The sequence below is a fragment of the Rummeliibacillus pycnus genome (assembly GCF_044359855.1).
Classification (GTDB): Bacteria; Bacillota; Bacilli; order Bacillales_A; family Planococcaceae; genus Rummeliibacillus; species Rummeliibacillus pycnus_A.
This window is the reverse complement of sequence record NZ_CP132291.1, coordinates 2,825,903-2,941,245: the sequence shown is the minus strand read 5'-3', so window position 1 is coordinate 2,941,245 and position 115,343 is coordinate 2,825,903. Positions and strand designations below refer to the sequence as shown.

Annotated in this window: 96 protein-coding genes, 6 pseudogenes and 2 riboswitches; of the genes and pseudogenes, 41 read left to right on the top strand and 61 right to left on the bottom strand. The window is 34.7% G+C overall.

The window, feature by feature from the left end; translation table 11 throughout:
* Positions 1–90: 90 nt before the first annotated feature.
* The gene (locus Q8X41_RS14475) at positions 91–1,275 is read left to right on the top strand and encodes a pyridoxal phosphate-dependent aminotransferase (protein ID WP_397536968.1); all 1,185 of its coding nucleotides are present in this window, start codon (positions 91–93) and stop codon (positions 1,273–1,275) included.
* A 136-nt stretch (positions 1,276–1,411) separates the two neighbouring features.
* On the opposite strand, the gene Q8X41_RS14470 is transcribed toward Q8X41_RS14475, so the two are convergent.
* From Q8X41_RS14470 to Q8X41_RS14460, 3 genes are all read right to left on the bottom strand, one after another.
* The gene (locus Q8X41_RS14470; protein ID WP_397540277.1) at positions 1,412–2,611 is read right to left on the bottom strand and encodes a glycine C-acetyltransferase; all 1,200 of its coding nucleotides are present in this window, start codon (positions 2,609–2,611) and stop codon (positions 1,412–1,414) included.
* 460 nt (positions 2,612–3,071) lie between these two features.
* Positions 3,072–3,779: a response regulator transcription factor gene (locus Q8X41_RS14465; RefSeq protein ID WP_397536967.1), complete on the bottom strand. Its 708-nt coding sequence runs from the start codon at positions 3,777–3,779 to the stop codon at positions 3,072–3,074.
* Complete coding sequence (locus tag Q8X41_RS14460) at positions 3,769–6,426, bottom strand: DUF4118 domain-containing protein (protein ID WP_397536966.1); 2,658 nt, start codon at positions 6,424–6,426, stop codon at positions 3,769–3,771. The genes Q8X41_RS14465 and Q8X41_RS14460 overlap by 11 nt, the downstream gene beginning before the upstream one ends.
* A gap of 267 nt (positions 6,427–6,693) precedes the next feature.
* Here Q8X41_RS14460 and kdpF point away from each other — a divergent pair, with 267 nt between their 5' ends.
* Genes kdpF through kdpC form a run of 4 tightly spaced genes read left to right on the top strand, consistent with a single transcriptional unit; the run spans position 6,694 to position 11,174 of the window.
* Positions 6,694–6,771, top strand: coding sequence for a K(+)-transporting ATPase subunit F (kdpF, locus tag Q8X41_RS14455; RefSeq protein WP_397540276.1), 78 nt, complete (start codon positions 6,694–6,696; stop codon positions 6,769–6,771).
* A 15-nt stretch (positions 6,772–6,786) separates the two neighbouring features.
* Complete coding sequence (gene kdpA / locus Q8X41_RS14450; RefSeq protein ID WP_397536965.1) at positions 6,787–8,490, top strand: potassium-transporting ATPase subunit KdpA; 1,704 nt, start codon at positions 6,787–6,789, stop codon at positions 8,488–8,490.
* Positions 8,491–8,504: 14 nt separating this feature from the next.
* The gene (gene kdpB, locus Q8X41_RS14445; protein ID WP_397536964.1) at positions 8,505–10,550 is read left to right on the top strand and encodes a potassium-transporting ATPase subunit KdpB; all 2,046 of its coding nucleotides are present in this window, start codon (positions 8,505–8,507) and stop codon (positions 10,548–10,550) included.
* Between the two features lie 15 nt (positions 10,551–10,565).
* On the top strand, positions 10,566–11,174 hold the full coding sequence (gene kdpC / locus Q8X41_RS14440) for a potassium-transporting ATPase subunit KdpC (RefSeq protein ID WP_397536963.1): 609 nt from the start codon (positions 10,566–10,568) through the stop codon (positions 11,172–11,174).
* Positions 11,175–11,315: 141 nt separating this feature from the next.
* Here the strand turns inward: kdpC and Q8X41_RS14435 are convergent, their stop codons facing one another.
* The 5 genes and pseudogenes from Q8X41_RS14435 to Q8X41_RS14415 form a co-directional block, all read right to left on the bottom strand.
* Positions 11,316–13,433, bottom strand: coding sequence for a choice-of-anchor J domain-containing protein (locus Q8X41_RS14435; RefSeq protein ID WP_397536962.1), 2,118 nt, complete (start codon positions 13,431–13,433; stop codon positions 11,316–11,318).
* 246 nt (positions 13,434–13,679) lie between these two features.
* On the bottom strand, positions 13,680–14,309 hold the full coding sequence (locus Q8X41_RS14430; protein ID WP_397536961.1) for a YitT family protein: 630 nt from the start codon (positions 14,307–14,309) through the stop codon (positions 13,680–13,682).
* A 105-nt stretch (positions 14,310–14,414) separates the two neighbouring features.
* Positions 14,415–14,897, bottom strand: a complete 483-nt coding sequence (gene ybaK, locus Q8X41_RS14425) for a Cys-tRNA(Pro) deacylase (RefSeq protein WP_397536960.1) — start codon at positions 14,895–14,897, stop codon at positions 14,415–14,417.
* A gap of 15 nt (positions 14,898–14,912) precedes the next feature.
* Positions 14,913–15,551, bottom strand: coding sequence for a hypothetical protein (locus Q8X41_RS14420; RefSeq protein ID WP_397536959.1), 639 nt, complete (start codon positions 15,549–15,551; stop codon positions 14,913–14,915).
* A gap of 130 nt (positions 15,552–15,681) precedes the next feature.
* Positions 15,682–16,266 (bottom strand): annotated as a pseudogene (locus tag Q8X41_RS14415) (DNA topoisomerase III); the annotation flags it as partial.
* Between the two features lie 332 nt (positions 16,267–16,598).
* Here Q8X41_RS14415 and Q8X41_RS14410 point away from each other — a divergent pair.
* Positions 16,599–17,267, top strand: a complete 669-nt coding sequence (locus Q8X41_RS14410) for a hypothetical protein (RefSeq protein WP_397536958.1) — start codon at positions 16,599–16,601, stop codon at positions 17,265–17,267.
* Positions 17,268–17,306: 39 nt separating this feature from the next.
* Here Q8X41_RS14410 and Q8X41_RS14405 read toward each other — a convergent pair whose 3' ends face one another.
* Complete coding sequence (locus Q8X41_RS14405; RefSeq protein WP_397536957.1) at positions 17,307–17,711, bottom strand: hypothetical protein; 405 nt, start codon at positions 17,709–17,711, stop codon at positions 17,307–17,309.
* 2 nt (positions 17,712–17,713) lie between these two features.
* Positions 17,714–17,911 carry a helix-turn-helix transcriptional regulator gene (locus Q8X41_RS14400; RefSeq protein ID WP_397536956.1) on the bottom strand — a complete coding sequence of 66 codons (198 nt, stop codon included), beginning with the start codon at positions 17,909–17,911 and terminating at the stop codon, positions 17,714–17,716.
* A gap of 668 nt (positions 17,912–18,579) precedes the next feature.
* Here Q8X41_RS14400 and Q8X41_RS14395 point away from each other — a divergent pair.
* A pseudogene (locus Q8X41_RS14395) lies at positions 18,580–19,188 on the top strand (toprim domain-containing protein); the annotation flags it as partial.
* Positions 19,189–19,221: 33 nt separating this feature from the next.
* On the opposite strand, the gene Q8X41_RS14390 reads toward Q8X41_RS14395, so the two are convergent.
* The 3 genes and pseudogenes from Q8X41_RS14390 to Q8X41_RS14380 form a co-directional block, all read right to left on the bottom strand.
* Complete coding sequence (locus Q8X41_RS14390; RefSeq protein ID WP_397536955.1) at positions 19,222–22,890, bottom strand: NACHT domain-containing protein; 3,669 nt, start codon at positions 22,888–22,890, stop codon at positions 19,222–19,224.
* Between the two features lie 78 nt (positions 22,891–22,968).
* Positions 22,969–25,155: a DNA topoisomerase III gene (locus Q8X41_RS14385; RefSeq protein ID WP_397536954.1), complete on the bottom strand. Its 2,187-nt coding sequence runs from the start codon at positions 25,153–25,155 to the stop codon at positions 22,969–22,971.
* A gap of 335 nt (positions 25,156–25,490) precedes the next feature.
* Positions 25,491–26,066: pseudogene (locus tag Q8X41_RS14380) on the bottom strand (toprim domain-containing protein); the annotation flags it as partial.
* A gap of 380 nt (positions 26,067–26,446) precedes the next feature.
* Here Q8X41_RS14380 and Q8X41_RS14375 point away from each other — a divergent pair.
* Positions 26,447–26,677, top strand: a pseudogene (locus Q8X41_RS14375) (geobacillin-26 family protein); the annotation flags it as partial.
* 94 nt (positions 26,678–26,771) lie between these two features.
* Positions 26,772–26,963 carry a hypothetical protein gene (locus Q8X41_RS14370; protein ID WP_397536953.1) on the top strand — a complete coding sequence of 64 codons (192 nt, stop codon included), beginning with the start codon at positions 26,772–26,774 and terminating at the stop codon, positions 26,961–26,963.
* A gap of 500 nt (positions 26,964–27,463) precedes the next feature.
* Here the strand turns inward: Q8X41_RS14370 and abc-f are convergent, their stop codons facing one another.
* From abc-f to Q8X41_RS14355, 3 genes are all read right to left on the bottom strand, one after another.
* The gene (gene abc-f, locus Q8X41_RS14365) at positions 27,464–29,254 is read right to left on the bottom strand and encodes a ribosomal protection-like ABC-F family protein (protein ID WP_397536952.1); all 1,791 of its coding nucleotides are present in this window, start codon (positions 29,252–29,254) and stop codon (positions 27,464–27,466) included.
* A gap of 98 nt (positions 29,255–29,352) precedes the next feature.
* Positions 29,353–29,499, bottom strand: a complete 147-nt coding sequence (locus tag Q8X41_RS14360; protein ID WP_397536951.1) for an RAxF-45 family protein — start codon at positions 29,497–29,499, stop codon at positions 29,353–29,355.
* A 124-nt stretch (positions 29,500–29,623) separates the two neighbouring features.
* Positions 29,624–30,187, bottom strand: coding sequence for an NADPH-dependent FMN reductase (locus tag Q8X41_RS14355; RefSeq protein ID WP_397536950.1), 564 nt, complete (start codon positions 30,185–30,187; stop codon positions 29,624–29,626).
* A gap of 232 nt (positions 30,188–30,419) precedes the next feature.
* Here Q8X41_RS14355 and Q8X41_RS14350 point away from each other — a divergent pair, with 232 nt between their 5' ends.
* The 6 genes from Q8X41_RS14350 to Q8X41_RS14325 all read left to right on the top strand — a co-directional run bounded on the left by Q8X41_RS14350 (position 30,420) and on the right by Q8X41_RS14325 (position 35,929).
* Complete coding sequence (locus tag Q8X41_RS14350) at positions 30,420–31,496, top strand: PseG/SpsG family protein (protein WP_397536949.1); 1,077 nt, start codon at positions 30,420–30,422, stop codon at positions 31,494–31,496.
* A 56-nt stretch (positions 31,497–31,552) separates the two neighbouring features.
* Complete coding sequence (locus tag Q8X41_RS14345; RefSeq protein WP_397536948.1) at positions 31,553–31,744, top strand: SE1832 family protein; 192 nt, start codon at positions 31,553–31,555, stop codon at positions 31,742–31,744.
* A 142-nt stretch (positions 31,745–31,886) separates the two neighbouring features.
* Positions 31,887–33,449 carry an ABC-F family ATP-binding cassette domain-containing protein gene (locus tag Q8X41_RS14340; RefSeq protein ID WP_397536947.1) on the top strand — a complete coding sequence of 521 codons (1,563 nt, stop codon included), beginning with the start codon at positions 31,887–31,889 and terminating at the stop codon, positions 33,447–33,449.
* Positions 33,450–33,879: 430 nt separating this feature from the next.
* Positions 33,880–34,767 (top strand): YitT family protein, encoded by an 888-nt coding sequence (locus tag Q8X41_RS14335; RefSeq protein ID WP_397536946.1) that lies wholly within the window; start codon positions 33,880–33,882, stop codon positions 34,765–34,767.
* A 307-nt stretch (positions 34,768–35,074) separates the two neighbouring features.
* Positions 35,075–35,479, top strand: coding sequence for a transcriptional regulator Spx (gene spx, locus Q8X41_RS14330; RefSeq protein WP_397536945.1), 405 nt, complete (start codon positions 35,075–35,077; stop codon positions 35,477–35,479).
* 24 nt (positions 35,480–35,503) lie between these two features.
* Positions 35,504–35,929, top strand: a complete 426-nt coding sequence (locus Q8X41_RS14325; protein ID WP_397536944.1) for a MarR family winged helix-turn-helix transcriptional regulator — start codon at positions 35,504–35,506, stop codon at positions 35,927–35,929.
* 161 nt (positions 35,930–36,090) lie between these two features.
* On the opposite strand, the gene Q8X41_RS14320 is transcribed toward Q8X41_RS14325, so the two are convergent.
* From Q8X41_RS14320 to Q8X41_RS14310, 3 genes are all read right to left on the bottom strand, one after another.
* Positions 36,091–36,288 (bottom strand): helix-turn-helix transcriptional regulator, encoded by a 198-nt coding sequence (locus Q8X41_RS14320; RefSeq protein ID WP_397536943.1) that lies wholly within the window; start codon positions 36,286–36,288, stop codon positions 36,091–36,093.
* Positions 36,289–36,891: 603 nt separating this feature from the next.
* The gene (locus Q8X41_RS14315; RefSeq protein WP_397536942.1) at positions 36,892–37,440 is read right to left on the bottom strand and encodes an RNA polymerase sigma factor; all 549 of its coding nucleotides are present in this window, start codon (positions 37,438–37,440) and stop codon (positions 36,892–36,894) included.
* Positions 37,441–37,719: 279 nt separating this feature from the next.
* Positions 37,720–38,958, bottom strand: a complete 1,239-nt coding sequence (locus Q8X41_RS14310) for a hemolysin family protein (protein WP_397536941.1) — start codon at positions 38,956–38,958, stop codon at positions 37,720–37,722.
* A 165-nt stretch (positions 38,959–39,123) separates the two neighbouring features.
* Here Q8X41_RS14310 and Q8X41_RS14305 point away from each other — a divergent pair, with 165 nt between their 5' ends.
* Positions 39,124–40,506, top strand: a complete 1,383-nt coding sequence (locus tag Q8X41_RS14305) for a dipeptidase (protein ID WP_397536940.1) — start codon at positions 39,124–39,126, stop codon at positions 40,504–40,506.
* Positions 40,507–40,762: 256 nt separating this feature from the next.
* On the opposite strand, the gene Q8X41_RS14300 is transcribed toward Q8X41_RS14305, so the two are convergent.
* Both Q8X41_RS14300 and Q8X41_RS14295 read right to left on the bottom strand, forming a co-directional pair.
* Positions 40,763–41,335 carry a nitroreductase gene (locus Q8X41_RS14300; protein WP_397536939.1) on the bottom strand — a complete coding sequence of 191 codons (573 nt, stop codon included), beginning with the start codon at positions 41,333–41,335 and terminating at the stop codon, positions 40,763–40,765.
* A gap of 106 nt (positions 41,336–41,441) precedes the next feature.
* Positions 41,442–41,924 carry an amidase domain-containing protein gene (locus Q8X41_RS14295; protein ID WP_397536938.1) on the bottom strand — a complete coding sequence of 161 codons (483 nt, stop codon included), beginning with the start codon at positions 41,922–41,924 and terminating at the stop codon, positions 41,442–41,444.
* Between the two features lie 188 nt (positions 41,925–42,112).
* Between Q8X41_RS14295 and Q8X41_RS14290 the strand changes: the two genes are divergently transcribed.
* On the top strand, positions 42,113–43,135 hold the full coding sequence (locus Q8X41_RS14290) for a DUF2804 domain-containing protein (protein WP_397536937.1): 1,023 nt from the start codon (positions 42,113–42,115) through the stop codon (positions 43,133–43,135).
* A gap of 142 nt (positions 43,136–43,277) precedes the next feature.
* Here Q8X41_RS14290 and Q8X41_RS14285 read toward each other — a convergent pair whose 3' ends face one another.
* The 4 genes from Q8X41_RS14285 to Q8X41_RS14270 all read right to left on the bottom strand — a co-directional run bounded on the left by Q8X41_RS14285 (position 43,278) and on the right by Q8X41_RS14270 (position 48,329).
* Entirely contained in the window at positions 43,278–44,603 is a 1,326-nt protein-coding gene (locus Q8X41_RS14285; protein WP_397540275.1) for an MATE family efflux transporter, read from the bottom strand.
* Between the two features lie 232 nt (positions 44,604–44,835).
* Complete coding sequence (locus Q8X41_RS14280) at positions 44,836–44,994, bottom strand: DUF2087 domain-containing protein (RefSeq protein ID WP_397536936.1); 159 nt, start codon at positions 44,992–44,994, stop codon at positions 44,836–44,838.
* A gap of 646 nt (positions 44,995–45,640) precedes the next feature.
* Positions 45,641–47,179, bottom strand: coding sequence for a hypothetical protein (locus tag Q8X41_RS14275; protein ID WP_397536935.1), 1,539 nt, complete (start codon positions 47,177–47,179; stop codon positions 45,641–45,643).
* A 415-nt stretch (positions 47,180–47,594) separates the two neighbouring features.
* The gene (locus Q8X41_RS14270; protein ID WP_397536934.1) at positions 47,595–48,329 is read right to left on the bottom strand and encodes a glycerophosphodiester phosphodiesterase; all 735 of its coding nucleotides are present in this window, start codon (positions 48,327–48,329) and stop codon (positions 47,595–47,597) included.
* Positions 48,330–48,470: 141 nt separating this feature from the next.
* On the opposite strand from Q8X41_RS14270, the gene helD reads away from it, so the two are divergent.
* Complete coding sequence (helD, locus tag Q8X41_RS14265; protein ID WP_397536933.1) at positions 48,471–50,696, top strand: RNA polymerase recycling motor HelD; 2,226 nt, start codon at positions 48,471–48,473, stop codon at positions 50,694–50,696.
* 121 nt (positions 50,697–50,817) lie between these two features.
* Here the strand turns inward: helD and Q8X41_RS14260 are convergent, their stop codons facing one another.
* The 3 genes from Q8X41_RS14260 to Q8X41_RS14250 all read right to left on the bottom strand — a co-directional run bounded on the left by Q8X41_RS14260 (position 50,818) and on the right by Q8X41_RS14250 (position 52,737).
* Positions 50,818–50,958 carry a hypothetical protein gene (locus Q8X41_RS14260; RefSeq protein WP_397536932.1) on the bottom strand — a complete coding sequence of 47 codons (141 nt, stop codon included), beginning with the start codon at positions 50,956–50,958 and terminating at the stop codon, positions 50,818–50,820.
* Between the two features lie 299 nt (positions 50,959–51,257).
* Positions 51,258–51,839, bottom strand: coding sequence for a GDSL-type esterase/lipase family protein (locus tag Q8X41_RS14255; RefSeq protein ID WP_397536931.1), 582 nt, complete (start codon positions 51,837–51,839; stop codon positions 51,258–51,260).
* A 34-nt stretch (positions 51,840–51,873) separates the two neighbouring features.
* Positions 51,874–52,737 carry a GNAT family N-acetyltransferase gene (locus Q8X41_RS14250; protein WP_397536930.1) on the bottom strand — a complete coding sequence of 288 codons (864 nt, stop codon included), beginning with the start codon at positions 52,735–52,737 and terminating at the stop codon, positions 51,874–51,876.
* A 119-nt stretch (positions 52,738–52,856) separates the two neighbouring features.
* Here Q8X41_RS14250 and Q8X41_RS14245 point away from each other — a divergent pair, with 119 nt between their 5' ends.
* Positions 52,857–53,903 carry an acyltransferase family protein gene (locus tag Q8X41_RS14245; RefSeq protein ID WP_397536929.1) on the top strand — a complete coding sequence of 349 codons (1,047 nt, stop codon included), beginning with the start codon at positions 52,857–52,859 and terminating at the stop codon, positions 53,901–53,903.
* Positions 53,904–54,022: 119 nt separating this feature from the next.
* Here the strand turns inward: Q8X41_RS14245 and Q8X41_RS14240 are convergent, their stop codons facing one another.
* The 4 genes from Q8X41_RS14240 to Q8X41_RS14225 form a co-directional block, all read right to left on the bottom strand.
* Positions 54,023–55,846: an ABC transporter ATP-binding protein gene (locus Q8X41_RS14240; protein WP_397536928.1), complete on the bottom strand. Its 1,824-nt coding sequence runs from the start codon at positions 55,844–55,846 to the stop codon at positions 54,023–54,025.
* Positions 55,839–57,572 (bottom strand): ABC transporter ATP-binding protein, encoded by a 1,734-nt coding sequence (locus tag Q8X41_RS14235; RefSeq protein WP_397536927.1) that lies wholly within the window; start codon positions 57,570–57,572, stop codon positions 55,839–55,841. The genes Q8X41_RS14240 and Q8X41_RS14235 overlap by 8 nt, the downstream gene beginning before the upstream one ends.
* A 423-nt stretch (positions 57,573–57,995) precedes the next feature.
* Positions 57,996–58,250, bottom strand: coding sequence for an EamA family transporter (locus Q8X41_RS14230; protein ID WP_397536926.1), 255 nt, complete (start codon positions 58,248–58,250; stop codon positions 57,996–57,998).
* Positions 58,247–58,465 carry a hypothetical protein gene (locus Q8X41_RS14225; RefSeq protein ID WP_397536925.1) on the bottom strand — a complete coding sequence of 73 codons (219 nt, stop codon included), beginning with the start codon at positions 58,463–58,465 and terminating at the stop codon, positions 58,247–58,249. The genes Q8X41_RS14230 and Q8X41_RS14225 overlap by 4 nt, the downstream gene beginning before the upstream one ends.
* A 181-nt stretch (positions 58,466–58,646) precedes the next feature.
* On the opposite strand from Q8X41_RS14225, the gene Q8X41_RS14220 reads away from it, so the two are divergent.
* Positions 58,647–60,659 carry an EAL domain-containing protein gene (locus tag Q8X41_RS14220; RefSeq protein ID WP_397536924.1) on the top strand — a complete coding sequence of 671 codons (2,013 nt, stop codon included), beginning with the start codon at positions 58,647–58,649 and terminating at the stop codon, positions 60,657–60,659.
* 104 nt (positions 60,660–60,763) lie between these two features.
* On the opposite strand, the gene Q8X41_RS14215 is transcribed toward Q8X41_RS14220, so the two are convergent.
* Both Q8X41_RS14215 and Q8X41_RS14210 read right to left on the bottom strand, forming a co-directional pair.
* Entirely contained in the window at positions 60,764–61,228 is a 465-nt protein-coding gene (locus tag Q8X41_RS14215; RefSeq protein ID WP_397536923.1) for a threonine/serine exporter family protein, read from the bottom strand.
* 10 nt (positions 61,229–61,238) lie between these two features.
* Positions 61,239–61,988, bottom strand: coding sequence for a threonine/serine exporter family protein (locus tag Q8X41_RS14210; RefSeq protein ID WP_397536922.1), 750 nt, complete (start codon positions 61,986–61,988; stop codon positions 61,239–61,241).
* Between the two features lie 139 nt (positions 61,989–62,127).
* Between Q8X41_RS14210 and Q8X41_RS14205 the strand changes: the two genes are divergently transcribed.
* Entirely contained in the window at positions 62,128–63,516 is a 1,389-nt protein-coding gene (locus tag Q8X41_RS14205) for a polysaccharide deacetylase family protein (RefSeq protein WP_397536921.1), read from the top strand.
* Positions 63,517–63,661: 145 nt separating this feature from the next.
* Here Q8X41_RS14205 and Q8X41_RS14200 read toward each other — a convergent pair whose 3' ends face one another.
* Positions 63,662–64,834, bottom strand: coding sequence for a saccharopine dehydrogenase C-terminal domain-containing protein (locus tag Q8X41_RS14200; protein WP_397536920.1), 1,173 nt, complete (start codon positions 64,832–64,834; stop codon positions 63,662–63,664).
* Positions 64,835–64,855: 21 nt separating this feature from the next.
* Positions 64,856–65,759: pseudogene (locus tag Q8X41_RS14195) on the bottom strand (aldehyde dehydrogenase family protein); the annotation flags it as partial.
* Between the two features lie 291 nt (positions 65,760–66,050).
* On the opposite strand from Q8X41_RS14195, the gene Q8X41_RS14190 reads away from it, so the two are divergent.
* Together Q8X41_RS14190 and Q8X41_RS14185 are read left to right on the top strand one after the other, a co-directional pair.
* A complete protein-coding gene (locus Q8X41_RS14190) occupies positions 66,051–66,845 on the top strand; it encodes a TIGR00266 family protein (protein WP_397536919.1) in 795 nt (264 codons plus the stop codon).
* Between the two features lie 339 nt (positions 66,846–67,184).
* Positions 67,185–67,307, top strand: coding sequence for a hypothetical protein (locus Q8X41_RS14185; RefSeq protein WP_397536918.1), 123 nt, complete (start codon positions 67,185–67,187; stop codon positions 67,305–67,307).
* 230 nt (positions 67,308–67,537) lie between these two features.
* On the opposite strand, the gene Q8X41_RS14180 is transcribed toward Q8X41_RS14185, so the two are convergent.
* From Q8X41_RS14180 to Q8X41_RS14155, 6 genes are all read right to left on the bottom strand, one after another.
* Positions 67,538–68,578 (bottom strand): ribonucleotide-diphosphate reductase subunit beta, encoded by a 1,041-nt coding sequence (locus Q8X41_RS14180; RefSeq protein WP_397536917.1) that lies wholly within the window; start codon positions 68,576–68,578, stop codon positions 67,538–67,540.
* A 16-nt stretch (positions 68,579–68,594) separates the two neighbouring features.
* Entirely contained in the window at positions 68,595–70,817 is a 2,223-nt protein-coding gene (locus tag Q8X41_RS14175; protein WP_397536916.1) for a ribonucleoside-diphosphate reductase subunit alpha, read from the bottom strand.
* A 162-nt stretch (positions 70,818–70,979) separates the two neighbouring features.
* Positions 70,980–71,159: riboswitch (cobalamin riboswitch) on the bottom strand.
* 258 nt (positions 71,160–71,417) lie between these two features.
* Positions 71,418–72,737 (bottom strand): PepSY domain-containing protein, encoded by a 1,320-nt coding sequence (locus Q8X41_RS14170; RefSeq protein WP_397536915.1) that lies wholly within the window; start codon positions 72,735–72,737, stop codon positions 71,418–71,420.
* Positions 72,738–72,805: 68 nt separating this feature from the next.
* Positions 72,806–73,420, bottom strand: a complete 615-nt coding sequence (locus tag Q8X41_RS14165; protein WP_397536914.1) for a PepSY domain-containing protein — start codon at positions 73,418–73,420, stop codon at positions 72,806–72,808.
* A 73-nt stretch (positions 73,421–73,493) separates the two neighbouring features.
* Positions 73,494–74,855 (bottom strand): ATP-binding protein, encoded by a 1,362-nt coding sequence (locus tag Q8X41_RS14160; protein WP_397536913.1) that lies wholly within the window; start codon positions 74,853–74,855, stop codon positions 73,494–73,496.
* Positions 74,845–75,564, bottom strand: a complete 720-nt coding sequence (locus Q8X41_RS14155; RefSeq protein WP_397536912.1) for a response regulator transcription factor — start codon at positions 75,562–75,564, stop codon at positions 74,845–74,847. Before Q8X41_RS14155 ends, Q8X41_RS14160 begins: the two co-directional genes overlap by 11 nt.
* A gap of 247 nt (positions 75,565–75,811) precedes the next feature.
* Between Q8X41_RS14155 and Q8X41_RS14150 the strand changes: the two genes are divergently transcribed.
* The gene (locus Q8X41_RS14150; RefSeq protein ID WP_397536911.1) at positions 75,812–76,180 is read left to right on the top strand and encodes an SdpI family protein; all 369 of its coding nucleotides are present in this window, start codon (positions 75,812–75,814) and stop codon (positions 76,178–76,180) included.
* A 65-nt stretch (positions 76,181–76,245) separates the two neighbouring features.
* Positions 76,246–77,105, top strand: a pseudogene (locus Q8X41_RS14145) (IS3 family transposase).
* A gap of 60 nt (positions 77,106–77,165) precedes the next feature.
* Here the strand turns inward: Q8X41_RS14145 and Q8X41_RS14140 are convergent.
* Both Q8X41_RS14140 and Q8X41_RS14135 read right to left on the bottom strand, forming a co-directional pair.
* Positions 77,166–77,993: an undecaprenyl-diphosphate phosphatase gene (locus tag Q8X41_RS14140; RefSeq protein WP_397536910.1), complete on the bottom strand. Its 828-nt coding sequence runs from the start codon at positions 77,991–77,993 to the stop codon at positions 77,166–77,168.
* Positions 77,994–78,101: 108 nt separating this feature from the next.
* Positions 78,102–79,193 (bottom strand): metallophosphoesterase, encoded by a 1,092-nt coding sequence (locus tag Q8X41_RS14135; RefSeq protein ID WP_397536909.1) that lies wholly within the window; start codon positions 79,191–79,193, stop codon positions 78,102–78,104.
* Between the two features lie 199 nt (positions 79,194–79,392).
* Between Q8X41_RS14135 and Q8X41_RS14130 the strand changes: the two genes are divergently transcribed.
* From Q8X41_RS14130 to Q8X41_RS14105, 6 genes are all read left to right on the top strand, one after another.
* Positions 79,393–79,746: an ABC transporter permease gene (locus Q8X41_RS14130; protein ID WP_397536908.1), complete on the top strand. Its 354-nt coding sequence runs from the start codon at positions 79,393–79,395 to the stop codon at positions 79,744–79,746.
* A 15-nt stretch (positions 79,747–79,761) separates the two neighbouring features.
* Complete coding sequence (locus Q8X41_RS14125) at positions 79,762–80,418, top strand: PspA/IM30 family protein (RefSeq protein ID WP_397536907.1); 657 nt, start codon at positions 79,762–79,764, stop codon at positions 80,416–80,418.
* Positions 80,419–80,508: 90 nt separating this feature from the next.
* Positions 80,509–81,204, top strand: a complete 696-nt coding sequence (gene liaF / locus Q8X41_RS14120; RefSeq protein ID WP_397536906.1) for a cell wall-active antibiotics response protein LiaF — start codon at positions 80,509–80,511, stop codon at positions 81,202–81,204.
* The gene (locus Q8X41_RS14115) at positions 81,201–82,250 is read left to right on the top strand and encodes a sensor histidine kinase (RefSeq protein WP_397536905.1); all 1,050 of its coding nucleotides are present in this window, start codon (positions 81,201–81,203) and stop codon (positions 82,248–82,250) included. Before liaF ends, Q8X41_RS14115 begins: the two co-directional genes overlap by 4 nt.
* Complete coding sequence (locus tag Q8X41_RS14110) at positions 82,228–82,863, top strand: response regulator (RefSeq protein WP_397536904.1); 636 nt, start codon at positions 82,228–82,230, stop codon at positions 82,861–82,863. Before Q8X41_RS14115 ends, Q8X41_RS14110 begins: the two co-directional genes overlap by 23 nt.
* Before the next feature lie 167 nt (positions 82,864–83,030).
* Positions 83,031–84,326, top strand: a complete 1,296-nt coding sequence (locus Q8X41_RS14105) for a helix-turn-helix domain-containing protein (RefSeq protein WP_397536903.1) — start codon at positions 83,031–83,033, stop codon at positions 84,324–84,326.
* A gap of 157 nt (positions 84,327–84,483) precedes the next feature.
* Here the strand turns inward: Q8X41_RS14105 and Q8X41_RS14100 are convergent, their stop codons facing one another.
* The 4 genes from Q8X41_RS14100 to Q8X41_RS14085 form a co-directional block, all read right to left on the bottom strand.
* A complete protein-coding gene (locus Q8X41_RS14100) occupies positions 84,484–86,679 on the bottom strand; it encodes a histidine kinase dimerization/phospho-acceptor domain-containing protein (protein ID WP_397536902.1) in 2,196 nt (731 codons plus the stop codon).
* Position 86,680: 1 nt separating this feature from the next.
* On the bottom strand, positions 86,681–86,845 hold the full coding sequence (locus tag Q8X41_RS14095) for a hypothetical protein (RefSeq protein WP_397536901.1): 165 nt from the start codon (positions 86,843–86,845) through the stop codon (positions 86,681–86,683).
* The gene (locus tag Q8X41_RS14090) at positions 86,820–87,515 is read right to left on the bottom strand and encodes a response regulator transcription factor (protein WP_397536900.1); all 696 of its coding nucleotides are present in this window, start codon (positions 87,513–87,515) and stop codon (positions 86,820–86,822) included. The genes Q8X41_RS14095 and Q8X41_RS14090 overlap by 26 nt, the downstream gene beginning before the upstream one ends.
* 208 nt (positions 87,516–87,723) lie before the next feature.
* Positions 87,724–88,614 carry a DMT family transporter gene (locus Q8X41_RS14085; protein WP_397536899.1) on the bottom strand — a complete coding sequence of 297 codons (891 nt, stop codon included), beginning with the start codon at positions 88,612–88,614 and terminating at the stop codon, positions 87,724–87,726.
* Between the two features lie 148 nt (positions 88,615–88,762).
* On the opposite strand from Q8X41_RS14085, the gene Q8X41_RS14080 reads away from it, so the two are divergent.
* The gene (locus Q8X41_RS14080; RefSeq protein WP_397536898.1) at positions 88,763–88,993 is read left to right on the top strand and encodes a DNA-binding protein; all 231 of its coding nucleotides are present in this window, start codon (positions 88,763–88,765) and stop codon (positions 88,991–88,993) included.
* Positions 88,994–89,168: 175 nt separating this feature from the next.
* Here the strand turns inward: Q8X41_RS14080 and Q8X41_RS14075 are convergent, their stop codons facing one another.
* Both Q8X41_RS14075 and Q8X41_RS14070 read right to left on the bottom strand, forming a co-directional pair.
* Positions 89,169–90,155, bottom strand: a complete 987-nt coding sequence (locus tag Q8X41_RS14075) for a homoserine dehydrogenase (protein ID WP_397536897.1) — start codon at positions 90,153–90,155, stop codon at positions 89,169–89,171.
* Positions 90,156–90,510: 355 nt separating this feature from the next.
* Positions 90,511–91,806: an O-acetylhomoserine aminocarboxypropyltransferase/cysteine synthase family protein gene (locus Q8X41_RS14070; RefSeq protein WP_397536896.1), complete on the bottom strand. Its 1,296-nt coding sequence runs from the start codon at positions 91,804–91,806 to the stop codon at positions 90,511–90,513.
* 117 nt (positions 91,807–91,923) lie between these two features.
* Positions 91,924–92,037: riboswitch (SAM riboswitch) on the bottom strand.
* Positions 92,038–92,336: 299 nt separating this feature from the next.
* Here Q8X41_RS14070 and nfsA point away from each other — a divergent pair.
* Complete coding sequence (nfsA, locus tag Q8X41_RS14065; protein WP_397536895.1) at positions 92,337–93,068, top strand: oxygen-insensitive NADPH nitroreductase; 732 nt, start codon at positions 92,337–92,339, stop codon at positions 93,066–93,068.
* A 160-nt stretch (positions 93,069–93,228) separates the two neighbouring features.
* Here the strand turns inward: nfsA and Q8X41_RS14060 are convergent, their stop codons facing one another.
* On the bottom strand, positions 93,229–94,917 hold the full coding sequence (locus Q8X41_RS14060) for a hypothetical protein (protein ID WP_397536894.1): 1,689 nt from the start codon (positions 94,915–94,917) through the stop codon (positions 93,229–93,231).
* A gap of 133 nt (positions 94,918–95,050) precedes the next feature.
* Here Q8X41_RS14060 and Q8X41_RS14055 point away from each other — a divergent pair, with 133 nt between their 5' ends.
* The 6 genes from Q8X41_RS14055 to Q8X41_RS14030 all read left to right on the top strand — a co-directional run bounded on the left by Q8X41_RS14055 (position 95,051) and on the right by Q8X41_RS14030 (position 100,734).
* Positions 95,051–95,704, top strand: a complete 654-nt coding sequence (locus Q8X41_RS14055; RefSeq protein ID WP_397536893.1) for a lysoplasmalogenase — start codon at positions 95,051–95,053, stop codon at positions 95,702–95,704.
* 31 nt (positions 95,705–95,735) lie between these two features.
* Positions 95,736–96,962: a peptidase T gene (gene pepT / locus Q8X41_RS14050; RefSeq protein ID WP_397536892.1), complete on the top strand. Its 1,227-nt coding sequence runs from the start codon at positions 95,736–95,738 to the stop codon at positions 96,960–96,962.
* A 27-nt stretch (positions 96,963–96,989) separates the two neighbouring features.
* Positions 96,990–97,961 (top strand): multidrug resistance efflux transporter family protein, encoded by a 972-nt coding sequence (locus tag Q8X41_RS14045; protein WP_397536891.1) that lies wholly within the window; start codon positions 96,990–96,992, stop codon positions 97,959–97,961.
* A 353-nt stretch (positions 97,962–98,314) separates the two neighbouring features.
* Complete coding sequence (locus Q8X41_RS14040; RefSeq protein WP_397536890.1) at positions 98,315–99,025, top strand: Fe-S oxidoreductase; 711 nt, start codon at positions 98,315–98,317, stop codon at positions 99,023–99,025.
* 169 nt (positions 99,026–99,194) lie between these two features.
* Positions 99,195–100,481: an Nramp family divalent metal transporter gene (locus Q8X41_RS14035; protein ID WP_397536889.1), complete on the top strand. Its 1,287-nt coding sequence runs from the start codon at positions 99,195–99,197 to the stop codon at positions 100,479–100,481.
* A gap of 46 nt (positions 100,482–100,527) precedes the next feature.
* Positions 100,528–100,734 carry a hypothetical protein gene (locus Q8X41_RS14030; RefSeq protein WP_397536888.1) on the top strand — a complete coding sequence of 69 codons (207 nt, stop codon included), beginning with the start codon at positions 100,528–100,530 and terminating at the stop codon, positions 100,732–100,734.
* Between the two features lie 183 nt (positions 100,735–100,917).
* Here the strand turns inward: Q8X41_RS14030 and Q8X41_RS14025 are convergent, their stop codons facing one another.
* The 3 genes from Q8X41_RS14025 to Q8X41_RS14015 all read right to left on the bottom strand — a co-directional run bounded on the left by Q8X41_RS14025 (position 100,918) and on the right by Q8X41_RS14015 (position 103,823).
* Positions 100,918–101,892, bottom strand: coding sequence for a nucleoside hydrolase (locus tag Q8X41_RS14025; protein WP_397536887.1), 975 nt, complete (start codon positions 101,890–101,892; stop codon positions 100,918–100,920).
* A gap of 125 nt (positions 101,893–102,017) precedes the next feature.
* A complete protein-coding gene (locus Q8X41_RS14020; RefSeq protein ID WP_397540274.1) occupies positions 102,018–102,698 on the bottom strand; it encodes a GNAT family N-acetyltransferase in 681 nt (226 codons plus the stop codon).
* 15 nt (positions 102,699–102,713) lie between these two features.
* Entirely contained in the window at positions 102,714–103,823 is a 1,110-nt protein-coding gene (locus Q8X41_RS14015; RefSeq protein WP_397536886.1) for a mandelate racemase/muconate lactonizing enzyme family protein, read from the bottom strand.
* A 99-nt stretch (positions 103,824–103,922) separates the two neighbouring features.
* Between Q8X41_RS14015 and Q8X41_RS14010 the strand changes: the two genes are divergently transcribed.
* Positions 103,923–105,167, top strand: coding sequence for a hypothetical protein (locus Q8X41_RS14010; RefSeq protein ID WP_397536885.1), 1,245 nt, complete (start codon positions 103,923–103,925; stop codon positions 105,165–105,167).
* Between the two features lie 79 nt (positions 105,168–105,246).
* Here Q8X41_RS14010 and nhaC read toward each other — a convergent pair whose 3' ends face one another.
* From nhaC to Q8X41_RS13995, 3 genes are all read right to left on the bottom strand, one after another.
* Positions 105,247–106,692, bottom strand: coding sequence for a Na+/H+ antiporter NhaC (nhaC, locus tag Q8X41_RS14005; RefSeq protein WP_397536884.1), 1,446 nt, complete (start codon positions 106,690–106,692; stop codon positions 105,247–105,249).
* 243 nt (positions 106,693–106,935) lie between these two features.
* Positions 106,936–108,030, bottom strand: a complete 1,095-nt coding sequence (locus Q8X41_RS14000) for an amidohydrolase (RefSeq protein ID WP_397536883.1) — start codon at positions 108,028–108,030, stop codon at positions 106,936–106,938.
* 154 nt (positions 108,031–108,184) lie between these two features.
* Entirely contained in the window at positions 108,185–108,319 is a 135-nt protein-coding gene (locus Q8X41_RS13995) for a hypothetical protein (protein WP_397536882.1), read from the bottom strand.
* A 143-nt stretch (positions 108,320–108,462) separates the two neighbouring features.
* On the opposite strand from Q8X41_RS13995, the gene Q8X41_RS13990 reads away from it, so the two are divergent.
* Positions 108,463–108,744 carry a hypothetical protein gene (locus Q8X41_RS13990; protein WP_397536881.1) on the top strand — a complete coding sequence of 94 codons (282 nt, stop codon included), beginning with the start codon at positions 108,463–108,465 and terminating at the stop codon, positions 108,742–108,744.
* Positions 108,745–108,755: 11 nt separating this feature from the next.
* On the opposite strand, the gene Q8X41_RS13985 is transcribed toward Q8X41_RS13990, so the two are convergent.
* The 4 genes from Q8X41_RS13985 to Q8X41_RS13970 all read right to left on the bottom strand — a co-directional run bounded on the left by Q8X41_RS13985 (position 108,756) and on the right by Q8X41_RS13970 (position 114,889).
* Positions 108,756–110,393 (bottom strand): hypothetical protein, encoded by a 1,638-nt coding sequence (locus Q8X41_RS13985; protein ID WP_397536880.1) that lies wholly within the window; start codon positions 110,391–110,393, stop codon positions 108,756–108,758.
* Positions 110,380–111,180: an ABC transporter ATP-binding protein gene (locus Q8X41_RS13980; protein ID WP_397540273.1), complete on the bottom strand. Its 801-nt coding sequence runs from the start codon at positions 111,178–111,180 to the stop codon at positions 110,380–110,382. Before Q8X41_RS13980 ends, Q8X41_RS13985 begins: the two co-directional genes overlap by 14 nt.
* A gap of 177 nt (positions 111,181–111,357) precedes the next feature.
* Positions 111,358–113,904, bottom strand: a complete 2,547-nt coding sequence (mprF, locus tag Q8X41_RS13975; RefSeq protein WP_397536879.1) for a bifunctional lysylphosphatidylglycerol flippase/synthetase MprF — start codon at positions 113,902–113,904, stop codon at positions 111,358–111,360.
* A 184-nt stretch (positions 113,905–114,088) separates the two neighbouring features.
* Positions 114,089–114,889, bottom strand: coding sequence for a LysM peptidoglycan-binding domain-containing protein (locus Q8X41_RS13970; protein ID WP_397536878.1), 801 nt, complete (start codon positions 114,887–114,889; stop codon positions 114,089–114,091).
* Positions 114,890–115,343 lie beyond the last annotated feature (454 nt).

Below are 115,343 nucleotides of genomic sequence, written 5' to 3'. Positions count from 1 at the left end.
AATTTCTTTTCTTCTATTCTAGCTATATCTAATTCAAATGTATAGTACATGGACTTAGCACTTTTAACTATCAATTGGAGGGAAATATTTATGGAGTTATCAACAAAACTAAAAAATTTACCGAAACAATTCTTTGCACACCTTGTTAAACAAGTAAGTGACGCCGTTGCAGAAGGAAGAGATGTAATTAATCTAGGACAAGGAAATCCAGATCAGCCTACACCAGCACATATCGTAAAAGCAATGCAAGAAGCAACTGCCAATCCGCAACTGCATAAATATTCACCTTTCCGCGGATTACCTGAACTAAAGGAAGCTGTCGCTCACTTTTATAAACGAGAATACGATGTGGACATTGACCCTGAAACAGAAGTATCCATTCTTTTCGGTGCAAAAGCTGGTCTCGTTGAATTACCTCTTGCTCTATTAAATCCTGGAGATACAATGCTACTCCCAGACCCTGGCTACCCTGATTATTTATCAGGTGTGACATTAGCAGATGTCCAATTTGAAACAATGCCACTTTTAGCAGAAAACGATTTCCTTCCAGACTACGAAAAGCTTTCTGAAGATATAAAAAAACGTGCAAAATTAATGTATTTAAACTATCCCAATAACCCAACAGGCGGTATTGCTACAAAAGAGTTCTACCAGGAAACAATCAAACTGGCAAAAGAAAACGATATAGCAATTCTACAAGATTTTGCTTACGGTGCAATTGGTTTTGAAGGTAAAAAGCCAATTAGCTTCCTCCAAACTGAAGGGGCAAAAGAAGTCGGCATTGAGGTCTACACATTATCTAAAACTTATAATATGGCAGGATGGCGAGTAGGTTTTGCAGTTGGTAATGCACAGATAATTGAAGCTTTAAACCTTATACAAGATCATCTCTTTGTTAGCCTATTTCCAGCCTTGCAATTAGCAGCAGTTGAAGCTTTAACTGGGGATCAAACTTGTGTTACAGAGCAAGTAGCCCTATACGAAAATCGACGAAACGTACTTATCAAAGCGTGCAACGAAGCTGGTTGGCCTGTAACAGCACCAATGGGTTCCTTCTTTGCATGGCTTCCTGTTCCTGAAGGTTATACAAGTCAACAATTTGCAGATTTACTATTAGAAAAAGCGGATGTGGCTGTCGCTGCAGGTAATGGCTTTGGAGAATATGGCGAAGGTTATATACGAGTAGGGTTATTAGTAGATGAACAGCGACTAACTGAAGCCGTAAAGCGCATTGAAAAACTAAATCTATTAAAAAAACCTGCTGAACTAGCATAAGAATTAACGATTATTAAAAATTCATAATACACATAATGGCTATAAGCAAAAATAAAAGTTGTGGATAAGCATAACTCCTTATCCACAACTTTTTATTCTTAAGTAAACTCAATTTATCTTAAACAGATTTCAATGCTTAGGAAATAACCCCGAGCTCTTTCCCTACTTTTTCATAAATAGCTAAAGCTTCGTCTAACATTTCCTTCGTATGAGCAGCAGTTGGCATATTACGTACGCGACCAGTGCCTGTTGGAACAGTCGGGAAGACGATTGCCTTTGCATAAACACCTTCTTCAATTAGACGAGATGAAAATTGTTGTGTAAGTTTTTCATCACCGATAATACATGGAGTAATCGGTGTTTCAGAATGGCCAATGTTAAAGCCAAGCTTTTGCAATCCTGCTTTTAGGTAGTCACCATTTTCCCAAAGCTTGTCACAAAGTTCTGTAGAATCAATTAACATTTGAACTGCACGAGTAATCGCAGCTACATCACCTGGTGGTAGAGCTGTTGAGAACAAGAATGGACGAGAACGGACTTTTAACCAATCAATCAGGTTTTTCTTACCCGCTACATAACCACCAACAACGCCGATTGCTTTTGATAGAGTTCCAATTTGGAAGTCGATTTCATTTTGTAAACCAAAATGTTTAACAGTACCTTTCCCTTTACCTGTTACACCTGAGCCATGTGCGTCATCCACATATGTAATAAGGTCGAATTCTTTTGCGATTTCTACTATTTCAGGGAGTTTTGCAATATCTCCATCCATTGAGAAAACGCCATCCGTAATAACCATAACTTTATTGTAAAGACCTGATTCAGTTGCTTCTTTCGCTTTTTTGCGAAGATCCTCCATATCAGAGTGATTAAATGCAATAATTTTCGCTTTTGATAAGCGACAACCATCAATAATAGATGCGTGATTGAGTTGGTCAGAAAGAATTGCATCATTTTTATCCATAACAGCGGAAATAGCTGCCATATTACAGTTGAAGCCAGATTGATAAGAAATCGCAGCTTCAGTTCCTTTAAATTCTGCCAATTTTTCTTCTAATTTAACGTGTAAATCAAGTGTACCGTTGATTGTACGAACTGCACCTGCACCTACGCCGTAAGTATCAATTGTTTTTTTAGCAATTTCTTTTAATTCATGATTGGTTGCTAAACCAAGATAATTATTTGAAGATAGGTTGATCAGTTTCTTACCACGAACTTGAATAACTGGCCCATTGGCACCTTCGACTGGATCGATTTCATTGTATAAGCCTTGGTCATGAAGCTGTTGTAAATTGTCGTTAACGAATGTATTGAGTACGTTTGACAAGGTCATCATCCCTTTCATGCGATTATACCGATATTGTAGCATATACCTCTTCCGTTTTGTACTCCTGAAAAGAACCATTATAAAAACATCATATATATTCCTTTATAAAGAGGCAGTTAATGTTCTTTCTAAAAATACAGTTGTATTTTTTAAAAAGTAATCCTGCTATTAATGAAGTGGAATTAGCTCCGCTTTCCGTGGGCGAACTGATGAGCCTCCTCGCTGCGCTCCGGGGTCTCATCTAGCTCGTTTTCCCACAGGAGTCTCCGCTAATTCCACTTCAACGAAGATAGCTATACCAGATTTTTATCATAAATTAACATCTATTTTACTTTTTCAGTACCCTGCAAGATTTACTGCAGGAGTCTCGCACCGCGCCCACATTTCTTTTCTATATGTACTAAAATCCAAAATATATAAATATTTTAATATTGAGAGGCTGATCTACTTATTGAACAGCCCCTTATCATTAATCATTTTTCTCCCAATGAATCATGCGATAACCAATCCGAATATGCGTTTGAATAAACTTTTGCTGATTTACATTTTTCTCAATTTTTTTTCGGAGTGTAGCCATGAAGACACGCAAATTTGGTACGTCAGTGTCGAGCGCATCTCCCCAAACTTGTTTTAATAAATAGTTGTGAGTGAGCACTTTGCCAAGATTTTTACTTAATGTTTCTAAAAGCTTGTATTCATTTGGTGTAAGATGGATTTCCTCATGATTAACAAACACGGTATTGGATAAATAATCTATTGAGAGTGGTCCATTTGTAAATGTGGGTTGCTCTTTTTCTAAACCTTCATTAGTAACTGAACGTCTTAGTGCAACACGTATGCGAGCAAGCAATTCATCAACACTAAATGGTTTTTCAACATAATCATCTGCTCCCATATCAAGCGCCTTAATCTTCTCGGTTTCTTCACCACGAGCGCTGACAACAATAATTGGAATTTTCGACCAAGTACGTACTTTTAGGATAATGTCGATACCATCCATATCCGGTAAACCAAGGTCTAAAATAATGACATCTGGATGTGTTGAAACAACTTCCTTTAATGCATCAATGCCCTTTGTAACAAGTTTATAATCGTAGTCGTGAAGCTCTATAGTCATTTTAATAAGATTTCCGATGGCAATATCATCTTCAACAATAAGAATTTTTTTACGATTCATTCACTACACCTCCTTTTTTCAAACAAAAGCTGAAAATCGCTCCATGAGGAATATTATCTCGAACAGTTAATTCACTTTCATGCAATTTTAAAATGGTTTGACAAAGGGATAAACCAATACCCAGCCCGCGTTTTGCGTCACTTTGTTCCATTTGACTCTTTTTAAATGTTTGAAACAGTTCTTTCTTTTGTCCATCTGAGATACCCTTTCCTGTATCTCGAACTTCAATAAGGACATCATCTCCCTTTTCAAAAGCGAAAATAGCGACACTACTTTCGTAAGGAGTATAGCTTACCGCATTGTCAAGTAAGTTTATAAGTACTTGCCCAATTAACCGTGTGTCCATATGTGCCAAAAGAAATTCAGGTTCAATATGGACCTGAATTGGTCGGGTACTATTTTTTGAAAGTTGGTAAATTGCATCGTTAATAACATCTTCAATCAATTCCTCTTGAATTTGAAGAGGAAAATGTCCATTACTTAACTTTGATACAGCAAGTAAATTTTCTACCAGTTGTACAAGCCGATTGGAATTGTAATAAATGTCTTCATACAGTGTTTGGCGCTGATTTATAGACATATTGTAATCATTCGTTTTCAAAATATCCGCATGTCCCGAAATACTTGTAAGTGGTGTTCGCAAATCATGTGAAATAGAGCGCAACAAATTCGATTGAATTTGTTCTAATTCTTTTTCACGGCGTACATTCTCATTAATACGCAGTAGCTGCCATTTATCAAGTGCGAACGAAAAATCATTCAAAATAGCATACAATATTTGACGTTCAAAAGTCGGCAATTGTCCTTTTTTATGAAGTGAAATACCGATTACACCTGTAACCTTATTATTTGAAAGAAATGGGACGTAATAACCGTAAGCTTCTTTAAAAACATCCGTTGTCATGCCTGCAACACGTTCATTATTTATAACCCATTGCACGATGGCAAGCTCATTTTTATTGTTGAATTCATTCTCCTGTTCCTTATTCTGCGCCGAAGAAAGCAAGGGTGATTTATAAAATGTATGCTTTATAACTCGTTTATCCTTAATACTGTAATAGCATACTGGGAGTTCAGTAAGTTTAACAATTTCTGAGGAACCTTCTTCAATCAATTGTTCAAAAGATGATGCAGATTGTAGCTTACGATTGGTTTCCAGTAACGTTTCCATACGATAGGATTTTTGAATGGCTTGTCGTTCTTGCATTTTCACTTTTTTTGTTAAGCTACTTGTAATGACACCCGAAACAAACATGATAATAAAAGTCATTGGATAATCCTGATTGTACGCTTCAAACGAAAAGATTGGTTTCGTGAATAGGAAGTTAAAGCTCAATACTGCAACGAGTGAACTAATAATGTTCATTACCCAGCTAGTTGTCCAAATAGCTACTATCAATACACCTAAGATATAAATCGTAATAATATTTGCTTCACTAATCCCGAGGGATTTAAAGAACATCCCAACAATCGACGCGATGCTAAAGATAAGAATCATCTTAAGTAAGTCAAAAGGTTGTAGTTTGAAATCTGTTTTATAATCCATCTTCTTCTTTGGTGTATTTTCTTGATCTGGGACAATGTAAATTGATAGATTCGGTAAAAGCTCATTTAACTTATCAGTAATTTTCGATCTTCCCCAAATGGTTGCTTTCGTTATCGTTCTTCCAATAACAAGCTTTGTTACACCACTTAATTGAGCATAATTAGCAATTGCCGTAGCAATGCTGTCCTCTTGAACTGTAACAACATTGCCCCCTAATTGCTCAGCTAGCTTCAAATTTTTCTTTAATCGTTCTTCATTTACTTGAGACATTGCTTGGTTGGTATCTCGCTCTACATAAAGTGCGGTAAATTTACCATGTAATGCTTGTGCAAGTCTAGCAGCAGTTCGAATTACTTTTGCATTCGTAGGAGAGCTACTAATCCCCACCAATATATGTTCTAGCACATTATTTTGCATAGCATTTACATATGAGTTGTTCGTTTTATTGTGAATTGTATCAGCAATTCTTCTTAACGCAATTTCCCTTAATGCTATAAGGTTATTAATTTGAAAGAAATGATTTAAAGCTTTCTCTACATACGTTTTTTTATAAATCTTGCCTTCTTTTAATCTTTCAATTAACTCATCAGGTTCAATATCGACGAGTTTAATCTGTGATGCTTGGTCGATAATTGCATCTGGGATACGTTCACGAACTTTAATATGCGTTATTTCTTCAACAAGGTCATGTAGACTTTCAATATGCTGAATGTTTAGAGTGGTATACACATTAATCCCCTGATTTAGTAGTTCCTCTACATCCCCATATCGCTTGGAATGCCTAAGATTAGGTGTATTGGTATGAGCCAATTCATCAATTAAAACAAGTTCAGGTGCACGCCGAATAATGCCATCTAGATTTAATTCCGTAAAATGTTTTCCCTTATATGAAATAGACTTTGTAGGTACTACTTCAAATCCTTCTAGCAGCTCCATTGTTTCTTTACGAGGATGTGGCTCTATATAACCAATGACAACATCTGTCCCTAGTTTAAGTTGCTCTTTTGCTTCTTTTAACATGGTATAAGTCTTTCCAACACCTGCTGCATAACCCAAAAATATCTTTAACTGACCACGCTTATGATTTGAATATTGAGTCACTTCAACATCCCCCTTGCCTTCATTATAATTACTTTCCACACAAAAAGGACGTTCTTTCAAACATCTTAACGCCATCTTAATGTCTTATCTAAAATCCAAACACTACATTAATTTCTTTTCACCTATAGTAAAACCAATCACAAGCAAGAAAGGATGTGCAAAATGTTGGAACTATACATGATTTTCATATTAATAATAAGCTTTACGAGTCTTTTTGCTTTAACAACATGGTGCTACAAAGAAGTTGAAAAGTAGAGGTGAAATCTAATGTGGATCTTATTAACAATCATGATTATTTTAATCGGATATCTCGTACACGCTTTACTAAATCCAGAAAAGTACTAAAGGAGGTCCTTTACCATGTGGCAAATTACGATTGTTTTGCTTATCTATTTACCACTCGTCCTTATCGCTGGACGCTACTTATATAAAGTTACGATGAAGGAAAAGATGTGGGGCGATGGTTTCTTTAATCGAGTGGAGAACATCATTTATAAACTGAGCTCAATTAAACAAGAGGATATGACAGGTAAACAATATATTTTCTCTTTACTATTTTCAAATGCTGTAATGATTGCTATTGGATATTTCATTTTACGTATCCAATCCGCACTTTTTTTAAATCCCAATGATATTGGAAATATGGAAACGACATTATCGTTTAATACGATCATTTCCTTTATGACGAATACGAATCTTCAGCATTATAGCGGCGAATCGGGTTTAAGCTATCTATCTCAAATGCTTGTAATAATCTTCATGATGTTCACGTCTGCAGCATCAGGCTATGCCGTATGTATGGCTTTTTGCCGAAGACTAATTGCTAAAACAGACGTACTTGGTAATTTCTACGTTGACTTTGTACGTGTTATTACCCGTATTTTATTGCCTTTATCTTTTGTTGTTTCTCTTATTCTCGTATCGCAAGGTGTCCCTCAAACGTTTAAAGAGAATATTACTTTAACTACGATTGAGCATAAACAACAAGACATTGCGTTTGGACCCATTGCTGCAATGGAATCAATTAAACACCTAGGAACAAATGGAGGTGGTTTTAATGGAGCGAACTCATCCACACCATTTGAAAATCCAACTGTACTATCAAATATAGTAGAAATGCTTTCGATGATGTTACTGCCAGGGGCTTGTGTTGTAACACTTGGTTTAATGATTGCATATCGGAAAAAACGTGATAAAAAAGTTTGGATAGGAAAACAAGGAGCTTCGATATTCATAGCTATGAGTATCATCTTTTTAATGGGGGCTGCAGTTGTATATCTAAGTGAAAAATCAGGTAATCCAGCAATCCATGCAATTGGTATTGATGATCATACAGGCAATATGGAGGGCAAAGAAACACGCTTCGGTATCGCGCAATCTTCATTATTTACTGCTGTAACGACGGCATTTACAACAGGAACTGTAAATAATATGCATGACACGTTAACACCCCTTGGAGGTTTAGTACCATTATTCAACATGATGCTAAATGTCGTATTCGGCGGTAAAGGTGTTGGCTTGATGAATATGATGATGTACGTTCTTCTTACAATCTTCATTGCATGTTTAATGATTGGTCGAACACCACAGTTTTTAGGGAAGAAAATCGAAGCAAAAGAAATGAAACTCATTGCTCTTTGTATTTTAATTCATCCTACTATTATTCTTGGTTTCTCAGCATTAGCAGTTATCACAGCTGGTGGAGTTGCTGGGATTACAAATCCAGGTGCTCATGGCTTATCACAAGTACTTTATGAATTTGCATCATCTTCTGCGAATAACGGTTCAGGATTTGAGGGATTGGCAGATAACTCAACATTTTGGAATGTAACAACCGGCTTGGCTATGTTTTTTGGCCGCTATACATCCATTGTACTGCAAATCGCTATTGCTTCATTACTAGCGAAAAAAATCGTACACAATGAATCAGTCGGTGCATTGAAAACAAATAATGCGACATTTACTTTATTCCTAGTCGCGATTGTCCTCGTTGTTGGTGCATTAACATTCTTACCATCACTTGCACTTGGACCAATTACGGAATTTTTACAGCTTAACTCATGAAAAGGAGTGAGAACATGGGAGCAAAAAAGAATGGCCTCTTAACAAAGGAGATTGTAGCCACTTCATTCGTAAGTGCTTTAAAAAAATTTAATCCAATATATATGTTAAAAAACCCTGTTATGTTTGTCGTAGAAATCGGCTTTTTCCTCGTTGTACTGTTATCAATCTTTCCTTCTCTATTCCATGCAGGAGAAGAAAATCTACGTTTATATAATTGCGTTGTTGCAGTTGTTTTATTTTTAACGATTTTGTTTGCAAATTTCGCAGAATCAATAGCACAAGGTCGAGGGAAAGCCCAAGTTGCCACTCTGAAAAAAACCAAATCTTCTACATCTGCAAGAGTGATTATAGATGGAAATGAAGTAATGAAACAAGCTAGTGAACTTACACATGGTGATATTGTGATCGTTCGTGCAGGTGAAACAATCCCAAATGACGGTGAAGTAGTTGATGGAATTGCAACTGTAGACGAATCAGCTATTACAGGTGAATCTGCGCCAGTCGTGAAGGAAAGAGGTGGAGACTTCTCTTCTGTTACAGGAGGTACGATTGTCACAAGTGATGAATTAACCATTAAAATCACTTCACTTCCAGGAGAGTCCTTTTTAGATAAAATGATTTCTCTTATAGAAGGAGCAAATCGGAAAAAGACTCCGAATGAAATTGCATTAAGTACATTGCTCGTAAGTTTAACCATTATCTTCTTATTAGTGGTTATGACGCTTTATCCAATGCTGCAATATTTAAACATCGACATTTCAATTGCAACTTTAATCGCATTAACAGTATGTCTTATTCCAACGACAATCGGCGGATTACTATCTGCAATTGGTATCGCAGGAATGGACCGCGTAACACAATTTAATGTGATTGCGATGAATGGGAAAGCAGTAGAAGCATGTGGTGATGTAGATACATTAATTTTAGATAAGACAGGGACAATTACTCACGGGAATCGTATGGCGACAGCTTTTCTTCCTGTATCTGGTGTTAACCAAGAAGAATTAACAGCTGCAGCGTATTTAAGTTCATTAACAGATGACACACCGGAAGGAAAATCAATTATTGCTTTAGCTAAGGAACAAAAACTTGCTGTGCAAGATGTCGAACAGATTATTCAATCAAGTGAGCATATTCCATTTACTGCACAAACACGAATGAGTGGCCTCAATACAGCAGATGGTGAAAGGTATCGAAAAGGTGCTTATGACACGATTAAGAAAGAAAGCAAGGCTGTACCGAGAGATTTAGAAAAACTTATTCATGTTGTATCAAACGAAGGTGGAACGCCTTTAGTTGTCATGAAAAATGAAATGATTCTCGGTGTGATTTACTTAAAAGATGTTGTGAAGTCTGGTTTGAAAGAGCGCTTCAAACAGCTACGTGAAATGGGGATTAAAACCATTATGTGCACAGGAGATAATCCACTAACAGCTGCAGCAATTGCCAAAGAAGCTGGAGTTGATGGTTTCATTGCAGAAAGCAAACCAGAAGATAAAATTCAAGTCATAAGAGATGAACAAAAACTAGGAAAAGTTGTCGCTATGACTGGTGATGGTACGAATGATGCACCAGCACTTGCTCAAGCAGATGTTGGAATGGCAATGAATACAGGTACAAACTCTGCCAAAGAAGCAGCAAATATGGTTGACCTAGATTCCGATCCAACTAAAATTATTGAAGTCGTTGAAATTGGGAAGCAGCTGTTAATGACTCGAGGAGCACTAACAACATTCAGTATCGCAAATGATATTGCGAAGTATTTTGCGATTATCCCAGCAATTTTACTAATTGGCATTCCAGAGATGAATCGTTTAAATATTATGCACTTAGACTCTTCAACAAGTGCTATTCTTTCAGCACTTATTTTCAACGCCATTATCATCCCCCTACTCATTCCTGTGGCGATGAAAGGTGTGCAATATAAAGCGATGAGTTCATCAAAACTATTGATCAAAAACAGCATAATTTACGGAGTTGGCGGTGCGATAGTTCCCTTCATCGGCATTAAAGTAATCGATATTATTATTGCACCAATATTAAAAATGATAGGAATTTAGAGAGGAGTCATGACGATGAAAAAAATATTTCCACAAATCAAGGTAGCTTTTTTAACATCTGTTGTGATGATGATTATCTGCGGCCTTATTTATCCATTTGCTGTAACTGGTGTTTCACAACTAGTTTTCCATGATAAAGCAAATGGTAGTCTGATTAAGATAGATGGTAAAGTAGTAGGATCGAAATTAATCGGCCAAACCTTTGAAAATCCAGCTCATTTTATTAGTCGCGTTTCAAGTGTGAATTATAATGTATATGAAAAAAATGATCCAAACTATACAGGTGTCAGTTCTGGAAACTTTAACTACGCTCCATCTAATCCAGAGTTGACGAAACGAATGAATGACAGTGTAGATGAATTTTTAAAGAACAATCCATCTGTCTCTAAAAAAGATATTCCTGCTGATTTAATGACTAGTTCCGGATCTGGGCTAGATCCACATATTTCAATTCCTTCAGCTGAAATACAAATTGATCGTATTGCAGCAACATCTCATTTATCGAAAGAAGAGGTGCAAAATATTATAAAAGAGGCCACATCCAAAAAGGTATTTGGTGTGTTAGGAGAAGATAAAATGAATGTGTTAGAGGCTAATATGTTAATAGATAAAAAGATGAAGTAAGAAAGCATACTAACTGCCTATTTCAAGAAATTTTCAATTTAACATAAAAATATTAAAAAGCAGAAACGAAAAACAAATTATCTTGTTTTTCGTTTCTGCTAATATAATTTGAAATTAATAGACAGTATTCATTACATAAGATTATTTATTTTTACCTTTTTGATTTCCTTTATTCGGTTTATCTCCTTTTAAGATAACCTCATAAGAGAAATCTAATGGATTCAGTTGTCCTGGTTTTGCTGCATAAGAAGTAATCATCTTCACATTGCCTTCTTTTAATATTTTCTGAATATCAAGAGCTTGAGTATCTGTTACATTAAATGGATTCACATGATAAACACGCTCTTTACTATTTTTCTTTGTTTGGATAAAAGTCACGACATAATCAAGGTATTCTTTTTTCAATTGACCAATAGATTGGAAACCATCAGTTGATGTACCTGATTTTGATAGACCAATTTCAGGGATGCTAATGTTTTTCACATACCAACCAGCTTCTTCTGAACCCCAATCCGTCATATAACGGAATGCAATTAACACTTTCTTTCCTGCATATTTGGATAAGTCAAACGTTTCAGGAGTCCATTTTTTATTCGTTCCTGTAAAGCCAGGTAGATTAGCTTGTGTATTTGGATAACCTTCTGTAGTAATATCAGATCTTGTATGATCATTTGCTAGACTTGTCCATGTTTCCCCATTATCTGTGGACACTTGAACAGCTCCGAAATCCCATTGCTCTTCAATTTGATAATAGTGATCAAAGTTCAATGTTGCTTTGTTAGTAGAAGATAAATCTGCTTCAAAGATCATTTGATTATCAGCTTGGCTACCCGTATTGCCCCATAAAACTTGTTTACCAGAACCAAGTGGATCTGCAACAGTTTTCCATTGTAGTGGTAAGAAATCAGCACCATTAAACTTCATTCCTCTAATTTCTTTTGTAAAATCAAGTGATTTGAAATCTCCTCCCCAAGCAGGGACACCCTGTTTTTCATACACTTGTGCTTTTTCAAAATCAATTGTTTTGCCACGTTTTGTACCTTGTCTATCAACCACTAAATCACGTAAATCAATGCTATCAATATTATAATTTTTGCTTACTGTGCTATCATCTAGAGCAAGAGCTGTCATGAAGTTTTGATAAACTTTCGTAAAGTCTTTATTCGTTTTGTATTGTTTTAAAACATTCTCAATACTTTCAATGCCTTGGGAAGTACCATCAGTTGCTAATGATTTGATAAAGTCATGTCCAAATTTATCATATAGATAAAGCATGAATAAATAAACTTCACCGTAATCAGCGATTGTTTCTGGACCTGTTTCTGCACTATTATGTTCATCCCAGTTTACCAGTGAGTTTTCAGGGTGATCAAGGAAGAAATTAATCGAACCATCATCATGTCCATAACCGCCTAGATATTCAGCGAAAGTAGACATCCCCTCATTAACCCATGATTCCTCAGATGGATCATTATCCGCTTGAATTAGATGTTGTAATTCATGGATTGTTGTGCCAAAGAAAGTAGATTCTAAGCGAGTATCCCATGAACTTGTATCGATTGTAATAATATTTCGATTAATATATTTTTCTATTGTCTGCCAGAAGAAACCCGCCACAAAGAATGGATAGTTAGGATTATTCCATCCCTCATCTTGAATATTGTCAACCAGCATAATGACTTTGTTAGAACCTGTATAGTAGTCTTTTGGCAATCCAACCATTCCTGGTAATGGAGATTTGGATCCATCTAACGCATCCGGTGTACCAAAGAAACTTGTTGCTTTCGGATAAATATTTTTGTCAAACTCATCACGAAGCTTGTCCACTTGCGCTTGTGTTACGACATCTGGATTTCGAGGATTATCTGGACCATATGCTAAATCGTGTGCAACCCATACTTCAACATTGTCGCCAACACTTCGTAACGTGAATTCCTTAAGATCTAAATTCCTATTTAAAAATAATTTGGTACCACCATCGTATGTGAAGTTAGGATCTGTCTCTGCATCAGATGTTGCTAGAGCCTTCGCTTCACTAGCCTGCTCTTTAATCTTTTCCTCAGCTTTCTTTTGGAAATCAGCACTTTCAGTTTGCTTGCTCAGCTGATGATCGATATCAATTCGATCACCATATCGATCTGTATTCCAATTTTCATAAGACTTTGTTTCTGCACTTGCATCTTTACTCGCCAAAGGACTCATCAACGATAGTACTAAGCTACTCGAAAGAACTAATGATACCCACTTAACTTTTTTCAAAGAAAAACCCCTTCCGTCCATTATTTTGAAACACTTACATAATTTATTCTAACATTATTGAATATTCAGAAAATGATGCTGCGGTAGGATTTTTTTTAAGTTAAAAGGGTGCCTAAATGCATGATATGATATGTAAATAAAACCATAAATAAAATTAGAAAACTGTTATTAAATACATATTTTATCGACAAAAAAAGAGTCTCCCTAAAGATCACTTAAGGAAAACTCCTTTTCAAATTCTCTATATTAGAAAAATGCAACTTGTTCGTCACCAATACACTTCATCAATAATTTACGACAAACTCCAAGAGACAATTGAACAATAGGACCAAGTGCAAATACCATAATTATTGTCCCAATTCCAACAGGTCCTCCAAGAAGATAACCTGCAAATGCAACAACAATTTCCATAATCGTACGCGCTAAAGTAATACTACAGTGAAATTTTTCTACTGCAAGAAGCATTAAACTATCACGAGGACCTGCACCTAAATTAGCAGAAATATAAATACCTCCACCCACTGCGATTAAAATAACCCCTAAGATAAAGTCCATAAATTGAAATGAGATCTCATGAACATCTGGTAATAACCAGTTGAAGAAATCAATAAATACTCCGATGAAAATCATATTCAAAAATGTTGCGATTTTCGGGAATTGACGTAAGCCGATTGAAGAAATTGTAATAATAGTAATCCCTGCAATATCGGACCATGCTCCAATCGATAAACCAAAATGATTATATAAACCAATGTGTAGAACATCCCAAGAGCCTACACCAAAACGTTGGCCTTTTACAGTTAACGCAATACCAAGGCCAATGACCATAATTCCTGTAAAAAAGAATAGCCAACGCCATCTATCTGCTTTTTTCATATAAATCCTTCTTTCTACAATTACAAACGAAAAGCCATTCTATGCTAGTACATAAATGGCTTTTCATTAATTAGCTTTTTAATTGTATCAAGAATATTATTAATTTCAAGTAAGTGATACTAAATTTGCATTAGTAGCTTTTACTAGATTTTCTGGCACAATGCAAATTTGCATACCGATTTTCCCTGCACTAACATACATTTCATCCACTTGTTCAGCAGAAATATCGATAAATGTAGGGTAATACTTTTTCATGCCAATAGGTGAACAACCACCACGGATATATCCTGTATTAGGCAGTAAATCTTTTACATGAAGCATTTCTATTTTCTTTTCACCAACAGCTTTGGCAGCTTTTTTTAAGTTTAACTCTTCAGCTACAGGTATAACAAAAACATAGAGATTTCCTTTACCCGCTATTGCTACAAGCGTTTTGAACACTTTTTCTACTGGTTGGTTAATTTTTGTTGCAACCGATACGCCGTCGATTTTTCCTTCTTCTACTTCATATTCTGCAAGTACATATGGAATTTTTTTTTGATCTAAAAGACGTACTGCGTTTGTTTTTTGCATTTTATGTTTTGCCATAGAATAACACTTCCTCTATACAGCCAGATAGATAGTTGGTTGTGCAAACTGGAATCCTTGTTTAGCCATTTGCACATGGAAGGAGTAACGAGATATTGCTTTTTTTAAAAAAAGTTTCTTAGCAGTCTCATCTTTCTCCTGCCCATTCATTTGGACCACTTTTAATGGTTCACTTGCTTGAGTAGATTGACCTTTAGCTTGTTGAATGGTTTCAGTAGCATTAGCGACAACTTGATAATCCTGTTTACTCGGATTTTCTGGAGCTAATGCTGTGAGACGTACATCCTCTAGAATCGCAATTGTCTGATCGTGAGGGGCACTGTGAGAAGATGTGATTGCCTGCTGCAAAGAAGACGCTTCCATTTTCTCCGTATTTACATCCTTCTCTACTATGATACTTGACTCTACCTCAGCCTTAACTGCTTTTTCCTGGTTTTGTTTCAAATCACGAATAGCAGATTGTACTTCGGGTTGGTGCTCTTGTTCTTTTTTTCCGGTCAATAACTCCACTAGTTCTTCGAGTGCTGGATTAAAATTCGGCTTAAAATATTGAGCATTTTTGCGATAAGCATTATCTGCTGTTTTCTGACGAAGTGCCCGCTTACGATTTTCAATTTCTGTATAGCGATCGCTTACAAGAGAAGCTATATTCATGTCAATCCCCCCTTTTTTAATATCAAAATAGTTAAAACTATATTAGCACCAATATTTGAGATTTTAAAATGCCTTTTTTCTCAAATTTTGCCATGATATTTTGCAGGAAAATTTTACTACTATTGTAACGTTATTTCTTATCATTATTGCCGAATAATTTTTGTAATGCTTCAGCCATAGCGTTATTTGCTGGCTCTTCTTGTTTTTTCATGTACTTTTGAACGTCACGTTTCGACACTTTTGTATTACCTGTTGCCTGTTTACGTTTTTCAAATGCCGATAGCTTTTCTCGGTGACCGCATGAACATACAAAAATACGGCCATCACCTTCACCACGTAGTTCTAATTTTTTATGACAAACTGGACAGCGTGCATTTGTTAATGTGGAGACTTTTTTCTTATATCCACAAGTACGGTCTTGACAGACTAACATTTTGCCACGTTTACCATTGACTTCTAGTAATAGTTTTCCACATTCCGGACATTGTTTTCCAGAGACATTATCATGTTTGAATTTTTTATCATTTGCTTTAATATCTCTAACAGCGTTTTTAGAAAAATTAACCATATTATTAATAAAATCGGATTTTTTCGCTGTACCTTTAGCAATTTTTGTTAATTCTTTTTCCCATTCTGCTGTTAATGCTGGAGATTTTAAATCAGCTGGTGCAAGTTCTAATAACTGACGACCTTTTGATGTAGTGTATAAGTCCTGTTTAGAATCTGAATACATAGCAACTTTCACGTGAATTTATTAATATATATTTATATTAAAATACAGTACGATTGATCTAATAAATATAAAAAAGAAAAAAACAAGTGACTAACAGCCACTTGTTTTTTCTTTTTAGTGTTCTCTCAATCAACTTTATAAACTCGGTTGAATATTTAAGTATCTTAATTTTCGGGGAATATCCATAAACAAACATTATTTCCTATCGCATTGTATTACATTTTTAAGTAAAAATAAATTTTATTTTTAAATTAACCATATTTTGTGTTATAGTTATAATGCAATACCAAATATACATATATCTGGAGGAAAATATGAAAAAATATGCTTCTTTAGCTTTATCAAGCGTACTTCTTTTATCTGCATTTGCTCCGTTACAAGCAAATGCCGAAGAAGTAAAAAACGGAGTGGAAAATTACGACCAATCCGAAAACAATGATGTTCAAAATGAAAACGTTGAAAATTACGCATTATCCGAAAGTGCTGCTGTCCAACAAGAAAGGGATTTAGAACAAATCCAAAAATATATTACTGTTGATTCAAATGGGCATGTTGGTTTTAAATTTGTTCCACCAGGTCAATATAAAAAATATCATTTGTCAGAACTTCAAACTCATTTTGATATGCTAAATCAAAAAGTTGATAATGGACAAATTAAAATCAACGAGGACTTGACAATTGACAAAATTGGCCCTCAACTTAGAGCTACTTATGGTGAATGGACATATCACGTGTGGGGTTATGATCGTAAATTCACCAAAAAACAAGCGGCTGCCTATAAAGATCAAATTGACTATACTGTAATAGGAATGGGTGCAGGTGCAGTTGTAACAGCCCCTTCCCTTGTAATAGCTGGTGGTTTTGCACTAAGTGCAGGTTGGTATCAATTATTAGCTAAAAGAATAGAAGCAAACAATAAAGGGAAAAATGGAATCTATGTTAAAATCTATTGGGTTAGAACTTTTGATATAGAACCTTTATAAAAAAAAAAAAACAAGCAGTCATTAAGACTGTTTGTTTTTTTACACTTTTTTAGAAAAGTAAACCATTGATAAATTGATAAAAACCAAATAAATAGAAATAAGTAATATTAATACTTCCCTAACGCTTAAATGGAAAGCGAAAAATGGATTATCTATCAGTAATAGCATGCTCAACATTACAATTAAATAAAAATAATAACTAATACTCATAGATTTTTCTTTTATTAATTTTGCACGTTCGTCTTTAAGCGACATATGAGGTATTAAAAAATAATTACAGAGTTGCATTATACCTATTGCCATTAATAAAACCCCAGTAGACACTTTATGATTAAAAAAATCCTCATAACTTGCATATAGCCCCACTATAAAAACGAAGATTCCTGATATTATAGCTATAAATTTAGCTGTTTTGCTATTATTTGAAAATAAGAAATCTATCACAATCATTCCTCCTCATACATAAACACATCTTCAATTAAACAATTAAAAAGTCTAGCTATTTTAAAGGCTAATATTATAGATGGATTATATTTATTTTTTTCTAATGAAATAATAGTTTGTCTCGACACTTGTAACTTTTCTGCTAATTCATCCTGAGTCAGATGATTTTCAGTACGAAGATTTTTTATATTATTTTTCATTTTCTCCCTCACTTCGATGTAAAGTGCTCTTTACGTAAAATATACTTTACATTAAAGGCTTTGTCAACTTAAATTTAAAGCAAAAAATCTTCCATCGTCGCATCGACTTCATCTTCTGTAACACCGATGTACTTCACGTTGATTGATTGTGCGGAATGATTAAATAACTGCTACAACACTGCCACGTCTTTATAGGTTGCTTGTAATGATGGTACCCAAATGTCTTTCGCATGGTATGCGTACCGATGTCATCCCTTCCAAGCACCTCTGCAGCCTTCTACAGCAATCTGTAGGCCTGTGTAGCGGGAAAATATACCTATTCCCTTTCTAACTCGGGAGAGACCACACAGAAAGGCTCATATCGCGTGTATAGTCCTCAACCATCTCTCGGGTTGCTCTCGTTATTTTACCATTTCAAAATTTACGCTAAAGTTTGGTGTGATGTAAATCAACCCGAGAAAGCAATTTAAATTTGGGTTAAGTAATGGTTCTAAATAGTAAAATATCTCTTATCATTTCTTAACAGGCTAGATATTTTAGTTAGTAAAATTATATCCATAGGTAATGAATTGTTCCTTTAAAGTCCATCTTCTTGCAAATCTTAAATGATTAATTTGATGGCAATATGCTATATTAAACACAAGGATTTATGAAAGGATGTTTTATATATGGCAAAAAGCTTAGTTTTAGCTGAGAAGCCTTCTGTAGCGCGTGATATTGCTCGAGTATTGAAGTGTGATAAAAAAGGAAATGGTTATTTAGAGGGTTCAAAATACATCGTAACATGGGCATTAGGACACCTAGTAACACTAGCAGACCCTGAAAGCTACGATGTTAAGTATAAAACATGGAATTTAGAAGACCTACCAATGCTACCAGACCGATTAAAACTTACAGTAATCAAACAGTCTGGAAAACAATTTAATGCCGTTAAGTCACAGCTTACCCGTGGTGATGTAAATGAAATCATTATCGCAACAGATGCAGGACGTGAAGGTGAATTAGTTGCTCGTTGGATTATTGAAAAAGCAAAAGTCCACAAGGCTATTAAACGATTATGGATCTCATCAGTAACAGATAAAGCAATAAAAGATGGATTTAGTAATTTAAAACCTGGTAAAGCTTATGAGAACTTATATTTTGCAGCAGTTGCACGTTCTGAGGCAGATTGGTACATTGGGCTGAATGCAAGCCGTGCCCTCACTACACGATTTAATGCACAACTAAATTGTGGCAGGGTTCAATTGTATCCTGTCAATATTATGGAAATAAAAAACTCCTTCCTTAAAGAAAAGAAGGAGTTCTTACTTTTAAATGATACCACCATTTTGATATATTCTCTGAAGAGTTTCTTCACTTAAACCCTCGCAATTTCTAAAATTAGCATCAATAATATTATCAAATCTCTTGAAGTATTTGATGAATTTATTTTCTTTCATTGAATAAACCCCAATGAGATTATCAACTAACATTAATATATTATCTTCCTTTAAACATATTATCTTTTTGAGCTGTTTAAAAGAACTATCACTAGAAAATTCCGCCAATTTAACTAATTCATTCTTTTCTACTGAAATCTCAGATTTAATATTTAAAGTATCTTCTTCTAACTCAATCAAAATTATTTTTTGATTAGAAAAACAATATATTAAGTTATTCTCCTCATTGAAATTGATGGAATATATAGGTTCATTTAAATTCAGATCTAGTTTACATTTAATTTCTTGAGTATACAATTCTCTTAATTCGAGAGTATTCTTATTTTTAATAATATAAATATCTCGTGTAGAATGTAAATTACTAATTACTGTATAATCTTCCTTGTGAATGATGGTGTTCGTTTTTAAATCATATATATAGAATATTTCATCATATCCTTTTAAAAGTATACACTCTGAAGAATTATTGAGATACATCTTCATAATGCTATTTGGCATAATAATATGGTATTCTTTCTCTTCTAATATATTCAAATCAATTTTATATAAAGTAGAATTTGCACTCAAAACAAGAAGTTCATTCTTGTTTTTTAAGTAACCAAACTTAGTTAGCCAGCCATTTTTTTCATCTGAATCTTTTAATTCGTTATAAGTTTCAGTGACTTTTACAGTATTTATATGATTAAGATTTTTGTCATAAATATGAAGTTTAAACCAGCCAGATACGATAATTATATCCTTTTCTTTTAAATAAAAAATTTTCCATGCTGTTTCTTTAATTCTTTTAATTACTTTTAACGTATCTGTTTCTAAAAGTAATAATTCATCATGTGCACCAACAAGAAGTCGATTCTCTTCTTTAATTAAACAAATATCATCGATTTGATATTCTCTGAAGAAATCATCTGAGAATAATGTTTTATGAAAATTTGTGGATCTATATTTATTTTCACTGCTTTCAAAAGAAGTGAAAATAGAAAAATTGGATTTTTGTAAATCTGAATAGCTGAAGTTAGAATTTTCAAAGCTTAAATCAGTAGGATACCAATGGATGGAATCCTCTAATCGTTCATGGTTAAATAGAATGTTAAAGTCTAAATTTCTTAGACAGAGATTAGAAAAATCTCTATTTATACCATGATCTTTGTCCTTCATTAAAAGTATTAAAGTTAAGTTAGTAGCTAAATATCCTATTTCCTCAAAAGTTTTTCCTTTACAAGCATTCAACAAGTTATTAAAATCCTCTGATTTTTTATCCCAATCTATCATCTCAACTGCTAATTTACACATTGGTTTTGTTAAAAGTTCTTTGCCTATTATTACTGCTAGTTCTTCTATTTTCTCAACTGTAAAGTCAGAAATAGGAGCAATCTTTTCTGAGCTTCCACTTTCAATTTTAAAATACTCATCCCAAGTGTATTTCTTGGGCTCTATGCTATTATCTATTTTATTTCTCTCTTTAATTACATTTAAATATTCTGTTTTTAATAATCCTAACAAAGAAATATATTTAAATGCTAAAAAATATTCTAGAAAAGATTTATGAGCAGGTTTATATTGACCATCCTCATCAATTATCAATAAAGTTTGACCATGCATATCATAACGCCAATAATCTATTTCATCATCTTTAACTACTTGTGAAAAATATTGGCGTATTAAATTTGGAAATTCTTTGTAACTAATCGATAATTTATTAGTATGTAACATTTCTTGAGAAATTTCACACATAAAGAAATATTTATCTGCTAAAGAAGTAAATGTACGTTCTTCTTTAATATCTCTAATTAATTTATTTCTAGTAGCATAAAAATAAATTGTAGCCAAATCAACATTCTCTAAATCCGCTAAATTATCAATAGACTCTAAGATTAAATCTATCATTACTGGTCTTTTTAAAAGATCTAATATAGTTTGATTTTTTAATAGCTTTTCGATGCTTGAAGGGGTAGTGTATTTACTTAAAATTTCCTTTATTTGAATTTCATTTAATAATTTCAAATAAACTGTTTCAAATTGTGGAGTGGTACCTGTTAAATGTTTAGTAGATTCTTTCATTTCGGCTTTTAAAACGGAGCGCCCTTCTTTTATCTCAGGGAAATGTTCGTTTCTACAAGTAAGAATAACTTTTGCATTGCCTTTAATAACGCTTGCTAGTTCCCAAAAATTATCTATCATTTTTTGTTTATTTATTCTATCAGACATCTCATCAAATCCATCAAAAATGATAAGTAATTTACCATGTTTATTCAAAAAGTTAAAAGCTGAAAATGCACCTTTTAGATCAATTTGATGTTTTCTGAAGAAGAAATCTGAAATTAAAGTTTCAACACTTACTGCTTTTGCATAATCTCTTAGAAAGATTACAATAGGTATCCTAGGTCTAGGAAGCCCCTTTTCTTTAGCTTCTTTATACTTTTCGGCTAGTTTCCAAGCATAATAAAGAGAAAACCAAGTTTTACCTGTACCAAAGTCTCCTAAAATTGATAAATGATCTTTACTGTCATGTTCTAACCATTTATCAGTATATTTTATTATTTCCTCATCTGATCTTGCTATTATTTTTTTAGTATTTTTATGTTCTTCTCTAATCTCACATTCAAGTTGAATAAAATTTTCGACAATTTTTTTTTCATTTACATAGTTATTTAACCAATCTAAATAAGGTTCTAAGGTAAAATTGTCTTCAATTAATTCGTCAAAGGTATAACAATATACACCTTCTTCAAATTTTCTAGCTGAATCACTGATTGTTTTAGAAGTAACAATCCATACTTCTACACAATCATAGCCATCTTTTAATTCTTTTGCTATACAAGCCTTATTAAAATCAATATGTTCAATACTACTTATTACTAAAATTTTTTCAACTGTATTTCTTCTTCCTGGAATTTCTATATCAAAGATTTTGTCATTTTCCAAATTAAATTCTATTGGTCCAAAAGAATATTCAAGAATTTTTAGCCATTCGCGAAGTAATTCATAAAAGCTATCAATTTCGTTTACTTGTTGTTTAATAGTATTTGCTTCTTCTTCATTTTTAAATTCATTTATTGCATTTAAAACTTTACTTGGCATTTCCATACAATACATATTTTTATAACACCAATTAATCAAATACAATAAATTACTTTTAAGCAACTGATATTCCATTATGATTTGAGTTTCTCTTATATGCTCTTTATCATGAGAACCTTTATTCCCTAATAAACGAATCGAATCTAAGTTGATCCTAACAATCTCTCTCTCATTTCTATCATCTATAAAGATATATGATGAATTATCTGTTGTAACCAACTGAATTAAGCCAGATAAATCTAATCTTCTTGGTTTAGTAATTGTAGATTTATTAACTGTACGGGCACCAGTTATAAATTCAATTGCTTCAGATTCAGGAAGCTTCAAATATAGAATAGATTTACATAAAGCTTCTGCTGCTTTTCTAGTTTTATTTAGACAATCATCAAAATTAGATTCTGTAAGTGCCTCAAATATGTATTCTTCAAAATTAGATTTTTTTTCATTAAATTTTATTTTCATAACAATATCCTCCTTAACTTATAGTTAATAACAATTTTTTAAAAAAGAAGTCATGATAAGTGACTTCTTAAAATAAAACTATTCTTTATTAAAATTTTTCAACAACTCAGCAAATGCATTATTTAACGGTTCTTCTTCTTTATTTTGTTGCTTCATATATTTTTGAACAGTACGTTTATCTGCTTTTTTGCCGCCTTCTTTTTTACGGCGAGCTTCAAATGCAGATAACTTTTCACGATAGCCACATTTACATACGAAGATTTGTCCATCACCTTCACCACGTAACTCAAGTTTTTTCTTACATTGAGGGCATCGTGCATTTGTAACACGCGAAACATTTTTACGGTGTCCACATTCACGATCTTGACATATAAGCATTTTTCCTTTTTTACCGTTTACCTCAAGCATTGGTTTACCACAATCTGGACATGTTTTTGTGGAAATATTATCATGCTTAAATTTCTTGTCGCTATTTTTAATATCAGTAACAATGTCTTTTGTATGCTGCTTCATTTCATCAATAAATGTTTCTTTTTTCAGCTTACCTTTAGCAATTAATTCTAACTTTTGCTCCCACTGTGCTGTTGTTTCAGGAGACTTTAATTCGTTAGGAACTAAATCAAGTAATTGACTCCCTTTAGAAGTAATGTGAATATCCTTACCACGCTTTTCAATTAGGAAAGAATTGAATAGTTTATCAATGATATCTGCACGTGTTGCAACAGTACCTAATCCTCCTGTTGATTTTAACGTATCTACAAGTTGTTTATTTTGCGTGTTCATATACTTCGTAGGATTTTCCATAGCTGAAAGTAAAGTAGCCTCTGTGAAGCGAGCAGGTGGTCTTGTTTGACCAGAAGTTTGAACAATTATATTTGTTTTTAACACTTGTCCTTTTTCAAGAAGTGGTAATAATTGTTCCTTCACATCTTCATTTGCATCCTCATCGTCAAAATGATTTGAGTAAACTTCCTTCCATCCAACAGAAATTACTGTTTTACCACGTGCAATGAATTTTTCATTACGGATTTGAGCTTGTACTGTTAATTGTTCATATTTATAAGCTGGGAAAAGTACAGCTAAGAAACGCTTTACAACTAAATCATAAATTTTTCGTTCTTTATCCGTAAAGTTTGCGAAGTTCACAAATTCCTCTGTTGGAATAATCGCATGGTGATCAGATACTTTACTGTCATCTACAAATGATTTATTTGCTTTAATTGGCTTTGTAAGTACTTTGTTTGCTAAAGAACGATATTGACCTATACCACACGCTTTTAAACGTTCTGGAAGGGTGTTAATAATGTCTGAAGATAAATATCTAGAATCTGTACGAGGATAAGTTAACACTTTATGCGATTCATATAGTTTCTGCATGATATTTAACGTTTCTTTTGCTGAATAACCAAACAGTTTATTCGCATCACGTTGTAATTCTGTTAAATCATAAAGACCAGGTGCAAATGATTTTTTAGGCTTACGCTCAACATCAATTACGTTTGCATCTTGTTTACCTAAAGTAGTTACTATGTGATCAACTTTTTCTTTATTAAAGCTGCGTGAATTGCCGTTTGCATCTTGCCAAGTTAATTTTAATTCCTTCGTTTGTGCTTCAATACCGTAATACGTTTGAGACTTGAAATTTTTAATTTCATTTTCACGTGCTGCTACCATTGCAACAACAGGAGTTTGAACACGTCCACAATTTAGCTGTGCATTGTGTTTGGTAGTTAATGCTCTAGTGGCATTAAGTCCGATGTACCAATCGGCTTCAGAACGAGCTATAGCCGAAAAATACAGATTTTCATATGCTTTACCGGATTTTAAATTAGCGAAACCTTCTTTAATGGCTTTGTCTGTAACGGAAGAAATCCATAAGCGTTTAATTGGCTTATTAACTTTTGCACGTTCAATAATCCAACGTGCAACAAGTTCACCTTCACGGCCAGCATCTGTTGCAATAATAATTTCATTAACATCATTACGCGTTAATTGTGATTTTACTGCATTATATTGTTTACTTGTCTGCTTAATTGTCGTTAACTTTAAACGCTCCGGTAGCATTGGTAAATCTTCTAAATTCCACTTTTTATATTTTTCATCATAGCTTTCAGGATCGGCTAGTGTTACTAAATGTCCTAATGCCCAAGTCACAATGTATTTGTCACCTTCTAAAAAACCATTTCCTTTTTTATTACACTTCAGTACATTCGCAATATCACGTGCAACTGAAGGTTTTTCTGCTAATACTAAGCTTTTCACCATGTTTTCGTGCTCCTTTTAATATCTTGTATTCTTAATATTAACATAATCGTAGTACATGAAATATGGTCAGCTATTAGCTCTATTTAGAATTCATAATCATCATTGCTTGTTTAAGGATTTCTACTTCTTGCTTTAAAAGCGCCCAGCCTGAACGGAAATCAACCCCACTTTATGGTGATGAGCACCACATTAAGGAAATAGAAATACAGGGATTAATAATATTTAAGTTTTTATTTTAAAAATCAATTTCCACCCAAATAAAAATGGGCGAAATTCGTACAACCTAGATAAACACTAGATTAACAAATTTCGCCCAAGGAATTGACAGGATACAATTGGACACGACCTGTTGATAACTGTGCATTGTATTTAACCGTTAATGCACGGGTGGCGTTGATCCCCACAACCCAGTCTGCTTCTGCACGTGCAACGGCTGCTTCATACAAATTGTTATATGCTCGTCCGTCTTTTAAATGTGCAAAACCGTCTTTGATTGCCTTATCTGTTACAGAAGATATCCACAGACGTTTGATCGGTTTGTGGCATTTGGCTTTTTCTAATATCCAACGTGCAACAAGTTCTCCTTCACGTCCAGCATCTGTCGCGATAACAACTTGGTTTACATCTTGACGAGCTAATTGTGATTTCACCGCATTAAATTGTTTGGTTGTTTGACGAATTGGAACAAGTTTAAATGGGTTCGGAATAATCGGTAGATCTTCCATCTTCCATTCTTTATATTTGTTGTCGTATTGTTCTGGATCTACATGTGTGACTAAGTAGCCAAGTGCCCATGTCACAATATATTGGGAACCTTCTAAAAAACCATTCCCCTTCTTTTGACATCCTAAAACGCGCGCAATATCGCGTGCAACGGATGGTTTTTCAGCTAAAACTAATGATTTAGACATAATTCCGCTCCTCTCAATGTCTACTATTGTAACGGAAATAGTGTTTAGATTGAAAAATGATATGAGGTAAAATCACTTCAAATCGTTTGAACCGTAGATTTCAAACAGATCGTCTATATTCAAATACTGACTTCAGATGTGACAAAATTACGTTGGGGAGAGGGTTCAATGGTACATCGTGCTTATTTAGAACCTGGATTATTTAGAAGAAGTTTTCTCTTTTTGAATATCGATTTACTCCCCACAGTTATTGTCTTTATTTTTTATTTTCCAATGTTAATCGTCTGTTTTGAACGTCCTTCTCTTTTTAACAATTTGCTTTCTAATATTACTTGAAATTTAACCAAAATAAAAATCCCCCTTAAGTTAGACTACAGACATTCAAAAATAGTGTTAAAGAAATAATCTCATTAGAAGATGATTTTGCAATTGCCGGAGGTACTGCTTATACCGGAACTCTTGTTGCAGCAATAACAGCAGCTACAGGAATTGGTGCTGTTGTAGGCGGATTAACAGCTGTAGGCGCTTCAGTAACTATGGTTGGAATTGGTGTGAAAATATATCAATCACGTAAGGATATGTTGCTTAATTATGATATAGTAGTTAATTAATAGATACCTATGTGTTTTAAAATCAAAAGACTATTGTCTGGTGAGGGACAACAGTCTTTTGATTTTTAAGGTTTAAGAAAAAGGAGTTAATTAAATGCCAGGGATTGTTATCTTAAATTTGTTTGTTTTTCTTATGGCGGTGACAATGTTATGTGTAGTTATAAAATTTTATAGATTAAATAAAGAAACACCGAGTTATAAATATAAATTTGTAATGATTATGTTTATATTAGCGCTTTTGATGACATTAGTTGCATGTGGAATTATAGATGCAAATTTTACATAAGTTAATAAATATTGCTATAACACAATAAAAGAGTACGGTTAAAAAAGTTGAACCGTATCTTTTCTTTATGATTTTGCATAGTTTCTTACATAAAGGCACAGTTTCAAAAATGAAACTGTGCCTTTCCTTTTACTCAAAGATCATCATAGGCTCTATCAGTTTCGTAATCACTCTTTATCAAAAGGGCAAGCAACGGGAGTGTGACTACACTCCCCAAAAACGAGGTTTTTGACTTGGTAGGAGATTCCTATGACCTTTAAATTTTTTGCTACAATTGTGACGGCATTATGGTCGTTAAAGCTTTTACCTCATAATACATTTACTTTAACTATAGGTTTTGCCGGTAATGCATTTCTAATGTTCTATAAATTATTAGGAGAAAAAAATAAATAAAGAAACACCACCAAACATTAATAAAACAAAGTACACTTTCAACCAACAAAAGTCCCCGACACAATATAGAAATATCGAGGACCCTTTATGCGTGAAAGCTATCAAAGTCAAGATTCAGCTAACCAATCTTCATATAATCGATCTAATTGCCTTTTCAATTTTTCATACTCTTGATCAGATAGATGAGGCTGTTGCATTCTTTTTTCGATTTTTTCTATTTGCTGTTCAGTTGTTAATTGCTTAGCTTGCTTCGTTGATTTATTATCCTTTGCTTTTCGATGAATGTGGATAATATTTGCCTGTTGTTTCTCCTTCGCCCATTGATAATCCCCATGATGAATCATAACTGTCTGTTGCTCAATCCATGCTATTTTCGTGAATATTTTTTGTAAGAAATAGCGATCATGACTTACGGCAATAATAGTCCCTGCGAAATTCTGAAGATTATCCTCTAGAACTTCTCTCGATTCAATATCTAAATGGTTTGTGGGTTCATCTAAAATGAGAAGATTAATATCTTGTTGCATTAATTGAGCCAATCGCAATCGCATCTTCTCTCCGCCACTTAAATCGCGTACTTTTTTATATACATCATAGCCATAAAATAGAAATTGAGCGAGCACATGTCTTGCCTCTTCTTCTGTCATTGAAATGTTTTCCCGGAATGCATCGATTAATCGGATTTGATCATCTAGAGTTTCAAATTGTTGAGCGAGATAACCAATTTTCACATTGCTACCAATGATGCATTTCCCAGTGTCAGGTTTGACTTCTCCCAGCATCATTTTAAGCAAAGTAGATTTTCCTGTTCCATTTTCTCCAACGATAGCGAGGCGATCTTGCCAATAAACCGAGAAATTCACATCATCAAATAATGACGATTTATATGTTTTGGTTACATTTTCAATTGAGATAACCTCTTTACCACTTCGATCTGATGCCTCTAGTTGTAGATTCATTTTCTTTTCTATTTTTGGCTTTTTTACTAACTCTATCCGTTCTAAAGCCTTTTCCATACTTTTAGCTTTTCGATATAAATCAGGATTTGGAGGAGATGCTTCATTTGCCCACTGTCTTAACCGTTTAATCGCCTCTTTCATCTTCTTAATTTTCTTCTGCTGCTCCTCGTATTGAGCAAATTCCTGTTCAATTTTTTCTTCTTTACCTTTAATATAAGCATCGTAATTGCCATGGAAAGTGCTAGCTTCTCCATCTTCTAGTTCAATTACTTTTTGTACAACATTATTCATAAATTGACGATCATGTGAAACGACAATAACAGTACCTGCAAAATTCTTAACGTATTCTTCTAACCATTCAATGGCTTGTAAATCCAAATGATTAGTGGGTTCATCTAGCAATAAAACAGACGAATTTTGTAGCAATATTTGACCTAACATTACCTTCGTTTTTTCGCCACCACTCAACTCATTAAATTGTTGCCCAAGTAATCGACTAATGCCTAAACCATTTGCAACACTCGCCATTTTCGATTCTATTTCATAGCCACCAAGTTGCATAAATTGTTCTTGTAATTGTCCGTACTCTTTTAATATCTTTTCTAGATTTTCTTCTGATGCCATTTGCTCCTCAAATCCTGTCATTTTTCGCTGAATGTTTAATAATGAGGCGAATGCTTCCATTAAAACATCTGTTACTGAATAGTCAGGATAAAAAGGAATTTGATGCAAATAGCCAATGGAACTGTCTTTCTTTTTAATAATTCTCCCTGCGTCGGGTGTTTCTACACCAGCTAATAATTGTAAGAGCGTTGTCTTCCCACAGCCATTATTTCCTACTATAGCTACATGCTCGGCTGTTTGAACCTCAACTGTTAAATTTTCAAAAATAGTATGACCACCAAATGATTTGGTGATGTTTTCTGCTTTTATAGACATCTACTTTCCCTCCGGATACGTAGCGAAAAGCCTCTAAATGCAAAAAGACTGCCCATTAACGAGCAGTCTTTTCCGTCTAAAATATGTGAAAAGAATGGTTAATCAGCTACGTTTTTTATTTGATTTACTTTAAAAAAGGGCATACCTATCCCGTTAGTGGCAAAATCAAAAGTAATGACTTGTGCAAAGTACATAGACATAGCTTTATCTAGTTTTGCACGAGTCTCCATAGCTGAATTCTTCATTCTCTTCACCTCCGATCAAATATGATTAATTTATTATAACACCTTTTGAATTTTTTGAAAACTGAGAAATTATATTTTGTAAAAAATAAAAAACCGCTCGCATTGAAACGGTTTTATTTATAAATTAATGTTGATCAATTGTTTCTTTTGGTAGATCATTGCTTAATTCGCAATATTTAACGAATACGCGTGCCATTTCACGAAGACGTTCGTGTACGTTAACATCGATAATTTTGTTGTCTTTATCGAAATGACCGGCATGTGTATAGACATAGTTTGGCGTTACTAATGCGCGGAAATAATTAAGTATTGGTTTTAATTGATTTTCCACTACTAGATGATGTTGATATGTTCCTCCGTTCGCTACTATTGAAATCGGTTTATATCTCAATGCTTTTGGGTTGAGGAAATCAAATGTATTTTTTAAGACACCAGGGATAGATCCTTGGAAAATTGGTGTAGCTAAAATGTATCCATCTGCTTCTTCTATTGTTTTTACTAATTTTTTCATATCATCATTGTATTGATCGAATGGACGCCCATCTACAAATTGGTGTTCAAAATCAGCAAGATGTAATTGGGTAATCTCAAAATCCCCATCAAATTCTTTTATATATTGTTCAATTTGCTCTAAAATAGCACCAGTTTTACGACCAATAATCGTACCGTCAACAAGTAAAATCTTCATAAGGTGTTACCTCCAATTTAAAATTCCTAGAGTTATTGTAACAAATGCAAAAGCCTTTCATAAGGTGATAAGCTTAAAATAACAATAAATCAGTCTTTTGACGGAAACGTTAAATCTATTTTTTGCATTACTTTTGTTGAATACAAAGTTCCTTTAGTTTCACTACGATTTTATACATATTACTACTCTTCATCCCATAAATTGAAAATAGCAGCGGAAAGGATGGAGATGTATGAAATATCAACATACTGAGCAAACAACTAAAAAGACGGTTTTAGTAGGAGCTGTGACTCCTTGTCATAATCTTTACCCGATTGAAAGAATCGTTACACTCTCTGCGATGTTTGACCGAAAACAAATTCAAATACTGGTTAATCATGATGAGCAAGCAATTGATTATTTAATTCAAAAGGGTTTTAACCCAATTGTCTATAAAAATGACAAGCAATTAGTTTCAGAACTTACTAAGCTCTCACCTGATTTACTGATTCATGATGTAGGAAGCACGGAATTACCTTTAATCGATCACTTAAAAACATTTATCCCTACAGTACTCCACTTTGATGATTTTGGAGAAGGTGGAACAGCTGCTGATTGTGTTTTTCATACGCTGTATCAGGAAAAGCGTGAAAAATTACTTCCACATTATTTAGTTGGTCCTTCATCTTATGTTGTACCGAAGCAATTACAGGCAATTCATAAAAAAACCGATGAGTTGTCTGACAAACCGCATATCGTTGTAGCAATCGAAGGTATGGATGCGGATAATACAAGTTATCGTATTTTACGCCATTTATTACAATTGCAAATACCTATCAAAATCTCAGTAATCGTTCAATCTAGCTACTCTCATGATGTAGACGAACTAAAATTAATGGCACTTAGTCGAAAAAACATTAAAATTATCCAAAAAGACAATGCCCTTTATGAGTTATTAGGAGAGGCAGATATTGTAATTTGCGGCGCAAAATACACTCCATATAAGGTTGCGACTATTGGTATTCCATGTATCGTAACTTGCCAAGACGAACTTGAAATGCAACATATATTCCCTACTGAAGCAAATGGTTTTATTAACCTAGGGCTGGGTAAAAAACTGAAACAATCTCTTTTACAAAATGCAGTGATGGAATTTATACTACATGATGCAAGACGTGAGCATGCTGTGCGTAAGCAATTAAATATCGATTTAAACCGAAATAATCAATATGTACAATCATTATTAAAGAGTTTCATCACAAGTCACGCAAAATCAACTGCTTTTTTAATAGAAGAGCAAGCCAAGAAAACAAGCGGTATGATACAATAACTACAAATGAGTGAACATAAATACACGATGAATTAACTTCATAAAGGAGCATTATTATGCCAACAAAAAATGAATTACTATATCAAATCGCAGAACTTAAAAGTGACTATATTCGCCAACAAGGGGATATCGAAAAGCTAGAATCTACAGGATATCCTGAACTTATCGAAAAAGCAGAACAACGTCTATCAGACATGGAAAAGCAGCTTGCAGAACTTAACAAGCAACTTGAAGCTTGTGAATCCTAAAAGCGCCTGCTTATATAGAGGCGTTTTTTGCTGTGCACCGAGAAATGCTTTAAAATATTTAAATTAGATACTATACACTAAACAAATCACAATACTACCCATGCAGATTCTCCATGCATGGATACGGAGGACCCGATAACACATGAGTATATTAACAGTTGAAAAATTAGGCCATACCTTTGGCGACCGTACCCTTTTTAAAGATGTATCTTTTCGTATTGTAGAAGGTGAACATGTTGGTCTTGTCGGCGCAAACGGCGTTGGTAAATCTACATTAATGCACATTCTTACAGGCGAACTAATCCACGATGCTGGCCGTGTTGAATGGCTTCCAGGTACACATTATGGCTATTTAGACCAACACGCAATATTAACACCAGGCAGAACAATGCGTGATACATTGCGCGATGCCTTCTTACCTCTTTATAAAAAAGAAGAAGAATTAAATGAAATCACAACTAAAATGGCGGATGCAACACCTGAAGAATTAGAAGATCTTCTTGAACAGATGGCAGTTATTCAAGATGCTCTGGATGCAGGCGATTTTTATACATTAGATATGAAAATCGAAGAAGTTGCACGTGGTCTTGGACTAGATGCAATTGGCTTAGACCGTGACGTCACTGCCCTTTCTGGTGGTCAACGAACAAAATTATTGTTAGCAAAACTTCTTTTGGAAAAACCAAAAGTATTGCTATTAGACGAACCAACAAACTATTTAGATGAAGAGCATATCACTTGGTTAAGCAATTACTTAAAAGATTATCCACATGCCTTCTTGTTAATCTCACATGACACTGAATTTATGAATGGTGTAGTTGATGTTATTTTCCATTTGGAATTCTCAAAACTAACTCGCTACACAGCAACTTACGAAAAGTTCCTAGAACTTGCAGAAATCAATAAACGTCAACATATTGATGCCTATGAAAAGCAACAAGATTTCATTAAAAAACAGGAAACTTTTATCGCAAAAAATAAAGCTCGATTCTCAACAACTGGTCGTGCAAAATCTCGTCAAAAACAATTAGATCGTATGGAGCGGATTGATCGTCCTGAGACAGCTGCTAAACCACAATTCTCATTCAAAGAATCACGTAGCTCAAGTCGCTATGTAGTAGATGCTGAGAATTTACTAATTGGGTATGACAAGGATAAGCCATTACTTCCACCACTTACATTCCAAATTGAACGCGGTGAAAAAATTGCTCTAGTTGGTATGAACGGGGTCGGTAAGTCTACATTATTGAAAACAATGCTAGGAAAAATTCCAGCACTTGGCGGTAAAGTAGAACGCGGTGATTTCTTATTCCCTTCTTATTTCGAACAAGAAGTAAAAGCAGGATCTATCACACCAATAGATGATGTATGGAATGCATATCCTTCTTTAGAACAAGCAACTGTGCGAGCATTACTTGCTAAAACAGGGTTAAAAAATGAACACATTTCCCGTCCACTAAATCAACTAAGCGGTGGAGAACAAGCAAAAGTTCGTTTTTGTAAATTAATGATGGAAGAAAGTAACTGGATGCTATTCGATGAACCGACAAATCACTTGGATATTGATGCAAAAGAAGAATTAAAACGTGCCATGAAAGAATACAAAGGCACAATCGTATTAGTCAGCCACGAACCAGAATTCTATGATGGCCTAGTTACAAAAGTATGGAACGTTGCAGAATGGTTCTCACAAGGACATCAATAATTAAAGCGGGGGCTTTCTGTTAGTTTTAACGATTAGCAGGCAACTACCTTAAATAAAATAATAAATGCTCTTCTTGTGCGCGTCTTTAGCTTTAGCTAATCCCTTTTATGCTGACGCGAATAATGAAGAGCTTTTTTATCTCTTTAAACATAGTTTTCCGAAGAAAGTTTTTGCTTTACTCCGTAGAATTTTGGAGTCAGTTTTGATATTCTTTATTTCATTTTATAGACGTTTTTATCGTATTTTTTCAGTTCATATGAGTTTGTTTTACTTCCTCTGATACTCCTTTTTACTTGCCCGATGCTTCATGCTCGATTCATCCGTTATTACTTTTCTATTATTTATCATGATATTTTTAGAGTTTTCCAATAGCTATCACTTGAAGTTGTGTATTTATTCATGGTACAAAAAATATAAGGATGGTGGTTTTATGAGCAATAATGACAATTCAGATAGTATATCGAAAAAGAAAGCAAAACATAAAAGAATCGTTATCCGTTTTGCTTTAATTACTCTTGGTGCTTTAATCATGGCAATTGGCCTTGAAAGAGTGCTAATCCCCAATCATTTAATCGACGGCGGTGTTACGGGTATTGCCATGATGGCATCTCACATAACAGGCACGTCACTTGGTCTATTCCTCTTTTTATTCAACATACCATTTCTCTATTTAGGGTATAAACAAATTGGTAAAAGTTTCACTATTTCAGTAGCATACGGCATTGCCGTATTATCACTCGCTACATCTTTCTTTCCCCATGGACAAGCATTCACAAATGATACACTTCTAGCAACTGTTCTTGGCGGCATTATGCTTGGTATAGGCGTAGGGATTGCAATTAGAGCAGGCGGCTGTTTAGATGGTAGTGAAACGTTGGCTATTTTATTTAACAAAAAGCTTCCATTCTCTGTCGGGCAAATTATATTGTTCATGAACTTATTCATTTTAGGAAGCGCTGGGTTTTTATTTGGCTTAGATCGTGCCATGTATTCTTTAATCGCTTATTTCATTGCCTTTAAAACAATTGATCTTGTTTCAGAAGGGTTTAACCAAACAAAATCAATTTGGATTATTAGTGATCAATCAGATGAAATTGGTGAAGCCATCATGGATCGCCTAGGCCGTGGTATCACTTATCTTAACGGCAAGGGTGGCTATACTAAAGACGAAAAACAAGTCATCTTTTGTGTAATCAGCCGACTTGAAGAAGCAAAGTTAAAATCTATCGTACAAGACGTCGATCCAACAGCCTTTTTAGCATTTAGTAACATGTCTGAAATCCAAGGTGGAAACTTTAAGAAAAAAGATATACATTAATAATTTTCATCGCACCACTGTATAAATCTAGTACAGTGGTGTTTTTTTATTTTAGATTTGTTTAATCAATCAGTAATATTCCATCGTTTCGCTACAGACGGGCGCTTTTTGCAAATGCGAGTAGATTATTTTCCTAAGCTTCAGCAACTGTGATTAGATAGGATTAAAACAATGTAAATTTGAACAATTCGTGAATTCACTCATTTCTTTACGAATTTGACTCTTTTTTTCACTAATCTCCATTGACTTATAAATATCTTACTGATAAGATATAAATATAATAAAACTAAAGAAAGCAGGAATTTATATGACTGTTACAATTTATACTCAAACTAGCTGTACTTCATCAAAAAAGGCTTTACATTGGTTAAGAGATAATAATATTTCTTACGAAGAAAAACGTATTACTTCTGAAACATTAACACTTCCTGAATTCAAACGTATTTTAAGTATGACCGAAGATGGTACGGATGAAATCATTTCAAAGAACTCAAAAGACTTTAAAAACTTAAATTGTGATATTGAACAATTATCGATTCAAGAACTTTATGATATTGTGAAGGATCATCCAAAAATGTTACGTAGCCCTATTCTTTTAGATGATAAACGTCTACAAGTTGGCTATAACGAAATGGATATTCGCCGTTTCATCCCTCGTAAAGTTCGTGCATATGAATTATATGAAATGCAACGCTTATCTTACGAAAGCTAATGATACGTTTTGGAGATGAAAATTATGAATGAAACAAGAAGAGAAAGTATTGCTTCCCTTTTTGAAATCGTTTCTTCTTTAGAAAGAAAATGGGCAAATGAGTGGAATAGTCACAATACGATGGGATTGTCAAAAACGCATATCTTTATACTGAAATTACTTCATGTAGAAGGACCAATGCGCCCTTCTGCTTTGGCAGAAAGACTTCACGTTACTTCAGGTGGTGTCACTGTACTCACTACCAAGCTGATCAAAGCAGGTTATATTATTAAAACACAAAATTCAACTGATCGCCGTGCTTCACAGCTTGAGATTACTGATGCAGGTCATGAACTTTTAGAAACTGCTCACGAGCATATTACAAATACTTTAGACCGTATGTTTGGGATGCTCACTGAAGACGAAATTCATTCATTACAATCTATCTTCTCAAAATGCTTACTTGGATAAATTTTATAAATATCCATACTCAGATAAAAATATAGTGCTATTATTAAGTGCTGTTTTATCTTATTGTCTGCATAATTCAAAGAAAAAAAGACCGTTCAAAAGTTTGAACGGTTTTTTGTTTCACCACCAAATAAGCCTATATATTATTGGCGATAGCATTCCTAGAATGGGAAAAATAAGCCACCAATAGTGATACATAAAATCCCAAAATGTCTTATGAGATTATCTAAATCAGGATACCCTTTACCGAGCTCCCACTTTGAAACAGACTGACGTGAAATATCTAAAATCCTTGCAACATCTTCTTGAGAATATTGATGTAGTTCTCTTAACTTTTTTAAACGACTCTCTAATTCCATAAACTGTTTGCCTCCAATCTAAAGTATTAAATAAATGATAAGCAATCCCCATTCTTTAAACCAGAAGTCATTATTTGCAATATCGCAACCAACAGTTGCAAATGCATACATATAGGTTTACACGTTGTTTCTTGAGCGCTTTTTCTTATATTTATTTAGAATAGTCTGTTTGTATTTCACGCGTATTAACTATCCATTTTTATCCATTTAAAAAATGAATGATCAACTGATACCCCTATGTAGGGTCTCAACTGCCACGCTTTTCCCGCGGGAGTCGAGCAATCCTCCGCTCTACAATCAATAAACAGTGAGGCACAAGAATATTGAAAGTAAGATTACAGAAGAATATTCTTCCTATTTTATCCTAATCAACACGCTTGTTTGTATTTATCATTATATTGTTTTTCCAACATATTAATGCTAGTAGTACATTTACGAGGATTTAAAGTAATCTCCATCCAACTTTTAATATTACTTCAGTCTATTTTCATTCATGCATAAAAAAATCGTTACTCTATAGAATGAGTAACGATTTTTTTATCTTATTCATAGCCAACAACCTCTGCATAGATTGTGTGATGCAGTGATAAGGTCTTGGGCTTTTTATGCTGGCAAAATGACTTCTGCTGATGTTGCATCAGACATCATGATGTCTTTTAAACGTTGTTTTGCGCGGAATAGACGAGATTTTACAGTACCAATTGATACTTTCATCAATTCAGCAATTTCTACTAAAGAGTATTGATTTACATAGAAATATAAAAGTGTATTACGATAAATACTATCTAATTGATTAATTTTCTCTTGGACAATTTGAGAAATTGCTTCTTGTTCAACTACCGCTTCAGTAGATGGTTCATTATTGGGAACCAAATCTAATACTGGTACGTCTAATGTTTCAGGTTGACTCATCATGTACTTACTGCGACGAACATTTTTGCGATAGCGGTCGCGGAAAGTATTCATACAAATAGTTGTTAACCAAGCTTTCACGTGTTCGACTTCAGCAACATAAGTTTCGTAGCGAACGACCTTTACCCAAACTTCTTGCATAAGGTCTTCTGCTTCTGCTTTGTTACGAGTTAATTTTAAACATAAGTGATATATATAACGATTGTATTCTTCATAAACATTTTCAATTGTAATATTCATTTTTAATATCCTCCGGTTCAATGTCTTGCTTTGTTAAACTTATTTTCGCAAAAACAAAGCTTTCGCTCTATCGGATTAACTTTCAATTTCATTACATTCGTGTAAGGTTTGTGTGAAAAGCATGTAATAATCTACCTTTATTCGTTGTGATACCTAACTTTTTGAAGAGTACACACTAACAATTCCAACATTGAAGACCAATAAAATTTCAAAATCTATATTTTATATTGCAATAAAAAATGCCTAAAAGTTCCGTAAGGGTCTTTTAGGCATTTTCTTTTATTCTTCTATCAGTTGTTTTGTAATCGTCAATTTTGTAATTCGGCTATCGTCTACTTCATTTACAACAATATGAAGATTTTCAAAATCAAACGTTTCCCCAGGCTCAGGTATATGCAGACTTAATTCTAGTACAAACCCACCAACTGTTTCGTGATCTTGCGGAATCGCAACCTTAAATAGATGATTAGCCTCTTCAATCTCTAATCGGCCATGGCAAACTAATGTATTTTCCGTTAAATCATATATAAATGATTCCTCTTCCTCATCTGATTCATCTTCAATTTCTAGACCAATCATTTCTTCTATTATATCTTCATGTGAAACGATACCGAGTGTACCGCCATACTCATCAAGCACAATGGCTAAATGTTTCTTTTGTGCAAGCATCAATGTGAATACTTTTTCAACACTTACCGTTGAAACAACATAAAGAGGATCTGGGTCCATAAAATCTACCAACTCTTTTGTCGGGTCTAATGACCATTCAACAAATTTCTTCGAATAGAACATCCCTACTATATTATCCATGCTTTCTTCATAAATGGGATAGCGTGTAAATGAGTATTCTAAAATTGTATTTCTTACTTCTTCATAGGTAGCATCAGCTGGTAAACCTACCACATCCGTACGATGCGTACCTAAAACATCCGACACATCCTTGTCTGGAAAATCTAATACTTCTTTTAAACGTTCAGATTCACTTTCGTCAAATGCACCTTCTGTAGAAGCAAAATCTACCATGCCTCTAAATTCTTCTTTCGTCAAAGTTGCTTCCGTCACTGCTCCATTTGAAATAATTCGAATAATCAAATTCGTGAACCCTTGTACAATCCACGTAACAGGTCTAAGGATTTTTACGGATAATGCGATAATTGGCGCTACTATATACGCAAGACGATCTGCAAATGTTACAGCAATTGTCTTTGGCAAAACTTCACCAAAAACAATAATAATAATAGTTAAAATTGTAGTAGCTACTGAAACCTGCCAACCATGACGTAATGCAATAATAGTTAATAATGTTGGCATTAAAATATTTACCGTATTATTTATAATTAAAATAGTCGTAATCATACGATCTGGTTGAGCAATTAATAGGTTCAGTTTTTGAGACATTCTGTCACCTTGATTTGCTCGCAATTGGACCTTCATCCTATTTATGGCTGTTAAAGCTGTCTCACTTCCTGAAAAGAAAAATGATATGAGCAAGCATATGATCAATCCCAGAAATTCCAACAAGATTCCTCCCCAAAAAACCGTTCAAATTTCGCACGAAATTTCTACTACATAATATACCATATTTTAGTGAGTTCTGCGTTTTATGAGAGTTGTGCTTTCTATATAAAATGTCTGCTATGCTATAATAATTTTATTATTGAAATACTGAAATGAGGGATTTAAGTGAGTCAATTAGAAGCATTAGATACTTACTTTACTACACATCGTGATGAACAACTCGAAGAAATGAAACAATTTTTATCTATCGCAAGTATTAGTTCTTTATCTGAACATAAAGAAGACATGAAAAAAGCTGCTGCTTTTCTTGGAGAATCCATGAAAAATGCAGGACTTGAAAATATTAAAGTCAATGAAACAGCAGGACATCCTATTGTCACTGCAGATTGGTTACACGCTGAAAACAAACCAACTGTTTTAGTATATGGTCACTATGATGTGCAACCGGTTGATCCTTTAGAATTATGGGATAGCGAACCATTCAAGCCTGAAATTCGCGACAATATTTTATATGCTCGTGGTTCTAGTGATGACAAAGGCCAAGTATTTATGCACGTAAAAGTAATCGAAGCTTTAATGAAGGAAAATGGCGAACTACCAGTTAACGTGAAATTCCTTATTGAAGGTGAAGAAGAAATTGGTAGTGTAAATCTTCCTGCTTTTATTGAAGCAAACAAAGAACAACTTGCTACGGATTTAGTATTAATCTCAGACACAAGTCTTTATGCACCAGGTCGTCCTGCAGTTTGTTACGCATTACGCGGATTAACAGGTGTTCAAATTGATGTTCGTTCAGCAAAAGGAGATCTTCACTCAGGCATTTATGGTGGTGGCGTTCAAAATCCCATTCATGCTTTAGCAGATATCCTTTCATCATTCCACGATGAACATGGTACAATTGCTGTAGATGGCTTCTACGATAAAGTACGACCAATTACAGCCGATGAAAAAGCTGCATACGAAGCTTTAGACTTTGATGAGGAAAGTATTAAAGCAGAAGCTGGTGTCAAAGAATTATACGGTGAAGAAGGCTACACCTATCTTGAACGCACATGGGCACGTCCAACTTTAGAAGTGAACGGCGTCTTCGGTGGTTTCTCTGGAGAAGGTATTAAAACAGTTCTTCCTGCAACTGCTGGCGCTAAAATCACTTGTCGTTTAGTACCCGATCAAGACCCATATGAAATCGTAGCGCAATTACGAACACATATTGAAAAACACAAACCAGCTGGGGTTGATATTACAGTCACTGATTTTGATAAAGGGAAACCTTTCATCACACCATTGGATCACCCTTATATCCAAGCTGCAGGTCGTTCATACGAAACACAATATGACGCAAAAACAGCATATATTCGCGCTGGAGGCTCTATTCCAATCGTCGCAACATTTGATGAAATCTTAGGTGCTCCAATAATTATGATGGGCTTTGCATTATCAACAGAAAACTTCCATGCACCAAACGAACATTTCCACTTAGAAAACTATGATAAAGGTCTTCGCGTAGTTAGTGATTACTACTATGAAGTAGCAAATTTATCTAAATAAGAATATTTTAAAAGCCAACATTCCTAATGTGTAAATAGGGATGTTGGCTTCTTATTTGGTTTTGTTAAACAATACGGTTAAGATTCCATAAATTTTGATACTGGCGGACGCTTGCCGCGGGCAAACTGACGGGCCTCCTCGCTGGAGTCGCCGCCCTTCTCAAATAAGAATGCATTAAAAACAACAATATCATACAACAAAGCTTTTTATTTAAAAAAGTTTAGTAGCGTAATAATAACCGCTTCTACATTTAAAATTATTCACCAAAAATCGTAACGATTTCTTCTGCTGGTTTACGTGGTTTTTCATTTGGAATTGTATCGAAATAACCGAATTGAAGCATGCTGATGATGCGTTCTTCTGGTTTCACGCCTAATGCTTCACGGAACTTTGGATTATCAATCCAGTTAGGTGTTTTCCAGCAAGCACCAATTCCGCGATCCCATGCTAGTAATTGCATATTTTGAATGAAGCTACTAGCTGCTGCAAAGTCTTCATAACGTTCTTTTTGACGTACATCTTGTGGCATAATCACAAATGCATATGCACCTGGCGTTGTGAATTTTTGCATTTTTTTCGCAAGTACGTCTTCAGATAATTCTTTCCAATCTGGCACTGCATATTCACGGATTAAATGTTTTAAAGCATCTAATTCAGCTCCACAAGCAAGTACTATTCGCCATGGTTGACGATTACCATGATTTGGCGCCCATACAGCAACGTTAATAATTTCCATTAAATCTTCACGGTCTACAGGTTGGCCATTGAACAATTTAATAGAACGACGTCCACGAATTGCTTCCTTGACTGATAAAGATTGTTCATTCATCATAATCACTCCTATAATACGAACACAATTTACGTTGAATATACTTGTATGTATATTACCCTCTCCACCTTACCACAGTCTGTTGGAAAATAAAAAGAACATCATCCTATGGAGTTACTGTTATATGCATGAAATAATATTTTATATTTGGTGTATATGCGCTCGAATCCTCATATGTCCATAAACGATGATAACTGTTAGTCGTATGTGCATTGACATAAGGTACACCATTTATTATGCTCGTTACAATTAAAGAATGTCTGATTCTACCATCCCCAGTAAAATCGATGAAAATCAAATCCCCTAACTCTAACTCACTTTCGCTTGAAACTCTTTTTCCTTGTAATCCTTTTTTTGAATTTTGTAAGTGCCAGAAAAGTGCATTTGCTGTAGACCAACTATAACTCCATGTTCCTCCCTTTAACCACCATCCCTTTATTCTATCAGGGTAACCTGTCATGGGTGCTTCACCTGCTAGCAAACATTGTGAAATAAAATTTGTGCAATCATCATCGAATCTTGGGAATGCAGGATTGAAATGGTCCCACCAACGATTCGCATAATCAACCGCCTTTTGCCTATTATACATAGTCCATAACCTCCTATTGCACTGTATGTAAGGACAAACCCAATTGATACTTATTCTGGGAGTGTTATAACAAATATATAACTTTTTCAACATTCCTATTATGAGTGACCAATATTACACTTTTTTTGGTACAATGAGAACAATATAATTTTGTATCTCCTATTTTTATGTTTGAAAGGATGTTTGATTTGACACAGCATGCTGAAAAAGAAATTGTTGATGTGACATTACTATGTGATAAAAAAGGCAACTTAAATCCTACTGCTATCGGTTATGCAAGAAAACCTATTATACAAAGTAATCTGAAAGGTCATATTTTACGTAAGAAAAAATGGAATTATTGGTGCGTTTTTGGTGACGATATTATGTTCTCAGCGACGATTAGTCATTTAGATTACGCAGCAGTTTGTTTCGTTTATTTTCTCGAATATGAAACGCAAAGGTATTTTGAGAAAACCGTCACTATTCCTCTTGGGTATAAGCTAAAGATGCCAGAGAGTGTTTTAGAAACAGTGTCTTTCAATAATAATGATATCAAGATTCAATTACTATATTCTCAAGGTGAGACACAGATGACTGTGACGATCCCTGATTTTGATGGGGATCTTTTGCATGCCGATTTAACAATCAAACATCTAGAAGACGATGATTCACTGAATGTCGTCATCCCATGGAATCGTCAAACGTTTCAATTTACGGCAAAGCATCATTCTTTACCTGCATGTGGTTATGTGAAAATTGGAGATAAACGTTATAATTTTAACGAGGAAGACTGCTTTGCCGTTCTCGACTATGGACGTGGAATATGGCCACGCGAGTCAACTTGGAATTGGGGTATGGCCTCACAACGCTGTGGCAACCACCGTATAGCATTAAACTTTGGTGGTCAATGGACAGATGGAACCGGTATGACAGAAAATGCTTTTTTTGTTGATGGTAAAATGCAAAAGATTCATGAAGATGTTATTTTCAAATATAATAATAAGAATTACATGCAACCATGGCATATTACAACGAAATTTACAGATGATGTACAACTTATATTTACACCATTCTTTGAACGAGAAGCTACTACTGATGTCAAACTAGTGAAATCCTCAGTTCACCAGATGGTAGGCTACTATAATGGTCGTATTCGCTTGAAAAATGGACGTTATATGCCTATCCAACAACTACTCGGGACAGTAGAGGATCATATTGCAAAATGGTAATTATATATAGCAAAAGAGAGCCTATTACATTTTAGAATAGACTCTCTTTTATTCTTTGTAGCAATGTTACACTTCTCTTTACTCCTCAGTTGGATTAGTTGTCTTAGTCGCATACCTTGCTTTCCTTTTATCCAACTACTAATTATGTTACTAAACGCGTTAATTTTTTCTTTTTCCATATTAAACTATAATACAAATATTGTAAGAAAAGTCCGACAATGAAAGCAACCGGATACCCAATCCATATACCCTTAATTCCTAAATTAGTATAATGAGAAAGTAGGTATGCTACGGGAACTTCGATACCCCAAATCGATATAACGCTAAGAATTGTCGGCCAAAGTACATTTCCACTAGCACGCATCGTTGAAATTAGGATATATGAATGACCAATTATTAGGTAGCTCCATAAAGTAATCATTAGTAAGCTATGAGAGATCTGTATCGTATTTTGACTTGTTAGAAATAGATGAAGAATAGGTTTAGCCAATAGATAAGTAAATAATACGGTTATTCCACCTAGTACATAATTAAGCAAGATCCCAACGCGGATTACTTGATTTAACCGTTCGAATTGATTTGCTCCAATTGATTGGGCTACGAAGATTGATACAGTAATACTGATACATAACGCTGGCATTTGCACATAACTTACAAGTTGATTTGCTACTCCATATGCAGCTGTTGCATCTGACCCATATTTGTTTACAAAAGTAATAACTGCTATTTCAGAAAGTGAAAGAAAAATCATATTAATACTTGTTGGTATTCCAAGTTTTAATAACAATTTTAATAATCCAACATCCATTCGAAGATATTTTCTTGAGGCATTTAATTGAAGCGGGTGTTTAGTTTTATATAAATAAATTAGTAATATAACGAATGTCAATATAGTTGAAATTAGCGTAGCGTAAGCCGCACCATAAATATCAAAATTAGGGATTCCGAACCACCCAAATACGAATACAGGCAAAAGGATTACATTTAGTATTGTACTTAATAAAAGAAAGTAAAATGGCGTTTTAGAATCTCCAGTTCCTCGAATTAATGTAGTATATACAATATACAAAAACATAATAGGCATTGACCAAAATAAGATTTGAGCATAATGCACACTTACATTCAAAATATTTTCAGGTATTCCTATTCCTATTAAAATATCTTTACTAAAGATACTTCCAATAATCGCAAGTATAAGTCCTAATATAAAAGTAAAAGAGAGAGTAGTTCCTACAATTGCCTTTAATCTTTCTTCCATTTTTGCTCCATAAGCTTGCCCAATTAAAATTGAACTACCTGATCCAATCCCAATTGCAAATGATATTAGTAAAAATAGCAATGGAAAAAAGGCTGCTATTGCTGCTAGTGCATTTACCCCTAACCAATGTCCAACAACGATCATTCCAAATACCTGACCAATTGATTGCAATATATTGCTTAAAAGTAGAGGAATCAGGAATATTATCATCGGACGTAATAATGTAAGTTTATTTCCCCTAGGTTCTTTTGAAGTTAATTCTTCTTTTTTTAATTCTTCAGTTGAAATCAAGCTTTATCCCCCTATTCATTTAAATTTTCTGAGTTATATCTACGTTCTCCATATATCTTAAGTTTATCTAGCCATTTTTCACGCCGGCACAGTTTTTGTTTCTTTATATTGTATTTTCAATTCTGTTTTTCAATCCATTTTATTCATCCTCTCACTTATTCATTGTTAACCAATACTGGCTTCCATCTGCTTTCCGATCAATAAAACCATATTCAATTAAGTAATTTCTTAAAATGACATAATCACGGTAAACAGCTGTCAGTATTTCATTGATTAGTATTTCATTGATATCTTTTTTCTTTATGAGCATGTTGATCCTTTTCTTTCAAAAGCTCCATCATAACTAAAAAAACCTTACTTGTCGTTCTTTTTATATAAGCAAACACGCCCTTTATTCACCTAACTATTTATAAACATAATATGTTATCGTTTATTTATTGTCAAACATAATTAAATAATGTTTATTTTTATCATTTGTGAATGAATACAAAAAAATGAGTATCCTTTGTAAATAAAACCCTTAATCTAAGTACCAGTGACTACAACTTTATTTATGGGATGAAGGAAAACTATTAAGATTCTTCACCAAGTAAATATATAAGATCCTTGTATGATTTTTGGCAGGCTCATTGTTTTTAACGGACAAGCGAAAAACCCCTTCAGAGTACTGAAGGGGCTTTTCACCTTATATATTCACTTAAAGCAGATATTTCTTTTTAGAAAGGGGGCATTTTTATATTTCATGTTTATTAAGGAGTTTTTGTTCCAAGCAGATAAAGATCATTCCTGTTATTTTGTTTAAAATACTACTTCTCCCTACTAGATACATTGTGTCTGCACCAGGGATTAAATTATTATTCAAATAAAAAAGAGTTACAATAGCAAGTATAAATTCTTTCTACGATAGAAATCTTCAACATAAAAAAAAGGAACCGCATTTGCGATTCCTAAAATGTTTATTTATTTGCTCCGTTTATGACACTAAGCGAATCGTTAAGTGCAGTTTTGCACTTGCTGGCATCAGGATTTGATGAACGAACTGATGCTAATACAACGTCAATTGTTCCATCTATTTTAGTCCATGTTGTTCCATCTATTTTTCTTAGTTTAGGCTCTGCTACATCCCATTGATGTTCTAAAGCGTCAGCACTTTTTTTCGCCGCAGTAAAGTTAGTTGAGTTTACTTGGTTTAGCATATCACTTTCAATTTTAGCGAAATCTGTTAATTGCCCAGCTAATGTAGTTGCTTGCGATGCTTTATTTGCACTATTTAAGGCACTAAGTGAATTAGTAAGTGCAGTTTTGCACTTGCTTACATCAGGGCTTGATGAACGAACTGATGCTAATACAATGTCAAACGTTCCATCTATTTTAGTCCATGTTGTTCCATCTATTTTTCTTAGTTTAGATTCAGATGCATCCCATTGATGTTCCAAATCGTCAGCCTCTTTTTTCGCTGAAGTAAAGTTATTTGAGTTTACATCCTTTAGCATATTATTTTCAATATTAATAAAGTCTGTTAATTGTCCAGCTAATGTAGTTGCTTGTGATGCGACGCTATTACTGATTGAATAGTAACTGCCTATACCACCACCTAAGAAAATGCACAGTACTGCAATGGTTTGTATCAAAACATTTTTCTTGTTTCCATTTTCTTGGTTTGTTTCTGCTGTTTCACTTTTTCCTGTTGTATCAATTTTTGTAACAGCTAGAAAAACAATTATTGCTAAAATAGCTACAAGGAAAATTATACTAGTAGTGGTTGTTCCTAAACCTAGCCCGCCATTAACTTTTGGTTGAGATAGGAAATCTCCTAATGATGCTCCAAGTGGACGAGTAAGAATATATGCAATCCAAAACGCTAATACAGCATCAAGTTTCAAGAATTTATATGCCAAGTAGATAACAGCAATAATAATAATAACTATTGTTCCTGTTTTAACATAACCAAGTCCTAGTTGTTCGGAATATAAATCTCCGACTGCTGTTCCAAGTGCAAATGTGAAAAGAATAGTAAGCCAATAGAAGGCTTCTCTTCTTCTTGTATAAATTGAGTGGATTGAAAGTGTTTTTTCACTAAGATACCAGAAAAGAAAAGTTAAACCTAGTAGCACAGAGAAAACTGCTGTACTAACCTCTAGTCGTACTCCTATATTATCTGTCAAATTATCAGTTACCAACGTTCCAAATACACTTATTAGAACAACAGTTGTCCAATAAATTGCTGGAACATATTTAGTTGCTCTGAATTGAAGAAACAAGAAAATGAAAAACGCTATTCCCATAAGTATGGTAGTGTTCATTAACCCTAAACCAAGGTTGAAATTTAGGAAATCCGCAAATGTTTCTCCGACAGTTGTACATAAAATTTTGATAATCCAGAAGAAAATAGTAACTTGTGGAACTTTGTTTAGCATTTGTCTTCCTAGTGATGGGGTGACTGAACTTCTATCTGAATTAGTTGGCATAGACTTACTAATTCCTTGATCTTTCATAACAACCGATTCCTCCTAATTTTCTAAAATTAGACTTTGTCTATAGACTTTACAATTATTCCTTTGCCTATCCCGTTAAATTAAATTTGTCCACAACTAATGAAATCAAGACCTATTTCAATAACTTAAGAGGCATACACCTATTGTAATAGAACAACATAAAAGGAATCTTAGTAGGTATTTAGTAGACAATTAAAATTAGATTAAAAATGAATTAAAAACGAAAAACGACAGCAACGAACTGTCGTTTTCTTCCGGAAATTATTATATTGATATTATTTTCATTACTTCAACATCTTATAATTTTAATGAATACTGTTAATTTCCCTATAAAAAATGGCATCTTTCAAACATCAACAATGATATTTAACAGCACCAATTATAAAATGAAAAATCTTATAATTCACAATTCTATTCAATTTTCGTATCTTTTGCGATAGGCATGACGGTACATTTTTTCGGGATAATCTGTAAAAACCGCTTCTACTCCAAGCTCTTCCATTAGATCATAATCCTCAAGTGTGTTAATCGTATAGACCCGTACTTTATTCCCAGCTTCTATGGCCTTCTTCACAGCTCGACGTTTGGCAGCTACTAGTGAGACATGGAGTGCATTAGTGCCAATCATTTTTCCATACTCGTCTAAATTAACTAAAATTTTCATAAATAGCGCACCAACCTCATTGAAGGGTGCTTTTGCAAGAACTCTTTCTACAATTTCATGGTCAAACGATGAAAATAATACGCGTTCCATCATGTCATGAGATTTCACTGTTTCTAACACGTCATCCTCTAAGCCTGGATATTCAAAAACATCCGTTTTTAATTCGATGTTAATCATATGATGTGTTGCTTTAAAAAGATCAAGCACTTCATCAAGGGTTGGAATTTTCTCCCCCGCGAATTGTTCACCTTTCCATGAACCAAAATCATACGAACGAACCTCTTCAAAAGTCATGTCTCGAATATAGCCTTTGCCAGTTGATGTACGATCAATTTTTTCATCATGATTAATCACTAACACGCCATCTTTAGTACGCTGAACATCTAGTTCAACACCGTAAATTGGTAATCTTGCTGCTTCTCGAAATGCTACTAATGTATTTTCTGGAAAGGTGCCCGATGCACCACGGTGCGCAAATATATTCATCTGACTTATTCCTCCACAATTCTTACTTGTTCCTTCCATCCTACAGCGCCTAAAACTTTTAAACAACGTTAAACTTCATTTAAAATGATAACAAGCGTATAGTAGTAATTATTACCCTTTGAAAATACGGGAGGCGATTTCATGACACAACATCCGGATTTTAAAGAAGAAGAGCAACATTTAGCTTATACAAAATATTATATGCAAAAGTTGTTAGATGAATCAAAACGTGATGTGCAAACCGCACAAGAAAATATTCGTACTGCGATGGCTGATTTAGATTATTTAGATTCCAGTTTGAGTTACCAAAATATTTTAACGAATGCTCGCTTCTTCGATATGGCAAAAAATCAACGTGAAGGGTTAGAAGCAATTCGTCAAAAACCTTATTTTGCACGTATTCACTTTCAAAAAGAAAATGAGCCAGCTGAAAAATTATATATTGGGAAAACATCCTTGTTTGACCGCGAAACGCAAGAACCTATTATTGTCGATTGGCGTTCACCAGTCGCTAATGTCTACTATGACGGACGTCTTGGTGATTTAACATATGAAGTAAACGGCGAAGAAAATAAAGGTCACCTATACTCCAAGCGACAATATAAAATTGAAAAAGGACGATTACTTGAAGTCCGTGATATTGACCTCACTACAAATGATGAGCTCCTGCAAGATGCATTAGCCGGAAAAGCAGATGTTCGTCTAACTGAAATTGTCTCAACAATCCAAGCTGAGCAAAACGAAGTGATTCGCGCACACTTAAAACAACCAATCCTCGTTCAAGGTGCCGCTGGTAGTGGTAAAACAACTATTGCCTTACATAGAATTTCTTATTTTCTATATACGATGGGCGAACATTTCCGTGCACAAGATTTAATGATCTTAGCTCCGAACAAATTATTTATCGACTATATTGCTGACGTTTTGCCAGAACTGGGCGTTGGTCAAATTTGCCAAACGACATATGCTGAGTATGTGCAAAATGCTACGAATATGAAACTGAAATTACAAGATCCAAATGAGCAGCTTGAAAAGTTAGTACAACAAGATACAATAGATGAAATTGCACTCTGGGTTTCAAAAATGAAAGGAACACTTGAATACCGTGACATTATGGCGCGGTATGTCGCCAAAATTGAGCATGAAATTGCTGATCAATTTGAAGATGTCTATATTGAAAAATATCGTATTTTAAAAGCTTCACATATACGTAGACTTTTTTTAGAGGATTATAATTATTTATCTTTAGAAAAAAGAATTGCAAAAATTCGTTCTGTAATGCAAAACCATGTGCGACAAAAGAGAAAGCAGCTACTTTATACTTTAAAAAAGCGGTATGATGCAGTATTAGATAAGGCGTTATTTGGCATTCGTGATGATGTAAAGCGTAAAGAAGTTGTAACTAAATGGATTGATGAGCGAGATGAACGAATTCCTGCAGTTGAAAAAGAGGCAAAAACTGTAGTTACCCGCTATATGAAACGATTTGAAAAATACAAGATTAAACCACTCTATCGTGAATTTTTAACAAATCGATCTTTACAAGAAGAACTGGCATCGGAATGGTCAAAAGAAGAACATGACCGTTTTGAAGAAGCTCATAAAAAAGAAATATGGGCTTTAGAAGATTTAGCCGCTATATTCTATTTGCAAGCTAAAATTAAGGGCATAAAAGATGAATGGAAGATGAAAGTTGTATTTATCGATGAGGTACAGGATTATAGTTTGTTCCAACTTGCAGCTTTAAAAGAGGGTCTTGAAACGGATATGTTCACAATGGTGGGCGACCTTGCACAAGGAATTCATAGTTATCGTTCATTGACAGAATGGTCTCCTGTTCGTGAGCTTTTTCCACGTGCCAGCTACAAGACATTGCAAAAAAGTTACCGTACAACAATTGAAATTATGGCTGTCGCTAACAGTATTTTAGAGAAAATGGATGAAGATTTACCTTTAGTAGAACCTGTTGTTCGCCATGGTGAAGAACCAATATTTCATGAAATGGCGCAATTTGATGCTACTCAAATTGCTGAAATCTATGGGCAAATTAGAAATAAAGGACACCGTTCTATTGCACTTATTTGTAAAACAGCGGAGGAAGCTAAAAAAGCCACTAAAATCTTGAAAAAAGCAAAGGTACATGTGCAGACATTATCAGAAACATCCGAAATTGATCAAGAAGCTTTGCTTATTATACCGAGTCACCTTGCGAAAGGCCTTGAATTTGATGCAGTCATAATCGCAGCAGTTGATGATCCATTTCGAGATACAACGATTGATCGCAAACTCCTATATGTTGCATTAACCCGTGCAATGCATGAATTGCATTTGGTTGCTGCTAAAAAAGAGGATTTTTTATTACAATAGAAAAAAGGCTTGGAAACATCGAAAGTTTCCCAAGCCCTTTTTCAATTATATAAATTACTATTTTTCTTATTTGTAAATCGAGGATCGTACTTCTCTGATCCTCGATTTAACATAATTTTTTTTACTTTCGAGAAGGAACCGGATAATAACGTTTTTTGGGGCTATCGATTTTACCTACTCTTCGTCCTATGATTTTACAAAGGATTTGGCTGATTAAATTCTTATGCACACTTTCTACTTTTTGTAATGCGGGTAGTCTCATAAAATCCCCCCTAAAAGTAAATTATATTTTTATAATATGTAGTAAACCCCAATATATGTATGATGCATAAAGAAAATTTTTGATTTATGACTACTTTTTTATAATTGAATCAATTTCATAAATCTATTTTCGATTTTTAAATACGAACATTTCAACACATTAATTTTTCACTCTTCAGATTTGGATGTTCCGCTACAGACTAACACTTTCCATCAGCAAGCAATCAACAAAAAAATAAGTTGGTCCTATTGATACTCAAAGGGGGTAAGAAAATCCCCTCTGAATAATATTTCACTTTATTAATATTTTTCGGCTACTCCTTTTTCAAGAATGCGAATTTCTTTAGCAATCATATTGGATAAGAGTTGATAACCCTCTTCCCCAAAATGAAGACCATCATTTTTGATTCCAATAAGAATCTCTCTATAATTTGACCGTTCATATAAAGCTGAGAAAAAATCAATGAAATTACATCCTATTTCATCGGAAATTTTCTTTACAGTATCCCCATATGCTTTTATTCGCGCATTGGACCGATGAGGTTGCAATGCTTCATCAACTGGAGCGGGTGAAATTAAAATAACCTTTTTTGCTCCAATTTTTTTAACAAAAAAACGTAAATTCTCCTCATAATCCTCTAATCGTACTAACTTATGTGCTGCAGAGTCATTTGCTCCAAATAAGATTGTCACCAAATCTGGATTCCTTTTTAAAACATCATTTTCTAAACGTTCTACCGCAGTAACTGTCGTATCTCCCCGAACACCTGCATTAATAAAAAGATGCTCTGTTAATTTCTGCTCTAGCATTGTCGTTAACATTGGTTTTGGATAGCCTTCTTCTCTTGCAGTTATACTATCTCCGAAACAAACAATTTTCATAACCTTCACACACCATTTTTTTTAAATCAATACATTATTTCTTAATAAAATAATCTACTTGCTGTAATGATGTAAATCCTGCTTTTTGGTAAACACTAAGTGCGTTCGTATTATCAATTTCAACATCCAACAAAACCTTTTGTTGTTGTTTTTGATGTGCATAATTTTTTGCCCATTGTAAGACAGCTGAGCCAATTCCTTGATCTCTTAGTGATTGCTGAACAGTAAAAGCTGTGATCCATACACCTACTTCATTTTCTACTATAGAAACAGTTGCAACTACTTGTTGATTAAGTTCTACCATATTAAGCATTCGTCCAGCTGTGGTCGTATTAAAGTTGATAAGTTCATCTGTTTCTTCAGACATGTCGCCAAAGCCATCATGCATTAGTGTAACTAATATATCTCGATCTTGTTTGATAAATGGGCGAACAAGGATGTCTTTAGAAATCTCACATGATTCTGCATCCGCTTGTAATGTTGCTTCTGAAGAATTGTATTCGTACCCTAGTTGTTGCAAAAAATGATGTCCAGCAACATCATTAAATGACACTCCCATGTCACCTGTTGCACCTCGTTCAACTAGAGCTTTAATAAATCCTTGGACAAGTGCTGTACCAATCCCTTGTCTTCGATAGTCAGAATGTACAACTACACTCCATTCATAAGTATTAAGACCAAATAAATCCATCGCACTAAGTGCTCCTAATAATTGCTCTTGTTCGTTATATGCTAAAACAACTAATCCTTGGCTTTCATAGTTTTTCCAACTATCAGCATTCATTAATAGGGCGATGTCCTGCTTCCCAATAGTATTTGCATTTTGCATTAACTCTTTTAACTCTTGAATTGTTAACTTATCAAGTGGATAAGAAGCTTTCGATAAAAAGATATCCATTCATAAGTCCTCCATTCTGTAATTATTTTGAAATATAAATGATATAAAAATTTTACATTTTTCTACTTTTCAGACTAAGACTATTGGTATAGAATATCGCATTGGAGGGCTTAAAAGTAATGAATAAAAAACGATTAACCTGGGTCGATGCGACAAAAGGTTTTTTAATGATATTAGTAGTAATTGGACATTATCCTAAACATTTAGATTTTCCTTTACTAACATATATTTACTGGTTCCATATGCCTGCATTTTTTGTTCTTAGTGGTTTATTTTTTAGACCAGCAGACTCTAATGCAGCAATGATTCAATCCATTAAAAAACGAACGATGCAGCTAATGATTCCTTATATTTTTTTCCTAATAATCATAACATGTTTCCGCTACGCAATAGCATTTATGACAGGTAACACAGATTTAGAATGGTACAAGCATGATTTACTTACAATCCTATTTGGAGGACGATTTGCTCGAGGTTCTTATGGTGTTATTTGGTTCATCACTACATTATTCTTCACCTATATCTTATTCTTATTAGTAACACGTTATTTAAATCGAGTAAACCAAGCTCTATTCATAAGTTTGTGCTATGTACTTGCTCAGCTCGAAAGTTTTTATGTTGTCAATATTGTTGGTGGAGCTGTTGATAAAGCATCCCAAACAATTATGATACCTTGGAATTTAGATGTGGTATTGATTGCAGTTGTCTATTTTGCGATTGGTTACTACGCAAAGGAAATCTTCTTACATGTACGTCTTCCTTTATGGATCACATGTACAGCAATTGTATTAATGGCTATGCGACTGACTTGGAATAAAGAATTAGACTATCACCTTAGTATGAAATTTATTCGTTATAGTCATCCAATATTAGATATTGTTCTTCCTATGGCATTTCTTATTGTGATCTTTGGTTTCTTCCAATTTGTCACGAAGTATATTCGCTTAAAGGCATTAGAATTCATCGAAATGCATTCCATTACAATCATGTATCTACACATTTCGGTTGATAAATTTATGAATGACTTTATAGAGTATGAATTATTAGGTTATACATTGATATGCCTAATTATTCCACTCATTATTTCGATCGTTATGAAGCGATTTATGCCTTATTCAACTCTATTGATGGGTAATTTCCGGTTCAAAAACGTTGCAAAACCTTAAATCCACCTAAGTATTTATTTTCAAGAAAGAGCTGTTTATAAGCAAACTATTTGCTTATAAACAGCTCTTTTACACATATTAATGGAAAGTCCAGCCCCACTAATTGAAGCTTCACTTTATTACAACCTTGCTTGTTGTAGCATTTGATAGAATATCCCCTTTTTCGCAATAATGTCTTTTCTCATACCCGATTCTACTAATTGTCCTTGCAGCATAACCAAAATGATATCGGCTTTTCTTACAGTGTTTAGACGGTGTGCAATAACAAAACTTGTGCGTCCTTCCATTAAACGTTCAAGTGCTTCTTGTATTTCTAATTCCGTCACCGTATCAATACTACTTGTTGCTTCATCTAACAATAAGATCGATGGGTCTGCTACAAGTGCTCTAGCAATGGATAATAACTGTTTTTGTCCTTGACTAATTTCTCCACCGTCTGCTGTTAAAAACGTGTCATAGCCTTGTGGCAATGACATGATAAAATCATGAGCATTTGCTTTTTTAGCTGCTTCGATCACTTCATGATCTGTCGCACTTAGTTGACCATATCGAATATTCTCTTTTACTGTTGCTTCAAACAAGAATGGTTCTTGAAGGACAAAGGCCATTTGGCTACGTATATTTTCACGAGAGAATGTTTGAATTGGCTGATTATCGATTAAAATTTGACCTTTTTGGACATCATAAAAACGAGCAAGCAGTTGCATAATCGTTGTCTTACCAGCCCCCGTAGCACCGACTAAAGCAGCTGTTTGACCTTTTTTCACATGAAAATTGATATGTGAAATTGTCTGATTTTCTTCTTCTGCTTCATATTTAAATGACACATCCACAAACTTAACATCACCTTGTAATTTTTGCATTGGAACATTTTTGGATTCATCTTGTTCTTCTGCCTCATTCATAATTGAAAACACTCGTTCTGCACCAGCAATTGCAGATAATACATTATTAAATTGGTTTGATAAATCGTTTAAAGGTCTCGTAAATTGACGAGTATATTCTGCAAATATCACTATTGTGCCAATCGAAACATAGCCCTTTAAAGCAAGAAGTCCACCCACGCCTGCCACCACTGCAAAACTTGCATTGTTTAGTAAATTCATCACTTTTGGAATAGCTCCTGAATAGACATTTGCCCAATAGCCCACTCGACGCAAATGACTACTTTTCTCTGCAAAATCATCAATCATACGTTGCTCTTGAGAGAAAGCTTTCACAACACGCTGTCCTGATATAGTTTCTTCAATCATGCCATTGAGTGCACCTAATGCTTGTTGTTGAGCCTTGAATAATTTCCCTGTCCTTCTTGTTATCCATCGAGTAGAGATAAACATAATAGGAATAATAAGCATGGTCATAAAAGTCAGTAAAGGACTCATTGTAAGCATTACTATTACAGTCCCTACTAGCGTTAAAACACTGGAGAATACTTGGATAAACGTACTATTTAAAGTAGAACTAATATTATCCATATCATTCGTCATACGGCTCATTAACTCACCATGCTGTCTTTTATCAAAGAACGAGATTGGTAATCGCTGTAGTTTCGTGAATAAACCTGAACGCATACGATAAACTGTTTGTTGAGCTATTCCAATCATCCAATAGTTTTGCAAAAACAGCGAAATAGATAAAACAATATATACAAACACAAGTCCTACAATCATTGTTTTTAAGCCGGTAAAATCCCTTTTCATTATATGATCATCAATTATTTTACCAATTAAATAAGGACCCAATAATGACAAAATAGAACTTACTATAACCATTAATAATACGACAATTAATAAACCTCTTTGCTCATCAACAATTTTCCAAATGCCACCTAATGTTGTTCGCCAATCGCTCGCTCTTGCTCCTTTTCTTTTTTTAGAAGTCTTTATATCTTCCTTAGAAAGAACAGGCTCATAACTAATTGAACGTAGCCACGATCTAATCATCACTTTCCACCCCCTGTTCCTGCTGAGACTGAGCAATTTTTTGATACAATGTTGAACTTTTCATTAGTTCATCATGTGTACCAAACGCAGATACAACTCCATTTTCTAACAGTAAGATTCGATTTGCTCCTTGTGCTGTGCGAATTTTTTGTGTCACAACAAGCATTGTTGCTCGCTCATTCGCTAATGCTTCCCACAAAGCAGACTCCGTTTTTATATCAAGAGCACTTGTACTATCATCTAACAATAAAAACTCAGGTTTACGTAAGATTGCTCTTGCAATTGACAATCTTTGCTTTTGTCCCCCAGATAGATTAACACCTTTTTGCCCTACTCGCGTTTGATAGCCATTCGGGAAATGCGTCACTGAATCATGAATTTGTGCCTGTTTTGAAGCTTTTTCTACTTCTTCTAATGATGCATCCGTTTTACCCCAAGTTACATTGTCGAAAATAGTCCCTGTAAAAAGTAGAGAGCGTTGTGGCACATAGCCAATCGCATGCCGGAGATTTTCTACATTCCATTCCTTACTATCTACACCATCAATTAAGATTCTTCCTTCCTTGACGTCATAAAACTTAGGAATGAGCTGTAGCAATGTAGATTTCCCTGAACCTGTCGCCCCCATAATGGCTATTTTTTCACCTTGTCCACAAGTAAATGAAATATTTTTCAATACATACTGATCTGTCTGTGGATATTTAAAAGAAACATTTTCAAACGTAATTTCGCCATTCTGAGATGGCTTCTCTAGACTAGAATGTGAAATGACATCCTCAACACCACTTCCTATAAGGAGAATTTCCTCCATTCGATCTGCTGATGCCTTCGCACGAGAGAATAACATAATGATAAATGCGAACATTGAAAATGACCCTGTCATGCGCATTGTGTAATTGATAATTGCGGCAATATCTCCTATTTGAGTTTGCTCATGTTGAATTTGCTCTGCGCCAAACCATAAAACTGCTAGCATCGCTACATTCATGACAATTAACAATATCGGTTGAATATATTCCATTAAACGTAGTGCACTTGATGTATCCTTTTTCAATGCATGTGCTATTTTCTCAAAACGACTTGCTTCATATAAGCCCCTTAAATAAGCCTTTACTAAGCGCATCGCTTGTAGGTTTTCTTGAATAACCCGATTTACTCTGTCTACTCTACGCTGTACTGCTGCAAACTGGCTTATACTTTTTTTCACCATCAAATACATGAAGATTGCAAGTATTGGTACCCCTAAAACTAAGTACATAGCTAATGATGCATCAACATAAAATGCCATAATTAAACTACCAACTACAACTAATGGCGCACGTAGCATAATTCGTAAGCTCATAAAAAATACTTGTTGAACCTGTGTTACGTCATTCGTCATCCTTGTGATCAATCCGGAAGAAGGAAAACGTAAAAAAGTTGTCATAGTAAATGACTGTACTTTTCTGAACAAGGCATTACGTAAATCATATGCAAAATTCTGCGCTGCATATCCTGAGAAAAAGGAATTTAAGATGCCAGCAATAAATGCTAGAAAAGCTAATGCTAACATAATAGCTCCCCATACCCCTACGGTATGAACGTCTTTTGCTACAATTCCTTCATCAATAATTTTTCGAATTAGTAATGGTTGTGCAAGCTCAACAGCTAGTTCGACGAACATCAACATAAGGGCAATACATGCAGGCACTTTATATGTTTTTATGTATTGAAAGATTGTCTTCAATATATATTCCCCCTTTCAACTTTTTAGCTAAAGTTAATTTTCATTAATTATGATATATTCGCAACCCGAAATAAAGAAGTTTACCCTAGATTATTCATAGATTATTTTCTAAAAGACAAACAAAGATGATTGTCCTGATTTGTTCAACATTAAATGTGTATTCGCTTCGCTGTTGGGCCTTTCTTGCTTGTTTTCCGGCAGGAGTTTCACAGTTCCTATCCACTTCTATAAAATTTATTAAGTTAGTCAAGAACCCATTTCTCTATAGGTTATAACAATGGCAAAATAACAATATAGTTTTAATCTACTTCTTCAGTTTATCCATATGATTTACGGTGAAGGTATGAATAATACAGGCTATTAAAAAAGATGTCTCGTAAGTGAATTCCCCCACTTATAAGCCATCCCTAAAAGCTAAAGCATTTAAATTGTTTTTTTATCGAAAGAGGCATTAGTTAATAATAAAAATAAACCAACTAAAGTACCTAACACCCCAAACGCTTGGTACTTTGGTGGTAGCATCTTGTTTGTAAATGAAACAAACAGCACGACAAAGATTGGTACCAAAAACTGTAGCAGCGCTACTAAGACCGCACTACTGGCATTAATTGCCTCAACAAACGTATATTGGATACCTAACATGCCAACGATGCTAAATATAACTAGTTTTTCCATCATACAGAATGTTTCCAAATAGACGTAATATCATTGTTTTTGTTATAAGCAAAAAACAATGATAATCCAGCAAAAAATAATCGATTCGTTAACATGAATGATACTGTTAGGTCACTATTTGTCAAAACCCATTCCATCATGGTTCCAGTTGCTCCCCAAAGTATTGTACCTGATACGATCATTACAATTCCTTTTATTCTAGATGTTGTATTATCCACTATTTCATCTCTTCTTGGGAATACATCTTACTGTATTTTCCAAAATTTTATTAGATTTTTTTAATTTTATATACATTTATCCTAAATAAATAATTTTTACTTGATTATCTATTACTAATGACTTATTACTCACTATTTACTATAATAGTAAGTATAGTAATTTCAAGGAGACGTAGAATTCATGTATGACATTCAAACAATTTTTCAAACTGCTAATCCTATATTGAACCAAATGCCATATCCCATGATGATTTTAAATCCAGAGGGCATTGTTCTAGCTTGGAATCGTCAAGCAGAAAAGACATTCGGCTATTGTGCAGAAGAAGTACTAGGGAATTTTATTCCATTTATCGAAGAGGAAAGAACCTATTTTTATAAAGACTTATGGAAAAAAATTGTTCATTCTGCAGATCCTCTGCACCTTGAATCAATAACTTTCTCCACTAAAAAAGGTGAAATTGTCAATACACCAATGACTTTAAAAGCATTTACAATTGATAATAACCGCTATATTTACTGTCAATTTAACCTAGGAACAGAGGAACAACAAGACTTATTATCGTTTAATGAGTTTACAAGTATCCGAGATGGCTTAGAATCCTCATTTATGATGCTGTCTATAGATCCTGAAGGTTTAATTACATATGCAAATAATTTATTTTTAAAATATAGCAAATGGACACCAAAAAGAATAATTGGAAAAACATTTTGGCAAATGTTCCCTCAAACTCCTGAAAGCTCTGTGATAGCAGATGCAATTTGGAAATCTTTACAAAATGGGAAACAGTGGAAAGGCGAAGCTGAAAAAATCACAAAAGATGGTCAATCCTATTGGGTAGACTTAACAGCGATTCCTATTTTCACTTCTTCAAAAAAGCCTTCCAATTTTATCTTGTTAGAAAACGATATTACTGATAAAAAAAGATTACAAAATCGACTTGAAAAAATCGCATATATTGATCAAGAAACAGGTCTAATGAATCGCTATCGTTTAGAACAAATCGTCAATACAATGATTTCAGAAGATCATCATTTTACTTTTGTCTATTTTAGTATTGATAAATTCTATTCTTTAAAAGAATTATATGACGATCAAGCTGAACAAGTATTACTTCAAGAATTTACACAACGTATGAAAATGTATTTCCAAGACAGCTCTATGGCACGTGTTAGCATTGATGAATTTGTTGTGTTAACACCACTTGGCGAATGGTTTATTCAAGGCTTCCTTACATATTTAGATCAGCACCCAATATATATAAACAATTCTACTTTACCTCTTTCCATTAGCGGAGGTATTACAAAGTATCCAGATGATCAGATTTCATTTACTCATTTAATGAAAGCTTCGTATGCTGCAATTCAAAAAGTACAATCTGAAGGTGGCGGCAGTATCTCAAGCCTTACGAAAGCAGATCATAAAGCGTTGCATAAAAAGTCTGTTATCGAAAAACGTCTTCTTGTAGCATTAGACAAAAAAGATCTAAAAGTCTTGTATCAACCGCAGTTGGATTTAAAAACAGGAAAAATTACAACAGTAGAAGCTTTAGTTCGTTGGGAAGATGAAGAAATTGGTACAGTTTCGCCAGAGGTATTAATTCCTATCGCTGAAGAAACGGGATTAATCAATGATATTGGTTCCTTTATGTTAGAACAAGCATGTTTACAAGCGGCTGCATGGCATAGAAAAGGAATAGATTTAAAAGTAAGCATTAACTCATCTGTACGTGAGTTCCGTGATAAAAATATGGTTAAACAAGTACGCCGAATACTTGAAGACACCGATTGTCCAGCTGAATTGATTCATATTGAAATAACAGAAAAATTTGCATTAGAAGCAGAAGCAGAAACTTCCATCATACAACAAATGAAACAATTGCAAAATGAGGGAATTGTATTTGCACTTGATGACTTTGGAACAGGCTATGCTTCATTCCGTTATATGCAACTATTGCCATTATCTCAAATCAAAATTGACCAAACATTTATTTCAACTATTCAATATCAACCTAAAAGTCAAATGCTGATCCAAGGTATGATTCAATTTGGGAAATCAATTAATATGAGTGTATTGGCAGAAGGTGTTGAAACACAGGAACAACAAGATATCCTAACAGAATTTGGATGCGATGCTATCCAAGGTTACCATATAAGTCGCCCAATTGAGGCAAAAGAAGTTGAAAAGCTATTATAAAGTGAAAATCCACTCATAGTTTTTTCTTCACGCACTCAGAACTTAATATACAAAAAAGCGATTGAATCCAATTTTATATAAATTCAATCGCTTTTATATGAATTTTATGAAGACATCTTTGATAAATTTGCTTTTCTCTTACGAATTTCATTAAAGATCAGTTGCATAAATACCTCAGCAAATACCAGCCCCATTACAATTGCACCCGCAATAATAAATACTCTTGCTCCATATTGAATACTTTTAACGTAATCATTTTCTACAATAGTACGCATTGCATTATAAGCTAGACCTCCAGGAACTAAAGGAATAATGCCAGCAACACTAAACACAATCATTGGTGTCTTAAATTGTCGAGCAAGAACATGGGCCACAATTGAGATCACGAACGCTCCAGCGAATGTAGCAAAAACTGCATCTACACCCTTTTGTATAAAAGCATAATAGATGAGCCAACCAGTCATACCAACTAAGCCACAATGGAATAATAACCTTTTTGGTGCATTAAATATAACGCCAAACCCTGCAGTCCCTATAAAACTAAGAATACCTTGAACAAACCAATCCATAAAATTCCTCCTAAAAAGACAGTGCTAGAGCTATACCAGCACCAATTGCAAAAGCTGTAAGCAGTGCTTCCATTCCTTTTGCAACACCAGATACAAAATGTCCTGCCATTAAATCACGTACAGCATTTGCAATCGGTAGCCCGGGCACTAATGGCATCACCGAACCAATAACAATCTTATCAAGTTGATATCCCCATCCGATTTTATAAAATAAAACCGATAGTAACCCCACAAATAAAGAACCTGTAAATTCAGCAAAAAACTTTACCTTCGTTAACGAATGCATTGCTAAGAAGATTAGATAGCCAACCCCTCCAGTAATTACAGCAAATGGGACATCAATCCATGTGCCTTTAAATAGAATTAAAAAGCAGCCACTCGCAATTGCCGAGGCCACAACCTGAACCCAAATAGGAAAAAACAAATTTGTACGCTCAATCTTTAGTAACTCTTCATAAGCCTCTTCAAGTGTAATGACACCAGCAGTTAACTTTCTAGAAACTGAATTAATAAGTGCAATCTTTTCTAAGTCTGTTGTACGACTCGAAATTTGTGCAATTCTTGTGGGACGTTTATGTCCTGCAGAAAATATAATACCAGTAGGTGTCACAAAGCTTTGGGCATCCGTTAATCCTTGTGAATTTGCCATTCTAAGCATCGTATCCTCTGCACGATACGTTTCCGCTCCACTTTGAATGAGCATACGTCCTGCGAGAAGAAAACAATCGATGGCTAATTCTTCTTGTGTTATTTCAATCATTTTTCCGCTCACCTCATGCGTAGATTTATCTTTTCTTAAAATAATTTAACAAAATGTAATATTTTTAAAACTTTTTACTCTTTTTCCATGTCTAATACGTTAGAATGGAATCATCAAGTATAAAGGAGGCAGTTGGGAAGTGACTACTATTCATCTAAAGAAGAAACCACGTTGGTTTTACCTTCTATTAATAGGTGCCATCCTGACACTAACCGGTTTAACACTTTTTTTAGTTACTACACGAGATGGAACGGCTTCTTCCAACAATTCTGATAATATCGCATTAGCTGCTTCATCAGACATTGTGAAGGAAAAGTCAAAATACGATGGTATATATATTGTGACAGAAAAATCAACCAATAAAAATGCACCTTATACTATCCAATATCCCAAAACAACTAATAAAGTATTCAATCAATCAGTAACAGATACCATACATAAAGTTCGCGATCAATATTTAAAAGATATGGAAGTATTACTTCATAATGATGACACTTTAGTTGGCAGTCTTAACATTACCTATAAAACCGTCGTACATAAAAAAAACTACTACTCATTTGTTTTAACACAAACTATATACACAGGTATAGGCCCTAAACAAAAAAATGTAAAAACTTTTATGTATGATAAGAAAAATAATAAGCAAATTTTACTTCAAGATGTTATTCAATCTCAAAAAAATCTTACTACTTTATCAGAAGCAGTGAAAACACAAATGAGTAATGATCCAGATTTGAAAAAGTTAACAACTACTTCAGCCGTTAAAGAAAATTTAAAACCTATTTGGGTAAACTTTGAAGACTATTCTCTTACCGACAAAACATATACTGTTTACTTCGATGGCAGTAAACTATCCAAAGATAGTAAACAAATAAAGAAGATTAATATTCCTTTATCATCTATTAATAGTATACTGGCAAAGCCGTTTAAAGTAGAAGTGAGAAAGCCAGTTAAGAAAAAAGCCAATAAATTAGTAGCATTAACATTTGATGACGGTCCTAGTGACACTGTAACACCAAAAGTTTTAAAAATCTTGAAAAAGCACAATATTAAAGCAACATTCTTTATGGTTGGCTCTCAAGTTAATGCAAACCCTAAGATGGCAAAGCAAGTTCAAGAAGCAGGTCATGAAATTGGAAATCATACGTATTCACACCCTAATTTAAAGAATCTAACAAATGCACAAATTAAGAGCCAGTTAACAAAAACAAGTGTAGCTATAAAGAAAGCAACTGGCCATAATCCTACTCTCTTTAGACCGCCATATGGGTCTGTTGACAACAGAGTTCGCGTTCAAACGAAATTGCCCGTCATTTTATGGAGTGTAGATACAAGGGATTGGGAACATCATAATTCTCAAAAGTTGTTGGAATATGTTAAAAAGGAAACTTATCCAGGGGCTATTATTTTAATGCACGATATCCATATGCCAACTGCAGATGGGCTCGATGCAGTCATTACTTATCTTGAAAAACAGGGTTATTCATTTGTAACTGTTTCAGAATTAAACGAAACTAAAAAGAAATAATCCAAAAAGGGTATCGAAAAGTTCAACTTGAACATTTAGATGCCCCTTTTTATTGCAATGTAATTTCTTGAATGCTTCATCTATTTAGTAAACTGTAAAGCGACGGGCTAATTGCGATATTACTTATTCTCGGTAATTATCATCCTTACCCCTTAACGATGTTAGTAGAGCGATGCTTTGTCTCTCTAATGGCAACACCACGATGTTGCATTTCACGAATGTATTCCTCTCCTGGTACAATTTTTTCTGGAGGAAATACCCCTCTGTCAGTAATAGTACCATCACCTATTAATTGTGCGACTACTGAAATGGTGTTCGCTGTTGCTAATGCCATGGCCGTTTCGTTATTATCTTGATCTCTGTAGGTAACCATCTCATATTCATAAGTTACTGCTTCTTCATTACTTTCCCCACTTACTACAACGCGTAGTAATACCACATCCTGCTTATCACCAAGCTTAATTTTACTTTGCAATACTTCACGTAATACGTCACGAGCCTTAACCGTTGTTCCGTTAATGGTTACCTCTGTATTCTTACTTGTTAAACCTAAATCAACAAGTAGTTTAAATTTTTCTGCATGTCCAGTATAACGAACGGTTTTATATTCTAATGTTTGAACATTTGAGTAAGTGTGTGCTAGTGTTGATAACCCACCTGAAGTATGGAAGGCTTCTAATCCACTAAAACCTTTGAAGTAAAATGGTTCAATTTCAGATAATGACGGAATTTCACATAACTTCCCATTGCGTACAACATGAGAAACGTCTGTATAATGATCGAAAACACCATCTAATGAAAAAACAACATTATATTCTAAAGGTGGCTCTTTTACGACCGGAATACCACCTACATAGATTTTAATGGATTTTACATGATCTAATTTGGAAGAACCAAAACCTGCTAAGATATTAATCATACCTGGTGCAACGCCTAAATCTGGTATAACTGTAATACCTTTCGCCTTAGCTGCATTGTTTAATTTTAATATTTCATCTGTTACTCCACCTATATGTCCCCCTAAATCAACTGAGTGAACCCCAACTTCAATTGCTGTACGTGCTACTTTTTCATTGAACTTATAAAATAATGCATTGACCACAACATTTGCTTTAGACATCACAACTTTAAGTTGCTGGTCATTTGTTGCATCTAATTGTAGTACCTCAATTTTGTTGGTATGAAGTGTATCTGCAAATTGCTGTGCTTGTGCTACATTTAAGTCTGCCAAGTAAACTTTTTCAACATTGTGGTTTTTCACTAAATCACGAGCAACTTCTTTCCCCATTAAACCAGCACCTAATACTGCAATTTTCATACTGTACTCCCCCTCATGTGATTATTCTGTATCGATTTGTGCACGTTGTAATTTACCACTGTAATCAATGTAAATACTTTTCCATTTTGTATAGACATCCAATACAGCAATTCCAGAATTCCTGTGACCATTACCAGTTCCTTTTGTTCCGCCAAAAGGCAGGTGTATTTCAGCACCAGTTGTACCTGCATCTACATAAACAATCCCCGTATCTAAATCGCGTTGTGCTTGGTAATCTTTATTGATATCCTTTGTAAAAAAGAGCTGGAATGGCCATATCGAACACTATTGTTGACGGTAATCGCTTTCACTAGACTAGTTACCGAAATAAGTGATACGACTTCCTCTTGAGAAATACGCGCATCTGGGGTACATCTGTGAACAACGTTTGTTTGTAAAAATAGCCTTGATCAATTGGAGATTCTTTTAAAAATTCGCCTCCAGTAAGTAGTTTTACTCACTCTTATTGGCCAATTTCTACATAACTATTAATCTTGTATAATGCCGCTTTATTAATGACTGAATTAATTTTTATATTCATCGAGACCGTCCCCAATTGTTAATTGCTCTATTGCTTCTAGAAGGCCTGTTCCAATTCCTCTTTAATATCTTTATGCACAATAACACGACTACATGCTGTACAACGCTGCCCTGCTATACCAACTGCACTCTATAAAACAACTTCTACTGCAAGATCTAAATCTGCATCATCCATAACAATAACAGCATTTTTGCCACCCATCTCAAGAGATACTTTCTTCAAATGATGTCCACCAAGTTCTGCTACTTTTCTGCCAGTTGCCGTTGAACCTGTAAAAAAGATCACTTTGACACCTGGATGCTCGCTCAAAGTTGTACCAACTTCACTTCCTGCACCAAAGACAACATTGGCTATACCTTTTGGCAATCCAACCCCATCAAAAATAGCTCCTGTCCACTCGCTAGATTAAATACACCTCCACCCTTCTCATTCTCTAATGTCTGAAATTGCCCCAAATAATTCTTTAGTTGGGTACTAATGTATACCCTCCTCACTCAATGCATTAAATTGCTCTATTAACTAATAATATTTCTACATGACGCAAAAATATCCTTCATTTATCTAAGGTTATTTTTTACTCATCTCTCATAAATTAATAAAAGTTGAAACTTTTTTATTTTGCTTGTCGTATTTATACTTATACTGAACAGATTATACGATTCGGAGGAAAATAATATGAATAATCATGAGATTGATTACAAATTACATGGTGATGATATGCAATTTGTCGAGGTAGAATTGGATCCAAACGAAACTGTTGTTGCTGAAGCAGGCTCACTGATGATGATGGAAGACGGTATTCATATGGAAACTGTATTTGGGGATGGTTCACAAAGCGGTGGTAGTGGCTTTATGGGTAAATTAATGGGCGCTGGTAAACGTTTAATCACAGGCGAAAGTCTATTTATCACAACATTCACAAATGAAGGTATGGGGAAAAAACATGTTTCTTTCGCAGCACCTTATCCAGGGAAAATTATCCCTATGGATCTAAGTGTATTTGACGGCAAAATTATCTGTCAAAAAGATGCCTTTCTTGCGGCTGCAAAGGGGGTTTCAATCGGTGTCGAATTCCAGAGAAAATTAGGTACTGGTTTCTTCGGTGGTGAAGGTTTCATCATGCAGAAATTAGAAGGCGATGGTATGGCATTCATTCATGCTGGCGGTACAATTGTCCGAAAAGATCTACAACCAGGAGAAAAACTTCGCGTTGATACAGGATGTCTTGTTGCAATGACTGGTTCAGTCGATTACAACATTGAAGCTGTTGGAGGCGTTAAAACAGCATTATTCGGCGGTGAAGGCTTATTCTTCGCAACACTTAGCGGACCAGGTACTGTATGGATTCAATCCCTTCCATTCAGCCGTTTAGCAAGCAGAGTATTCGCAGCAGCCCCAGGAACTATAGGAGGTTCATCAGCAGACGAAAAAGGCATTGGAGGGCTATTTAACATTTTCAGTGATAACTAATTTAAATACGGTCGCCCTTTTTCCCTCGACTGAGGAGGGTTATCTGTATTGTTATTGAAGGAGTTGTCCTAAAAGGATAACTCCTTTTATTAATGGACGAAAATTAAAGTTCAATCCATGAAATAAGATCCCAATCCATAAAAAGCCAAATTGTATCGACCTCAAGGATATTAAGTCTCAATATAAAAGGCATTCCTCCATTCAAACAATACTCCTTTTTTTCAATTCAGACGTTTTTATCCTTACCAAAATTAGTTCAACAGAATTAATCTTTGCTTATATGGGTAATCTGTATGCTAAGAAATCGTTAGAAATAACAGGTTAAAGGGAGGCTTATTCATGGGAGAGAAAAAACAACCAGAAGCAAACTTAAAAGGGACTTTCTTTTTTGTTATGGGCGTTGGGATTTTCATTGTAGCCGCTGGAGCTCTAATTTTAAACTTATACCTTGATCGTTTTTAAGCAGAGTGAAAGAAACTAAATGCATCTACACGAATATGGAAAATATTAGCTTGTATTTAACTAGAATTCTCTTGTTCTATTGCTATTAATCACTGGAATCATGTCATTCCATTACGGAAGCCGCCCACCAAGCGCAATAAAAATGCCGCGTAGATCAAAAATATGATAAACACGGCATTTTCTCTATTGGCTAAGTTTACATCTATTCATTGATACGAAAACGATGTTAATTACAATTCATCAAACCCATTATCTTGAACATTCACTTTTACATATTGACGTGAGCGTTGTTCAAAGAAATCTGTTTTGCCTAGGTCAACATCTTCATAGGCTTTAATCCATTTCATTGGATTTTTGCGGTAGCCTTCAAAAGGTCGTTCATAACCTAGTTGTGTACAACGAACATTTGCGTAAAAGTAAATATAATCCTCTATATCTTCAACATCTAAACCATCTATTTTATCGCCAATTACTTCTCTTCCCCATTCAATTTCAAGTTCTGCTGCTTCACGGAAGATCATTTCTACTTTTTCGGCACGTTCTGGCGTATCGTACTCTGGGTATTCTTCCAACAATTCTTTATATATTTTGACGAACAAATCAACATGCAATTGTTCATCGCGATTAATGTAGTTTATCATTGTGCTTGTTGCAACCATTTTTTGATTGCGTGCTAAGTGATAGAAGAAAGAGAATCCTGAGTAGAAGAATAAGCCTTCTAAAATGACATCATAAACAATTGAATCTAGCATATGTTCAACAGTTGGTTCTTCTGCAAATTGTTTATATCCTTTAATAACAAAATCATTGCGTTTTTCCAGCACAGGTTCGGTACGCCAAAAATCAAATACTTCATCCTGTTCATCTTTTGAAACAAGACTGGATAATATATAAGAATAAGAATGGTTATGAATCACTTCTTGCTGTGCCAAAATAATCATCAATGCATTAATGCTTGAATCTGTTAGATAATCTGCAATACGACCTGCATAATCTGTTTGAACACTATCAAGTAGTGCTAGTAAACCAATAATTTTCTTAAATGCTTGTTTTTCATCTGCTGTTAGCTGTGGAAATTGTTTAATATCATTGCTCATATTAATCTCAAAAGGTGTCCAGAAATTACCTAGCATCTTTTTATATTTGGGATATGCCCAACTAAAACGAACATCATCCCAGTTTAATATATTAGAAGAACGACCATTAACAATCTTAGTCGAACGGTTTGGTGCTTCTTTATCCATTAATATACGTTGTTTTATTTCAGTCATTATTTATCTCCCCTAATTAGCTTGCACATGATTCACATTCTAGTAATTCAACAGATGTAGAACGGACATAATAAGTTGTTTTAATACCGCTGTTCCATGCATTTAGATGAAGTGCTAGTAAATCTTTTGCTTTAATTGTATTTTGCACGTAAAGATTTAATGATATGCCTTGGTCAATATGGCGTGCACGCGCTGCGTTTTGCTTGATTGTCCAGTTTTGGTCGATAAAGTATGCTGATTTGTAATACCATGTCGTTTTTTCGTTTAAATCCGGCACTGTAACTGGAATTTTATAATCCTTTTTCTCTTCAGAATAACTCTTTTGGAAGATTGGATCGATACTTGCTGTACTTCCTGCAATGATTGATGTTGTTGAGTTTGGTGCCACAGCCATTACATAGCCATTGCGCATTCCTTTTTCAGCAACCTCTTGTTGTAGGGCTGCCCATTTTCCGCCATGATAGCCACGGCTTTCGAAATAGCTACCTGTTTGCCAATCAGAGCCTTCAAATAATGGATATACACCTTTTTCTTCTGCTAATTTCATAGAAGATTGAATCGTTAAGTACGCAATTTTCTCATATAATTCATCTGCAAATTTAACTGCTGCTTCCGACTCCCAAGCAATCCCTGAAGTAGCAAGTAGATGATGCCAACCAAATGTACCAAGGCCAATTCCACGATAGCGTGCATTCGTATGAGCCGCTTGTTTTACTGGGATTGCATTTAAATCAATCACATTATCAAGCATACGTACTTGAATTGGAATTAAACGTTCTAATACATTTGCTGGTATTGCTCTGCCCAAGTTAATAGAAGATAGATTACATACAACAAAATCTCCTGGTTTACGGCGAGTGACAATCATATCATTTTCAAGTTCTACTGACTCAAATTCTGTTGGTGACATATTTTGTGCGATTTCTGTACACAAATTAGATGAGTAAATCATGCCTTTATGTTTGTTTGGATTTTTACGGTTAACCTCATCACGATAGAACATAAATGGTACGCCTGTTTCTAACTGACTGCGCATAATTCTTTTCATAATATCAATTGCTGGTACGGCTTCACGTGACAATAAAGTATTTTGCACACATGCTAAGTAGTTTGCACGGAATGAACCTTCGCCGCGTTTTTCATCATAACAATCTTCTAATCCAAATCCCATAATGGAACGTACTTCATAAGGGTCAAACAAATACCAATCATCACGATTTTCTACTGCTTCCATGAAAATATCTGGTAGACATACACCTGTGAAAATATCATGTGCACGCATGCGTTCATCACCATTATTTAATTTCAAATCAAGGAATGAAAAAATATCTTTATGCCAGACATCCAAGTAAACCGCAATCGCTCCTTGACGTTGTCCAAGTTGGTCTACCGATACGGCTGTATTATTTAATTGCTTGATCCATGGAATTACACCGCTAGATGCCCCTTTAAATCCGCGAATAGACGAACCACGGCTACGGACTTTACCCATATATACGCCAATACCACCACCAAATTTAGAAAGTGTCGCAACATCTGTATTGGAATCGTAAATACCTTGCAAACTATCATCTACTGTATCGATAAAGCAGCTCGATAATTGTCCGTGTGTCTTTCCGGCATTTGATAATGTAGGTGTTGCTGTTGTCATATACAGATTACTCATCGCCCAATAAGCTTCTTTTACTTTTTCAATACGATCTTCTTTTTCATTTTGCATTAACGTCATAGCAATGACCATCCAACGTTCCTGTGGTAGTTCGATTGGCGTTTTATCAAAATCACGTGTCACATATCGATCTATTAATGTTTTTAATCCTATATATGTAAAAAGTTCATCCCGTTTTGACTCTATTGTGAAGGCCAATTGTTGTAGTTCATCTTCAGAATAAGCGTCTACCAACACAGGATTATAGAGACCTTTTCCAACTAGTTTATGCACTTGTTCTGGAAACACTTTATAGATATCTTCTACAGTAACTTGTCGTGCAATAGCAGCTTTTTGATAGATTTCCATTAGTAATAGACGTGCAGCAGCAAATGTCCAATAGGGTTCGTCTTCATCTAGAAAGCTTAATGCATCTAATGCTAGTGCTCTTGTCCATTCTTCATCTGCCGCATCAGGATGTTTTTGCACAAAACGTTCGTGCTTACGTCGTAAAGGGCTCACTTCCTCTTTGCCAAATTCAGCCTCTAATCGCTGCAATACTGTTTCTTTTTCATCTATTATTGTTACCATATCGTCGTCTCCTTTTTACACAAAATAAAAGCGACTGTCCGCCTTCATCGGCAGAACAATCGCTCTAGTTGAAATGGAAACAAAATCACAGCAAAAAAATTCCACATGACAGTGAATGAATGCTGCATTTATTTGCCCCCACTTCTCAACCCCCGAAGAAAGTGTGCAAAACGAAAATTTGGCAGGTCTACTGGCTTGTGTTTCATCCATTTTGTCATCCTTCCCAAGCATTGCTCAGTGGCTTTTTGACAAATGTCCACACCTACAGTTGCGGGGACAGCTTCGGCATTAAACCGAATTCCCTATTACACCATTGCTGGTACCAATCATCGTCTTTATACTATATATTGTGTTTTTATAATATATATAATCTAACATATTGTGTTTACCTTTCACAAGCAGAATCGCACAATTAAAGAAAAAGAACTACCAAGTTAACATATATCTTTATATATACTGGATTATTTATTAAATTTTTTATTTTCATATCAAATAAGCTATAGCATGATTAAAAAAGCTGCCCTTCCAAATCAATTTTTGAAGAGGCAGCTCCTATAGAAAGGATTATCTAAATATAAATTTTTTCCATTAATTTAATCTCTAATCTTCGTAATCTTTATTAACACTTAGAACATCTCCTGTTTTTGCATCGATTTCAATTTTGTATTGATACGTACCATCTTTAACTTCTACATCATATACGCCATTTACTAAATCGATTTTCGTAACGGTTCCTTTTGCTTTTGTTAAAGCGATTTGAGATGCTTGTTGTGATGTAATGATAGTTGAATCATTATTAGCTGAAGTACCTTCTACTGACTTTTGATCTTGTTTGATAATTTCCCCTGTTTGAGCATTAATGTCAAAATCATATTCATATCCATTAGCCATAATTGAGATTTCATATACTCCATTATTTTGATCATAGCTTGTTGAAGTTACAGTTCCAGGTACTTTTGATAAAGCAATTTGTTTTGCTTTATCGATACCAATCACCGTTGTTCCATTGTTATTCAAAGATTGCGAAGAATCTCCTTTTTCTCGTTTAACAATGACACCAGTTATCGCATTGATCTCAACTTGATAAACAAAATCTCCATTTTGTACTTTTACTTCATAAACACCATTGTTATTGTCTAAGATAGCTCCTGTTACTGTTCCACCTATAGCATTTAAAGCGATTTGTTTCGCTTTTTCAATACCGATTACATTATTCGAAACTGTATTCGTTCCATTATTGTTTCCTCTTTTGATAATTTCTCCTGTGTAGGCATCAATATCAAATCGATATGTTCTTGAGTTTTTAGAAATATGAACGACATATGTTCCGTTATCTCGATTGTATTTTACCTTTTTAACAACACCATTCATATAATTTAGGGCAATCTGTTTTGCTTTATTTAAACTGATTACTTGACGGCTCTTAGATCCTGAAATTTTCACTTTATCTTTTTTTACGATTTTACCGGTAAATGCATTAATATCGATCTTATACTCGTATTTACCTTTGAGAATTACAATTTTATATACGCAACCTTGTAAATCTAATTCGGCTTTTTGAATTTTACCATTTATCAATTTTAACGAGATTTTCTTTGCTTTTGCAATACCAATCATTTTATTACCTATGGAATCATCTGAAGAATATTTCGTTGACTTTTCTAGTAGTTCGCCTGTTTTAGCGTCCAACTTCAAGTCATACCTCGCTTGTTTACTTTTCACATCTACTTCATATATAGGACCGTTTTTTTCATCTAGTTCAACTTTATATACCTGCCCTTTTACATAATTCAATGCTCTTTTCGAGATTTCATTAGGAGATAAAATATTTCCTTTTCCATTATTTTGGGCAGCAACTGCCACAACTCCTGAAACACCAAGACATCCTGTAATGGCTAATGCAATCAAAGCCTTTTTCATTGTTTCGCCTCCTTTTTTTCAATAATGTACCTTATAAAAATGAAAATACTAAAAGAAAAACATTACATTTAATGAGATAGCAAAGGGTTTGTAATGGACATTATTTTTCCTGATACGGCGTGAATTTGGAATGTTTCTACTTGATTGTTTTTTGCAATTTCCACCAAATAATATCCTCCATTACTAGTTTCAAAATAAGTCGTATTTTGAATCGTACCATTCAATTTTTTCTTAGCAATTTTTCCAGCTTCTTTTTTACTAATTACTGTATGATCTGCTTTTGCATCTACATGAGTTTCAGAAAGAATATCTCCAGTAGTTGCATCAACAATGATATTCAATTTTTTATTTTGCTCCGTAACTTGTATTTGATAGACCGGTGTATCTTGTTCTGTATTTAAAAGTACACGTGAAATTTCCCCCTGATAATTTCTCTTAATAATCGTTTGCAATTCTTTCTTTGAAAGTAGATTTCCTTTTTCTATTCCTGCCAAATCAATTCTTTTCATTTGCGAAATTTCACCGTCTTTTGCCTCTACTACAATATGATAAACTGCACCATTCTTTGAAAGCTCCATGTCATACTGACTGCCATTATTTTTGAAGGTTGTAATTTCTCCTCCATACATTGTTTCGATATTTCCATACACTTCTACAGTTGTTTTGTAATTTGCATTTGACATATGATTCCACATAAAAAACACAATGAAAACAGCGATAGATATCAATATTATGAATGTTAGAAGAGTTCTATTTTTAAGTTTCCCCATGTTGTTGTTCCTCTTCTAACTTATTAAATGTCAATATCATCGTTGTACCGACTCCAACTGTACTTTCTACAGATAAATCGATATTCAATTGTGCTGCAATCTCTGTAGCAATTGCGAGACCAAGTCCTGTACCTCCTGTTTTGCGATTTCGATCTTGACTCACTCTATAAAAGCGCTCAAAAAGGTGAGGAATATGCTCTGCTGCAATTCCTTCTCCACTATCTTGTATTTTTATGACAAGCGGATTTCCAGATAAATACACATGGATATCTTCATCACTATAACGCCGAGCGTTTTCTAGAAAAATAAAGAGCAACTGCTTTATCTTTTGTTCATCTGTAGTAAGGAATATAGGGACATTTCCATGTAAGAAAAAACTTCTATTATACGCTTGATGCATTTGATTTAAAGTTTTGTCTAATAAATTATGGATATCTACTCTATCATTTTGCACGGGTATGCGTTCTTTATTTTTGGCTAACTCTAGCATCTGTTGAATCATTTCAGACATTCGAATGGATTCACTTAAAATAGCTTCTACAGATTCTTCAGCTACTTCCTGATTATTAAAACCTCGACGTTTTAATAATCTTGCATAACTTTCAATGACCGTTAATGGCGTTTTTAACTCATGCGAAGCATTCGATACAAATTGCTCTTGCTTACGATAATTTTGTTCAAGCTGTGACATCATATCGTTGAAGGTTTGACTCATTTCCCCTAATTCATCCTTCCCTTGCTTACTTACATCAATTTTTTCAAAGGTTCCTGATTTGCTGCTTCGTTGCATCGTTGCTGTGAGACGTTGAATTGGTCTAAGAACGATTTCAGCAAGTGTCATACTAGACAACAATACAAGAATAGCTGCTAGTACGGTCATTCCACTTAATACAAGTTTTAATAATGATAAGGTACCGGCAACACTTTTCATGGATTGCATCATTTGCACATATGCAACTGAGCCATCTTTCCAAATAACAGGTATCTGAAAAGATAATATCGTCATACCTTTGTATGTTTCTACTTGATACCGCTTATCTTGTATCTTTGGTTTATAGTTTTCAATACCTTCCATCGACTGTACAGCTACTAGCGGTTTTCCATTATGATTAACAATCCGAATCGCACCACTGGAAGGAATATATGCTCGTAAAATAGTGGCAGGATCATTAATGGTACTCGTTTGGCTAATAGATGTTACAAGTTCTTGCGATTCATCTAATAGTTTTTGATATTCTGTATCATAGGCCATCTTTTCATATAAAAAATAGATGCCAATTGTCGTCAATGCCAAAATAAGGAGCATCAGTATTGTTGAGAAGATGTGAATTTTCGTTTTAAGTTTCATGTGTTTGTTCCTTTAATACATAGCCTACCCCTCGCACTGTTTGGATTAGCGGGTTATTACTTCCTTTATCTATTTTCTTGCGGACATATCGAATATAAACATCGACAACATTGGTATCTCCGTAATAATCATATCCCCACACTCTATCTAAAATCTGTTCACGTGTTAACACTTGTTTAGGATGCTTCAGTAAATATAACAAAAGCTCAAATTCACGTGGTGTTAGATCAATTGATAAACCATCTTTCATAACTTCACGTGTTTTTTCATGCATCGAGAGTCCAGCATATTTATGGAAAAATGGATTTTTTTCTTCGTCGTTTGTAACTTTTTCTTGATTTTTCTTATGTAATCTTAATGCTACACGGATTCGAGCAAGCAATTCTTCAATTTCAAAAGGTTTTGTAATATAATCATTTGCTCCAAGATCTAGCCCTGACACTTTATCCTCTAGTTCATCCTTTGCCGTTAACATGAGCACAGGCGTTGAAAATTCTGTAGCTCGAATTCTTTTTAACACTTCTATTCCACTCATAACAGGCATCATGACATCTAATAAGATCAAATCCCACTGTTGTTCGCGATATAATATAAGTCCATCTGATCCTGTATAAGCAATCCCAGTTTCGTAACCTTCAAACTCAAGTTCTAACTGCAATACGCGTGCAATCTTTTCTTCATCTTCAATAATTAAAATTCGCTCTGCCAAATCTTAATCACCCGCCCCTTTAACTTTTATCTAATATCTAACAGGCAATAATCTCCCATTTTTAATCTTTTTCCTTTATCGTACCATGTCTTTATGAGAATATGCTGAGAGGAAATAGTTGGAATCTCTTTAACGACCAGAACTTATTTAATCATGCAAAGATGAGAGAAAACATAAACGTTAAGTTACATTCCATTAATTTCATAAATATGGTATAATATAGAAAAGTTCGTTTTAGGAGGCGAATATGATATTTATTAATGTTGTAGTGAGTGTTCTTATTGGGACAGTTTTTATTCTTTGTGGACTTTTATTGTTTTATAAACCACCAAAGGATATTAATGCACTATTTGGCTATCGAACTAAACGATCTATGAAAAGCATATTTCTATGGACAGAAGGCAATAAATACAGCGCCAAATTACTAATTCGATATGGCATATCAATCATGTTCTTGGGTATTATTATAAGCTTTGTTATTACAAGGGGTGAGTATGCCCTCCTTATAATTATTGGCCTAATGATACTAGCATCAATCTTTTTGATATTAACTGTGGAAAAGAGACTAAAAAAATTGGATAATCTGAACCCCTTAAGTTGGACAAATAAAATCTAACTTAAAGGGTTTTTGTATTGGTTAAATTTTCAAGTGAGCTTAGAAAACGAGTTGTTCAAGAATAGTTGCCTGGAGTGAGTTCTACTACTTTATGTAAGCAATATAAAGTTACTTCTAAACCAACTGTTCTTGATTGGGTTCATAGATATCAAAAATTTGGTGTGGATGCTTTTCAGATAAGAAGTCCAAAGTTTATGTACGATGGAAGTTCTAAAGTGAAAGTATTAGAATGGAGGCATAAGAATAGAGCTTCTCTAACCGAAACGGCGCTACATTTTGATATTTCTAATACTGGTACAATTTCTGACTGGCAAAAAAAGTTCGATGAAGGTGGCATAGAGGCTCTGTATAAACGGAGAGGGCGACCAAAACAGATGCTCCAAAATCCAAAGGAAAACAAACACACGAAGACGATAGAATTAAGTGAATTAGAACGGCTAAAAGAAGAAAATAAACTCTTAAAGATTGAGAATGAATACTTAAAAAAACTCGATGCCGTAATTCAAGTTTATATTCAGGAGAAGTTCTCTCTTTCAATATAGATTTACATCCCACAGTTGCATTCGCGATAAAGCCATTAAAAGAAGCATTAAACAAACTTCCTAAACGGTCTTATCGGACAACTATGCATACTGATCAAGGATTCCAGTATCAACATCCACAATGGGTTCGAGAATTAAAAGCACAAAATGTTTTTCAAAGTATGTCGCGCAAGGCAACCTGTTTAGATAACGCAGCAATGGAAAGCTTCTTCCATATCTTAAAATGCGAAACAGTTTACACTCATCATTACGAAACATATGATGAAGTTAAAATAGCAGTTACAGAGTGGATTCATTATTACAACAATCAAAGAATAAAAGAAAAACTCGGTGGCAAGAGCCCTGTTCAATACAGGATTCTCACCACCGAGAAAGTCGCCTAATATTCAATTGAATATAATGTCCAACTTTTTGGGGTAACATCATTTAAGGCATCTTTTATATTACATAAATACGATAATAGCAAGTACGATTGCTAATACTATACGATAAATAGCAAATGGAACTAACTTTACTCTTGAAACTAATTTTAAGAAGAACTTAATTGAAATAAGTGCAAACACAAATGCGCTGATAAAGCCAGCTACATAGAAGCCCATATCACCGAAGTTGATTTCGTTCCAGTGTTTAAGAAGTGATAATCCACTAGCACCTGCCATAATTGGAACAGCCATGATAAATGTGAAATCAGATGCTGTACGGTGGTCTAAACCAAGTAATACCCCTCCTGAAATTGTAGCACCTGAACGCGAAAAACCTGGCCATAGTGATAAGCATTGGATTATACCAATTTTAAAGGCTTGTGCATATGATAAATCATCTAATGATGTAACTTTCGGTCTCTGTGGTCCGAATTTATCTGCAATAATCATAAATATTGCACCAAAGAAAAGACTAAAGATAACTGGTTTAATACCAAATAAATGACTATCGATAAAATTCTCTAATAATACCCCTAATACCCCTGCTGGAATCACGCCTATAATAACATGTAATAAATTAAATCGATGATGTGGTCTTTGCCCTTCTATTTTATATAAACCAACAAGGCTTAGCATTCGTTTCCACATGACCACAACAACAGCCAAGATAGAACCTAACTGAATAACAATTTTAAATGTGTTCGCAGAAGATTCTCCTAAAAAATCTTGTGTTTTCAGCCACATGTCATCGACTATAATCATATGACCCGTAGATGAAACCGGAGCAAACTCTGTCATACCCTCTACAAATCCCAAAATAATGGATTTTAACAACTCTAAAAAGTCCATAGTATCTCCTTATTCTTTTTTATTTACGAATGATGTTTACTACCATTCATTTCTAGTAAAACTATCATAACATACAAGAAGAAGAAGCAAGTTTAAAGTTTTATTAAATTAATCCGTAAGTTCAACATCAACTACCCACATTTCACTTCGACTATTTGTGCGAATTGGTGGTCCCCAAAAACCAAAGCCTGACGAAACAAGTATATGTGTCGTCTTTTTCAATAGATAACCATAGTCTAATTCAAAAACTCTTTTCGTAATCCATTGATTTGGCCACATTTGACCTAAATGGGTATGCCCAGAGAGATGTACATCAACACCTAGTTCAACTGGCGTTTGTAAGTCTGACGGGGTATGGTCCATAACAATCCATGGTAATTGAGGATTAACCATAGTAGATAATTGTTGTAGAGATTTGCGACTTTTATTTGTTTTATCTTCTCTTCCCGTTACATAAAACAAATCCTCTACACAAATTGTTTCGTCTCGCAAAATCGTTACCCCAGATTTTTTCATCTCATCTACAAAAATAGGAATTTGCCCTCCATAGTATTCATGGTTTCCTAGTACGCCATAAACACCATATGTAGAAGTCAATTTCTTCACAACTTCATCCATGTCATACACTTTATACCAATACGGATGATCGTCCACAATATCACCTACCAGAAATACAAAATCTGGTTTTGCAGCATTTGAACGTGTTACGAATTTTTCCAGAAGCTTTTTATTGGACAATATACCAAGATGAAAATCAGAAGCAATGACCATTCGAAAGTTTCGGCTCTTTTGCTTTTGCTTTTTTACTTGTATTGTTTTCGTATGAACAATTGGCGAATAGGCCATATATGAACCAAATCCAACAATTACCATAAAGAGGAACAAAATAATATATCCTACCCATAACATATGTAATGAAGGAACAAGCCATAACAACAAGTTTGCGATTGGGAATAATAGTAGACCGTACTCCATTAGAATCATCCAATAGCAACTGACAACTTTCGTTATTCGAAAACGTTCATTGAAATTACTAATAACAATGCTATAAGCAAAGTACAACCATATAATTGAAAAAACAATTGGCATCTTCACATGAAAAGCTACTTCTAACCAATGGTAAATATTCCACCCAAGATAATAGACAATGGCATTATATAAAACAAAATACAATAATCCTACTATTACTTTTTTACTCATTATTGTCGTTCCCCTTTTTGAATTCTATATTCAAACTTTCCGTGTAAACATTTTACATATAATACACCATTTAATCCAATTAACATCTAGTCTTAGCTTGTCTCAGCCTCTAGCCCTAGACGAAAATCCACTTCCAGCCCGTTTGGACAAACCTAATTTCTGCGTATCATAAAGGTACAAACGAAAGGAGGAAATACCAATGAAGAAATTTGGCTTATTCATCATCGGTGTCATCGCTGGTATTACAATTTTATGTTCTTTAGGAGCTTTATCAGGTCTTGCTATTTCAGCAGCTATTTTATTTGCAGGAATCCACTTTTATCTAAAAAGTAATTCTACTTTTTCAAAAATTATTTGGGTACTTGTTGCCATTGCAGGATTATTATCAACTACAGCAAATATCCCAGGCTTTATTGGCTTAGCTGCAATCGCAATTTTATGGTATATCTTCCGCAAATGGAATGGTTCAGAAAAAAGTAATTCTTTCTTCGCTCCAAAAAAGGACGACCCATTCACAAATTTTGAAAATCAATGGAATGAACTAACAAAATAACAGGGGGTACTAATCATGGTCAATTTATTTCAACGATTAAAATACACAATTGAAGCGGATCTTCATCATCTATTCGATAAGAAAGAAGAAAAAAATCCAATCTCGATGTTAAATCAATACATTCGCGAAGCAGAAAAACAAACAGAAGAAACAGGCAAATGGTTAGAAAGACAAGGAACACTTAAACAAAAGCTTGAGAAAGAACTTGAAGAAACTATGGAAATGCAAAACAAACGTTCAAAACAATTAGATCTTGCAAAATTAAGCGGTGAACAAGATTTAATCGATTTTGCAGAACATGAAATCCTAACATATGAACAACGTAGCATTGTTTTAAAAAATAGTATCGACAAGACTACTGAAGAACTATTTGGACTTGAACGTAAATACGAAGAAATGAAACACAAGATAAAAGATATGAAAGTTCGTCAATTGCAACTTATGGGAAAAGAGAATGTTGTCCGCGCACATAACCAAATGGATCACGTACTTCATCCAGAATCTACAGGTACTATTATCGACAGACTAGATACATTTGAAACAATGGAAAATTATATCGAACGTCTAGGACAAAAAATTGACCATCAACATGAAGTAACTTCTATGGAAGAAAGATTAGCACTACTTGAAAAACGAGCAACGAAAAAAGAGACTCCAGAATTACTGCAATAACTAGACTTCCACAGGATGTTCGTTATACTAAAAAAGAGGAGGTATCCCTTCTCTTTTTTTGCTTTTATGTTTTATAGAGGGAGGCCACCAATGACTCATTTTTCTACAAACAAATTGACGATGCTTGCGATTACTACTTTCTTGCTTATTTTTATAGAAGAAACATTTTTTGAAAATGGGAGTATCATGTTTGCGATTCTCGGTGCTTTTTTCATTTATATTAGCATGCGTAAAAGACGAAGATGGCTTTTTTGGGGCGGTGTTTTTTGTATAATAATTGCACTAATGTCCATGTGGAGTTTACGAATCATCGTAGTAGCTACTTTAATTTATGTGTTATGGCAAATGAAGAAAGGCGATCCGATTCAAATTTCATTTGCAAAACAAGTATCCAAGCAAGCAATTGATCAACCTATTAAAAATAAATTTTTCTCATTTCAAAGCACACCATTGCAATCTTATGAATGGCAAGATGTACATATTCAAAGCTTTGTCGGTGACTTGTATATTGATACAACACAAACTGTATTACCAAAGGGCACTTCACTTATCGCTATCCGCCAAGGATTTGGAAAAGTTCGGATTATCGTTCCTTATGAAGTACCTGTACGTCTTCATTACAATACATTTGTTGGTGATGCAACATGCTTTGGTACTAGCTACCCGCGTGTTTGGCATGATACCATTACACTCCGTGATGGCTATGAACATATTGAAGAAGCAAGTACCGAACTAATTATTACCGTATCAACATTTTTCGGAGATGTTGAGGTGATTCGCCAATGACAAAATTTTTGACGCGAATGATTAGCTTATTCTTCTTCGAAATTGCCATTTTAGTGACGATTTTCTTTATTCTTTTCGGCCCAAAGTTAGGTAATTGGGAATTTCTATGGACGACACATTATTGGGATTTACCTATCATTATTTTATTTATTGCATTACTTTTTATTTTCAGCATTTGTATTGCGTCTTGGAGCATGCTATTGGCACATCAGAAGGATCAACAATTCGAGCAAGCTTTGCAAAATGTAATAAAAAGTGACAATATTCCACATGAAACATTTGGTGTAAATACTAGTTTACAAAAATCATTAAATGACACAAAAGAATTAATCAGTACTCAACGCAAAAGTCTGCAAAAACTAACGAATGATAAAGCGGTCAATCAAGACCAAATCATTCAAGAACGTATAATTCAGGAAAGGCAACGTCTAGCAAGAGAACTTCATGATTCTGTCTCACAACAACTATTCGCTGCTTCTATGTTGCTTTCAACAGTTAACGAAACAGCAGCTGAGGATTTACCTAATCATACGAAGAATACGCTCCTACAAACGGAACAAATTGTTCAACAAGCACAGCTGGAGATGCGAGCCCTTTTACTTCACCTTCGCCCCGTCGCATTAAAAAATAAATCATTGACTCAAGGTTTGGAAGATCTATTAGTTGAATTACAGCAAAAGGTATCCTTTAAAATTAAGTACCGCTTAGAAGATGTACACCTGTCAAAAGGTGCTGAGGATCATTTATTCCGAATCGCTCAAGAAACCTTATCCAATACATTAAGACACGCAAAAGCAACTGAACTAGAATTACTACTAGTTGAACGAAATAAACGCGTCATTTTCCGGGTACATGATAATGGTGTTGGATTTAAAACAGTTGATGAAAAAGCAGGTTCCTATGGTTTACACAATATAGAAGAACGTGCAGTCGAAATAGGCGGAACATGTAAAATCGTATCTGTCCCATCACAAGGCACAGTCGTTGAAATACAAATTCCAGTAGAAAAGGAGATGTTAAAGAATGATTCGGATTCTATTAGCTGATGATCATGAAATGGTACGTATTGGCGTTTCGGCCTACTTACAGGCACAATCTGACATGGAGGTTGTTGCAGAAGCTGCAAATGGCAGGGAAGCTGTCGACCTAGCACTAGAACATCGCCCTGATATCATTTTAATGGATATGGTTATGCCAATTATGACCGGAGCTGAAGCAACAGAAGCAATTATCAAACAATGGTCAGAAGCTAAAATAATGATTGTTACAAGTTTTTTAGACGATGACAAAGTTTATCCCGCTTTAGAAGCTGGAGCAATCAGCTATCTACTAAAAACAACGAATGCCAAGCAAATTGCTGAAGCCATTCGTAGTACCTGTGATGGTCAACCTATTTTAGAACCAGAGGTAACAAATAAAATGATGCAACGAATGCGACACAAGGATAGACCACTTCATGAAGATTTAACAGAACGTGAACATGAAGTCCTTTTACTAATGGCTCAAGGAAAAACCAATCAAGACATTGCGGACGAACTATTTATCGCTTTAAAAACTGTCAAAACACATGTAAGTAATATTCTCTCCAAACTAGAAGTACAAGATCGTACACAAGCAGTTGTTTATGCATTTAACCATCAACTCGTTCCAATTAAATAGTTTGAAGCCACTCAAAATGAGTGGTTTTTTCCAAATTATTTCCTTTTTATAATAAAAATTTCGCAAATTTGTAAATAGTTTGAGGAAAATGCACCTTTCTACCGATTCAAATTCCTTTAAAATCATGTAATAATTCTAAAAATAGTACAAAAGTTGAAAGGATTATTATGCAAAATATTGGGAATATTATAAAATCCGAACGCATTAAACAACATATAACTCAAAAAGCATTAGCCCAAGATATTTGTTCTACTTCTTATTTAAGTAAAATTGAAAGTGGCAAGCAAATTCCACTAGATGAAGTAAAAAATGCACTTCTTAAACGATTACGTATTAATTTAGACTATTACATAGACGTAGATGAAGAACAGTTTATGGAAGATAGCTATAAAGTCATTAAAAAAGTTCTTTTAAAAAATGATCCATCCCTAACGAAAGAAACAATAGAATATTATAAATCGATGAATCTAGAGTTTAGTAATGTAGAAAATTTCTATACATTTAACATACGACTACTCCGGTTGTTCCTAATGACGGATGAACCTTTGGATAAAATCACTACCCTTCTAAATGCGTTGACTACTATGGAAGAAAATTTAAATGATCACCAAAAATTCTTCTATTACACTAACTGTTATTTGTATTGTTTGCGTTCTAACAAATACAAAACAGGATTATCTTTTCTCGAAAAAGCTGGGATATTAATGCCAAATATTCAGCTTACTAAATGGGAAAGAGCAGAGTATTACTTCATGTTAAGCTCGGTATATCATAAACTATACCGAACATTAAATGCGATTGAGTATGCACAACAAGCAATGAAACTCTATACAGAATTAAATTATCATCAACAAATGGTCAACTGTTATATAAGATTAGGTCTATCTCATATACAAAATGGTCATTATAATTGTGCACTCGAAATCTTCGACAATTGCTATAATGTGTGCAATAAATACAATTTAGAAGAAAATTACGGTATTATATTCCAAAATTTGGGATATATTTATGCTTTAGAAGGAGATTCCAGAGGAGCTATTTCTTATTACAGAAAAAGTTTAGCTGTCAAAAAGGAGCCTATACGTATTCTTATAACAATCCATTCTATGGTCAAAGAATATTCAAAGTTAAATAATGCGACAAGCGTAGAGACATGGTGCAAAAAAGGATTACAGCTGATAGATGATCACCCTATTGAAGAAACAGCAAAAGAATTTGTTTATCATTTTAATATTTATAAAATAATTCATCACCTAAGTGATTTTGATGAGGGTTTTATTGCAAGTGCTATCAATTTTTTTCAACAAACACAAGATTACAAAAATGTTTATAAATATACTACTTTACTTGGCAATTTATTATGTGAACAAAATGAATATAAAAAAGCATCACACTATTTCCAAAGAGCAACCGAGGCAATGTATGCCATGCATAATATTAAAGTCTGGGAAGACTTATCTTAATATACTGACAAAAAAAGGACATATTACAAAAAAGAATTCGCTTGCTTTCCCGTAGGAATGTCGCGAATTCTTTTTGATTAAATATCTTATTCAGATTATCAATTTCAGTCCATTTTTATAGGTTTAATCCTTTTAGGATAGCTCCTATTTTTTCGTTTTAAACGATAGGAACATTGACAGTTACTTTAAATAAATCTCCATCTACAGTAATATCCATTTTACCTTCATGTAAATCTACAATAGATTGTGAAATGGCTAAACCAAGTCCAGATCCGTCTGTATGACGTGATGTATCTGCGCGTTTAAAGCGTTCATATAACTCCTCTACATTTTGATCTCCTAGCTCATATTTCGTAATGTTTTTGATCACAAACTGTGCTTGTTGATCTACTTTATCCAATGAAATATAGACTCGCGTACCTTCTAAAGTGTATTTCAAAGCATTAATAATAAGATTATCTAACACACGCCACCATTTTTGTCCGTCAACATATGCCATTAGTGGTTCATCTGTTATATGGATACGGAAATCCATTGCTGCTTTTTCCATATCTTCTTCATGTTCTCCAAGAGCTTGCTTCAATAGCTGATTCAAATTTACTTTTTGCTTTTGCAATTCTATGTTGCCGGAAGCCATTTTTGATACCTCAAACAAGTCCTCGATGAGCGTTTTTAAGCGTTGAGATTTTTTATCTAGAATCGACACATAGCTATTACGCTCATCCTCGGTTAAATCGGGATTTTTCAATAGATCCGTATACGTAATAATTGAAGTAAGTGGTGTTCTTAAATCATGGCTTACATTTGTGATTAACTCTGTTTTTAGCCGCTCACTTTTCGCCTGCTCTGTTAAAGAAGTACTCACCCCTTCACGTAATCGATTTAAATTAGCTGCATGCTTAGCAAAAACGGATTTACCACGCACTTCGATCTCACTGTTTAAACGTCCTTCCGCCATATCGTCTGTTTGTTTCATGATTTTATTTAAATAGCTCATACGACGTAAGAAAATAACCATTGCAGGTAAAGCAATTGAAAAGAATAACACGGTATAGAGCGGCCCCAATCCATTTGCGAACATTACCCCGACAATCCCAACTCCTGCTAAAAAGACAATAACTAAGAGTGCAACAGATTGTAATCCAACTCTCATGGATAAAAATAGATTTAAATCCTGTGCAACATGTAGACTAAGGGATTTTTTATAAGCTCTTAACCGTTTTTCTTCTGCATCCAGATCTTCTATCATTAGAAGTAACTGCATCACCGCAAACCATACGAGAAGATAGAGAATAGGAATAGCTACGACCAATACTGCTATAAACGAATGATCGATAAAGCTTGTAAAAGATAGATGATCTGACAACACCATTAAGTCAATAATGACACCATATCCAGTGATAAATAAGCAAAATGCTCGTACATCAATTGGCCATTTTCGAATAGTACATAGTAAAAAGTTTTCCTTGTTCATTTCCATTTTAAATGGTCTGATGAAGAATAACATAATGATGGACAGTAAACTTAATATCCAGATAACAACTAATAGTCTTTGATGGAATTTAAAATTCTTATATTCTTGGTAAAAAGCTGAATTTAAAAACTCTGTTTTTGAAACACGAATTTCACCTTTATATTGATGTGTAGAATTATGGGTTGCTTCTGTTATATCGTATGACCTATCATCTTCCGCTGCATTCCAATTTGATACAACATCGACGTTGTTAATAGTAGAAGTATTTAAAACATGTTGGCTATTATATTTGTGAGTATAAACAGCTGTATCATTTAGGTATCCTTCTGTAAAGGTTTTACCTGTTGACATATCTGTTAATTGATAAGCAAAGTAACTGTAGTCATTTAAAAAACTTTGTTTCCGATTTTCTAATTCATTTACATACTTGTCGATTTCTTGCTCTTTAATTTTTATAATTTTATCTCGTACATAGTCGTCATCTTCAAAATTCTTTGTAATATCTTTTATCTTTTTATCTCGTTCTGATGTGAGAGCTTTTTCAACTGTAGTTGCTTTTGAACTTTTGGCATCAGTAATTTTATCTTGATATTGATTATTGATACTGGCAATTTGCTCACTTAGGCTACCATTATAATTTCGATATTCCTCTATTTCTTGGTCCGTCACCTTTATATCCTTTTTCGCCTCACTAGCATCTAATGGATTTAAAACAAGTGAACCTAGTTGATCTGTGAAATTTTGGTATTCTGATTGAAATGTATCTGACTCAAAAAAATTTTTTGCAAAATATTGACTGCCATGCTCTAAAAGGGTAAAACCTCCAATCAGAATCATACAGATAAGAGAAAGCAAAACAGTGTTTTTGGATTTTCTCATGTTACACTCCCCCAATTGCACGAGTTAGTTGTGCAAATTTCTTCGCAAAACTAAAATCCATCATATGGAATATAAAGGTTAAGCAGTACAGTAAACTACAGAATGCTATAATAAGTGCGCTGATTGACCAAATGGTTGTACTATGCTTTTTCAATTTTGTAGCCAATACCCCACACCACCTTTAAGTATCTTGGATTCTTTGGATCCACTTCGATTTTTTCTCTAATTTTTCGAATATGTACTGCAACAATATTGTCGGCATTGTAGGCGGGCTCATTCCATACACGTTCGTAAATTTCTGAAATAGAGAAAACTCGTCCTACATTTGTGAGTAAAAGTTCTGTAATGTTATATTCGATTTTCGTTAACTTAATTGGCTCGCCGTCTAGCAATAGTTCTTTTGCATCTGTGTCTAGTGACAGACCACCTACTGTTACCTTTCCTTGTTGCTCATTGTAGGTTCCAAGTTTCACATAACGGCGTAATTGCGATTTCACCCTAGCCATTAATTCTAAAGGATGGAATGGCTTTGTTACATAGTCATCTGCCCCAACCGATAAACCATGAATTTTATCTGAATCCTCTACTTTGGCGCTAAGCATAATAATTGGGATATTACGTTCTGCTCGAATTTTAAACGTCGTTTGGATCCCATCTAATTCTGGCATCATAATATCTAAAATAATTAAATGTATTTCATGCTCCAGTAATTGTTCGAGAGCTTCCACACCATTTGCTGCTTTTAAGACGTTGTACCCTTCGTTTTTCAAATAAATTTCAATGCCATCTCGAATATCTTGGTCATCATCTGTTACTAAAATGGTATATGGTGCCATTTGTCACACCTCATTTCTTTGTTTTCTTATAGTCATCATTTTACAGACCAAATCTTAAAAAGAAGTGATGATAAAAATGAAGAAATTCTTAAGATTTTTATATCAATATTCATATTTTACAGGAATACACAAATCTTTTCAGGAAGTTATCCACAAAAAAACTGTTTTAAAAGCCAACATTGACTCCTAAAACAGTTTATCCACAAAGTTATTCAACGCTAGCCTCTATTTGTGGAATACTTTTCGTTCGTCCTCCAAATGTAATCACAATTATTCCACCAAGTAACATCGCTACACCAATCCAGGATGCAACGCTCAAATATTCACCTACTAAGAAAACACCTAGCAATGCAGCAGTTAACGGCTCGGCTAGAGATAATGTTACAGCAGATGATGAGAGAATCTTTTGTAATCCTGTTTGGAATAAAATATACGCTATACTTGTTCCAAAAATACACATAAACAATAGTGGTGGCCAATTTGCACTCTCAGTGACCCAATCCACCCCCAAAATGAAGGCGATTGGTAATAATAATAATCCACACATTGAAAATGTCATTGCTACTGCAGGTAAAGCCGCTTCTTTGTCCATTAACGACTTACTCACATGTGTATAAGTCGCAAATGCGATTCCTGCACACAAAGCTAAACTAATGCCCAGTGGATTCACAGTTGTTTGTCCTTTATTCACAAAAACAAGTACACAACCTAAAATTGCTAATACGGTTGCTATTCCCCATGTACGAGTTGGTTTGTTTTTAAAGTAGAGCCATTCAATGAGCCCAGCAAATACTGGAGAACTACCAATGGTTACTACTGTGCCAATTGCCACCCCTGTCAAACGAACAGATGTAAAAAATAACGGCTGAAAAAGTGCCATAGAAAGTGCTGCATAAAATGTATATTTCCAAGGCCAGTGGCGAAATTGGATTTTCTTCATCGCTATTGCAATGATCAGCAATACACCTCCACCAATTCCCGAACGCATTGCCGCCACAGTTAAAGGCTGTATACCATCTGTTAAAAAGGTCTGTGTTGTACCAACTGTTCCCCATAGAGTAGCTGCTAACAACACGAGAACATATGGCAAAAGATTCATCATTCTCCCCCTTGCTTATTTCGATCGTAAAGACGGATGCCCTTTTTTGTAAAATATTTCATTATCATCATGAAAATATATCATAAATTCTGAAAGTTGAGGATAGTCTTTTCTTCTATTATAATGAGGCAAAAGGGGGCCTTACGCTATGTACAAAACCGTTGCAGATACAGCAAAGGACATCTCTATGCCAGAATATCAAGTGATGCGTTATGTTTTAGAAGGCCGCATTCGTGCAGTTCATGACGGTGAACAATTTTTAATTAGTAGTGATCAATTCGATCGATACCACGAGCAGCTTGAAAGAATAAAAGAAGAAATTGAAATATGGAAAAACACACCCATTCCCGAAGATATTGATATTAAAGATGAAGACTAATACAAATATGGGGCTTCTATAAGTAACCAATGTTATTTATAGAAGCCCCTACTTTATTTATAAGTATACTTTTCAACTATTAAGTAGTTTAAAAACTCTTTTCACTTATGTTTTTGAAAGGCTATTAGCAGTAGCTTTCTTTATTTTAAAACCTATAAAACGAGCGATTGAAGCATTAAATTGATACTGTTACAGGTGCTTTTACTAGCATATCTGCATAGTCTTCCACCATTACACTTGCAGTTGGGAACATGCCTGCTCCTGGACCAACTAATGTAAGTGTACCGATGTAATTAGTATCTAATGCTACAGCGTTGTTTACACCTTCAATCGAATACAATGGATGTTCTGAGCCAATTAATTGTGGACCAACTGTTGCAATGATTTTACCAGTAACTTCATCACGACGAACATCTGCTACATGTCGATAGCGTAAACCTTTTGCTTTCGCATCTTCCACTTGCTCAGCTGTGATTTCAGTGATGCCCACCACATCTACTTCATCCCAATTTGGTTGTTCTCCAAATGCCAATGCACTTAAAATCATTAGCTTGCGGAATGGGTCTTGGCCAGAGATATCATTATAAGGATCAGCTTCAGCATAACCTAAACGTTGCGCATCTTGTAACGCCTCATCAAATGGCATACCTTCGCTACGCATTTGAGTTAGGATATAGTTTGAAGTACCGTTTAGGATTCCTTGAATATGGCTTACTTCATTTACACGTAAGATGTTTTGCATTGTTTTTATTACCGGTACCCCACCAGCTACTGTAGCTTCGTATCCAACCTGTACGCCATATTTCTGCGCCTTTTCTTGTAATGCTAAACCATGTTTTGAGAACATCACTTTGTTGGCTGTAACAATGTTGATACCCTTTTCAATCGCTTGAGATAAGTATTTGAATGCAGGTTCTTCCCCGACAATCGCTTCAAAAACAACTTCTAAGTTTGGAATTGCTAAAATATCTTCGAACTTGTCTGTTAGTAATTCTTTTGGCGCATGTGGACGTGGCTTATTCACATTACTTACAAGAATTTTAGCGATTTCAATATCTACACCTAAAGTGCTCTTAAATTGCTTTCGCTTTTCATTGACAATACGATAAATGCCTTGGCCCACTGTGCCATAACCTAGAATTGCTACCTTCACTGTTGTCATATTCTCGCCCTCCAAAATTTTTTCTTTCCTATATTCAGAATTACGCAATCTCAATTTACTTTACGCATTCATGTACTTTTTTCATGACATTTACAGGTAATCCTGCTCACCTTTTAAAATTCTAAATTATTGAACTTATTGATGATTTTAGACTACCTACAGACAGATTACAAGGAAAATCTTTCTGAGAAGGACAATTGTTTTTTTAGAGAGGTCATGAAAATCGCTTACATCGTTGATTTGATGGAATCTTTAGATTGCCAAAAACACAAAAAAATTCCGTTACATTTAGAAAAGAAAAGAGTGAGCGCTATACATGCGTCACTCCTCCCTATTTTTTTATCTGAAAACTTTCTTATTTAATAGCTACAGACGTGTTTACTTTTGCAAATGCTGATTCTAATGCATCAATAATATCCTCTGCTGCTTCTAAGCCAATTGAAAGACGTACCAGTTCTTCTGGAACTCCAGCTTTTTCTAGTTCTTCTGCATTTAATTGTTGGTGTGTAGTAGATGCTGGGTGGATGATTAATGAACGAGCATCCCCTACATTTGCTACATGACAGAATAATTCAATATTATCGATCAACTGGCGACCTGCATCACGACCACCTTTGATACCAAATGTAAGTACTGAACCATAACCATTCTTTAAGTATTTATTTGCAAGGGGAGCAAATTCGCTATTTTCAAATCCATTGAAATGCACCCAATCAACTTGGTCATTTTCTTGAAGATATTCTGCTACTTTTCGTGCATTTTCGTTATGATATGGAACACGTAAGTGCAACGTTTCTAAACCTTGTAGTAATTGGAATGCTGCATCCGCACTAAGCGTTGGACCGAAGTCACGTAATAATTGGACACGTAAACGAGTTGCAAACGCTGCATCTGCAGTATCAATGCCATAACGTAATCCGTGATAAGATGCATCTGGTTCTGTATAATCAGGGAATTTACCGCGAGTCCAGTCAAATTTCCCAGCATCAACGACTACTCCAGCAATTGTTGTACCATGACCGCCAATCCATTTTGTTGCAGAATGTACGACGATATCTGCACCGAATTCAATTGGGTTGCATCCAACTGGTGAAGCAAATGTATTATCGATGATTAATGGAATTTCATGTTTGTGTGCAATTTCTGCTAATACTTCAATATCAACAATTGAAAGACTTGGGTTACCAATTGTTTCCGCATAAATAGCTTTGGTATTTTCTTGAATTGCTTCTTCAAATTCATTTGGATTTGTTTCATCAACAAATGTTGTTGTAATACCATAGCGAGGCAATGTATTTGCAAAAAGATTGTATGTTCCACCATAAATACTAGCTGCTGAAACAATATGGTCACCAGTACGTGCAATGTTCAAAATCGAAAATGCAATAGCTGCCATCCCTGAAGATAAAGCAACTGCTGCTGTCCCACCTTCAAGTAATGCAATACGCTTTTCAAAAACATCTACTGTTGGGTTCATAATACGAGAATAAATATTGCCAGGTTCTTCAAGTGCAAATAATTTTCGTGCATGTTCAGAATCATTAAATTTATATGCTGTTGTGCGATATACAGGTACTGTAATTGCCCCTGTTGTTGGATCTGGTGTTTGACCACCACGTACTGCTAAAGTCTCTTTACGTAATTCTGTCATTTTAATTCCTCCTAAAGGTTAAATGGTTAGATGGAAAACGGAGGTGTGCAAAAGGGTTTTTTATATAAAGAAAAACCCTTCTTCACGTAAGAAGAGGGTTAAATTAGCATTATCCTCCCCTTATCTTTCAGATCCGATTAGAATCTGTAGGAATTAGCACCGTAGCAAGTGTGTATACTTACTGGTTGCTGGGCATCGCAGGGCCTATCCCTCCGCCGCTCTTGATAAAGGTTATTTTATTCTGTTCCATCTTGTTGACGTAAGTATAGAAGATTCCTAGAATAAATGTCAATGCTTTTTTCTGAATCTTTAATTATTTTAACAAAAGAAAATATCTGTATTAATTATTATCTTATTTTAGCCAAACAGCGGAGAACTCCCTGTTGTTAGTCAACACAGTTTAAATATCCTCAGGTTTTCTACAATTTTATGGGTATCAGAGGTATTTAAAAGCAGTATTTTTTAGTAGTCACTTTCAATAAAATCCCGTATAGTGAAATTGATACCTATTTGAAAAGGAGCCTGACATTATGGTTAAAGAACTTTTACGTAGTCATACATCTGTTCGAAAATATACAGGTGAAAAAATCCCAAAAGAAATCGTGCGAGATTTAATCGAAACTGCACAAATGGCCGCAACATCTCATTTCATTCAAGCATATAGTGTCATTTGGGTTACAGATGAAGAAAAACAACAAAAACTTGGTGAGCTTTCAAATAATGCTTTCCAATTCCAAACTGCAGGCGCAGCATTTCTATTCTGCGTAGATTTCAAACGTCTACAAGTGGCAGGTAAAAAACAAGGTGTAGAAATTGTAGCTGATTCAGCAGAAAACGTCTTAGCAGGTGTTGTTGATGTTGCCCTATTTGCACAAAACTTTGTTATTGCAGCTGAAGCAGAGGGTTATGGTATTTGCTATATTGGCGGTGCTCGTAATAATCCAGAAGAAATTAGTAAATTATTTAATTTACCAGATTACGTCTTTCCATTATTTGCAATGACAATCGGTACACCAACAAAACGAAACGAAACAAAACCACGTCTTCCTTTAGATGCTGTGCTTCACGAAAATAGCTACGATGTAGAAAAATACAATCAGCTATTAGATGAATACGATGCGACATTGGAAGAATATTATGCAAGTCGTTCATCAAACAATAAAACGGCTAATTGGACGAAACAAATGGCTGACTTCTTAATCGAACAACGCCGTCCATTTATCAAAGAATTCTTAGCCAACAAAGGTTTTACTTGGAAATAATATAAATTGAAATGCTCCTGTTTGTTTTATTAGCCAACAGTTCCGGGGACTTCTCTTTTGCCTTACAGCCTTGGAGGTTATAAGAAAAGCTATGCTCGCATCTGGATAATTAAAATAGCCATCTACCAAAAAAGTAGACGGCTATTTCTTTAAACACAAGCTATTTTTCTTCAATCCCTTTAATCGTAATTTCTTTAACCGGCAAGAAGACATCGTTTGAATTTACATATTTCAATTCTACTTGATCTCCCTCTTTTAGGTACACTGCAAGAGGCGCTGTTTCGGAGCTGACGATAAAGTTTTCTTTATTGTCTAGTAAGAAAGAAATGGTTGTGTAATCGTTATTTTTCTCTTTATAGACACGTATGACTTTACCTTTAGCTGCTTTTTCTTCATTTGAAGAGCTGCCATTTAAAGAACTATTACCTGAACGATTAATAATTGTTTTATATTGTCTTAACGCTTCGTTTGGTGTTGCAGCAGAAACAGAAAGCTCAGGATTTGCTGCTGAAACGATTGAATAGTTTTGTAAGAAACCATTAGAATCAAGCACTGGTACTAACCAGCTTGCTTTACCATAGAAATTATAAATAATTGGCATAGAAGCTTGCCATTTTTTCTCGATGAATTTTTTCTCAATAATTTGAATTGCGCCTTGTGAATCCATATAAGCTTCATCTTTATTACCTGAATAGTAAGTAGCTTGACCTGTGCGAGCATTCGTCAATGAATAGCCCAGCATAGAATCTACGCCCTTTTTAGGACTTGTAAAATCTGTGAAGTAATACATTATGCCATTTTCATCAAATACAGGGCTGACATTTGCTTCTGTCCCTTCATCAGAAGGAAGTTTCACGTCTTTTTTACCGAACATACTATTCCAATAGCCGTGAACATATTTACCGAAATATTCATTTTGAAGGCTAACAGCTTCTGGAGAAATCGCACCATCGATAAATTCAGGCACATCTTTTAATGCGTAAGTTTTTGAAGCACCTGTTTTCGCATCAACCATGACAATCCCTTTTGGGTCAAAGCCATTACGCCCAGAGATAAACTTACCATAAGTACGAATATAGTATGGTTTTCCATCATCATTTACTTCTAATTGTGCATCACCATAGAAAATTTCTTTCGTATTCGCTAATCGCATGTGACGTTCAACATTGTTATTTAAATAAGCTGAAGTTGTATACACCATCGGAGATTTTACGAACTTTGGATTATCCGATGAATTTGTAGCACTCATCATCAAATAACCTGGTGATTCTTTCCCCTTCATCCATTTAAAGAAATCTGAGAATTCTACTGGTGCAATATAAACATATTCACCATTTACTTTTTGAATTTGTAAGCTACCTAACTCGTAGTAACTTGTATTTGGTACTTGGCTAAATGCCTTTTTCATTTTATTTCGTGCAAATTTAGGTGGAACGCTTGCAGGTGTTTTCGTGTCATCAAAAGCCTTGATTTCAATCTTTTTTGTCATCTCAGCAGATTGGTATTTTTGATTTGCATTAAAAAATGGCGTAGATAATAGATAAACGCCGAAAACTAAACTTGCTAGAGTTATGAATCCTTTAATCTTTCTTTCAATACCATTAGATAATAGTGCACCAATTAAAGCAATAACAAGGAGCTCTAGCCACAATTGAGACCAGTTTTGATCTATCTTTGTTACATAAAAGACAATTGCGGTAATAACAAAAATAAGTATGAACATTGCAATACCGAATTGCATTTTAAATTTTGTCTTAAAATCACCTTCAGGCGTTTTACTTGTAAACGGCACAATTAGAAATGTTGCTACAATTGCAACGATTGCCGACATGATAAAAGTCATTGTCATAGTTACTCATCCTTTCTCATATTAAGATACGAATGACTTCATAGAAAGTTTCATAGAATTTAGGTCATAAATGATTGATTCGAATAAATTTAGATATAAATGTATTAAAAAATTACTCAAAGGAAGTGTACATATGAAAAAGCTATATCTCATTGCACTCGTTATTTTCTTTTCCATTCTTTATATTTTCTTTATACCTGAACAACCTTTTTTATTAAAAATTTCGTTCAAAATTATTCCAATAATCTTGATGATTATTTTCGTCTATTTACAGCGTGATTCGAACAATCCAGCATTTTCAAAGTGGCTTCTTTTAGGGCTGTTCTTCTGCATGCTAGGAGATGCCACCATTCGCTGGTTTTTACTGGGCCTATCCTTCTTTTTAGTCGGTCATATCTGCTACATTGTCGCATTTTTCAAAGTGAAAATGAAAGCGATAAATCCCTATATTGCTATTTTTTTATTGACCTACGGTATGTTGATGGTCGCATGGATTGCAGGGAATATTTTTAGAACAGGTAATTATGTACTTGGTATAGCGGTCTGCTTTTATATTGCCGTTATCTTAACAATGGGATGGTCAGCTTTGCAAACGTATTCACACATTATTATTCTTGGTGCCTTTTCATTTATTTTCTCAGACTCCATCTTAGCTATTAATATGTTTATAACAGATATACCAATGTCAGATATTCTTATTATGACAAGTTACTATAGTGCACAACTTTTCTTTGCAATGAGCACGCTAAAATATTCCGTAGCTCGAAAGAAAGTGTTAGAATTATGACAATGCTTTAAATATAAGGAGGATTCACACAATGAAAGAAACAGTAATCGAACGATTAGTCAAATACACTAAAATTGATACTCAATCTAATGAAGCAAGCGAAACAACACCTTCTACTGAAAAACAATGGGATTTACTACATGTGTTAGAAACTGAATTAAAAGAAATCGGTATGGAAGAGATTGCAGTTGATGAAAATGGCTATTTATTTGCAACTTTGCCTGCAAACTCTGATAAGGAATTGCCAACAATCGGATTTTTAGCTCACGTTGATACAGCAACTGACTACACAGGTACAAATGTAAATCCACAGCGCCATGACAATTATGATGGTGGTGATATCCAATTAAATGCTGAAGTCGTATTATCACCAAAAAATTCACCAGAATTAGCTAACTACGTTGGTCAAACATTGATTACAACAGAAGGTACTACTTTACTTGGTGCAGATGACAAAGCAGGGATCGTAGAAATTATGACTGCTATGGAATATTTGATTAACCATCCTGAAGTAAAACACGGCAAAATCCGTGTAGCATTTACTCCAGATGAAGAAATCGGTCGTGGACCACATAAATTTGACGTGGAGCGTTTCCATGCAGATTATGCATACACAATGGATGGTGGCCCACTCGGTGAACTTCAATACGAAAGCTTTAACGCTGCAGGTGCTAAAGTAACAACTCGAGGTATTAGTGTTCACCCAGGTTCTGCAAAAGGTAAAATGGTGAATGCTATTACAATGGCAATCAAATTCCAAGAAATGATGCCAAAAACAGATGTTCCAGAATTGACAGAAGATCATGAAGGTTTCATCCACCTTATGAATTTCAATGGTGAAGTTGAAAACACATCTCTTTCTTACATTATTCGTGACCACGATCGTGAAGCTTTCGAAGCGAAGAAAGCATTAATGCTAGAAGCTGAAAAAGCAATTAAAGCGGAATTCGGTGAAAATGCAATTACTGTGGAAATTTCAGACCAATATTACAACATGGCAGAAAAAATTCTCCCTGTAAAAGAAATTGTTGACATTGCACAAAAGGCAATGGAAAACTTAGATATTACACCTTTAATTTTACCAATTCGTGGCGGCACAGATGGTTCTCAACTTTCATATATGGGACTTCCAACGCCTAATATCTTCGCTGGTGGCGAAAATATGCATGGTAAATATGAATATGTTTCAGCTGAAACAATGGTTAAAGCAACTGAAGTTATTATAGAAATCGTTCAATTGTTTGAGCAAAAAGCATAGTTGGTGAATCGATAGGCAGGTGACATTGTGAAAGAAATTGCACTTGGTGTTTTGGCATCATTATTTTTTGCAGTAACATTTATTTTAAATCACTCGATGGAGCTAGAAGGTGGAAGCTGGCTATGGAGTTCATCATTGCGCTATTTCTTCATGCTTCCCTTTTTACTTGTCATCGTCGCATCACGTAGAGGACTTACTGCCGTAGCAAAAGAGATAAAAACCCAACCAAAAGTTTGGCTTCTTTGGAGCTCTGTTGGCTTTGTGCTCTTTTATGCTCCCCTCACTTTTGCTGCTGCATACGGCCCAGGTTGGCTCGTATCAGGCACTTGGCAGTTTACAATTGTAGCAGGAGTATTACTTGCACCGTTCTTTGTTCAATATATTGATGGTAAAGTCATCCGGCAAAAAATACCGCTCGTTTCATTACTTATTTCGAGTATTATTTTAGTCGGCATTATTTTAATTCAAATCCCAAGTGTGAAAAACGTTTCCTTAGAAAGCTTACTATTTGGAATCTTCCCTGTAGTAATTGCTGCATTTGCGTATCCACTTGGAAACCGGAAAATGATGGATGTATGTAATGGTCGGCTAGATACTTTCCAACGTGTACTAGGAATGACTATCGCTTCTATGCCTGTTTGGATTGTCATCGCAATTTATGCACTTGCAACGGTTGGCCTTCCTTCAGTTAGTCAGATGATCCAATCATTAATTGTCGGCATTAGCTCTGGTGTCATTGCGACTGTGCTATTCTTCATCGCAACGGATCGCGTCCATAATGACCAAGGAAAACTGGCGGCTGTTGAAGCAACACAATCAACTGAAATCCTTTTCGTTATTGTTGGCGAAATGTTGCTACTGGATGTTCCACTGCCTAAGCCACTGGCACTCTTTGGTATAGCCACTATTATTGTCGGTATGTTACTACATAGCTATTACACCACGTTACTGAAGAAAAAAAGTAGTGTTGTTTTGAAAACTGAACAAAAGATAGAATAAAAGAATAATGGATAAAGAAGATGTCCTATAAGTCAGTGAAAGCTGATTTTCTGGGCATCTTTTATTATTATTATTTTGGACATAACAAAAAACGATAAGATTGATGAAATCTTATCGCCCAGTCTAGTCGAGCATTCCTAATCTTTTGAGGGGGGTTTAGGAATTTTTTTATTGCTAGCTAAATTTTGGAGAAAAGTAGCTAATTGAATCCTGCTCTACTTACATTTTTTAGAGGAGGTTTATTTCTCTATACGATAATGATAATCATTATCAATTGAAAAGTCAATACTTATCCTAAAGTATTTTTTGAAAATTACATAATTATTGTATAGTAATACTTAAGAGGTGATAATATGAGCTCTTTATCAAGAGATCAACTACAACAATTACAATCCTATAGTATCTATGTTGATGATTCAGCAAATACTGTATTTAACCTGCAACAACTACATAACGATGAGTTTTTACCTGATTTTTTAACGCTTATTAAAGCAATAAGTAAGGTAGAGTCCGATACAATTGCTTTATCGTATTTTACACGTCGTTATGGCATGTTTGTTGCTATGCAGTTTTATATGTTAACAATGTACGACGAAGTATGGGATGGTTCCTTTGGTAATCTGAAGTTTGGTGTTAAAGAGGAATTTGGAAACAAAGCATTATGCATGTTTACACATTCATTAGATTGGCAAATGATTGATGAAGACGAACGGGAAACTACATTTAAGAAAATATTAGAACAACAATGTAATGCAATTTTCTCTCAGTTGCGTAAAATTACTTCGGTTTCACCGAAAATGCTATGGGAAAATGTTTTTGGTTATATGTTATGGCATCTACATGTACTTCTTTCAAATCCAGGCACTTGCGAACAAGCACAAATCGATATTGCATTATTAGAAGATAACTCTTTATGGTCTTCGTTTGCAAAACACTCTTATTTTAAAGAATATACGGGTGGAGATCATCCTTCAAAACTCATCAATATACCTGTGCGCAAAACTTGCTGTTTCTCAAAGGACGTCCCTGGATGGATGCAGTGTGGCTTTTGTCCATTGAAATAGCTTAAGCTTTTTCAATTAAAACGTGTGTGTGATGGCCTAGAAAGAAAATAAAAGAATATGAATCTAATATCTTTACTTTTCAGAACAATTGAAGTACACTAATCACACCAAAACTTTCCTTCAGGAAACTTTATTTCGGCAATAACACTTTTGGGAACGGGGGAAAAATGTGAGTAGAGTATATAAAGAAAAACAAATCTCAAGGTTACAACACCCAACAGCTCAAGATGTTCTAAATGGCAAAGTGCGTGGCATTAAAAGCGTACTTCCCTTCTTAGGACCTGCTTTTATTGCAGCTGTGGCTTATATAGATCCCGGAAACTTTGCTACTAATATTACCGCTGGATCTCAATATGGATATTTATTATTATGGGTAATTGCCTTTTCAAATTTAATGGCAGTTCTAATCCAATCATTATCTGCAAAACTCGGTATTGCAACAGGGAAAAACTTACCCGAGGTTGCACGCGAAAACTTTTCAAAAAAAACATCTATCCTATTATGGATTCAAGCAGAGCTTGTCATAATGGCAACGGACTTAGCTGAGTTTATCGGTGCGGCACTAGGTATGTATTTATTGTTCGATATCCCAATGCTCCCTGCAGCACTCATCACAGCTGTTGGTTCATTTGCTATTTTAGAACTTCAACGCCGTGGCGTACGTGCCTTTGAAGCTGGAATAACCGCAATGGTAATGATGGTTGTATTAGCGTTTGCGCTCCAAACGTTCTTGGCACATCCAGATGCCGGTTCAATCGCTGCAGGTTTCATACCTAAATTTGCCGATGTTAATTCAATTTTGCTTGCAACAGGTATTTTGGGAGCTACGGTTATGCCACATGCTATATATTTGCATTCATCACTAACTCAACATCGCGTTGTGGGTAAAAATGATGAAGAGAAACGTAAAATCTTTAAATTTGAATTTATGGATATTGTCATTGCTATGATTATTGCAGGTGCCATCAATATGAGCATGTTAATCATCGCAGCAGCTGTGTTCCATACAAAAGGTATGAATGTTGAAGATTTAGATGTTGCTTTTCATTCACTTCACGATATGCTTGGACCAATGGCATCTATATCATTTGGTTTAGGTTTACTAATCGCAGGTCTTGCCAGCTCATCTGTGGGTACTTTATCGGGAGATGTTGTAATGCAAGGCTTTATCAATAAACATATTCCGATTTATTTACGTCGTGCAATTACTATGATTCCACCTCTATTAATCATCGCTTTTGGTGCCAACGCAACAAAAGCCCTTGTGTGGAGTCAGGTTATTTTATCCTTTGGAATTGCCTTCGCATTAATCCCATTAATTATGTTCACAAGTAATAAGAAAATTATGGGCGGACTTGTTAATCATAAGTTTACAACGATTCTTGGCTGGATCGTGGCAGCAATCGTTGTACTCTTAAATATATATCTTCTGTATCAAACTGCAGTTGGTGCATAATATTATTCACTAGACACACACTACTCTTTAAAAGGAGTGTGACATGATGAAGAAGGATTCGTTACCTAAAGACAAAAAAATATTTGCAGACTTACCATCTGATGAACGGCCTGATATGATGAATTCAGAAAATATTAGTCTATATGATTTGTACGAAGATATGCATTCCGTCGATCCAATTCCAATGGAAGAACTAACTAAAGATTTAGAGTCAGAAGCTAAAGACGATAAATACGATGGTAAATGGACCTGATTTCTCAGCTTGAATAACTATAAAATAAAAAAAGTTGTCTTAAAAATTTTTAAGACAACTTTTTATTTTTGGGGCTTTGCTTAACAATGCTGTTGATACTTTATCAGTTTCGCTTTCATCGCGAACTCTTTGCGCGGGCAAACCTATAACCGGAACCATTTTCCCATTAGAAAATAGCTCTAATTATTTCTCTAAAAGCTTTTCTCCCATTATAGTACAAGCCTCAAAGAATAGTTCTACAAAGCCTTCACGATCTACGCTATGTAATACTTTGGCATTTGGGGTTTTACCTGTTTTATTTGCATAATCGACAATTGTAGATCCTGCAGTTAATCGACCTTCTAATTCAATTTCTACATAATAATCGTCACCTTGGAATAATTCAGGTGCTACTAAGGCTGCGACAGCACAAACGTCATGGACACGAATTTGCTCTTCAAAATGTGGTGGATGGAATGGTGTTTGTGATTGTGTAAATGTATAGAATTTCATCATATCGGCTGCTTTTTCAGCAAATGGTGTACCAAGTGTACGTAGTTTTGCCATTTCTTCTCTTGTGATATACGCTTTATGCGTTACATCTAGACCGCTCATCATAATCGGTACGCCTGAGCGGAATACAAGCTCTGTAGCATGTGGATCTACATAAGAATTGAATTCTGCAGTTGTTGACATGTTCCCACCAACAGCGGCTCCACCCATCCATGAAATCAATTTAATCTTAGGTTTTACTTCTGGATGTGCAAGTAACAATGCGCCAATATTTGTTAACGGGCCGGTTGCGACAATAATAACTGGTTGCTCACTTGCTAGCAAAATTTCACACATAGCCGTGATAGCAGTTCGATCGCTTTCTTTTAAAGTTGGATCTGCCCATTTTACATTGCCGAGTCCCCCTTCACCATGAATATCTTCCGCTACTTCTAAAGTCCGGAAAATAGGTTGCTCAAGACCACGTGCTACTTCTACCTCTTGCCCTATATAGGTTAAAAAGCTAAGGGCATTATATGTCGTTTTATCTGTTGATAAATTACCTGCTTCTATTGTGACAAGCTTAATATCTAATTCTGGACGCGAAAATGCCAGAGCAAGCATCATAGCATCGTCAATTCCTGGGTCACAGTCAATAATCACTGGGGTTTTATTCAAATTATCCACTCCTTACGCTTATATTGCTATTATCAGACTTCTTGATGTAATTGTAACTTGTTTTGGCGAATCATTCATCTTTAAAGAGGCACCGCATAGTCGAAAAATCTCACTAATGCGATGCCCCTATTTTATTATCTTCTATAAGAAATAAACCACTGACCATCTTGTTCAAACATATCCGTTCCAAGAAAGTCTTCTTTTAATAATTGCTGCTGCCCCGTTGTATCAGACATTAATAAGGCTCTGGCTTCTGTAAAAGTAGGCTTTTCCTCATTTAAATTTTTGTAGAAAATATAGCGAAGTTTATTGCCATATTTTTCTTTTAAACCTGCTACGAGTAGCCCTTGAGAAAACTTATCTTTCAAGCTTGGGATATTTAGTGGTTTTACTGTAGCACAAATATAATCAAAACGGCTTAAATCGATTTGATCCATAATAATTTGGGCCATCTTTTTTTGCAAGCCATAGCCACGATATCTTGGTGATACATTTGAAATCTCTTGATAGAGTACACGTGACAGTTTTTCCTCAGGAATATCACAATCTCTTCCTAAATGTTCATCATCAATAATCGGCTCAAGTAATGCTCGAAATGCGATCAATTCATCATCTACATATACTCCAATCATTAAACCATGATCATTTAAAATATAGCTGAATTCCTCTTCGCTAAGAGGTTGCAATGTATTTTTATCAGGTAATGCAGCACATACCTCAGCTTGTAATTTTTCAAGTTGCGGTATATGGGGCATTGTTAATATTTCAACAGTATATGGTGTTGAACCTAGCAAACCCTCTGCAATAGTAGTCATCATATTACTTCCCTTCTAGCGAACAATGCATGAATGTCGGCAAAGTTCTTGTATCACATTTTCATCTACATCAATACCTAATCCAGGTCGTTCATTTAAGCAAATAAATGGGACATCATAGTGAAGGTTTCCAACATCTTTAGAGAATTTTAGTGGCCCTGTTAATTCGACGCTCTTCATAATCTTTTTCGAAAATGCTACGTGGAAGCCTGCTGCTGAACCGATTGATGATTCAACCATAGAGCCTACTTGGCACTCAATCCCCGCCATTTCTGCCATATTCGCAAGTTTCATAGCCGGATAAATACCACCACATTTCATCAATTTGATATTCACTTTATCGGCTGCACGTTTTGCGATAATTTCACGCATTTCTTTTGCACCGTGTAATGCTTCATCAATCATCAATGTCACATCTGTTTTAGACTTTACTTCAACCATTGCATCGATATCATCTGCATCTACTGGTTGTTCTAGCCAATCCAAGTTGACGTCACGTAATGCCCGTAAACCTTTTAAAGTAGTAGAAGCATTATGCCAGCCTTGGTTGACATCTACACGAATATCGATATCTTCTCCAACTTTTTCACGTACCGCTTGAATTCTTTCTACATCTTTCATGACTTCTGTACCGACCTTCATTTTAAATGAACGATAACCCATTGCGACACGTTCAGCAGCTTCGTTTGCCATTTTTTCAGGAGTTCCAATACTTAACACATGGGTAATTGGAAATTTCTCGTGATAGCGGCCACCAATTAATTGATAAACAGGGACATTTAACTTCTTACCTGCTATATCGAAACAAGCGATGTCGATTGCTGCTTTAGCTGCAGGTACTTGATAAACGGTTTTATCCATCAATTCATGAATTTTCTCAAAGCCAAGAGGATCATGACCAATTACTGCTGGTGCTAATTGATGTTTTAAGACCATATAAGTACTTTCCCATGTTTCCCCCGTTACATGCTCGTCGGGTACTGCTTCTCCGTAACCAATAATCCCTTCATCGGTTGTCATTTTCACAATAATAGAAGGCATTGTGTCATAAGTATCGTAACTAATTATAAACGGTTCAATTAAGGGTAATTCAATTGCATAAATTTCCACTTCGGTTATTTTCATAATCTCCCACTCTTTTCTTTACAAAATTATTTTCTCTTGATATAGTTGTCGTTAAATAGTCGCTATTAATGATAAAAAAATAATAAAGGAATCGATGTAATGTCTACTAAAATTGCAGTCATTAGTTCTCTTGCTTTTAGAGATCGTTTAATAAGTATCGCACAAGAAGTTGAGAATATCCAATTAGAATTTTACATCTATAAGACTCCAGATGAAACACCTATGTTAATGAAACAAATAAAACCTTGTGATGTATTATTATTATCTGGTACATTGCCTTATTTATACGCAAAGCCATTATTACCTAGCTGGCCAATTCCATGGACATATTTACAACAAGAAGAGTTTGCTATATCTACATCAATATTATCAGTATTAGCAAATAATAACTTGCCACTTTCAAAAATATCAATTGATGTGATGAATATGCAACACGTACAAAATATTGTAAATGATATTCATTATGAAGGGCCATTACCATTTATACAAGAAATTCATATCGACAAACCATTCGATCATATTTTCCGTCATCATAAACAATTATGGCAAGATGAAAAAATTGGCTTTGTTATTACAAGTATTCACAGTGTTTATGATGCACTTACTGCGGAAGGAATTCCGGCGATGCGAATGCATGATTCGAATAGCTCTATCAAACGTCGTTTGGAGCAAACAAAAGCATTATCGAAAATGACAAAGTCAGAATCTGCAAAAGCAGCTGTAGGCGTACTAGAATTTCTTGAATCCATAGAAGATTATCAACTTGTTTTACAACGAATTGTAGCAACTACACATGCATCCTACCAAAAGATTGATGACAAACATTTTGAATTATTTACTACATTTGGCCATATCCAAAATGCTTTTCACCACAATCTATTAGAGTCATTTTTTAACATCAGTAAACATCCAATAAAACTAACATTCGGTTATGGCGTATCCATTTTAGAGGCACAAAAAAATGCAAGACAAGCATTAAAATTCGCAACACCCAATTCTGTTTTCATTATGAATGAAAACAAAGAATTGCAAGGACCGTTTCCTAAAGACCCTACTACGTTATCCTTGCAAACAAAGGATCCCTATGTGCTGCGAATGGCAAAAGAAACTAAGTTGAGCCCGCTTAACATTTCCAAGATTATGGCTTTTAGCGTCTCCAGACAATCTTTACAATTTACTGCTCTCGATTTAGCAGAATACTTACAAGTTACTCGTAGAACAACTGAACGTATTTTAAAAAAATTGGTGGAACACGGCTATGCTAAAGTAGTCGGTGAAGAAATGTCGTATCAACAAGGAAGGCCACGTGCTATTTACGAACTTAATTTCTCAACTTATCACTAAATGATTTTGAAAATTAGTAGATAAGGCTGGCTTAAAAGTCGTTTTTACACTTTTTAACCAGCCCTTTCGACATTGACCATTAAACCGGTACTGAAGATAAATTCTCTTCCGTTTCTGAATTACTTTCTTCATTTTTTAATGCTTCTATTTCTTCAGGCGATAGTTTTACAATCGTAAATCCTGTGTAAGCATATATAATCGAAATGATTGGAACCGTATAGTTTAAAATAGCATAAGGTGCATATTCTGTTGCACTAACCCCTAAAGTAGCAAGTATAAATACACCACAAGTATTCCATGGGAAAAATACCGATGAAAGCGTCCCCCCATCTTCTAAAGCACGAGACAAATTCTTTGAATTTAACCCGCGTTTTTTATAGACATTGACAAACATACGAGATGGAACAACGATAGAAATATATTGTTCTGAACAAGTAGCATTTGTTGTAATACATGAAGCAATTGTTGCTGCAATTAGACTTCCCGTCGATTTTGCGGCTTTAACTACTAAATTCATCATGGAATTTAACATACCAGAAAACTCTAGTATCCCTCCAAATGTCATTGCTACAATGGTCATAGAAACAGTGAACATCATCGAATCTAAACCACCACGGTTAAATAAATTATCCACCATTTCATTGCCCGTTTGAATTTTAAATCCTTCTTGCAATGCATTAACAGCTGTAGAAACCGATCCGCCTTGAATAAATATTTGAGATAGTAAACCAAGAATAATACCAATAATCAAGGCTGGAACTGCTGGTACCTTTTTAGCAACTAAAACAATAACAATGACGGGTACAAGTAACAACCAAGGACTAATGACAAAGCTATCCTTCATGATTTGTAATGTTGTTTGAATCTCTTTTGTATCCATCCCTACATTAGCAAATCTTCTACCTAACCATGCAAAGACACTGAGAGAAATAATTAGAGCGGGTATCGTTGTATAAAACATATGCTTAACATGATCAAATAAATCTGTATTTGTTAAACCTGCTGCAAGGTTTGTTGTATCTGATAGTGGTGACATTTTATCACCAAAATAGGAACCTGAAATAACTGCTCCTGCAATCATTGGTGCAGGAATTCCCATACTCAAACCAATCCCCATACCTGCAACACCAATTGTTGCCATTGTAGACCAAGAACTTCCTATAGCTAAAGATACAATCGAACAAATAAGTAAAATCGTTACAAGGAACCATGCTGGCGAAATCATTTTTAAACCATAGTAAATCATCGTTGCAACAACACCCCCACCAATCCATGCTCCAATGGTTAATCCAACAAGCATAATAATCACAATAGCAGGAAGTGCTAATTTAATTCCCTTATACATCATTTCTTCAATTTCAGTCCATTTGTATCCGTGTTTCCAAGTTACAATTGCTGCTACAATGGTACCTACAATTAATGGTACATGCGGACTTTGCTCTAAAACAACCACCGTAACAAGCATCGTAATAATCATTATGGTAAAAGTAAATATTGCCCATCCTGCACTGATTTCTTTTTTCATCCTCTCATCTCCTTTTAATTTTCTGAATAGTCGTTATATTGTCGTTAATATGAATATTTTATAGTTTACTAGTTTATTAGTCAATCTCGCACTTCCAACACATGCGAAATAATTCATTCGTTTCCAAAGAAAGAAAACGCTTACAATAATTAATAACTAAACTTCTTCAGTATGAATAATTATTCTTTTACACAAATAAAAACCCACCTAACAACTATCGTTAGATGGGTTCAATCAAAATAATTAAGGTTTTTTAACTAATACAGTCGCTAATATTTTTGACGCATCCAGCAATGCTTCATGATTGAATGTCATTTTAGGGTGATGTAACCCTGGTGCTAGATTCGCACCTATCCCAATCATTGTTGCTTTTAACTCAGGTTTTTTGACAGTATAGAAATGGAAATCATCACTTCCAGGTGTAATTACATGGGGAGCCAAATGTTCTTTCCCCACTGTTTCAATAATGGCTTGTTCTGCCATTTTTGCTGCTTCGTCTGAAACTTCAGCCCCTGGTGTATAATCAACCCATTTCCAGCCTAACTCGATTTTGAATTGTTGTTTAATTGCTTCTATACCTTGCTCAATCGTTTCTCGGAGCTCATTAAGGACAGCATTTTTCTGTGCACGAATATCCATCGTAAAGGTTGCAGCGCCAGGGATAATATTCATACTTCCCCCATCTGCTACAATCTTTGTAAGCTTTGCAGAATGCGGCTCAAATGGTGAAACATAGATGCTTTTGATCATTTGATGAATCGCCATCACAACATCGATCGCGTTTTGTCCTTGATGTGGACGCGCACCATGAGCATCTGTGCCACGTACTTCTCCTTCAAGGAAAATTGCCGAACCGTGATGAATTGCTGGTGATACTTCACCCATTTTCAATTCCTCAATTGGTCTTAGATGTACACCAAATAGATGGGATACCCCATCCACAGCACCATGTTCAAATGCAGCAACCGCACCATTTCCTTGTTCTTCAGCGGGTTGGAAAATAAAACGCACTTTATGTGCTAACGGTTGATCCTTCAATCGTAATAATGCACCGAGTACCATCGACATATTGGCATCATGACCGCATGAATGGTTAGCTTTCCACTCGCCATCCACTTCTTGCCATAATGCATCAATGTCTGCACGGACTGCGACAATTCCCTCCCCTTCCCCAATCTCAGCAACAAGGCCGGGCACGTCACCGAATAATCGATAGGAAATATGTAGATCATCTAAAATACTCGCAATTTTCTTCGTTGTTTCATGCTCTTTCCAACTAATCTCTGGATGTTCATGAAAATAATCGAACCATTCTAAAATTTGTTCATCAACTGTCATTTTTCATACACCTCATTTGACTTACATCATACTGCAAAATTAGCTTTTTTCCAATATCCGCTTTATATGAAGCCTAACGTCTTATTCTTCATTCAATATCAATAGCATTCTTTAACAGCAAAAAAATACAGCCCACTTCGGCTGTATCAACTTTTTATAGCTCTGTAAAAAACCCCTCTGGATATTGTTCCATTTCATAAGGTTGCAATTCAGGGTACTTATTTTCACCTGTTGTCTGAAAATCATATTCTTCATCCAATAAATATGTTTCAAATTTTGACGGTTTCATCTGTTTCCCCTCCCTAACTTGATTGAATATTCTGATTTTTTAATCTTACATTATATCTGAAAGAAATTCAACTAAAACGAAACTTTTTCGTCTATAATTTTGTATATAATTAAATATATTCCAGTTTAGAGAGGTGATTAACATTGCAATTTGTCGTAATAATCGTATTCCTAGCTTTAGCAGCAAATGTTATTAAAGTCATTGTAAAAAATAAAAATAAACGTTTAGAAATCGAACATTCCATATTAAAAGATGAGATCAAATTAGAGGAAATGAAGCAAAAAAATTATATACTTGAAACCGAAAAACTCAGATTAGAACTAAAACAAGTCCAAGGAATCTCCTCTACAAAAGATGGGCTTCTAAATCTAAAACCGATTGAGCCAGATCCACAATTAGAGCCAAATCCTATTCAATTCAAGTAAAGTCAAGAATACTATGCATTCTTGACTTTTCTATTTCCAAAAGAATACTTCCATCCCCCAAAAATTACACCGATTAATAGTACTGCATAAAAAGCTAATCCATATTGTAAATGGCTTAACCCTAGATGCACTAACACTAAAATTCCCAATAATAACATCGAACCTAATAACCTAATTGTACCGGTATCTTGTGTTGCTTCAAGAGAGCTTGAAAATGGATAACGCTCTTTACTACCCATTACATAGGAAATCCATAATAATAAAACGGATATCAGTAGCATAATACCTATGCTAGGCAATATTCCCCACGAAAAAATAGCTACAAAGAGGCTACTGACAACGATAAATAATGGCAAAAATAGCTTCACATAACAAGCCTTTAATGTTGCACTATAGAAAATTCGATCATCCGCTACAGGTGATACTCTGTAAATCCAGTAGCTCTTATATTTATCAGAGAACTTTAATAGATGAACTATTGAAGGAAGCATGATCATCGTAAAATATAAAACCATCACACTACCATTTTCTTGAATTGCTTTTAATGAAAATGAGCGTGATGTATTAAATAATAAGACAAACGGCATAACTAGCGAAAACCCTATTTGTGGATATGCCTTCAGTTTAAATGAACGTTCCCTACTCATCATCAACGAAGCAAAATTGAAAAATACTCGTTCTTGTGGATTGCTGCATAATATCTTTGACCAAAAATTTGCCCATATATGTATTTTTCCTCTTTGTCTTGAAGAATCACTTAATAACTTTGATAGATTACGTTCGAAAGTAGGCATTAGTTTTACATATAGAACGATGGATAATATCGGCATTAAAATACCAAGAATACTTAATAGCAACAACTTTCCTGACCAAACTCGATGCAAAACCATTTCCATAAACGCAGAATACCAAAGGGGTGGTAGGAAAACATGCCACCATGCAAATTGATAAGTCACTGCAACTTGAGTTAGCTCAAATGAACGAGCCATAAATTGATAACCGACCATAATAGCAACAGTTAAGATAATCTGTACATAATTAATCAGGTCTTTTAACTTTTCGCCACTAAAGAATCGTAAAATAAATAAATATATTAATGCTGTTAATACGACGATAAAACAGTTTAATAGAGCTGCCATCACCATAAACAACACACCAAAAAGTATACCAAAACGGATGGACCCAACTACCAGTGGTACGATAATAAGGGCGCAATTAAGCATAGATAGGTAAATAACGATATGCATGATTTTCGCAGCATTTAATGTACGGTTATTGATTGGCTTAGGCTGCAGTATATTTTTATCCCTTATATCTAAAAGCACTGCTGAAAAATCGGAGACCATTGCCGTCATTGCAATAAACATTAAAACCGTGAAGGCTATTCCCATAGAAAACATATATTGCGAGGGGAAAAATAGAAATGGAGTCATTCCTAATGCACCATATAATACGTAGATCCACAGTGAACGTAAAAACTGATTCTTCCCATTCTTAGGCTTTTGTGAATTGAACATAGCTGGTGTACGACGTGTATCCATCGTTAACTTCAACTGTAGAATTCTACGCATCGATGTATAGTCGATATCAAACCGTTCAAAAAGAACTCTAAAAAGATCCATTACCTTTAAAGATTTATAATCCTTCATCGACATGCCCACCTTTTACAACTGAAACAAAACGTTCTGCTATCGCCTCTTGTTCATTAAACCCAGTCATCTCGTTGAAAATCTCTTCTAATGTTCCTTCTTCACTTTGCTCCTGCAACTCTTCAAACGATCCATCTGCTACAACTTGCCCACCATTTAATAACACAATTCGATCACTGATTTTCTCTACAACCTCCATAATATGAGATGAGTAAAAAATCGTCTTCCCCTGCTCTGCAAGTTTTGCTAAAATTTCCTTTACGATTAATACACTATTCGCATCTAAACCGCTTAATGGCTCATCGTAAAATAATAAATCTGGGTTGTGTAGCAAGCTGGAAGTGATTAACACCTTTTGACGCATTCCCTTTGAAAAAGAGGATAGACGTTGGTGAAAGGCATGATCTAAACCAAATTCCTGTAATAGTTTTAATGCCTTTTCTTCTGACTCCTTATGACCTAAGCCATACATTTCTCCGGTAAAGGTTAAAAATTCACAAGCAGTTAGTTGATCATAAATCTCTGCTGTTTCCGGTACATAGCCAATACGTTTTTTATATGTATAATCCCCACTCGCTAAATCTTGACCAAAGATTTCAATTTTCCCTTCATAGCCTTCTACTAAGCCAAGCATCAGTTTAACGGTTGTACTTTTACCCGCGCCATTTGGACCGATATAACCGATGATTTGCCCCTTTCCGACCGTTAAGTTAATCCCATTTAATACTTGCTTATTACCAAAGGACATTTTCACATCTTCTAAACGTAAAATGACATCTTGCAAAATCTACACCTCTTCCTTTTTTCAACTTAATACAATATTTTTTTATAAAAACCAAACTTTTCGTTTTACATATATTCAATATTTTTCAATTTATGCATTATTAGTTTAACATAACGTTGACGATTGCAGTTTGATTTGATGTTTAAACTTTCGAGCCTAAATAAAAAAGAACCCAGTTTCCTAGGTTCTTCTTCTCGATAGTTTTGCTTCAGATACTTGTTCTCTCATCGTTGAATATTTATTATCACCAATCAGCATCATAATTTGCAAAATTGTAAATGGAAGAAAAACTCTCTTACGATAAGCAAGATATTTGGGCTGCCAGTCATTTGCAAACTTTTCTTTAAAACTTTGGACATCTCGGAAATTATAATAATCCTGTCCATCTACTAATATTTGAGTCCCAATTTTTTCATTTATGCCAGCAAAACGTGAAACACCCACTTGAGATAATGGCGTCATACCTACATTTAACCGCTTAAACCCTTGATCTTTAGATGCTGAGAAAATAGTTAAGAATAAATAGTCCATCGCATTATCGGGTAGTTCTCCTTTTTTAGAACGCATCAAATCAATTGTTACCGTACACTCTTCATCATAAAGAGGAATAAGATTAGCAAAGGCTACAATTTCAAAATTATTATCTCTCAACACAGCAAGAGGTGTAAATTGTAAATAGTCCTCTTTAAAATAACCAAGCGAGAAACCTTTTTCCTTTCGATTATCGAGCCATTCATCTGAAATACTCCGTAACTGATTCAGTATTTCTGCAGAATAAGGGGGATGTAATATTTCACATGAATAGCCTTCTTTATGAAAGACTTCATTTACTTCTTTTTGTAAATCGATATATCCTTCTTCTCCAAGTTTGAAAAAGCGATAACCGTATCCATGTAAGTACGGCACAAATTGATCGCTAATTTCATAGAAAATAGGTGTGTATCCATAAGAATCTGCAAAAGCTATAAATTCTTCAATAGCTTCTTCGAAATCTTCCTTTTCCCCAACTAGATCTCCAAGCACGACAAGTTTATCTGCAATTTCTTGATAAGGGAATAGAACCGTTTTTTTCTTATTCCAATACACATACTTATCATGAAGGAAAATTAAATGAGATAATTCCTTACCGCCATACTTATTAAGATGTAGAAAAATTTCCTCCTCATAGTCTAATGAAGATATCTTGTTATACTGCGTAACTTTACGCAAAGAAACTTCGAAAATTACTACTATTATGATCACGATCAGACCCATAAATGCACTTTTAAATAAATCCTCTGAATCTGTTGTCAAAAATGGTTTTAGCTTTTCTGGAATAGAGTATTTTACATATGGGTTCGTGAATAAACCAATAATTATATAAAGCAACAAAATAACTAGAATAATAATTGTATTTAAAATACTACGTCCCCATGTCACAATATAACTTTCTCGATAAAATCGACCACGTGATAAAAATAATAAACCCGCTACAAATAGCATAAACAGTGCTTGCTTATATTGAATCCCTTTGATAATAAAAAGTGCCGATGCAAAGATTAAAACAAATACGGTCATACGATAAGAGCTTTTGTCTTTATATGAGATACCATTTGATAATGCGAGTAACACAAAGCCTGTCGCAACTGCTAATTGATGCGAAATACTTACAATAGGAAATGCCATTAATTCTTTCGCATATCGAATACGCTCAATGGCTCCAGGAGCTACTGATGAAACAAGAAGTACAAGTCCAGCCAAAAACACAAGCGCAGTTGCTAATATATGGCTCGTTTTCTCCAAAAAGAATCTGGGAATTGCATTAAAACCTACATTGAATTTCCCCCATAATTCACGAATAAATAGCACAAGTCCAGCTAAAAATGGGATGACAAAGTAACCAATTCTATAAAATAACAACAGAACTAAAATGGATTCATTTGGAATTTGCAAGCTTTGAGCTCCCCATATAAACACCAAATCAAATGATCCAAGGCCTCCAGGAATCATACTCACTATCCCTGCACATGAAGCAACAATAAAAATCGGAATAATATTTGCAATACTAATTGGAACATGTAACATATACACTAATATCATCATAAATGTAAATGCGCCAAGCCACTCTAAAATAGAAACACCTAACAAAGCGACGTCACCCAATACCTGGCGATTAGTCGTCGTTCCTTTAATCGATTGCACAATTGCCTTTACAATAAGAAATGGTACATATAAACCGATAACCCCTGCTGCAACAACTAATATTTTATGATCTTTAAACATAGGAAAATCCCGATAGAAAATAGGCAAAATCCAAGTGAAAAGTGAAATTCCTGCAAGATAAAATAATGTGACAGACGCAATCGTTTTGAAAAAAGTGGTACTATCCACTTCTTTCTTCTTAAAATAGTGAGTTCGTAATAATACTCCGACAAGACCTCCAAATCCAATCAGATTCGAAAAAGAATTAATAATTAATGATTCTTTCATTAAACGTCTTAATGGTCTTTGTAGCTTTAATTTTTTAATAATAAAATAATCGTAGAAAAACATAGGAAATACAAGTATTAGAGGAATTACAGCCATTAATGTGACTGTTCTGACATCTAAGGATTCTAATTTATTAGCAATTTCGCGACCATTAACATTTCCTAAAATCTTACCGATTTCATGAATTGCAAAAATCATCAACAAAATTGGTAAAATAATTTTTAGCCATTGAACAAGCGTCGATTTATTGATTTTCATCCACATCCACCTAATTTTCTAATCTTCATATATTCTACTATACAATTATGACAACATTTATGCAGTTAACATTGCTTAATTTCATCATTTTTTCAAAATAAAATAAAAAAACGCCCTTAATGATTTTCACATTAAGAGCGTTTCATATCAATCTGAGAGCTTATATCCATAAGTTATTATTTACTTAATCTAATACTTTAATGGTAACTGTACGTACGCCCCAGCTATTAGCTTGGCTATTATTAGGCATCAACAAATCAATTCTATTTCCCTTGATTGCACCACCAGTATCACCAGCAATTGCTGTACCGTAACCTTCAACCCATACTTTTGAACCCAATGGAATAACTCTAGGGTCAACTGCTATAACTTTCATATTCGGATTTGCTTTTACATTAATACCTGTTGCAGTTACACCTGAACATCCGGCACAATTTGGTGTATATGCTGTTGCTGTAACTGTCATTGTCTTTCCTGACGATTGTTGTGCAGACTGACTAGTTGATGGCTGTGTATTAGTCGTTTGTTTATTAGTTGTTTGTGTGTTTGTTGCTTGTGTATTTGTTTCTTGTGTTTTAGCTGGTGTTTGATTGTTTGAATCAGAAGCGACTTTCACATTCTGTGAATCTCCTGATAACGCAAGTGATTGACCTACATAGATTAGATCACTAGTAAGATTATTATTAGCTTTTAAATCTTCAATAGAGACCCCTGTTTCTTTTGAAATCTTAAATAAAGTGTCACCTTTTTTAATAGTATATGTTTTAGCTTTAGAGCTAACTTCTAGCTGTTGTGAAGGAACTATAACGTCTGATTTTAATTCGTTCCATTTTTTCAAATCTTGAACGGATACATCTTGGTCTTGAGAGATATCCCAAAGTGTATCACCTTTTTCCACTTTGTAACTAGCAGCTGATGCTTGAGTTGTCAAAGCTGCTGTTCCTATTGCGAAAACACCTGCTAGTGCAATTAAATATTTTTTCATCGTTTAAAAACGACCTCCTTTGTACTAACACGACTAACTTTACCATCATCACATGTCATAACTATTTCTAATCGATGTACACCCTGTGACAATCGTGTTACATTCTTTGCCAATTTTCTGACATTTAATACATGATGTTTAATATTTTTTTTGAGATATTTTCATAGCTATTGATATGACTGGGTTAGCAACGCGTGGAATATATTAACTTTTACGCGAAAAAATTTAGTATATTTTTTACAAAGAAAGAGATGATTTCAATAAACGTCCTAAAATATTTTTATTTCAAGTTAAAAATCGGATAAAATCATGTTAAAAAACTGCTTTTTCACCCTGAAATATTACAAAAAATTTTCTTTATTATGGTAATATTCCTATTTTAAAGGATTAATCGTCATAATAGACTACAATGTTCTTTTATTTCACCAAAGATAGTTTCTTCTACAAGAAATAG

Bases quoted from the DNA above. Each gene is read 5' to 3' on its own strand.
- Q8X41_RS14165 (WP_397536914.1), bottom strand. From the start codon at position 73,420: ATGTCAAATGCAAATTACAAAACAACTGTAGAAGTGTATGGAAATATC.
- Q8X41_RS14080 (WP_397536898.1), top strand. From the start codon at position 88,763: ATGTACAAAACCGTTGCAGATACAGCAAAGGACATCTCTATGCCAGAA.
- Q8X41_RS14190 (WP_397536919.1), top strand. From the start codon at position 66,051: ATGAATAATCATGAGATTGATTACAAATTACATGGTGATGATATGCAA.
- Q8X41_RS14385 (WP_397536954.1), bottom strand. From the start codon at position 25,155: ATGGTGAAAAGCTTAGTATTAGCAGAAAAACCTTCAGTTGCACGTGAT.
- Q8X41_RS14020 (WP_397540274.1), bottom strand. From the start codon at position 102,698: ATGACTACTATTGCAGAGGGTTTGCTAGGTTCAACACCATATACTGTT.
- Q8X41_RS14255 (WP_397536931.1), bottom strand. From the start codon at position 51,839: ATGAAAATTGTTTGTTTCGGAGATAGTATAACTGCAAGAGAAGAAGGC.
- Q8X41_RS14110 (WP_397536904.1), top strand. From the start codon at position 82,228: ATGATTCGGATTCTATTAGCTGATGATCATGAAATGGTACGTATTGGC.
- Q8X41_RS14475 (WP_397536968.1), top strand. From the start codon at position 91: ATGGAGTTATCAACAAAACTAAAAAATTTACCGAAACAATTCTTTGCA.
- Q8X41_RS14030 (WP_397536888.1), top strand. From the start codon at position 100,528: ATGAAGAAGGATTCGTTACCTAAAGACAAAAAAATATTTGCAGACTTA.
- nfsA (WP_397536895.1), top strand. From the start codon at position 92,337: ATGGTTAAAGAACTTTTACGTAGTCATACATCTGTTCGAAAATATACA.
- Q8X41_RS14140 (WP_397536910.1), bottom strand. From the start codon at position 77,993: ATGGACTTTTTAGAGTTGTTAAAATCCATTATTTTGGGATTTGTAGAG.
- Q8X41_RS14160 (WP_397536913.1), bottom strand. From the start codon at position 74,855: ATGAAACTTAAAACGAAAATTCACATCTTCTCAACAATACTGATGCTC.
- Q8X41_RS14100 (WP_397536902.1), bottom strand. From the start codon at position 86,679: ATGAGAAAATCCAAAAACACTGTTTTGCTTTCTCTTATCTGTATGATT.
- nhaC (WP_397536884.1), bottom strand. From the start codon at position 106,692: ATGAAAAAAGAAATCAGTGCAGGATGGGCAATATTTACTTTTACCATA.
- Q8X41_RS14410 (WP_397536958.1), top strand. From the start codon at position 16,599: ATGAAAAAATATGCTTCTTTAGCTTTATCAAGCGTACTTCTTTTATCT.
- liaF (WP_397536906.1), top strand. From the start codon at position 80,509: ATGACTCATTTTTCTACAAACAAATTGACGATGCTTGCGATTACTACT.
- Q8X41_RS14085 (WP_397536899.1), bottom strand. From the start codon at position 88,614: ATGAATCTTTTGCCATATGTTCTCGTGTTGTTAGCAGCTACTCTATGG.
- Q8X41_RS14115 (WP_397536905.1), top strand. From the start codon at position 81,201: ATGACAAAATTTTTGACGCGAATGATTAGCTTATTCTTCTTCGAAATT.
- kdpF (WP_397540276.1), top strand. From the start codon at position 6,694: ATGTGGATCTTATTAACAATCATGATTATTTTAATCGGATATCTCGTA.
- Q8X41_RS14010 (WP_397536885.1), top strand. From the start codon at position 103,923: ATGTCTACTAAAATTGCAGTCATTAGTTCTCTTGCTTTTAGAGATCGT.
- Q8X41_RS14335 (WP_397536946.1), top strand. From the start codon at position 33,880: ATGAGCAATAATGACAATTCAGATAGTATATCGAAAAAGAAAGCAAAA.
- Q8X41_RS14400 (WP_397536956.1), bottom strand. From the start codon at position 17,911: ATGAAAAATAATATAAAAAATCTTCGTACTGAAAATCATCTGACTCAG.
- Q8X41_RS14215 (WP_397536923.1), bottom strand. From the start codon at position 61,228: ATGGATTGGTTTGTTCAAGGTATTCTTAGTTTTATAGGGACTGCAGGG.
- Q8X41_RS13970 (WP_397536878.1), bottom strand. From the start codon at position 114,889: ATGAAAAAATATTTAATTGCACTAGCAGGTGTTTTCGCAATAGGAACA.
- Q8X41_RS14340 (WP_397536947.1), top strand. From the start codon at position 31,887: ATGAGTATATTAACAGTTGAAAAATTAGGCCATACCTTTGGCGACCGT.
- Q8X41_RS14430 (WP_397536961.1), bottom strand. From the start codon at position 14,309: ATGAAAAAAGCAGATAGATGGCGTTGGCTATTCTTTTTTACAGGAATT.
- mprF (WP_397536879.1), bottom strand. From the start codon at position 113,904: ATGAAAATCAATAAATCGACGCTTGTTCAATGGCTAAAAATTATTTTA.
- helD (WP_397536933.1), top strand. From the start codon at position 48,471: ATGACACAACATCCGGATTTTAAAGAAGAAGAGCAACATTTAGCTTAT.
- kdpA (WP_397536965.1), top strand. From the start codon at position 6,787: ATGTGGCAAATTACGATTGTTTTGCTTATCTATTTACCACTCGTCCTT.
- Q8X41_RS14345 (WP_397536948.1), top strand. From the start codon at position 31,553: ATGCCAACAAAAAATGAATTACTATATCAAATCGCAGAACTTAAAAGT.
- Q8X41_RS14125 (WP_397536907.1), top strand. From the start codon at position 79,762: ATGGTCAATTTATTTCAACGATTAAAATACACAATTGAAGCGGATCTT.
- Q8X41_RS14300 (WP_397536939.1), bottom strand. From the start codon at position 41,335: ATGAATGAACAATCTTTATCAGTCAAGGAAGCAATTCGTGGACGTCGT.
- Q8X41_RS14270 (WP_397536934.1), bottom strand. From the start codon at position 48,329: ATGAATATATTTGCGCACCGTGGTGCATCGGGCACCTTTCCAGAAAAT.
- spx (WP_397536945.1), top strand. From the start codon at position 35,075: ATGACTGTTACAATTTATACTCAAACTAGCTGTACTTCATCAAAAAAG.
- Q8X41_RS14040 (WP_397536890.1), top strand. From the start codon at position 98,315: ATGAGCTCTTTATCAAGAGATCAACTACAACAATTACAATCCTATAGT.
- ybaK (WP_397536960.1), bottom strand. From the start codon at position 14,897: ATGGCAAAACATAAAATGCAAAAAACAAACGCAGTACGTCTTTTAGAT.
- Q8X41_RS14320 (WP_397536943.1), bottom strand. From the start codon at position 36,288: ATGGAATTAGAGAGTCGTTTAAAAAAGTTAAGAGAACTACATCAATAT.
- Q8X41_RS14465 (WP_397536967.1), bottom strand. From the start codon at position 3,779: ATGAATCGTAAAAAAATTCTTATTGTTGAAGATGATATTGCCATCGGA.
- Q8X41_RS14220 (WP_397536924.1), top strand. From the start codon at position 58,647: ATGTATGACATTCAAACAATTTTTCAAACTGCTAATCCTATATTGAAC.
- Q8X41_RS13995 (WP_397536882.1), bottom strand. From the start codon at position 108,319: ATGAAACCGTCAAAATTTGAAACATATTTATTGGATGAAGAATATGAT.
- abc-f (WP_397536952.1), bottom strand. From the start codon at position 29,254: ATGTCTATAAAAGCAGAAAACATCACCAAATCATTTGGTGGTCATACT.
- Q8X41_RS14315 (WP_397536942.1), bottom strand. From the start codon at position 37,440: ATGAATATTACAATTGAAAATGTTTATGAAGAATACAATCGTTATATA.
- Q8X41_RS14180 (WP_397536917.1), bottom strand. From the start codon at position 68,578: ATGACTGAAATAAAACAACGTATATTAATGGATAAAGAAGCACCAAAC.
- Q8X41_RS14470 (WP_397540277.1), bottom strand. From the start codon at position 2,611: ATGATGACCTTGTCAAACGTACTCAATACATTCGTTAACGACAATTTA.
- Q8X41_RS14000 (WP_397536883.1), bottom strand. From the start codon at position 108,030: ATGACAGTTGATGAACAAATTTTAGAATGGTTCGATTATTTTCATGAA.
- Q8X41_RS14105 (WP_397536903.1), top strand. From the start codon at position 83,031: ATGCAAAATATTGGGAATATTATAAAATCCGAACGCATTAAACAACAT.
- kdpB (WP_397536964.1), top strand. From the start codon at position 8,505: ATGGGAGCAAAAAAGAATGGCCTCTTAACAAAGGAGATTGTAGCCACT.
- Q8X41_RS14350 (WP_397536949.1), top strand. From the start codon at position 30,420: ATGAAATATCAACATACTGAGCAAACAACTAAAAAGACGGTTTTAGTA.
- Q8X41_RS14390 (WP_397536955.1), bottom strand. From the start codon at position 22,890: ATGAAAATAAAATTTAATGAAAAAAAATCTAATTTTGAAGAATACATA.
- Q8X41_RS14240 (WP_397536928.1), bottom strand. From the start codon at position 55,846: ATGATTAGATCGTGGCTACGTTCAATTAGTTATGAGCCTGTTCTTTCT.
- Q8X41_RS14360 (WP_397536951.1), bottom strand. From the start codon at position 29,499: ATGAAGAATTCAGCTATGGAGACTCGTGCAAAACTAGATAAAGCTATG.
- pepT (WP_397536892.1), top strand. From the start codon at position 95,736: ATGAAAGAAACAGTAATCGAACGATTAGTCAAATACACTAAAATTGAT.
- Q8X41_RS14135 (WP_397536909.1), bottom strand. From the start codon at position 79,193: ATGAGTAAAAAAGTAATAGTAGGATTATTGTATTTTGTTTTATATAAT.
- Q8X41_RS14275 (WP_397536935.1), bottom strand. From the start codon at position 47,179: ATGAAAGATCAAGGAATTAGTAAGTCTATGCCAACTAATTCAGATAGA.
- Q8X41_RS14185 (WP_397536918.1), top strand. From the start codon at position 67,185: ATGGGAGAGAAAAAACAACCAGAAGCAAACTTAAAAGGGACTTTCTTT.
- Q8X41_RS14210 (WP_397536922.1), bottom strand. From the start codon at position 61,988: ATGATTGAAATAACACAAGAAGAATTAGCCATCGATTGTTTTCTTCTC.
- Q8X41_RS14130 (WP_397536908.1), top strand. From the start codon at position 79,393: ATGAAGAAATTTGGCTTATTCATCATCGGTGTCATCGCTGGTATTACA.
- Q8X41_RS14200 (WP_397536920.1), bottom strand. From the start codon at position 64,834: ATGAAAATTGCAGTATTAGGTGCTGGTTTAATGGGGAAAGAAGTTGCT.
- Q8X41_RS14175 (WP_397536916.1), bottom strand. From the start codon at position 70,817: ATGGTAACAATAATAGATGAAAAAGAAACAGTATTGCAGCGATTAGAG.
- Q8X41_RS14325 (WP_397536944.1), top strand. From the start codon at position 35,504: ATGAATGAAACAAGAAGAGAAAGTATTGCTTCCCTTTTTGAAATCGTT.
- Q8X41_RS14285 (WP_397540275.1), bottom strand. From the start codon at position 44,603: ATGATAATATTCCTGATTCCTCTACTTTTAAGCAATATATTGCAATCA.
- Q8X41_RS14280 (WP_397536936.1), bottom strand. From the start codon at position 44,994: ATGCTCATAAAGAAAAAAGATATCAATGAAATACTAATCAATGAAATA.
- Q8X41_RS14150 (WP_397536911.1), top strand. From the start codon at position 75,812: ATGATATTTATTAATGTTGTAGTGAGTGTTCTTATTGGGACAGTTTTT.
- kdpC (WP_397536963.1), top strand. From the start codon at position 10,566: ATGAAAAAAATATTTCCACAAATCAAGGTAGCTTTTTTAACATCTGTT.
- Q8X41_RS14170 (WP_397536915.1), bottom strand. From the start codon at position 72,737: ATGAAAAAGGCTTTGATTGCATTAGCCATTACAGGATGTCTTGGTGTT.
- Q8X41_RS14355 (WP_397536950.1), bottom strand. From the start codon at position 30,187: ATGAAGATTTTACTTGTTGACGGTACGATTATTGGTCGTAAAACTGGT.
- Q8X41_RS14250 (WP_397536930.1), bottom strand. From the start codon at position 52,737: ATGGATATCTTTTTATCGAAAGCTTCTTATCCACTTGATAAGTTAACA.
- Q8X41_RS14090 (WP_397536900.1), bottom strand. From the start codon at position 87,515: ATGGCACCATATACCATTTTAGTAACAGATGATGACCAAGATATTCGA.
- Q8X41_RS14075 (WP_397536897.1), bottom strand. From the start codon at position 90,155: ATGACAACAGTGAAGGTAGCAATTCTAGGTTATGGCACAGTGGGCCAA.
- Q8X41_RS14060 (WP_397536894.1), bottom strand. From the start codon at position 94,917: ATGACAATGACTTTTATCATGTCGGCAATCGTTGCAATTGTAGCAACA.
- Q8X41_RS14230 (WP_397536926.1), bottom strand. From the start codon at position 58,250: ATGATGGAAAAACTAGTTATATTTAGCATCGTTGGCATGTTAGGTATC.
- Q8X41_RS14420 (WP_397536959.1), bottom strand. From the start codon at position 15,551: ATGAATATAGCTTCTCTTGTAAGCGATCGCTATACAGAAATTGAAAAT.
- Q8X41_RS14245 (WP_397536929.1), top strand. From the start codon at position 52,857: ATGAATAAAAAACGATTAACCTGGGTCGATGCGACAAAAGGTTTTTTA.
- Q8X41_RS13985 (WP_397536880.1), bottom strand. From the start codon at position 110,393: ATGAAGGATTATAAATCTTTAAAGGTAATGGATCTTTTTAGAGTTCTT.
- Q8X41_RS14260 (WP_397536932.1), bottom strand. From the start codon at position 50,958: ATGAGACTACCCGCATTACAAAAAGTAGAAAGTGTGCATAAGAATTTA.
- Q8X41_RS14370 (WP_397536953.1), top strand. From the start codon at position 26,772: ATGCCAGGGATTGTTATCTTAAATTTGTTTGTTTTTCTTATGGCGGTG.
- Q8X41_RS14055 (WP_397536893.1), top strand. From the start codon at position 95,051: ATGAAAAAGCTATATCTCATTGCACTCGTTATTTTCTTTTCCATTCTT.
- Q8X41_RS14015 (WP_397536886.1), bottom strand. From the start codon at position 103,823: ATGAAAATAACCGAAGTGGAAATTTATGCAATTGAATTACCCTTAATT.
- Q8X41_RS14295 (WP_397536938.1), bottom strand. From the start codon at position 41,924: ATGTATAATAGGCAAAAGGCGGTTGATTATGCGAATCGTTGGTGGGAC.
- Q8X41_RS14070 (WP_397536896.1), bottom strand. From the start codon at position 91,806: ATGACAGAATTACGTAAAGAGACTTTAGCAGTACGTGGTGGTCAAACA.